Genomic DNA, 115,343 nt, shown 5'->3' on the forward strand with positions numbered 1-115,343 from the left:
GTGATCGAATACGCGTCCAGGTGTCCCGACAACGATATGGCATTTTTGCTTGAGCTCTGTTTTTTGCCGTTCAAAGGACGATTTCCCGTAAACAGCCGCTGCTTTTATTCTTTTATAGCGGCCGATGTTCGTCAAATCCTCCTTAACCTGAGCGGCAAGCTCGCGCGTCGGTGTCAAAACCAAAGCTTGTGGTTTGTTCTCTTCCCATTCTGTCAGCTCACAAAGCGGAATTCCGAACGCGGCCGTCTTCCCGCTCCCCGTTCGCGATTTCACCACAACATCCCGCTTTTTAAGCGCCGCGGGAATCACTTCGCTTTGCACCGCAGTCGGCTGCTTATACCCTAAATGATCGAGCGCTTTCGTAATATCACCGCTTAATGCATAGTCTTTAAAACTGGCTTTGTTCATGCATGAACTCCTTTTGGTCATATGATTTCCAGTGAATGATGGTGTTATGAATGTGATTATACGCGAATCATGACTGATTTCAAAAAGACATGAAAAAGAGGCTGTAATAATCGCAGCCCTAAGAAACACCCTAATTAACTTATAAAGCTGTTAACACAAAAGAATGAATTGCTGCTCAGAGAAAAGAATCGGTTTTTTTACCTATAACTATTTAATTCCCCTCTAATATTTAATACATAGAGGATATTGAAGCTATAGAAAAGACTAACACTATGATAAAAACAATTCCCATTAAACGCTGCAATAGAAAAGGCAGACGGGCTAAAACAACCTGGACTTCATAATTAATTGCCCAAGCAATAAATAAGAAATAGCGTAAAAAATCGTTTATCCATCCACTTGACTCTTCATATATATTAAATTCATACTGTTTTATCACCCAGTTAGGAAATAGCAATGAAATAATTGCCATAATGAAATTTATAGTAAGAGACATATACAATAAGGCGCTTGGGTATGGAATGTGTTCCCTTAAAACAAAACTTAAAAATAAACTTATAGCAATGACGGTAATAGTACCTACTATTAGGTTTGATTTCTTGAATATTTTTTTCCTCGGACTAACATATATTTTTTTTGTATTAAAACCGTACACCAAAGAAAGTAAAACCAAGAAACATTCCGCGAAAAATATAAATAAAAATAATGAGATACTGCTGTCATCTCGATTCCAATATGGGATGTTTATCAACAAAAGTACCACTAATAACATGAATACTGCATTACTTCGCATCCAAAAAATACCGCTTTTTTTTATAGAAAACATAAATCCACTTGTCCTTTCTTTTTCTACAAATCAAAAAACTCATTCATTGTATTTACTATTTTCTCGAAATATTCATTTACTGCCACAGGCTGAAGAAAAAGTGAACCGGTTTTTTTTATATTCTCATAATCTAAATGCCAAATAAATTCATCACTTCTTAATAAGAATACAGCTTGATCTAATCTTGATTGGCTTGTAATATAGTCGCTTTCAAAAAATGAAATATTATCAAGCTCTTGATTGTTTTTTAGAAAATCAAAAGAGAACTGACTAATAGATGGGTGAGTTTTTGGATCCTCCGCCATTCTTTTAATAACCTCAGCTTCTACTTCGTGAAATTCATCAAATGAATCATCATCCATTTCAAAAATTTCATGTTCTGGGTTTTTATCCGTATATGAATGATAAAATGTTTTCAACATTTCTAAAAACGACTCTCTGCTTCTTAAAATCGAAAAACTATGATTTTGATTTTCTATCTCCTGCACAATGAGTTCATCTTTTTGAACATGATGTACAATCAACACTCTTTTCCGATGGATACAGCGAACTTTTCGCTTTGATTGAATGAGTAAGTGAATCAGGTTTTCTAACCCTTTTTGTAAATTAGATTCTGTGCCATCATCCCAATATCCTCTTTGTTTTAAAAGATTTTCGGCTTGAATTGAAAATGGTTCAATGTCTTTTTCATCTTGAATTATCTGCTGCTCATTAATAATATCCTCAGCAGCTTTTTCATATCTGCATAATAACAATGCGGCAACAAGTTCATTAGTAGTTAATATAATTTTAGACACTTTAAATTCCCCCTATCGAAACCAACTAGTCACAAAGTCCTCTGCTTTTGATAAACCCTCTGAAACTGAATCAGAGATATTCGATAATTGTTTGTCGGTCCAGTCTTTCATATCATCCCATCTGTCTTCTACCCATTCACCAGCATCTTCTCCCCACTCTTTTACTGTGTCGCCAACAAATATAGATCCAGTTATTCCAATACCAGCTCCAATAGCTCCCCCAATAAGAGTTCCGGGGCCTGGGCATATAAGTGACCCTAATGCAGCACCTCCAACAGTCACACCTGCTACTCCCGCATCCATTCCAAAGCCAGCTGCCACTCGTCCTGATATTTCAAGGGTAGACTTCCCCTTGTTATCATCATTAATGAATTCAGAAAAATTAGTCACAAAGGAAAATACGGTACCTACTCCAGGGACTTTTTTAAATAGTTTTCCGGGAGCTACTTCATCCTTAAACTTCCCAAGAGTCCCTTTCACATCAAGCTTAGTCTTATAACTCTTCAGTTCCTCTGGCTTATGCTTTAGGAAACTTTGGCTTTCTAAAATCTTTTCATATGATATTCTTGTTGTGTTAGGCCCCAACCCAACAATCTTTCTCAAAAGGCCGCTTGGTTTATTTTGAAATTTGCCGAGCCATTTTTTGATTGGTTTGCTTGAGTTTGGATCGCCTTTTTTCAGGATATTGTAAACAAACTGAGCCACCTTGGAATCGTATTTTCCGTTAGCTCCCTGCGTCCATTTCGGAGAGGCTTTCACACGGAAGTTTCCTTTTCCGTCTTTTTCAAGCTCAAGCATTTTCGTCGCCAGTACATTCACGGCTATGACGCCTTTTGTTACAGCCAAAGCGCCGTTTCCTGTACCGATTAAATCGAGCCATTCAGCGATTCTGCCCATCATTGTCGGATCGTCTTGTTTTTCTGCTAAATCAACGGCTTCGTCAATCATTTGTTTAACGACATCTGTTTCAGAAAAGTAGTTTTCAACCTCTTTAATCGTTTTTTTAGATAGGATCGCGCCTCCCTTTGACCAAGTGTTCACTTTTTCAGTGAGCTTGGAAAGCTGAGCGATCGAATTTGACGATTGTTTTAATATAGAATTAGTATCACGATCAAGCTCTTTTAAATCAGACACTGTGTTGTTCACATGTTTTTTTGCTTCGGAAATATGCTCATTAAATGATGCCAAAGAGATAGATCCGCCCCCAATCAACTGGCTGATTTTATCAAATTCGTCATTAATCGAATCAACCGTATCATTCGTTTGACGTTTCAGTTCTGTTAAGCCCTTTTTGACATCATGCGTCAGAAACTCTTCTTTTACAAAACCCTCTGTTGATTCATAGGTTCTGATTTTTGCTTTAATATCTTTTAAATTCTGTATGTATTGATCAATAAAGTGCTGAAAATAAAGCAGCACGGGAAGATGAAGAACCGAAAAGTGTTCTTTGATCGCATTTCCGCCTTCTCCTTTTAATGCATCATCAAGCTCTGCAATTTTTTGTACACTTTCCCTTATGGCATTGATTTCTTTTTCCTCTTGCTTTTTTTCCTTAATCAATTGGTCTATCGCGTCAATGACTTCAGAGACATCTAAAACTTTCAAGAGAAAACCAGCCCTCCTTATTTCATTTTTTGAGAGATGTTTTTATCAGTATCAATCAGGACTTTAATGTTTGACCATGCGTCCTTTTCAACTGAAGATAGCGCCTCCTTGTATTTTTTTAATAGCTGCTCGTATTCCTTTTCGATTTTTTTTATTTTGTTCACTACATCCATTGAAGAATTAGTGATATCGGCTTTTGAACCTGCTATCGAAAGTGCGCTGATTTTTGTCTGAAGGCTTGAAAACGCCGTTTTGACTTCTTCTGCTTTTACCTTTATTTCTGCCATTCTTTCACCTCAATGATTGACTTGTTTTTTTATATCTGTAAGCTGTTGTTTTTGTATACTTAGAAACATCTCCATATTAGAGATTTGCATTTCAAGATTTTCAATCTCTTGCTCAATATGTGAAATCAGACCATCTGTTTCTCTCTGTATACTTTGATAGCTGTGTGCAATATTTGATCTTATATTGATAAATTGATTTGTATGTCTACCGTTCCATATATGCGAAGTAATATCTGGCTGATTGATGAGATTGGCATTGTTTGAAAGGGTGTGAAGTTCACCGGTAATAGCTGTTTTTGCTTTTTTCAGTTCAGCGATTTTGCTTTGTGTATCCTTTATATTGTGAGATAAAGAAGAAATATCTTTTTCCAAAGAAGCGATTTTAGCAGCATGGTTTGACATATCGGGTTCACCTCGTTTTTCAGAAAATAAACGTCTGCACGTTACTATTCGCTTATTCCACAGTATTTCGGTTAGGTATATTGTTGCTCTCCGATTGAATCCAACGTTCTTATAAATCAGACCTTTTTCATATTACAATATCATCCAAAATAGGTAAATAGGATAATGGACTTGGTTTTCTTGGATTTTCTTGAATTGATCCATTCAAGCTTCTCACAATGTTCTTTGAAATAGCATCAGGTGCTTAGTTCAAATGACCTTCTTCAAATCTTGCCATTAAACAAACAGCACACACCCAAGGTTTTCTCAAAATATCCGTTTTTAAAAACCGCCGGATTTTCCGGCGGTTCTCTTTTAACTGCTCCATTTCTTGAATTTTTTGAAATATATACAAAAGGAAATGATTCCGCCAATTATGCCTGTCAAAATTGCCAATATGAATGAAATAAACAACAAACCCAAATACCCCCATCCCAGCGCTTCATCCTGGGAAGGTTCGCCCGTCACAAAAGATTGCATGTAAAAATGCGACAGTATGGCATATAGGATAAATGAGCATATACCTATAAGGATAAAGATTAAAACACTAATACCAGAAGATACCAGAATACGTTTGGCCACGTTTAAAAAAACCTCCTATTTATCTATACCTTTCCGTCCATGTAAAAAGATGACACCTAAGACGTATTCATGCTACAAGAAAGATTAAAATAGGTAAATGAGAAAAAAGGCCCATAAAAACAGCACACACCCAAGGGTATGTGCTGTTTCTGCATGCTCTTCTATTCCGTAATCACCGTATGCACGAGCTTCGGCGCTTCGGCTTTTTCAGCGATTTGAATGTTGTCGTAGACTTTCGCGATGACGTCATCGACATTTTCGCGGTTTGCGTATAGGGTAACCAATGGTTCGCCTTTTTCGACTGCGTCGCCGACTTTTTTGCGAAGCATGATACCGACGGCGAGGTCGATTTTGTCTTCTTTTGTTGCGCGGCCGGCGCCCAGCAGCATGGCCGCGACGCCGATTTGATCGGCGACGATTTCAGACACGACGCCCGCTTCTTTGGCAGGAATGTCGATTTTGTAGGCAGCCTGAGGCAGCTTTTCAGGGTTATCCGCGACAGAACTGTCGCCGCCTTGGTTCTGAAGGAAATCCTTGAATTTTTGCAGCGCTTTTCCGTTTTTCATTACATCGATCAGTTTCTCTCTTGCTTCGTCAAGGGTCTCTGCCTTTTTGGCGAGAACGACCATTTGGCTGCCCAATGTTAAGACAAGCTCAGTCAAGTCTTCCGGACCTTCCCCTTTTAATGTATCGATCGCCTCTTTCACCTCAAGGGCATTTCCGATGGCAAACCCCAGCGGCTGGGACATGTCGGAGATGACAGCCATCGTTTGGCGGCCGACATTGTTTCCGATGCGGACCATCGCTTTCGCAAGGTTGACGGCGTCTTCATCGGTTTTCATAAAGGCGCCGGCGCCTGTTTTGACGTCAAGGACAATCGCGTCCGCCCCCGCGGCGATTTTCTTGCTCATAATCGAGCTGGCAATCAGCGGGATCGAATTGACCGTGCCTGTCACATCGCGAAGGGCGTACAGTTTTTTATCAGCAGGCGTCAAGTTTCCGCTTTGGCCGATGACGGCAACCTTGTCGCGGTTGACAAGTTCGATGAATTCGTCTTTAGAAAGTTCCACGTGAAACCCTTTGATCGCTTCGAGCTTGTCAATTGTTCCCCCTGTGTGTCCAAGGCCGCGGCCCGACATTTTGGCGACCGGGACGTCGAGAGCCGCAACAAGCGGTGCAAGTACGAGCGTCGTCGTGTCGCCGACGCCTCCTGTTGAGTGTTTGTCGACTTTGATCCCTTCAATCGCGGAAAGATCGATTGTTTCGCCTGAGTTGACCATCGCCATCGTGAGATCGGCCCGTTCTCTGTCCGTCATGTCCTGAAAATAGATGGCCATCGCCAGAGCGCTCGCCTGATAGTCAGGAATGCTGCCGTCTGTGTAGCCTTTAATGAAAAATTGAATTTCTTCTGTTGTCAATTCTTCTCCATTTTGTTTTTTAGTGATGATATCAACCATTCTCATTGTGATCACCAGTCCTTTTTTCAATGTTTATCAATAGATCAATCCTACAACGGTCGCTGTCAAGAAACTGACGAGCGTTGCGCCGTACAGCAATTTCAAGCCAAAGCGTGCGACGACGTTTCCTTGTTTCTCATTCAGTCCTTTAACAGCGCCGGCGATAATTCCGATCGATGAGAAATTGGCAAATGAGACGAGGAAGACAGAAACAATCGCTTCGGTGCGGCCGCTGAAATGGAAGCTGCCTTGTGCGAGAGACTGCATCGCGACAAATTCATTTGAGACCATCTTGGTTGCCATGATACTTCCAGCATTCACCGCTTCATGCCATGGAATACCCATCAGGAAGGCAAACGGCGCAAAAATAAATCCGAGCAGTTCCTGGAATGATATGCCTAGTGCGGCGCTGAAAATGCCGTTAATCATTGCGATGATCGCGACAAATCCGATCAACATGGCGGCCACGACGACGGCGACTTTAAAGCCGTCCATAATATATTCGCCCAGCATTTCAAAGAAGGATTGTTTTTCCTCTTCCTGTACCTCTACCATATCATGTTCTCGATCGACTTCATAAGGATTGATAATCGAAGCGATAATAAATCCGCCGAATAAGTTCAATACGAGCGCGGTGACAACGTATTCTGGCTTCAGCATCGTCATATAGGCGCCGACGATAGACATCGAGACGGTTGACATCGCTGAAGCGCACAGCGTGTAAAGTCTGTGCTTAGGCAGCAGCCCCAGCTGCTTTTTTAACGAAATGAATACTTCAGATTGCCCCAGTATCGCCGAGGCCACGGCATTGTATGACTCAAGTTTGCCCATCCCGTTGATTTTGCTAAGCGCAAGACCAATATATTTTATAATGAACGGAAGGATTCTCCAATATTGCAAAATACCGATTAAAGCAGAGATAAAAACAATCGGGAGCAGCACGCTGATGAAGAATGTGGATTCATTCACATTCACCAGCCCGCCAAAGACAAAATTTACACCTTCTGCGGCATATTCAAGCAAATACCCGAAGCCTTTGGCAAACCCGCCGACGAGATAGTTTCCGACGCCCGTGTTCAGCAAAACATATCCCAATGCAAATTGCAGCACGATCATGATGATAACCGGACGGTACTTCACTCTTTTTTTTCCGCTGCTGACCAGCCATGCAAGCCCTAAGACGACAAATAAACCGATGAGCCCGATAAGATATTTCATGTTTTGATCCTCCTGAGGATGTATTCGCTTACATTTTTGTATCTGTGCGCAGGAAGCTTTCGCTTCCCGCCGCACTGGATCTTAGTAGTTATCTTCATTTTTTCCTTCTGCTCCGCTGACGATGGAAACGCCTGCGCTTGCACCGATCCGGGTCGCTCCGGCTGAGATCATGCTTTCAACGTCCTCTTTTGTTCGAATGCCTCCGGATGCTTTGACACCGATGTCGGGTCCGACTGTTTTCCGCATGAGGGCGATATCTTCCGCTGTCGCTCCGCCGGTTGAGAACCCGGTTGAAGTTTTGACAAAGTCGGCACCGGCAGCAACAGCCAAGCGGCAAGCCCGCTCTTTTTCCTCGTCTGTCAACAGACACGTTTCAATGATGACTTTAACAAGCGCTTTACCTTTTGCGGCTTCAACGACTCCGCGGATGTCCGCCTCGACAAAGTCATCGTCTCCGTCTTTTAAAGCGGCGATGTTGATGACCATGTCCACCTCTGTCGCGCCTTTTGCGATCGCGTCTTTCGTTTCAAACGCTTTTGTTTCTGTCGTGTTGGCGCCCAGCGGAAAACCGATGACTGTGCAAACATCGATTTCCGTTCCTTTCAGCTCTTTGGCGGCGAATTCAACCCATGTCGGGTTGACGCAAACTGAAGCGAATTGGTGCGTTTTCGCTTCTTCTATTAATTTTTCAATCTCGGATTTTTGTGTATGCGGTTTCAATGCTGTATGATCAATGAGATTTGCAATCGTCATATACTAGCACTTCCTTTGTATAAGATAGTTTCAGCATAACCGATTATTGAACAAATGTAAATTATCATATGAAATTTTGTTCAATAGAAAATAAAGTAAAATCCAGGCTGTTCTTCCTGGACACGTTAATCATCTAGCAGTTCTTTCGCCGTATGCTGATCAATAATCAGCACATTGGCATACTTGCCTTTTAGTGCACCATGAATAGCGGCTTTTTTCCGGCTGCCGCCCGCTACGAGAATCGACCGTTCTTTTTCCCTCAAGTCAGCCAATTCAATGCCGATCGTCCGCGAGTCGATAGCATGGCTGCAAATGTTTCCCTCCGCATCAAAAAAGCGCGAACAAATATCGCCGACTCCGCGTTCTTTCAGAAGGGCTTTTTCCTCTTCATGAAAATACCCCAGCCTGAACAGCAGGGCTTCATCACGGACTGTGCCGACTGTAAATAACGCAATGTTCGCCTGTTTGCCCATTTCTATGATCCGCTTAATGTGCCTGTCCCGCTCTACCATCTGTTTGACTTCCGGATTGTCAAACACGACCGGAAGCGGCAGATACCTCGGCATCGTTTGAAAGGCTTCGGCAAACAGCTGAATCGTTTCAGACGAATAGGTGTTGACACTTGAGTGGCTGATTCCGCCTTTCAGTTGTACGACCTCTGCGCCCTTCACCTGTTTGGGCTGCATATTTTGGGCGATTTGGTACATTGTCGTTCCCCAGCTGACGCCGACAATGTCGCCGTCCTTGACTGCGCCGTGCATGTATTCGGCTCCGAAGCGGCTGAGATAATGCGTGATGGTCGTATAATCCGCGGTCGGCGAAAAAACAACATGTGCTTCCATGAGCCCGTATTTTTCCTCAAGCATCGCACCGAGCGCATCCATATCTTCAAACGGATCCATGACGCGGATTTGGACATACCCCTTTTCCTTGGCGAACTGCAGCAGCCTTGATACCGTCGGTCTTGAAATCTGCAGCTGTTCGGCGATTTGCTGCTGGCTGTAGTCAGACTGATAATAGAGCCTCGCAGCTTCAATGCTCAATTGCTGTTTTTCCTTGTCCATCACGTTCCTCCCCTTTAGTTACGCTTTAACCCATATTATATAGGTTCATGCTCCTTCTTATCCAGCTGAATTCCGTCCGCGACCCTGTGTCGTCCAACTCGGTGAGATACAGCAGATCGTTCGTGAGCGTCTTCATGCGCTCCGTCTCCGACTTGATATGATGCAGCCACTTGGCCTGCTCGTTTATTGTATCCTCGCCATTAGGGGTAATACCAGCGTCGCTGATACCACCCGCAAACTTCTGTAAATAGAAAACATCTGTAGAAAGTTCCTGAAACGGTGAGTATCGGAATAAAATTTCCAGTGGATCGTTTGAATTTTGGAACATCGTTAAGTCGTTGTGGTTACGGTATTTCTGATACGTTATCAAACTACTTTACGGTCTGTGTCAGCTAGAGACTCCTTGGGTTGCGCCAAGGATACATGAAAATTAAAGATGTCCTTATGGGCATGGAAAATGCTTTTAGGTCCTATGAGTCGGAAGTGCTCAAAATGAAATAATCAAGTTAGTATGTAAAAAGACCGGAAAAACTCTGTGAGTGAACTCCGGTCTTTTTATCAACTTGCTCTATCGGTGAATAACTATGTTAAAAATATCTTTTTGGCAACATTTATAGCATTCAAGACTTTAGGAAATCCCGTGTATGGGTAGCATTGCAGTAATGCCTCAATCACTTCTTGTCTCGTTAAACCTACACGAATGGAGGCATTGAGATGAACGTGCAACTGTGGCTCGCATCCACCTTGAGCAGTTAAGGCTCCTAATGTGACGAGTTGGCGCTGTTTAGGGTTTAGTCCTGAGCGGCTGTAGATTTCACCAAACGCAAATTCAATGATTTGTTCAGCTAATACAGGGGCAATCTCGGCAAGTGAATCGGCAACCGCCTCACCATGTTTGCCGTCGATTTCTTGAAGTTTTGCTATGCCTCTTTCCCGTCGTTCCCCTACAGAATATAGTAGTTCGTCCTCGATATTTACTTCGATATTTTGTTCTGCAAAAAGTTGTTTCGCAACGGTAATGGCATTTAAAGCACGAGGAGCGCCGCAAAACGGAATACATTGGGTAGCAATTTCAATAATTTCGTTCGGCATAATCCCAACTTTCAAACCGAAGTTCATGTGCCATTTGAGTTGATTTGGAGTATCACCTAACGATGTTAACGCAGAGATCACGATCATTTCTCTTTGTTGATAGGTGAGTACGGGATTATTGAAAACTTGCCCAAAAAATTCAATAACGTACCGACCTATGTGGGGAGATACATCGCTTAAAGCATGAATAACCGCTTGGATTCCTGCTTCATCAGTTTCTTGAAAAAGTTTTTTTCCATTTTCATAGTTTGAGTTCATCGCTTCATTGCCTCCAGTTTTAAGATTTTCTATTTCCCGGTACTTCTAATGTAGTTTATTATTGCTGCACGAAGTCAAATATAGGTTTTTACAATAGAATTTGCTAATAGGTAGAGGTTACTAAAGCATTTTTCTATTTTTTTGATCTGCATTTCGTTATAGTAACTATAACGAAAGGGGACGGATCGGATGTCATTTTCAATGAAATATGTAGTCGATAACTTACATGTGTCTGCAAATACACTCAGATTTTATGAAAAGGAAGGGTTGTTAAGAAATATTTCTCGAGATTCAAATGGTCGTAGAATATATAATGATGACGATTTGAGATGGATCAACTTTATCCTCTCTCTGCGGTTGACAGGAATGCCTATTTCTAAAATAAAAGAATATATCGATCTTTATGAATTAGGCGATGAAACATTCCTGCAAAGAAAAGAAATGATGATGCAGCATAAATTAGAAGTGCAGAATAAAATCAATGAAAACCTAAAACATTTAGAAGTAATAAGTTATAAGGTTGCGATGTACGAACTTCAAGAAAGAAAAGACACGCAGAAAATTTAGTAAACTGGACTGTAAGATAAAAGCTCGGCTGTATGCCGAGCTTTTCCAATGATTACACAGTTGTTTCAACATGGTTGTTTGTTACACGTTCCCCCGCCATATGCTTTTTAGTTCAGTCCAGCTGAACATAAAACGTCGTCTTCTCGTTCGGCACACTCTTCGCATAGATCTTACCTCAGTGCTGCTCAGGCGATCAATTTGGCGATGGCGAGGCCGTAGCCGCCATTCTGCCGCGAACGCGAGGGATCGGCTCGGTAGAAGCGGTCAACGCTCTCGACAGCTTCGCTCAAGTTGAACGGAACGTGAAACAAAAATACGGCCCGTATGCCGACTCATGCGTCACTACATATGTCCATGTCATGTCTTTATCCGTTATATATGCATCTTCTTCTGCTGTCAGATCTGAGGCTGTCAGTTTTCCAACGTGTTCAAAAATATAGGCGTCATCCGTGTGCTGGTAGAATAAAAAGCAATCGCGCTTCGGCTGTTCGTTAAAGGCTTGATCGGCCTGTCCGCCGGTAAAACACGGCTTCATCTCATAGCTGAATAAATGCCACAAAAAATGGCTCACCAAGATCGTGTCCCTTTCCGGAAGCTCCATGCTTGCAGCAAATCGGTTTTCCCACGTTTTACGCAAATAAGACCCCCACTTCGGTATTTCTGTTACTTTCACATTTTGTCTTTCAAGCTTGCTGATAATGTCCATTCACGTCCTCCGTTTATTTCTTTTGGTATTTTTTTATGAAAATCAATACGAAAATCCTTCTATTGATGGAAAAACATTTTATTATTGGACTTACGTCCTCTTTTTGGATAGTCCAAAAAGATCAAAAAAATCTAGCAATCTCCATTTTTTCATTTATAATAAGTAAGTCAAAATTATTCTCAAAAAAACATTCGGGGTGATCTATCGTGAAAGCACCCGTGAGGTATATATGGATTGGTATGATCCTGTGCTTTTTATCGGCCAGTCTGGCCGTCGGTTGTATCAAAGCTGAAGATCAGTCAGATGATGACAAAAATGATGAAGCGCTGCAGCCTGCCGAACACTTCGTTTACCATCATTTAATGAGCGATCAGGGACTGATTAAAACCAGCTTTTCTGACCAGCCTGTTTACTTGTCGGAATCGCTTGGCTTGTGGATGGAATTTTTGATCAGTAAAAAAGACGGCGAGCATTTTCATGAGCAATATCAGCACCTGACCGAATCCTTCCTTATGAAAAACAACCTGGTCTCATGGCAAATCCAAAACGGCCAGGCAAGCGGGGTAAACGCCTTGATCGATGATCTCAGAATCATGGTGAGCCTCGATCAAGCGGCAGCTCTATGGGGAAACAGCGAGTATAAACAAACCGCTCTGAACATCGGTTCCGCATTAAAAACGCACAACATGAACAACGGGATATTGACGGACTTTTACGACTCCGCCTCTCAATCCGCATCAAAGGATATCACGCTTTCCTATATCATGCCAGATGCGCTATCCGTCTTGAAAAAAAACGGAGTGATTGATAAGGATACCGAAAGGCGGAACGCCAACATTCTTTACCGCGCCCCTTTGAAAAACGGTTTTCTCCCGAAAGTGTACAGTACAGAAACGAAAGCATACACCTATGACCATGAAGTCAATCTCATTGATCAGCTTTACACAGCTTGGCATTTACCGCCGAAGGATCAAAAAGCCGCTGTATTAGCGGATTGGCTCAAACAGACGTTTCAAACCGGCGGCAAACTGTATGGCCGGTACTCGATCGATACAAAAAAGCCGGCGGTTCAATACGAATCTCCATCCGTCTACGCTTTGGCGATATTATTTTTCATCAACCAAAACGAAGATCAAGACGTCATCAAAGCGCTGTATGATCGAATGAATGATTTTGAAATTCTTGATTCGTCTGAGACGTATTATGGGGGATATATGAGCGGAAATGATACGCATTCTTTTGATAACCTGCTGCCCCTATTAGCCGAAAGGAAGCTTTTAAATGAAAATAACATTCAATGATTCGCAAAAAATGTTCGCTTATATGACGGGAATAGCAGCAGCTCTTGCGTTGTTCATCCATTATGTCTCAGCCCCGCAGTCCGAATCCATTCTCATCATTTGCATCACACTTGCCATCATCGCAGCGGGAATATGGCTCGGATCGATTTACGCACTGGCTGGGACGATCATCGTCCTGTTTGTTCTCGGAACTTTGATGATGTTTCTTCACACAGACGCTTCGTCTGAAACGGAATTGCAAACCCTCGTCATCTGGGGAATAGCGCTTTTGCTGTTCTCCTTCATGTCAGGGAGAATCCATGACATCGCGATCGGACTTCACCGCTCTGTCAAACACCTTCAAGACGAGATCAATAGCTTCGTTGCAATTGACAGGGTGACAGGCTTTGATAATAAACAGAGGATGAAGCTGGAGCTCTCGGAAGAAATCAAGCGGGCAGAGCGGTATGGCAACTCATTTGTTTTTTTACTGCTGCAAATGCATTATTTCAAAGAGTTCAAATCCCTGTACGGAGAAAAAGAAACCGACCGTCTCTTTCAATTTGTCAGCAGTCAAATCAGATCATGTGTCCGGGAAACGGATAAAAAATTCCGGCCTGCCGAAGAGCGGTTTGGCATCCTGCTGACACACACGCCTGCTGAGCATATGCCTGCCGTCCTTGAAAAACTGAAGAAACAGCTGAACACATACCAGCTGAAAAACGGCAAGTATGTCACCTTGACCTTCCACGTGTGCCACTTATCATATCAAAACGATTTAAAGACTGCTGAGCAATTTTTAGAAGAACTAGAAAACGAGATGATGATGAATGAACTGTAAGCGGATATTACTTCTATGCGCGGCTGTCCTTATCCTGGCTGCGGTTTTTCATGTTCCGGACACCGCCGGGGCAAAGCAGCAGGAGCGCGGCATTCTCATCATCTATTCAACATTGGACGGCAAAAAATCAGCCGATGTGAAAATGCTCGACCTTATCGCCGGCCATTTTACATCCCATGTGACCGTTGTAAATGATGCGGATGTCAAAGCTGCGGATCTGGCAGGAAAAGACCGCGTCATCTATTACGGACAAACGAAAAGAAAGCTGAACAAAAAGCTCGCGCAGCTGATCAGCTCCTTCCAAAAACCTGTGACAGCGATCGGCTTTAACGCCGGGCAGTTCAGCCAATTTGCAGATCTTTCGCTGAAAAGCGAAGACAATGTGTATCAGATTCGCAGCACAAATGAGGAACACGATACCTCTTTAGAAAGCGGAATTCGTGTCCTTGAGGTATCAGGCTTGAAGGGAAAAGCGTTGTACACATACAAAGCTGACGACGGAAAAGCTCACCCATTCGCATGGAAAACCGGCAAAAGTAACGTGTACATCGGTTTAACCGATTTGCTCAACAACAACCTCCTCGCCGCTAAGCAGCTCAGACAGGCATTTGGTGAAACCCCGGACAGCACGCTGTTATATTTGCGGCTTGAGGATATCAGCCCAATGTCGGATGAAAAACTGCTACTCCAAGCCGGGGCTTATCTGCATAAACGAAATATTCCTTTTATCCTTTCTGTGATTCCGGTATATGTCAATCCTGAAACGGGCGACAAAGTCTATATGTCTGAAAAGCCGAAGCTTGTCAACGTGCTGAGAAAGCTGCAGGATATGGGCGGCAGTGTAATTGTTCACGGGTATACCCATACATACCGCTACAGCGAAACCGGTGAAGGATTCGAGTTTTGGGATGCTAAAGCCGATCAGCCGATCACATCGCAAAATGCGAAAGAGCCCGCGACCCTTTTGCAAAAGGAACAGAACTTTCCGAATGAAGAAGCATATCAAAACTATTTGAAGCCGTTCAGAAAAAATGAGGAAACGTACACGCGGCAGAAGCTGACGAACGCTATTGAAGATCTCACCGCAGAAGGACTGTATCCGCTCGCGTTTGAAGCGCCGCACTATACGATGTCAGAGCACGGCTATCAGATCGCCTCACAGTATTTTACAAGCTTGTTAGGCCAGGTTCAGCTTAGCGATACAACATGGAAAACGTCAGGCGCCGGGCCTTTTGTTACCAAACCGGCAATACTCCATGGGATGACGCTCTATCCTGAGACCATCGGCTATGTTGATCAATCGGATCAAAATCCGCTCGGCAAAGTCGAGGAACGCATCTCTCAAATGATCGATTTTGAAGGCGGAGTAGCCGGCGCATTTTATCATCCTTATCTTGGAATGAAATATCTCCCTGAGCTGGTTGATCAAATGGAACGCATTCCGAACAGCGAATGGCTCGATATTAAAAAGACAAAGCAAACCGTTAAAACAGATAAAGTGGAAATTCACACAAGCGGAGATGGAACGATTCAAGTTAAAAGCAAAGTCAGCGCCATTGAGACGTTTTTCGATCATCACCAGCAAAGCCCGCTGGAAAAGGCGCTTTGGATTCTCTCTCTCATTGTGCTCTTGTTTGTTGTCATGTTTGTGAGCTATACCCTTTACTTGAGAGCCACATTAAAAAAACGAATCTTTAAGGAGAGAAAAAACCGTGGGTAATGTTCTGTTCCTAGTCTCTTTAAGCTTAATATGGGTCATGCTTCTGTATCACATGTTTCTGATGCAGGGCGGATTCCGCCACTATATGACCTTCGAACGGAACATGCCGAAGTGGAAAGAGAACGTGAAGGATCTTCCGAAGGTCAGCGTTCTGATTCCTGCGCATAACGAAGAGGTCGTGATTCGGCAGACGCTGAAGGCGATGGTGAATCTCTATTATCCGAAGGGCCGGCTGGAGATTATCGTCATCAACGACAATTCATCTGACCGGACGGGCGACATTGTAGGTGAGTTTTCCAGACAATACGACTTTATTAAAATGGTCGTGACCAAACCTCCGCATGCCGGAAAGGGAAAATCGACGGCGCTCAATTGCGGTTTTGCCGAATCAAGCGGAGATGTCATTTGTGTGTATGACGCCGACAACACGCCCGAAAAAATGGCTGTTTATTACCTTGTCCTCGGGCTCATGAATGATCAGAAAGCCGGAGCAGTGGTGGGAAAATTCCGCGTCATCAATGCGGCGAAAACATTGCTCACAAAATTTATCAACATCGAAACGATTTGTTTCCAATGGATGGCACAGGGCGGGAGATGGAAATGGTTCAAAATCGCCACGATCCCCGGCACCAATTTCGCCATCAGGAGAAGCATTATCGAACAGCTGGGCGGCTGGGACGATCAGGCGCTCGCGGAGGATACCGAGCTTACGATCCGGGTCTACAACCTCGGCTACCACATCCGCTTCTTCCCGGCGGCCGTCACTTGGGAGCAGGAGCCGGAAACGTGGAAAGTCTGGTGGCGTCAACGGACAAGATGGGCGCGCGGCAACCAGTATGTCGTCCTGAAATTTTTGGCTCAATTTTTCAAGCTGAAGAGGAAACGGATTATTTTTGATTTGTTTTATTTCTTTTTTACGTATTTTTTGTTTTTCTTTGGTGTCATCATGTCAAATGCGCTTTTTGTGATCAATTTATTTTATAATCTGCATCTTTCATTCGGTTTTTTGTCTATCATCTTATGGGTTTTGGCTTTCTTTCTATTTATGACGGAGGTCATGATTACACTGAGCATCGAAAAAACAGAAATGAACAGGCAGAACTTTTTCATCGTTTTTCTGATGTACTTTACATACTCGCAGGCTTGGATTGCGCTCGTAATTTATTCTTTATTCGTCGAAATCAAGCACCGCCTGTTCAAGCAAGAGGTTAAATGGTACAAAACAGAACGATACAATCAAAAGAAAAGCGGGTGACTTTTTTGAAATATATCATCATATGTCTGGCAAGCCTTATGCTGATCACGGCGACGGGACAAGCTGCAGCTGCCAAAGACGTTACAGTAGACGGCTCGATCCTCGGGAAAAACAGCCGGGAACAAGCCAAACAGCAAGTTCTTACAAACGATCTCTTAACCTTGTACGGGGCAAAAGACAGCGCCGAGTTGACGTATCAAATTCCAGCGGGCGCCTCCTCTGCCCATCAGCAGCTCACACTTGAATACGAGGCCTCAGACCTTTTAATTTCACCGTCTTCTTTAACAGCCGAGATTGATGGCGAACCGGTCAAAACGGTTAAGCTTGCAGGGAATGCCGGGAAGAAAACGCTGAAACTCACACTAAACAAAAGCCAGTCGTCTCCAGGGTTTCACAGCCTATCACTGAAGTTCTACGGAGTGGTTCATGAAGGCGTCTGCGTCACACAGGACTCTTCCGGGAACTGGATCAAAATTTACCCGGACAGCCGTCTGAATATCGGGGAAAAGAACGAATCTAAAGGAGTGACGCTCGAACATTATCCTTATCCGTTCGCCCAGTCCGGCAGCTCCGTGGAAAAAACGGCAATCGTCATTCCGGACCATCCAAGTTCGGCTGAAATCGAAGCTGCAGTTAAAACAGAAGCCTACCTTAAAACGGTTGACAATAGCATCAGCACGAAGATCTTTGGTGAATCTGACCTGGCGAAAATCGACAGGCCAACGATTGTGATCGGCGTCCAGCATCACTGGAGCGGCAAAGTGAAAAAGCTGTTGAAACAAGCAAAGCTCGAAGCAAAAGAAGACAAGCTTTTGGTTGCGGAACGGATGCTCAAAGCAAAGGATAAGCAACAGCCTGTATTGTTTGCAGCTGCATCATCTGATGATGTTCTTTCTGAAAAGATCAGCGTCATTACCGACAAAACGTATGCCGCCCAGCTCAGCGGCGACACGCTGGCAATCGGCAAACTTCAGCAGCATAATAAACGGGAAGGCGGCAAGCTGACACTCGAGGATTTCGGGACGGGGGATTTGACAATCGGGTCCGGACAGACATCTTCCGAGCATTTTTATTACCCCGCACCGGCGCTATTAGACAAGAATCAACCTGCAAAGCTTTCGCTTACGATGAAAAAATCGGAGACGATTCAAAAGCAGGCCCGTCAAAGCGACTTAGCTGCGGAACAGGCGGAGCTGAAGGTCATGATCAATGGTCAGCCTCATTCCGTCGGACTTGACGATTTAGGAAAAGAAGACAAAAACGGCTTTTACCATGTTTCTTTAAAAGTCGATCCGAAACTTTTGCAAAAAAAACCGTTACATCGATATTCAATTTGCCACTTCAGGGTTGAAAGAGAACAACCCCTGCTATGCGGGGAACGGTGACAAGTGGATTTTCATCGATAAACAGAGTGCATTGTCTTACCATGTCAGCGACACATCAGCTTCAGCCGATTTTCAAGAGTGGCCGCTTCCCTACGCGGGAGATCAGGACAACAAAACGCTGATGATCCTGCCCGACAAGGCGGATCAGTCAAAGCTTCATGAACTTTCACTTGTGGTCGGCTCCTTCGGCAGCGAAGCCAGGCAGGCATTCACAGTGAAAACATCCGCTGAAGTCAAACCGGATGACATGAAAGGAAGAAACATCATCTTCATCGGAAGTGTCGATCAATTCTCTCTGCTGAAGGAAAAAACATCCGAATTGGCTGTTCCGACGGCGAAAAACGGGGCATTTGATGTGTCATCTTTTCAAATGCTGAATGAAACGACGAAACAAATCGCGTTTACTCAAACATCGCTTTGGGATTCAAATTACTCGATGGCTGTTTTCGCGCCGTTTAAAGGGCAAGGCACAGCTGTCACAAAAGAAATGATCAACTTTTTAAACAGCAATGATTTCGCAGCAACCGTCGTTAATGAAACGGACAGCCATCAGCTGTTTACAAACCATCAGCAGCTAACAGCAAAATCAGCTGAAACCAAGACGGATGATAAACAGGAAAGCAATCAGCAACATGTGATGTACATTGCCATCCTGATCGTGATCATAGCGGCAGCGGTTATTCTGATTTTGACAACCGCCAGGCGGAGAAAAAGAAAGGCCAATGGCGGCGGAAAGATTGACGAATAAAACAGGGGCTTGCTTCTAGCCCCTGTTTTTTTATAAGTATTCAACCTGCTTCTCATATACATCCTTCACAATTTTAGCTAAAATATCGATTCCCCTTATGATATCTTCATCCGCCGCGGTTAGGCTGATTCGTATACACTGGTGCGAATGCGCCATGGGGCGGGATTGGTGGTGAAAGAAAGATGAGCCGGGAACGATGATGACTCCGTCGGCTTTCATATACTCATACAGCGCCGCATCAGTCACCGGCAGGTCTTCAAACCACAGCCATCCGAAAAGCGCCCCTTCCCCTTGATGCAAATACCATTTGATGTCTTCAGGCATCTTGCCTAAAAGCGTATCCTTAAGCAGCTTGAATTTATTGCGGTAATACGGCCTGACTTCATTTAGCGACACGTCGGCGAGGCGCCCGTCATTCAAAACAGATGCCGCCATATACTGCCCCAGCCTCGAAGAATGGATCGCCGCATTAGACTGGAATGCTTCCATTGCCTGAATATACCGGGACGGCCCGATGGCGATTCCGATCCTTTCACCAGGCAGGCCTGCTTTTGAAAGGCTCATACAGTGGATAATCTGATCGTTGAAAATCGGTTCCATGTCGATAAAATGAATCGCCGGAAAAGGCGGAGCATATGCGGAATCAATGAACAGCGGAACATTCGCTTCTCGGCAGGCGTCTGAAATGAATGCTACATGTTCGCCAGGCAGGATGTTTCCGCAAGGATTGTTCGGCCGTGAAAGCAAGACAGCGCCAATGCACGGATCGGTCCTCATCCTCTCTAAAAACGCCTCACGGTCGAGCTCATATCGAAACGTATGATCATCCAATACCGAAATGAGAGGAGATATCCCCTCAATCATCTCCCGCTCCAACGCCGCTCCGCTGTATCCTGAATAGTCGGGAAGCATCGGAATCAAGGCTTTTTTCATCATAGACCCGCTTCCCATTCCGCAAAACGAATTAATCGCCAGAAAAAACAGCTGCTGGCTTCCGGCTGTAATCAGCACATTCTCTTTTCGAATGTCGGCGCGATACCGCTCTGAAAAGAAGCGGACAACACTTTCAATCAGTTCATCGGTTCCATAGCTCGATCCGTATTGGCCGATTACTGAAGAAAACCTGTCATCGTCGAGCAGATTGGCAAGAGCCGACTTCCACATGGCTGACACGCCGGGCAATATCATTGGATTGCCCGCACTTAAATTAATGTATGACCGATCTCCGCCGGCCAGGACTTCCTGAATATCGTTCATCACAGCCCTGACCCCTGTCTTCTCATTCATTTTCTCTCCGATTTTGCTTAATGCCGGCTTCACGCTTCCAGTCTCTCCCGCTCAAACCGAAGACGATTGGTTTCGATTTTCTTATTGATCTCGTCAATGAAATATTGTTCCGGAACGCTGAACCGCTCGCCTTCACGCCCGGGAGGCAGGTATTGTCTGACATAGCGTTCCGCCGCCTCTTTGTATGCCGAGTCATCCTCGATCTCTTCCAGCTGTTCGATTTCAGCCACAAGCTTTTTTAAATCGTCCATGCATCGGGAAAGATCAAGCGACACGGGTTTCTCTTCTCCTCTTTGAATGGAATGGCCGTTTTCAATGATCCAGCTGAACAGAAAATAGCCTGTCCCGGAATCAAAATTCCGCGTTGCATTATGCTGGCTTGGATAGCGCAGCAGCCGTTCATACAAAACAAATTCGATTATTTCCTCCCAGCCGTCATATTGCCGCTCCCACAAAGTGAGGATCGCTTGGCAATCGACCTTGACTTCTTCTAAAATGCCTGCGAAAAAATTCATTTTCGCCTGAATATGCAGATGAAAAGGTTTTTTTCCGCAATGATGAAAATAGTCATGAAGGTAGCCCCACAGCACCCTTGCTTCATATGTGCGGTCGGGGGAAAGCTGAGCCGACTTGAAAGGCGCATGTTCAAAAATGGCCCTCGCTCTTTTCAGCGTATCCTCATGGTAAATGTGATAAAACTTATTAAAATAGAAAATCGCGAATGTCTGTGATGTAATGTTCTCTTTTGTTTTCACATTTTCCGGGAAGAATACGATACATTTTTCTTCCGTGAACCCCTTTGTTCCGGCGAGAAGCTTGAGGGATTGGCAGCCGTTTTCAGGATGGGGCAGCTCCTCTTCTATCGGCCTCATCATGGCAGGTTCTTCACGAACGGCCAAAAAGGCTTCAAAATAACAGCCTTTCGCATGTGGCCCATTCGGCGTCACGATCGGCGCCGCAAAAAAGGTCGTCTCCTGATCATTCGGAGCCCGGTAAGCCGTCAATAACCGGTCAAAATACGGCGTCTCCTCTAATCCGCGTCCGATCCAATCCAAGACGTCCTGTTTAAACGCCTCTTTTGCAGCCGTTAGGTGAACCGCTTCATAAATGGTTCCAGCGTCTTCTATCAATTGCAGCAGAAGCTGTTCCGCCCTTTCGCGACGCTCTGTAATCTGTCCTTTATCATTTTGGTACGTCTGTAATTCATGAATGTTCGGTACAATCTGCTCGTTGACCAAGTTTACAATGTCCCCTGTCAATGTCGTCATCGGCTTCCTCCTTCGATTGATTTAAGCCCGTGGATCGTAAAACACATCGGCACTTCTCCAAAATCTTGAATGACTTTCAAACGGTGTTCATCAGCTGCTTTAATCGTCGTGATACAGCCGTCAGCCGCGTTTGAAGCGCAGGCCAGGGCCGCTTGTGCATTGCTGGTGACAAATTGGACTTGACTGCTGAACAGCTTCGCCAGATGGGCGGGAGCAGGATGTGAAGCGACGGTTTGAATGTCAGATGCCATCGTGTGCTGTTTTGCGGCAAAAACCATGTTGTATGTCGGCATCACAAAACTGTCTATGATCTTTAAGTCAGCGAGATTCTCGAATACAATTTGATGCAAAAACGGGTAAACGGCGCAGCCTAAAAGAACTGAATTTTCTGTCGATTTAACATGAGGGAGCGCTTCTTCCAACGTTTCATAAAGCCTGACTTCCCCGCGGACCCCTTTGTTTTTGAGCCAAAGCAGGCCGGCTTTTTCGCAGTTCGTGCCTTTGGGACCGAGCGTATGGACAATCATCACGGCTTGTTCTTCCTGCACTTTAGTCGAGATCATCTTAACCTCCTATTGTACCCGTCAAATTATTTTGATATATGATATGAAGCTCATCATCCAGTTCCCGGTAGAAAGCTGCGCATTCTTCATATGAATGATGGCTTGTGAATATAAATCCGGGATAACCGGAAAAATGCGGGTACGGCAGAATTTTCGCGCCTTTTCTAATAAATTGAAACACCCGCTTTACCTCCGGCCTCTGTTTGACTTCTTCCAGTCCGTCGATTTTTTCAAAAGTGCCGGAGCCCTGTACAGGAATGATATAATTGCCGGCTGTCCTTACAGGCCGGATCTCTTCTTTAAACTCGCTGCTCTCCAGCGGCTTTATTGCGTTTTGCAAGACAAGCTGCATAAAATTGATGCCCGTGCTCTCTTTGACGATGTAATGCGAAACCCCTGAACCGCCGATTCTGGCGCCCACCTCGATAACATAAGGTGTTCCGACCTTGTCCAGCCTCAGCTCCGTATGAGCCGGCCCCTGATGAATGCCCAGCGCTGAAACGGCTCCTGTCACTTCCTTAACAATCGCAAGGCGCGTCTCTTCTTTCAATTGAGCCGGAGCAATATAGACGCCTTCTTCAAAAAACGGACCTTTGCTGTTCCCTTTGTATCCAATCGAAAGAACATGTACGTTTCCTTGAATCGACAGCGTTTCAATCACAAATTCCGGCCCATCGATAAATTGCTCGGCTATGATGCCCGTTTTGCCGTGTACGAATCGATTAAGGTCCGTCTCGTTAACAGCCTCGACTTTCCTGACGGCCTCCTCAAGCTCCTTCCAATCATCAACACGGACGACGCCCTGGCTTGAAAAGCCGTTGACCGGCTTAACAACTAATGGATAAGTCAGTTTCCTGTCTTCGAGATCAGCGAGCGTATGGAACTCGTGGAAAACCGGCGTATTCAGGCCGTTTTGCTGAAGGATGCTGCGGGTTTTATTTTTATTGCGGCAGTTTTCCATTGTTGTGAAAGAAAGCCCCGGCAGATTCAAAGCTTCAGCGGCTTTTGCCGCGAAAGGCAATGCCGGCTCAAACAGTGTCACAACGCCGTCAAACGGAAATTCGACAAATGTCTGTTTGACGATTTCCAGCGCCTCTTCTTCATCTTCAAATAACGGCAGCGGCACACAGCGTTCCACAGCCGGAAGATTGCCCGGGAAATCTTCGGCTGAATTGTAAAAGAACGTGACCTTCAATCCTAAATGCTCAGCTTCTTCAAAAATAAACGGCAAGTGCTTATTTTGACAAATGATGGCCAAGTTTTTGTTTCGTATCGTCAATTTTCGCGATCCTCTCTTCTTTTTTTAAGTTGATGAACATCACACCGAATATGACAAACAGCGTTCCTAAATAAATATTCGCATTCAGTTTTTCATCCAGAAACAGAAATCCGATATAAAGCGCAATGACGGGGGAGATAAACAAGTGGGAAGTCGCTTTTGAGATGTGCCATTTTTTAAGCAGATAAATGTTGATCCAAAAACCCAATATCGAGCCGACAACCGCTAAATAAAGCAGCGCATAAAGGCTCACGCCGGAAAACGTTCTTGTCCCGCTTTCAAAGATGAGGCTGCTGATGAGCAATACCGCTCCGCCGCTCAGCATCGAAAGGGAGTTAAAGCTCAAGATCGGAAGCGAACGAATTTTCTGCTGTACTTTGATTTGAATAAAAGCCGAGCCAAACATCGCACACAAAATCACAATCATGGCGACGATTTCAATAACATCGACTTTGATCAACAGCTGATTGCCAAACACGATTGTAATGCCGAGCAACGCAAGGCAAATGCCCCATTTCTGCAATTTCGTCGCCGGTGTCCCTTTGACAAGGCGGTTGATCATCAGGGCAAAGACTGAAATGCTAGCTGCTAATATAGATACCAACCCGCTCGGCAAATAAAGAGAGGCCCAATAAACAGATCCAAATGGAACGGAAAAATACATGATGCCGTTCAAAAACGACAGCACCAGCAGTTCCTTTGACAGCACAAACTGCCTTCGTATCAAAAGAAACGCCGCGATCAAAATGCTTGCGATCATAAACCGCATGCCCGCGGACCAAAATGGAAGGCTGTCACTCAACCCGGCTTTTTGAAAAGCCCATGTCGTCCCGCCGATCAAACATAATACGATAAATAAAATATGAACCCGATACTTTAAAACGTTTGTCCGCATAGCATTCACCTGATTTTGTTATTGTCTTGCTGTCATTTATTTTCAGAAAATAAAATCTTTTCTGATCAAAATGGATTATGAGGGAAATTATAACTATTATATCAATTACAGTCAATCATTCTTTTGAACCTTTAGAATATCTTTACAAATACTGCGCACAAAAAAACACTCACTTCGATAAGTGAGTGAGGCGATACGGGTCTAGATTATATTTCTATCTTTTGGGTGCATACCGCTTTTCCGGATGACCCGAATTCTCTCATTTTATGTTTGACCGTTTCTTTGACTGCGCTGATCCCTGGCGTCATATAGGCGCGGGGTTCATATAAATCGGGATTGTCTTTAAACATGCTGCGCGTTTTCTCGGTCCAGGCCACCATGCATTCGGTATTAATGTTGATTTTCGCATGGCCCAGACGGATCGTTTTAGCGATTTGATCAGCCGGGATGCCCGAAGCTCCATGAAGAACAAGCGGAATGTCCGTCACCCGTGAGATTTCTTCCATTTCCTTAAATCCTAAATTAGGCTCGCCTTGATATTTTCCATGAACAGAGCCGAGCGCGGCTGCTAAAGCATCGATACCGGTTTCTTTGACAATGCGTTCGCATTCACCGATGTCGGCATACTGCACCCCGCCGATGAGCCCGTCTTCCATGCCCCCTACGGTGCCAACCTCTGCTTCAACCGAAACATTGCGAATTCCGGCGTATGACACGACCTCTTTTGTCATGGCGATGTTTTCATCGATTGGTGAATGCGAGCCGTCGATCATGACTGAGCTAAAACCGGCGTCAATCGCTTGCTTGCAGCGCTCCGGATTTTTGCCATGGTCAAGGTGAAGGACGACGGGAACGGAGATCGACATTTCCTCAATCAAAGCCGCAACCATTGCGGAAACCGTCTTAAATCCGCCTAAATAATCGATGAGCCGGTCTGAGGCGGCCGCGATGACAGGTGACCGTTCTTCTTCCGCCGCCTGTAGAATCGCTTTTGTCCATTGAAGGCCGTTAATATTAAATTGACCGATTGCATAATGATGTTCCTTTGCTTCTTGAAGAAGTTCTTTCATGGAAACGAAAGCCACGTTCACCCCTCCTATCCCGTATTAAATCTTGAAGTATTTTGAAACAACTTCAACTGTTGTTTCTTTGGCCGTTCGAATCGTTTCTTCCGCGCTCAGCTTATAGTATTCAGGTCTGAACAATTCAACTGACACGACATCCGAAAAACCGATGTCTTTCAAAGTTGATAAGTGGGCATCCAAGTCGATGGCCCCCTGTCCCGGCCAAACGCGGTCTTCATCTCTTAAAAAGCCGATTGGGAAGTCTTCCGTATCATCGATATGATAAATGAAAATCTTCTTGCCGTCCGCCTTTTTCAAATCCTCAATGTCCGAACCCATTGCATGGAAGTGGAAGCTGTCAAGAACAAGGCCGACATTATCGCGGTTCACGGTCATGACGATGTCATAGGCCTGGCTGAACGTATTGACTGTGCACTCCGGATGACCGACAAACTCGACAGCGATCTTTACACCGTACGGCTCCGCGATGACTGACAGCTCTGTCAGCACTTCGACGGAGCTCGCTTTAATATCTTCTTTTAAGATTTTTTGTTCGGTGACAAGCGGTACCGCGACCACATATTTCACACCAAGCGTTTTGCATGTTTCCATCATGCCTTTAAATTCTTCGATGATTTCACGGTGCCCTTTATCATCGCGGTTGTTGAAAAAGACAAGGGCATTCAAGGCCAGCGGCTTAATATGATGCGTCTGAAAATACTCGGCTAACTCTGAGAGAGAATGGTCTTTTAAATATTCGGGCAGCTTATCCATCGTCCGGATTTCGATATAATCGTATCCGTGCTTCTCACAGTATTCGAGGTCTTTTGCTAGGTTTGAATTTTCCAACGTCGTTGCTTCATTAAAGCATAGCTTCATATTAGATTCTCCTTATCTAAATATCCTTGTGAAGAGAGAGTTCGGCAGGGCGCCGAACTCAGGGGCTTATCCTAGTAATTCCTGTTTCAGCTTTTCAAGCATGAATCTGCTTGATTCATCCGCTCTTTCGTCAACCCAGGCAAACACGGCATTCGTCGCTATTCCGTCGAACTTCATCTCTCTCAGCTTTCTGAAAATCGTATCAAAATCAACCTCGCCTTGGCCAATGTCCAAATGCTGGTGAACCGTTACTTTCGCGTCAGGCGGATTGACGATGTAGCGAAGGCCATGAGCCGCTTTATGATTATAAGTATCTGCAAATAAAACATGCGTGAGGCGGTCGCCGGCTTCGTCAAACATTGTCTCGATGTCGCCTTTTCCGTCGTCATAGAAGAATGTGTGCGCAGTCGAGTAGACAAGATTGATCCAGTCCTTGTCAAGCGCTCGGATCATATCCATCGCACCTTTGTGTGTTTCGATAAAATCGTATGGATGGGCTTGAAGATTGAGTTTAATGCCTTCTTTTTCAAAGACTGGCAGAAGCTCATCCATGGATTTGATAAATTTTTCTTCACTTGTTAAAGGATCGTATTTTGAACCGCTGAATTCGCTGTTCATCAAATCGACTTCAAGCTCAACCGCAATTTCGATCGCCCTTTTCCAATTGCGCACCGCTGCCTGACGGCGATCTTCATCAGGACCGGCCCAGTGGTAAAGCGGAAGGAGCGATGAAAGCTTAACACCGGAATCTTTTAAAAGCCGCTTTAATTGTTTGATTTTAGCTGAATCGACTTTCGGATATTTATAGAATGGACAAAAATCTTCGCGCGGCGATAGTTCGATATATTCGTAGCCAAGCTCCGCCGTTTTATAGACCGTTTCCTCCAAAGTTAAATCATCGCGATACATCGATGGATCCAATGCTAATTTCATACTTTTCACTCCTCGGAAAGTTTTTATTTTTGAACAGTTGTAAACGTTTGATAGAATTTCGGTTTCTCTTGAAGCGCCACAGGTTCTTTCTGTCCGGATTCCTGAGCTTTTACGCAGGCATCCGTCGTCACGGCGGCGATATAGCCGTCCCATGCAGTCGGCCCGCTGACCTCGCCTTTCTGTTGGATCGAGTCAATGAAATCTTGGATTTCTACATCATAAGCGTCTACAAAGCGGCGCTGCCAATCCATGAGAATATCCGTCGAGAATTTGCCGTCTTTTCTGAGAGAGATGCTTGATGGTTCAGGAAGCTTCACGATTCCGTCTTCTCCGACGATTTCACACTGGATATCGTAGCCGTATTTGCAGTTGACATAGATTTCCGCATTAATCACGACTCCGCCTTTCGTTTCGATGATGACGATTTGCGGATCACGCAAATGAGGGAGCGCGTTTTTCGATTTTTTCGGATAAATGACCTGAACGGATTCGTAATCGTCATTGATCAGCCAGTGCAGGGCGTCTATTTCATGGACAAGCGTATCGACAACAGCCATATCTGTCGTATAGTTGTCGCCTACAACCGGGTTGCGGTGCGCACAGTGGATCATGAGAGGCTCGCCGATGACCCGGTTGTCGATCGCTTCTTTCAGCTGTACGTAACCGCTGTCATAACGGCGCATAAAGCCGACTTGAACGAGACGTTTGCCCGCTTTGATTTCTTCATTGACGATCCGCATGCATCCTTCCGCAGTCGTCGCCAGAGGCTTTTCGCAAAATACGAATTTGTTCGCTTTAATCGCTTTCAAAACACTTGATTCATGTGCCGGTCCCCAGCTTGTGACTAAGACTGCGTCTACATTTTCGGCTGCAATGAGACTGTCGTCATCCGGATAGACCTTTGCATTCAGGCTGTAGTCTGTTACAACTTGCTGAGCTGCCTCCTGGTTTACATCGGTGACCGCGACAATTTCGCCGCCGGCTAATTTATTCGTGATGCGGTTGATGTGTTCTTTTCCGATTGCTCCTGTACCAATAACACCAATGCGTAATTTCATTGATAGCCACTCCTTCAAAATAATTACATAATTTTTCTTGTTTGCACTTGCCCAGCTTGAGCCGGAGGAGTCCCATACAGCTCTTCCTGAATTTGTTCAAGCGACTTACCGGATGTATTCGGTGCAAAAAAGAGCCCGATGAGCATGCTGGCCGTTACACATCCAAGGAGAATGGCCGCCATAAATGCAATTCCAAAATTCGAGATGATCATTGGAACGAAAAGGCTCCAAGCCCCGATTGAAATACGAACGAGGAAGAACATCAATCCTTGTGCAGATGCGCGATATTCCGTCGGGAAAATTTCACTCGCCCATAATTGATAATTGGCCTGTTGCCCGGCCCCATTGTTTAGGCCGATCATCACGATAAAGAGGATGAGGATCGGCATGCCCTCTGCCGGAAGCAGAAACAATGACCAGCCGATCACCGCTGCAAATGCGGAGATCCCAAACACTGTCTTCCTGTATTTGTCTGCAAACGGCATGAAGATAAAAGCGACGCCAAGCCCGGTGAAAATAAACAGCCCCATCTGCAAAATGTTTGCCATGGTCGCTGACACATCGCCGACCTGCTGATAAATGTAAGGCATAAAAAACCCCATGACACCTGCAGCCAGATTCCAAACCAAGTACACGCCCATTAAAAATAAAATGCTTTTCAAATACTTAGGCTGAAGCAAATCGAGATAAGACGCCTTCGGCTTCCTGACGGCTTGAGCCGATTCGGATTGACCCTGCCAGGCATCGGATTCCGGCAGCCTTTTTCGCAGAACATAGGTGATCAATGCGATAACGAGCAAATGCCCAAACACGATTTTATTGCCCAATAAGCCTATATCACCGAGGAGGACCGACAGCAGCAGGACCACAACCGCTCCCGCCGCCCATGCGACCTGCGCAACCCCGCAATGACGGGCCCTGTTTTTCTTAGGTGCGTTCTCCGCGATGATCGTCCAGGAAGCCGTAATATCAGCTCCTACCGATAAACCGATAATAATGTAACCGCTTAACAAAAAGGGGAAGCTGGTGCCGAACAATACTAAACAAATCCCCAGTGCATAAACCAGCATACTGTTCGTATAGACAGCCTTTCGGCCAATCTTGTCGGCCAAAAAGCCTCCGAGCAGCGCTCCGATTGCCGCTGAGATGGCGTTGGCGCTAAACGCGCCGAGCAGTCCGATCTGTGTATCAGAAAGCTTTAGGTAACTGACCCATAAAGATAATCCTGCCGATCCTGCGACAATGGAGCCTGCATCAATGTAATTTGCCAAAGCTGCTGCGACGGTTCGTTTATTGAATGGTGAGACTGCTGCACTTCCATTGCTCAATTTAGAGCCCCCCTAATTGGTTGCTGGGACATTCAACAAGTGACGATCGATGTACTTTCTGGCGATCAATGCGTATTCAAGCGGGTTGGCAACATCGGGATCCTGCTCGGCTTCCACAACGATCCAGCCGGAATAGCCGTGCTTTAATAGCGTTTGATAGACTTCTCTAAAATCGATGCAGCCATCGCCTGGAACAGTGAACATCCCTTGCAAAAACGCCTGTTGGAACGATTTTCCTTCCTGCTTGCATTTCTCTATGATCTTGAGGCGCGCGTCTTTAAAATGAACGTGGCCAATACGGTCCATATGCTTCTCTAGTATGTTCATATAATTTCCATCTGAAATGTAGGCATGCCCAGTATCATACAGAAGGTGCACGAGGGCCGGGTCAGTTCCCGCCATGAGCCGGTCAACCTCTTCCTCTGTCTGCACGCCTGTGCCGAGGTGATGATGATAGACAAGCTTCAGGCCGTACCGGCCGGCGATTTCCCCGAGGTGATTTAACCCTTCAAATAGCCGCTGCCATTCTTCATCGGTGAAATAAGGTTTTTCTTTAAACACGTTTTTATTCAGGCCCTGCACGCTGTACGTCTGTTCTGATACGACCGCAACATCGGCATGGACGTCTTTCAAGTACTGGCAGTGAGCCGCAAATTCCTTGGCTGCTTCTTCAATGCCGTCCCGAATGATATAGCTGCTGAACCACTTGCCGGCAATCCTTAGATTTCGCAGCTCGAGCTCTTTATTGAGAATGGCCGGTTCCGGAAAAAAGCCGCCCACTTCTGTGCCTTGAAAGCCTGCAACAACAATGTCGCTCAACAAATGCTGAAGTGTGTTTCCCGCGCCGATTTCCGGAATATCATCGTTCCGCCACCCTATGGGGGCGATGCCCCATAGAATTTGTGTCTTGCCCATCCTGGTGCCTCCTTTAATACTGCTTTGCAGATTTCAGCATTTTTTCTTTTGCTTCATACGCCTTTTGCACGCTTTCCTGTTCGGAAACCTCTGCAACACCTACGTGCCACCAGCTGTCATAGCCGTCCGTCATCGTCTTCGGCAACACCTTCATTTCGATCAATGTTGAGACATCTTGTTTTTTGGCATCTTCAAGCGCCGCTTTTAATTCTTCAATCGTGTTCGCTTTGTAGGTTTTTGCTCCATACCCTTCGGCCACTTTCGCGTAGTCGACATTGAGAATCTGATTGTCTGCTGTTCTGAATTCGCAGAAGTAGCTGCCGCTTCCATGGTCCATTTGCAGGTTGTTGATACAGCCGAATCCTGAGTTGTCAAAGAGCAGCACGTTGATTTTTTTATTATATTGAATTGCTGTAATGAGCTCTGAGTGGAGCATCAGGAAGCTTCCGTCTCCGACCAGTGAATAAACCTCTCTATCAGGATGAGCCAATTTCAAGCCGAGTGTTCCCGATACTTCATATCCCATGCAGGAATAGCCGTATTCCAAGTGGTACGTATTCGGTTCGTTTGAATGCCACAGCCGCTGCAGATCCCCCGGCAAAGAGCCTGCTGAACAAATGACGACGCTGTCCGGATCAACTGTTTCATTGATCGCGAGCAATGCCGTTGTTTGCGGGAGCTCGGTTTGCAGCACATCCGCGTATTCGTTGAGTATTTCTTGAGAAAAATGATCTTTAATTTCAGGTGTGAAGTTTTCACGCTTAAATGTTACCTTGCTCAAACGGTCACGCTCAGCAAGCCACTCGTCTTTCAGTTCCTTGATGATTGAACCGAATTCGCTCTTATAGCCTTCCAATAAACCGTGCAGCTTGCCGAGCGTTACTTTTGCATCGGCAACGACTTGGAAAGCATCCAGTTTATATGCCTGCATTCTGCTGACATTGATGTTTAAAAACTTTGAGTTGTCAAAGTCAAAAGCGGTTTTTGATGATGTCGCGAAATCGGTGTAGCGCGTGCCGATTCCGATGATCAAGTCAGCCTCGCGAGCCGCTTTGTTTGCCGCCAGCGTACCTGTGATGCCCATTCCGCCCAAGTTGTTGGCAAAATCAGCTTCCACTGTGGATTTCCCGGCCTGGGTTTCCACCAGCGGAATATTGTAAGCTTCAGACATGGCGATCAATTCGTCGCGCGCTCCGGAATATTTCGCTCCGCCGCCGACCAAGATGAGCGGTTTTTTGCTCGACTTGATCAGCTCCGCCGCTCCCTTCAGTTCACGCTCGCTCGGCTCTTTGCGATCAATATAGTGAACGCGTTTCTCAAAAAAGCTTTCATCGAAATCATAGGCTTCCCCTTCAACATCTTGAGAAATGCAAATCGTTGCAGGACCCGCCTTTGCAGGATCTGTCATCACTTCAAAAGCGCGAATCAGACTGCTCATCAACTGTTCAGGGCGCGTAATCCGGTCCCAATATCTCGAAACAGGCTTCAAAGCATCGTTCGTCGTAATCGCCGCACTGTATTCCTGTTCTACTTGCTGAAGAACAGGATCAGGCTGTCTTGTTGCAAATGTATCGGCCGGAATCAAGAGGACCGGAATATTGTTCGCAAGCGCCGTACCTGCAGCTGCCACAAGGTTAGCTGCTCCCGGTCCGACTGATGTTGATACAGCATAGATCTTCCTCCTCAGCATCTGCTTGCTGTAAGCCATTGCCGCATGTGCCATTCCCTGCTCATTCTTGCCTTGAAACACCTTTAAATGACCCGCATCCTGTTCAAGCGCCTGGCCGATGCCAACGACGTTCCCATGGCCGAAAATCGTAAAGATCCCCTCGACAAACGGTGTTTCTTCACCATCTACATGGATGTACTGCTGATTTAAGAATTTAATTAACGCTTGTGCTGTGGTTAAACGTATTTTCTTGCCCACAAACGATCCCACCTTTATTCATATTCTTCATTTAAGACTGAGCCGCGATAAGCTCTTCAATCTCGGCGACTGTCGGCATCGCTTCAGATGAGCTGTGCTTGGAAACAACAATGGATGCGGAAGCGCTTCCGTATTTCAGCGCAGTTTCAATATCTTTGCCTGAAACGAGTCCGTAGAGGAAAGCGGAAGCGTATGAATCCCCCGCTCCAAACGTTTTTAAGACCTTCGTTTTGTATGCTTTCGCCCGGAAGATGCCTCCGGATTTGCTGTATGCATATGAACCTTCGACACCGTGCTTGATAACGACAAGATCTGCGGAATGTGCAAACAAATGCTGAACAGATTCTTCATTGCTGCCGCCGCTCTTATTTTCCATTACATCAAACTCATCACGCGTTCCGATGACAATGTCTGATTGTTCGGCAACAAGCGTATAGTAAACGGACGTTTCCTCCGCAGATGTCCACGTATATGGACGATAGTCAAGCTCAAAGACCACTTTCACTTGATGCTTTTTCGCCAGCTGCACGGCTTTCAGCACCGCTTCGCGGGAAGGGCTTTTAGCCAGCGCCGTACCTGACACAAGAAGCATCTTCGATTTTGCAATATAGTCTTCGTTCACTTCAGAAGGGGCAAGGTAAAGATCTGCAACATCATCCCTGTACATTAAAATGCTGCATTCTTCAGGGCTTAAAATTTCTGTGAAAGCAAGCCCCGCTTTATGTCCGTCTTTATCAACCGCCATTTGTGACGTATCGACACCCGTATTTCTCATATAGGTTTCGATGAATCTGCCGTGCTGGTCATCCGGAATCTTCCCGATAAAGCCGGTCTTCAATCCTAATTTGGAACTGCCGATTGCAATATTAGCCGGGGAGCCGCCGACATATTTTGAAAATGTCATCGTCTGCTCCATCGGCCTGTTGTATTCGACTGCGTTTAAATCGATACATGCGCGGCCGATCGCTACAATGTCAAATTCTTTCTCTTCATTAAACGTATACCTCATCTTCAACAGCCTCTCCTTGCCTTATTGTTAGCGTTCCAAAATCCATTCATGGTCAGGGTCGTTATGAAACTTCCATTTCCGCGTCGGCCCTGCCATCACGTTTAAATAATAGGATGTGTATCCGTCAGGCACCCCGACAGGATGGTATCCGGCCGGCACGATGACAACGTTTCCATTTTCAACAGTCATCGTCTCGTCGATAGAACGGTCATCTGTATAGACGCGCTGAAATACAAAGCCTTGCTGCGGGTCAAGTTCATGGTAGTATGTTTCTTCTAAAAAGGACTCTTCAGGCAGGTTGTCTTGATCATGCTTGTGCGGCGGATAGCTGGACCAGTTTCCGCTTTCAGTGTAGACTTCGACGACTAAAAGGCTGTTCGCTGAAGGATCTGAATCCGGAAGTATGTTATGAACGGTTCGTTTATTGCTGAATTTCCCGCGGTTTTCAATACCGTTGTCTTCAGCTTTGATCAGTTTCGTCGGCAGCTGATTTTCAGAAGGGGAATAGCACAGGGCAACTCTTGCCTCTGTAACCGCGGTAATGCCGAACTTGCGGTCATTTGACACATACACGCTGTCGGTCGGCTTTCTTTCGAAAACGCTTTCTCTCGTGCCGATATTTTCAAATGTCTGTTCATGATCGGTTACGGTAATCTTTCCGGTAAGCGCGACGATGCAGCATTCTTGTTTGCTCAGCGATTCTTCATAGCTGGATCCCGGTGCGAGATCAAGGACTTTAAACTCGACATAACTGAGATCCGAATTCGATTTTTTCACTTCGTGTACAAGCTTCACGCCTTGTGACAGCTCATTCGCCTGCGGCTTGCGCAACAAATGACTCATGGATAAAGCCTCCTTTTCAAACTTGAAACATGATCCGAACAGCGCGGGAACCGCGCCGCTCGGTTTTTTCACAATTAATTGAAGTCAGGCGCCGGATATCTTGCAGTGACGACCTTTTTGCGCGTATAGAAATCGACGCTGTCTTTTCCGTTCGCATGCAATGTGCCAAAGAACGAAGACTTCCATCCTGAGAACGGGAAGAATGCCATCGGAGCCGGTACGCCCAAGTTGATGCCGAGCATTCCCGCATCAATGTTTTCACGGAAATAGCGGATCGCATTCGAATTCGATGTGAACAAACATGCGCCGTTTGCAAATTCGGATTGGTTGGCGATGTCAACCGCTTCTTTCAAGTTCTTCACACGGATGACTGACAATACGGGAGCAAAAATCTCGTCTTTCCAGATCGTCATATCAGTTGTGACATTGTCAAAGATTGTCGGGCCGACGAAATAGCCTTCATCTGTCACATTTTCACGTCCGTCGCAGACAAGTCTCGCACCCTCTTCAACTCCTTTTTGTATATAGCCGAGTGTGCGTTTCTTGTTGTCTTCGCGAATGACAGGTCCGAGGAATACACCGTCGTCTAGTCCGTTTCCGATTTTGACTTCAGATGCTTTCTGAACCAATTTCTCCATGAATTCATCTGCGATCCCTTCTTCAACCGTCACTACTGCACATGCCATACAGCGTTCGCCGGCAGATCCGAAAGCAGCGCCGATAATATTTGTTACCGTGTCTTCAAGATTGGCATCGTTCAGAACGATGGTGTGGTTTTTAGCGCCTGTCAGCGATTGAACGCGTTTCAGGTTTTCGCTTCCTTTTTTATAGACATATTCTCCGACCGGTTTTGAACCGACGAATGAAATCGCTTTAATTTCCGGGTGTTCGAGAATGCCGTTTACTACATCATGAGCACCGTATACGACATTGAAGACCCCTTTAGGAAGTCCGGCTTTTTCAAACAGTTCAACAAGCTTTTCCGTCAGGAGCGGCGTCCGCTCGGAAGGTTTCAGAATAAATGTGTTTCCTAACGCAATGGCCATCGGGAACATCCAGCACGGTACCATCATCGGGAAGTTAAATGGGGCAATTCCGCCGACGACTCCGATCGGGTAACGGTAGTTCGCCGCTTCAACATCGGTTGCAATTGAAGCAAGTGAATCTCCCATCATCAGGGATGGCGCTCCAGCTGCAAACTCGACATTCTCGATGCCGCGTCCAACTTCGCCCAACGCTTCTTTCGTGTTTTTTCCGTTTTCAATCGTGATGAGGTGGGCGAGCTCCTCTTTATGCTGAGTCAAAAGCTGCTGAAAGTTAAATAGAATTCTTGCCCGGCGCGGAACGGCCACTTTTGACCATGTCTTAAACGCTTCAGCCGCTGTTTGCGCTGCGTATTCGATATCCTCGCGCGTCGAAATCGGCACCTGGCAAAGCACTTCTTTCGTCGCAGGATTGACTACATCTTCGTATTTGTCGGTTTTGCTTTCAACCCATTCTCCATTAATATAGTTTCTTAACTTTCTGATTTCTGCCATTCTTATAACCTCCTTGAATATTAAACATCTCCTGGTACAGATGGGGCAGGTTCCAACCATTATGTATGAATGCCGAACGGCTCTTCATTGCATAACGGATTTTCGCAAAAAACAGGAATTAAACGCTTACAAAAGAAATTAATGAATAGAACGATGATTTTATCAAAAGAACCGCAACGCAATAAAACGTTTACACTCAGAAATTTCTCAACTTTATCACGTTTTGGTCACTTCTTGGTTATATTCTAATCCGCTCTTACCCATAAGTCAATCAAAATCATTAAATTTTTCTTTTGTAAGATTTATAGAAAACCTTAAAATGATTTAGAAAAACATTGTATAATAAAAAGGAACAGGACAAATCTTGCAAAAAATAATCACCAATGTTATCATTTTTTAAACAATTATTGGTTAACTTTTGGGTTTATTATATATATTTAGCCAAATATACTAGAAGGAGATACTTGGTATGAAGTTAATGCGGATTAAAGAAATGGAAGAATATATTTTGACCAATGGCACCGTTTCGCTTGATGAGCTTTGCCAGGTCTTTAATGTTTCCAAAAACACGGTCAGACGCGACATTAACAAGCTGACCGAGAAAGGAGTCATAAAAAAAGTCTACGGCGGCGTAACGGCGATCGAAAAAACGGCCTTAATCCCATTTGAAAACAGAACCATTCAAAACAAGGATGCCAAGATGAAAATCGCGCACTACGCTTCACGCTTTATTGAAGACCATGACCTGATCTTTATCGATTCCGGCACAACGACCCAATCCATATTGGAAACTCTTGATCCAAATAAAAATGTAACCGTTTTAACGAACAGCCTCGACATTATCAACGCTGCTGCCGCGATGCAAAATATAAACTTGATCATCATCGGCAGCAACTACAAACGGAAAACGCAGTCCTTCGTCGGCATGGATGATCCGGGAACATTGGATAAATATAATATTAATAAAGCTTTCATGTCGGCAACAGGAGCAACACTTACCCATGGACTGACAAACTCCGATCTGCTTGAATATGAAATTAAAAAGAAAATATCCGAAAAAGCAAAACAAGTATACTTGCTGGCCGATCATTCCAAATTCGGGAAGTCGACCTTGCTGACGTACGCGCCGTTTGACAGATTGCACGCGATCGTCACATCTCAGGCGCTGGATGAGGAATATCACGAGTACTGTAAAGAGCGCAACATTGAAATCCATTTGGCAAAACATGTATAGTTGAATTGGACATCCTTGACCGGCTGTATCCAAGCGGCCGGCCAAGTTTATTGATCAACATATCATTTCAGGAGGGGAATCCAATGAAAAAAGTTAAAGTTGGCAAATCAGATTTGCACGTATTCCCGATTGGTTTGGGAACCAATGCCGTCGGAGGACATAACCTTTATCCGAATCTCAATGAAGAAACGGGAAAAGAATTGGTGCGGGAAGCGATCAGAAACGGCGTCACATTTTTAGATACCGCCTACATATACGGCATCGGCCGTTCCGAAGAATTAATCGGCGAAGTCCTCAAAGAATTCAACCGCGAGGATGTCGTGATTGCGACAAAAGCCGCCCATAAGAAAGAAGGCGACGATTTTGTCTTTGACAACTCCCCTGCATTTTTGAAAAAATCCGTTGAAGAAAGTCTGGAGCGTCTGCAAACTGACTACATCGACCTTTTCTATATCCATTTCCCTGATGAGAACACGCCGAAAGACGAAGCGGTTCAAGCGCTCCATGAACTGAAGCAGGAAGGCAAAATCAGAGCGATCGGGGTATCCAACTTTTCGCTTGAGCAGCTGAAAGAAGCGAACAAAGACGGATTGGTGGATGTGCTCCAAGGCGAATACAACTTGCTGAACAGGGAAGCTGAGGCGACATTCTTCCCGTATACACAGGAGCATAACATCTCATTTGTTCCTTACTTCCCGCTTGTCTCCGGATTGCTCGCCGGAAAATACAGCGAAGATACAACGTTCCCGGAAGGCGACCTGAGAAGAGAAATGGAAAACTTCCAAGGCGAACGCTTCAAAGAAAACATTAGAAAAGTGAACCAGCTTGCGCCGATCGCGGAAAAACACAATGTTGACATCGCACATATCGTGTTGGCCTGGTACTTGGCAAGACCTGAAATCGATGTGTTGATCCCGGGCGCCAAACGCGCAGATCAGCTGATCGACAACCTCAAAACGGCAGAAGTCAATCTGTCTCAAGAGGACATTGATTTCATCGACCGGCTGTTCGCCCGCTAAATAATCAGGAAACCTATCTTAAAAGATAGGTTTCTTTATTTTTAAAATCATATTGACAGCGCTTCCATTTTTGGTATGATAGGAAAGAAGTTAATACAAGTGACGGAGAATGGGAGATTCACAATAAGACCCTCTTGTGCCAGGGGTTTTTTTGTGGATCTCTCTTTTTATTCGTCACTTAAGGAGGCGAAAAAAAACCGGAAACCAACATTCTGCATACCGACTTGAAAGGGGAAATCATTTGATGAAAAAACTTGTCCGCAGCATCTTCCTTATAACAGCTGCAATCGCTGCCGCCGGTTTTGGACTCAGCGGGCATGCGGAGGCCGCAAGCCATTCCCAGCCGCAGCTCAATCCGAGTCAGCTATTAAATGTCGCACACCGCGGCGCATCGGGTCATGCTCCCGAACATACGCTTTTGGCTTATAAGCTTGGGCAAAAAATGAAAGGCGATTACATAGAAATCGATCTTCAAATGACAAAAGACGGACATTTGGTCGCCATGCACGATGAGACATTGGATCGCACGACCAATGGTACGGGTTTTGTCAAAGACTATACGCTGAAAGAAATCAAACAGCTTGATGCAGGCTCCTGGTTTAACGAAGCATATCCTGAGCGGGCAAAAACGGAGTACGTTGGGCTGAAAGTGCCTACCCTGGAAGAAATCATCCAAACATTCGGGAGAAGCGCGCGCTACTATATCGAAACAAAATCACCGGAAGACTATGATCATATGGAAGAAAAGCTCCTGGACATTCTGAAGCAATACAAACTGACCGGGGCAAACATTCATTCAAGCAAAGTCATCATTCAATCTTTTAGTCCTGAAAGCTTACAAATCATTCATAACGCTAATCCAAACATTCCGCTTGTGCAATTATTATGGTACGACAAACCGGCTGCCATTACTGACGCCGAATTAAAACAATATCAATCTTACAGCGTCGGACTCGGCATGAACTTTGACCGCATTGACCGGGCATACGTGCAAAAAATTCGAAGCACCGGCATGCTGGTCCATCCTTATACCGTGAATGAAAAAGAAGATATGAAGCGGCTGCTCGATTGGGGAGCGACCGGAATGTTCACCAACTTTCCGGACCGGCTGCTCGATGTTTTACGTGAAAAGAAGTAAATGAATAAAGAAGGGGTATACCATGTTAAAACTGTTTAAACCAGCACCGCCGATTGAGCGGATGCCGGACGATCAAATTGATTCGGAATATAAGAAATTCAGACTGCAAGTTTTTCTCGGCATCTTCATCGGTTATGCGGCATACTATTTAATTCGCAAAAATTTCTCGCTTGCCATGCCTTATTTAATCGAAGAGGGATTTTCAAAGTCGGCGCTCGGCTTTGCCTTATCCGCTCTATCCATCTCTTACGGGCTGAGCAAGTTCGTGATGGCCACGATATCAGACCGGAGCAATCCGCGGATGTTCCTGCCCGCCGGTTTGATCCTTTCCGCTGTCATCAGCTTGTTGATGGGGTTTGTTCCTTTCTTCACCTCATCGATCGCCATTATGTTTATCATGCTGTTCTTAAACGGCTGGTTCCAAGGCATGGGGTGGCCGCCGTCAGGACGCGTCCTTGTCCACTGGTTCAGCGTCAGCGAAAGGGGAAATAAAACAGCCATATGGAATGTCGCCCACAATGTCGGCGGGGGACTGATGGCGCCTATAGCCGTTGCCGGCGTCGCCATCTTCTCAGGCATTACGGGATCTGCTACAGGCTATGAAGGCGTATTTATTTTGCCCGCCTTGGTCGCCATCGCCGTTGCCGTCATTTCTTACTGGCTGATCCGGGATACGCCGCAGTCTGTCGGACTGCCTCCAATCGAGGAATACCGCAACGATTATTCAAGCAAGTCGAAGAAAACATTTGAAACGGAATTATCAACGAAAGAAATCCTCTTTAAATATGTATTAAATAATAAATGGGTGTGGGCGATCGCACTTGCCAACATTTTCGTGTACTTCGTCCGCTACGGCGTTCTGGATTGGGCGCCAACCTATTTAAGCGAAGAAAAAGGCTTTGATATGAGCAAATCAAGTGTCGCTTATTTTCTGTATGAATGGGCGGGGATTCCGGGGACATTGCTTTGCGGCTGGATCTCTGACAAATGGTTTAAAGGGCGCCGCGGACCGGCAGGCTTTGTCTTTATGGTAGGTGTTTTGATCGCGGTGCTTGTATACTGGTTCAATCCAGCCGGCAATCCGATGATCGACATGGCATCATTGATCGCGATCGGATTCCTCATTTACGGTCCAGTTATGCTGATTGGTCTTCAGGCACTTGACTTTGTTCCGAAAAAAGCGGCAGGTACGGCTGCAGGATTGACGGGTCTGTTCGGATACCTGGGCGGAACCTTGACGGCAAATGCGCTGATGGGTGTTATCGTCGATGCATCCGGCTGGAATGCGGGCTTTACGCTCTTAACCGCTTCATGTGCAATCGCAGCACTCATCTTTGCGATGACATGGAATGTGCGGGGACAGGAAGTTGTGAAACATTAACATCAAAAAAAGATACATCTCGCCTAAAGCTGAGATGTATCTTTTTTATTTTTATGCCATCACTTTGCATATATCATTCGTAAATTCAACGGGGTCTTCGATTGGCAAGCCTTCTATCAGCAGCGCCTGGTTGTACAGGATGCCGGTGTACAGCTTGAATTTATCTTTGTCGTTTTCAAAAGCATCCTGCAGTGTTTTGAAGACTTCGTGATTTGTATTGATTTCCAATGCTTTATCAGCCTTTACGTGCTGGTTGTCAGGCATTGCGTTTAAGATTTTTTCCATCTCGATGGTGACTTCTCCGTCAGCGGCAAGGCATACAGAGTGTGTCTTCAGCCGTTTTGACGCCCTTACGCTTTTCACTTTTCCATCCAGGGTCTTTTTCATCTCTTCAAAAAGGTCTTTGTATTGGCTGTCGTCCCCGTCTGATTGATTTTGCTCATCATCGTTTTCGATTCCGAGGTCGCCGCTGGATACCGACTTGAATTCTTTTTCTTGATAATTCGCCAGCATTTTGATGGCGAACTCATCGATGTCCTCGGTGAAATAAAGGATTTCATACCCTTTTTCCGAAACCAGCTCGGTTTGAGGAAGCTTTTCAATTCGGTCATACGAGTCGCCTGACGCATAGTAAATGTATTTTTGATCTTCAGGCATTCTGGATACATATTCATCAAGGGTGACCAGCTTTTTCTCTTTTGATGAATAGAAAAGCAGCAGGTCTTTCAGCATATCTTTATGAGCTCCAAAATCATTGTATACCCCAAATTTAAGCTGTCTGCCAAACGATTGATAAAAAGACTCGTATTTTTCTCTGTCATTTTTCAGCAAGCTTTTCAGCTCATTCTTGATTTTTTTGCTGATGTTTTTGGCAATCAGCTTCAGCTGCCTGTCATGCTGGAGCATCTCCCTCGAAATGTTGAGCGATAAGTCTTCTGAATCGACCATTCCTTTGACAAAGCTGAAGTGGTCAGGCAGCAGGTCCGGACACTTTTCCATGATCAGCACACCGTTCGAATACAGTTCAAGACCCTTCTCAAATTCCTTCGTGTAGTAGTTGAACGGAATATTTTCAGGGATGAATAAAATCGCATGATATCTCACTGCGCCGTCCACGCTTGTATGGACGTGAGCGAGCGGCTTGTCAAAACCGTAACGCTTTTCCGTATAAAACGCCTCGTAATCTTCATCTTTCAGTTCGCTTTTGTTTTTTCGCCAAATCGGCACCATGCTGTTGACTGTCTGTTCTTCCTGAACTTCTTCAAATTCATTTTCAGCGTCTTCTTTCGGCTTGTTAACGGTGACATCCATCTTGATCGGATAGCGGATGAAATCAGAATATGTTTTGATGATCGCTTTTAAGCGATGAACATCCAAGTATTCATCATAGTTTTCGTCGTCTGTATTTTCTTTCAGCTTCAAAATGACATCGGTTCCCGCTGATTCTTTCGCAGCCGGTTCGATCGTATAGCCGTCGGCCCCCGCTGATTCCCATTGATACGCTTCATCGCTGCCATGGGCTTTTGTCATGACGGTGACGGTGTCCGCAACCATAAAAGCGGCGTAGAAACCGACGCCGAACTGGCCGATAATATCGTGCCCGTCTTTTAATTCGTTTTCTTGTTTAAACGCAAGCGAGCCGCTCTTGGCAATGGTTCCAAGATGTTCTTCAAGCTCTTCTTTCGTCATGCCGATCCCGGTGTCCGCAATCGTCAGCGTTCTGTTTTCTTTGTCTGCGGAGATTTTTATGTAGTAATCATCTTTGTTAAACGTCAGTGAATCGTCTGTCAGTGCTTTGTAGTAGATTTTATCGATGGCATCGCTCGCATTGGATATCAGCTCCCTTAAAAAGACTTCCTTTTGGGAATAAATCGAGTTGATCATGATGTCCAGCAATCTCTTGGATTCTGCTTTAAATTCTTTTTTAGCCATCTGTCTCTCTCCTCTTTTGCTCATATGATATACATATATCGTTCGATTCTGTTCACAAATTAAATAACACACTGCCTGCACGATGTCAATTCATATGGCAGCGGTTTGACAACCGGCACTCCGCTTCATATAATGTGTTGTGAAGGTAAATTTGACCAAAACGAGGTGGAAAGGAATGAAAATCTTATCAACTGTTCTTAAAAGAGAATTGGCTTAAAGACGGGAGAAGTCTGCCCTTTTTTAGACAAGCCATCTCGGGAACAGTTTGATATGATTTGACATCCTTTCTTGCTGTATTTTAAATATGTAGCGGGTAAGGTGTAGTTTGCCTTACCCGTTTTTTTTTGCCGGACAGGATAGCGAGGCTTCACGCTGTTCTCTTTTGATGGCTTGTTTTTTCAAAAAAAATAAGCCTGAAGGAGAGAATCACCATGAGTATTGTTCATGTCACGAATCTGACCCATATATATGGAGACCGTATTATCTTTCAAGACGCCGGGTTCCGCCTGCTGAAAGGCGAACACGCCGGCCTTGTCGGTGCAAACGGAGCCGGAAAATCGACATTGCTGCGGATTTTGACAGGCAGCCTTCTGCCCGATCACGGAAACATTGAATGGCAGCCAAACATTCGGGCCGGCTTTCTTGAACAGCATGCCAAGCTGACGAAAGGCACAACCATCCTTCAGTACATGGAGCAAGCGTACGACCGGCTGTTTGAAATCGAAAAGCAACTGAATCGGCTTGCCGAAAAAATGGCCGACGCCGAAGACAATTTGGAGGCCATTTTGAAAAGATACGGAGAGCTCCAATCCGAACTGGAGAGTTCAGGATTTTACCAAATCGGAACGAAAATTGAGGATGCCGCTCAAGGCCTCGGCTTTACGGAAATCGGGCTTGATCAGGATGTCGCGGCTTTAAGCGGCGGGCAGCGTACGAAGCTCCTGTTGGCCAAACTGCTGCTTGAAGAACCTGATGTGCTCCTGTTGGATGAGCCGACCAACTATTTGGATGCGGCCCATATTGAGTGGCTGACGGGGTATTTGAAAAACTATAAGCGCGCCTTTCTCGTGATCTCACATGACGAACACTTCTTAAATGAGATCACGACGGTGACATTCCATCTGGAGCATCAAACGATCAAACGGTACTCCGGCAGCTATCAATATTTTCTGAAGGAATATGTGCAAAGCAGGGCACAGGCTGAAGCCGCATATGCCAAACAACACAGGGAAATTAAAAAGCTAGAGGCGTTTATCGACCGGAACAGGGTCCGAAAGGCGAAGCAGGCCAAAAGCAGGGAGAAAGCATTAAGCAAAATCAAGCGAATCGAAAAACCGACAGATTCTTATGTCCCCAGCTTTTCATTTAAAACGGGGCGAAATCCGGCGATGACCGTACTCAAAACGGAAAATCTTGAGGCGGGCTACACCGTTCCATTATTTAAGCCTCTTTCTCTGACCGTAAAACGGGGCGATAAAATCGCCATTACCGGAGAAAACGGCGCCGGAAAATCGACGCTCATTAAAACGCTGCTCGGTGATCTCAAGCCTCTTAGCGGCACCGTCACAGCAGGACAGCATTTACAGGCGGCCTATTTCAGACAGGAAAGTCCGGCTTCTCATCATACACCGCTTGAAAAATTGCGGGCGTTCTTTCCTGATCTATCGGAAAAAGACATCAGGCAGACGCTCGCGATATCCGGTTTGACGCCAAAGCATATCAGCCAGCCCCTTGCTACGCTAAGCGGCGGTGAACAGGCAAAGGTCCGGCTGGCGGAACTGATGCTTTCAAACAGCAATCTGCTTGTTCTTGATGAACCGACAAACCATCTTGACACATCAGCAAAGCGTGCGTTAAAGCAAGCGCTCTGCGACTACAAGGGAACGATTTTGCTCGTTTCCCATGAACCGTCTTTTTATGAAGACTGGGTGACTCATATTTGGCGGATTGAAGCATGGCGCCGCAAATAGGTAAAAGCCGGCCTTTCGAAGGGCCGGCTTTTTCATTTGGACAATACAAGCTCATGAATGGCGTGAGCAACGCCGTTTTCGTTATTCGTACGCGTTTCATAATCGGCCGAAGCTTTTACCTCAGGGATCGCATTCCCCATGGCGACTCCGCATCCCGCCCATTCGATCATCGACATGTCGTTTCCGTTGTCTCCAATACAGATCACTTCTTCTTGCGCGATGCCTAATATGTCGGCAAGCTGCTGAACGGCATTTCCTTTACTTGCCGCAGGGTGAAGAATTTCATAAAAGAACGGCGAGCTTTTCACCATTGTATAACGTTCCTTGACGTCTTCCGGTATTGCTGCGATCGTCCGATCCAGCTTTTCCGGTTCATCAATGTACATCGCCTTTGGCGCCAGAAGATCTTTCGGGATTTCTTCGATCGTCCGGAACCGGAGCGGCACTTTGGTGACGTATGATTCGTGAACAGTATACGGGCTGATTTCCCGGTTTGGCGTATATAAATAAGCAGAATCAAAAAAATGCATCGGCGTATCAAGCTTTTGGCTAAGCTCATATAACGATTTTACATCATGATAGCCCAGCGTCAGCTCTGACACGACTTCCTGAGTGTGCGTATTTTGAACGAGCGCTCCGTTATAGGCGATGACATAATCGCCGTCTTCATTTAGATTCAGTTCTTCCAGATAGCGGCTTACACCGCCGAGAGGACGGCCCGTGCAGAGAACGATTTTGACGCCTTGCTTTTTTGCAGCATACAGGGCATTCCGAACTTCCTCTGTTACTTCATGAAGATCATTCAACAATGTTCCATCCATATCTATCGCGATTAGTTTGTACATTTTACACTCTCCCTGATCAGAATCGAGCCCTAACATCGTACTTATGACCCATACCTTCTTTATTGTATCACAGCTTTTCCCCGTCATTTTCGTCTGATGCCCACGGAAAAAACGCCTTACAGCAAATAAGGCGTTTTTCGAGCCGTTTGGCCTGCTTAAAATATTTCCTGCAGAATCGGATCTTCATCAAGGATGCGAAGCGCTTTTTCGCGATAGCCGGCTTCATGCAAGTACGTATAGCGGTTCGGCTTGACAGTGTGCGACAAATTGATCGCTTCGCGAAACTCATCTTTGTTCAGATTCAGCGTTTTCACATATTGAAAAAAGCCTGTTCTCGTAAACACCTTTTCAATCCGCTCAGCCCGATGATCCTGTACATGAGCCATGATGTAGGTGGCTACCCCGACTTGAATGCCGTGCATCTGCGGTTTTTCCGCAATTTTGTCCAACGCATGGGAAATCAGGTGCTCAGAACCGCTGATCGGCGCGCTGTTTCCGCTGATTTCCGTGGCGATGCCTCCCATTGTCAAAGAGCTGACAAGCTCTTTTAAAAAGATCGGCTGTTTAATATCCTGCATCGGTGTACGGACAAAGCTGTTGACCGCTTTCTTGCTGAGCATCGACGCAAACGCATTTACATCGCTGACCCCTTGCCGCTCTTCAAACTCCCAATCATAAAGTGCCGTAATATTGGACATCAAATCGCCGATCCCCGCCAAAATAAAGTGCTCCGGCGCTTTTTGAATGATACTCAAATCAGCTATGATTCCATACGGAACCCTTGCCGGCACGGTTGTTTTTTTTCCTTCGACTTGAAGCGAGCAATTGCTGCTCGCAAACCCGTCATTGGATGCCGACGTCGGAATGCTGATGAACGGGGTCCGCTTGGAAAAAGCGATGTATTTTCCGCAATCGACAACATACCCGCCGCCCATGGCAATGATGACATCGTAATTCCCGATTGAAAATGCCTGCTTCAAAAGCTCCTGTATGTCCAGGTTGGACGGCAGCAAAACAGCTTCTACTTTGACATGTTGAAAGGCGGCTTTTAATGAGTGCTCATACTGCTGATAGGAAAAATCGTCAAAAAACATGATCGCCTTGTCAAACTGATGCTTTCTCAATATCTCATCCAATCGGCCAAGCACGCCTTCACTAATGTCCAAAACCGCGGGAATGGCTATGCTGGTAACCTGGCGCGGCATTAGACGATCCGCCCTTTTTCTTTAAGATACTGTTCAATGTCTTCAAATGTTTCAACGGCTACAAATGGCACCCCCTGCTGACGAAGCAAATCCTGGAGCACATCCTTTGCAAATGTTACATCCGCAAATTTAGCCGGGTGGGAATCCGGTTCACTGTCACCTGCAAAATAAATCGTCTCGTACTCTTCTTTCAGCTTCTGAATGACCTTTGATTTATCAATCCCATAGCGCTCAGAGTAATGCCAATGATTCTCATCAATGTCCAAATGAACATTGTCTTCTTTAAAAAAGCCTTTATTTGAAAAGACCTCAACGTCTGTAATCCCGTATTTCTTTAAAATATAATGAATGTAATAATCCGTGCCGGCGCTTAAAATGTAGAAATCGCCGCCGTTTTTCTGGACATGCTGAATGAAGTCTGGCACATATTCATCAATTGGTATGGAATGAATGTCATCAATGATTTTTTGCTCGCTTTGATGAATTGAAGCAAAAACGGTTCCCAAAAACTCGATATCTTTTAATTCTCCGGCCTTCCACTTCTTGAACAATTCACGGCCTTCCGGAAAATATTTATCAATGACCATCCAGTAAAAATCCTGTTTGGAAATCGTCCCATCAAAGTCTGATACAAATGCCCATTTCTTCATACTGCATACCTCTTTTCTATGGTATTTTAAAAGATTAGATTCATTATACAAAAAGTTTGTGAAACATTGAACATAATATTATTTCTTTTTTGTGTACTTTCGTTCACAAGCTGAATCATCTGCCTCTCTGAAAAGAGACATATATGATCATTCTTGATCTGTACGCTGTTTACCTTTTTCCGTCACGGCAAATTTGCGCTTCATCGTTTTAATGTTTTCCGTCTTGCGAAATCTGAGCGCAGACCAATCTTCATCTATTGCAATTTGCCGAACCGGTTCATAGCCTTGGTCCGCAAGCAGTCCGGCTACTGTGTCGCGGCTGCAGTCCGATCCTTTGTAGACTTTCGAAGATTTTTTCGGGTAGCAAAGCCAAAACAGTCCGTCTTCCGCCAGATGACGCTCAGCCTCTTTAGCTAAAGCCTGCAACTTTGCGTTGGTCGCTGCGAATACCTGAACAAAATCGTACCGGTCAGCTTCGGCCTGATGATCGACATGGCCTTGAAATTCAGCCATGATGCCGCTGTATGCCTCTGGCGGATTCACGATCAGTACAGGCTGTCCATTATCCTTGAACTGCAGTTTTTTGATCACCGGGTTCGTTTCTGCCATACTTCATCAATCCTTTTTCTGTTTATAGTAACAAATTAACCAAAACAGCACTAATCATACTTAGCAAAAAAAGTGATAGACGAAAGAGGGATTCATTTGCTATATTTACATTGATAATGCGAATCATTATCACTTAGATAATTTCATATGCTTTATATCAACAGGAGGGTCAAGTGAAAAAGAACTTATTGATAATCGGTTTAGTTATGCTGTTGTGTATCGTGATCAGCGCCTGTGGAGGCGGCAATTCGTCAAGCAGCAACAAAGAAAAAGCGTCTGAAGAAACGACAAGAACATATCAATCAACGCGTGGAAAAGTAGACATTCCAACACATCCAAAGCGCATCGTGACAGACTTTTATGCCGGTGAACTGTTCACGGTCGGCGCCAATGTCGTCGGCTCCGGCTCGTGGTCTTTCTCCAATCCGTTTTTAAAAGACCGCATGAAAGATGTGACAGATTTAGGCGACCCAATTAATGTGGAAAAAGTCATGAAACTGAAGCCTGATTTAATTGTTGTCATGAACGATGAAAATTACGACAAACTGTCCAAAATCGCACCGACCGTTGTGATTCCTTATAATACGGCGAAAAATGTTCAGGAAACCGTTAAGATGTTTGGCGACATTGCAGGAGCTAAAGAAGAAGCTGAACAATTCCTTGCCGATTTCGAACAGAAATCGAAATCAGCAAGGAAAAAAATCGCTCAAGTCGTCGATAAAAAGGCTACTTTCGGTATTTATGAAAACACAGAAAAAGGACAATTCTGGGTGTTCAATGACAACGGCGGCCGCGGAGGCCAAGCCGTGTACAACGCGCTCGGCTTAAAAGCGCCTGAAAAGATTCAAAAGGACATCTTCAAAAAAGGCGACATCAAAGAACTATCCTTGGAAGTCGTACCTGAATATGCTGCCGACTACATGTTTGTAACAGACTATAACCCGAACGGCGACAGCAAGACGCTGGACAAGCTCAAGCAGTCTTCCATTTGGAAAAACCTTGACGCCGTCAAAAACAATCGTGTCTTTATCAACGACTTTGACACGTTCTACCCATACGATCCGATCTCTGTCAGCAAACAGGTTGATTTGATTACGGAAATGCTGGTGAAGCGTGAGAAAGAGAATAAGTAAAAAAGCTGGAATTTCCAGCTTTTTTTATTGTTTTCTTTCTTGAATGTTTGAAATCTTAAAAGCAAATTGAAAGATAAAAAAGAAAGGAATGTAGAAAAGAAAAAACATCAATATTTGAAATGATAACCCTTCCAAAGTAAATGGATAAGAAATGTCATGAAACAGAAAAGATAATGCCATCCAAACGACAAAGGCAAACAACCCGGCTTTAAAGCCAAGTCCCCTCTTTTTTCTCAACAGACCTTTGCTCACAAGCCTAATAGAATAATAGCCGCTGCCAATGAAAAAAAGAATGATCAGTAACAGATTGCTCGGTATCTCGTATGAGGTCGTGATAAAGATGGAAATAAAGATGAGTGAAAGAAGAAGCACAAACCCTTCATATCCAACTTTTCTTTCCAGCTCATCCTTTTGATTTTCACTCATTACGTTCGCCTCCTCTCTACCATTTCCATTTAAACCAACAGAAACCATGTTAACAATAAACATCCATGAAAACAATGATTTAACACGCATGCCCCCCGCTGTTTCACGTGAAACAAAAAACACAGTGAAAAATAGATATTTTGGAATCAATTGCGCAAAATGAAAATAATAACAAAAAAGGGAGGGATCATGATGGGAATCAAAAAGGTTGGACAAATTGGGTTACCGGTTCAAGACCTGGAACGGGCTGCGGCATTTTATCAGGATATATTAGGCTTGTCCCTTTTATTTCAGACAGATCGTATGGCTTTCTTTGAGTGCGGCGGGCTGCGGCTTCTTCTCAGTCTCCCGGAAAAAGATGAATTTGCTCATGCAAGCTCCGTCATCTATTTCCAAGTTGAAGATTTGCCGGCAGTATATAATGAAATCGCTACAAAAGGCGTTTCTTTTCCAATAGAGCCGCATGTGGCGGCGAAAATCGAGCAAACGGAAACCTGGATGGCCTTCTTTAAAGATACCGAAGGAAATACCCTCGCTTTGATGAGTGAAATGCAAGTCTAAAAAACAAAAAAAACAGCTGAGCACCTCAGCTGTTTTTCACATCATCACAAGCCGATTGACACGTACGATTTAATTCACAGGCGGCGCATTTTCCTTTCCGGCTTCGTCTGACAAATTTAATAAGCGTCCATGCCGCATAACCGAAGATGAGCGCTCCGATCGTGATATTAAACAACATGCCGTCACATCCTTCCTATGATAACCCCAGCAATCGTCCGCCCTGATAAATCAAGAACGCGATCGCATACGCAATGGCCAGTCCGTAAACAATGGACAGGAACATCCACTTTTTCGAGTTTGTTTCTTTTTTAATCACCGCGACTGTCGCGAGGCATGGTACGTATAAAAGAACGAAAGCCATAAATCCGTAAGCGGCCAGCGGTGTAAATTGCTCAGCCATCATGCCTTGCAGCTGGGCTTCAGGTACGAAATAGATGATGCTCATCGAAGCAACGACAACTTCCTTCGCCAGAAAACCGGTTAATAGTGATGCCGCTGCCTGCCATGTGCCGAACCCCAGCGGCATCAACAACGGTGCGAGCACTCCGCCAATCATTGCTAAAAAGCTGTCATCCATCTCAACGCCCGTTCCACCGGGCCCTGTATACGATAAAAGCCAAATGAGGACAGAACCGCCAAAAATGTAAGTCCCGGCTTTGCGGACGAAACCTTTGCCCTTTTCCCATGTTGCCCGCCACAATGTACGCGCTTGAGGCAAACGATAAGGCGGCAGTTCAATCACGAAAAACGACTTTTCTTCTTTGAGCTTGGATGAGGATAAAAACTTCGCCAGCACCAGCGCCGCAGCAATGCCCAGCACATACAAGGTCAGGACGACGAAAGCCTGATGAGCCGCAAAAAATGCCCCTGCAAACAAAGCATAAACCGGAAGTCTTGCCGAACAGGACATAAATGGCGTCAGCATAATCGTCAAAAGTCTTTCCTTAGGCTGCTCTACAGTTCGTGCAGCCATGACGCCCGGAACATTGCAGCCGAAGCCGATGATCAGCGGTATAAAGGCTTTACCGTTTAAACCGATCGCTTCCATCAGACGGTCCATCACCATGGCCACACGCGCCATGTACCCGGAATCTTCGAGCACCGAAATGAAGAAAAACAGAATAAAAATCTGCGGGACGAAAACGAGGACACCGCCGACACCGGCAATGATCCCATCGAGAATGAGCGCCTCGATAAACGGGCTGGCTCCCATTGCCGACAGTGCCGAAGCCGTCCATTCCGTCAGCGGTCCGCCGATGAAACCGTCTAGTGTATCAGACAATGGAACACCAAGCCAGTCAAACGTCAGCATGAACATGAGATACATGAACAACAAAAAAATCGGAATGCCAAGCACCGGATGCGTAACGATCTGATCCACGCGTTCAGTCAGCGTCTGTTTTCGGTCTGACTGATATTCAACAGAGGATGACATGATGCGGTCAATCCATCGTTCTCTCTCATTGTAAATATGCTGATGCAGCGATTTTGCGGATTGTTCCTGAAGAAGGCGTTTTTCTGTCTCCTCGTAAATTTCCTTTAACCGTTCGCTGTCGGCCGCGTCTTCCAGCTGCTCTTTCATTTTCGAGTTGCCTTCCAAATATTGAAGAGCCATCCACCGTTTTAAAACGCCGGGACGTTCCGGTATGATCGACTCGATCCGGCCAATCGCTTCTTCTACTGTGCTTCCGTAATTGATGACGAGCGGCTTCGTTCTCTTTTCTTTTTCAAGAAGCAAATGCCGGCTCAGTTCATCACACCCTTTGCCGCTGCGGGCAATCACAGGAATCACCGGAACATCTAGCGCTGCAGACAACTTTTGATGATCAATGAAGACGCCTCGCTGTCCTGCGACATCGATCATATTTAAACCGATTGTGAGCGGATGACCAAATTCGAGGAGCTGCACAGTTAAGTGCAAATTCCGCTTTAATTGGGATGCATCGACAATATTCAATATGTCTGAAAATGATTCGTTGAGCAGGAAGTCAGTGACGACCCCTTCATCGCGGGACAGCGGGCTCAATGTATAAACGCCCGGGAGATCGACCATCATTCCTTGTTTATGGCGGAGCAGTCCCACCTTTTTCTCAACGGTCACCCCACTCCAGTTGCCGACATACTCATAGGAGCCTGTCAGCGCGTTAAACAATGACGTTTTCCCCGTATTCGGATTTCCGAAAAGGGCAATCTGCCGGCTGTTCATAGCTTTTCAATCCTGATCTTTTTTGCTTCTTCAAGCCGTATGCCGAGGCACTGTCCGCCTGACTCAAACATGAACGGTCCGCCAAACGGCAATTTCCGCTGCACGCAAATTTCAGCTTCTTCTTTCATCCCGAGCTGTATGAGCCTGCGCTGAACAAGTTCATTCACTTCTGAAAAATCTATGATTCTTGCTCTCTCTTTTTGTTTTAATTCAGCTAAAACCATTGTTGAGGCCTCCACATTATGAAAATGATAATCGTTATCATAATATGATTATAGGCAATAAGCCACCTTCCATTTAAAAGAAGATGTGTCAAAACCGGAACATTTTTGCGAGAATATAAAAAAGCGAAAAGCTCCGGCGGTGCAACCTGCCGTTCTGGCTTTTCGCTCTATCAATCTAAGTCGTTAACCGGCATGATGGCTCACTTTTTGCTCGATTCTCCTCTTTTTCGGCACATAAATTTTTCCGACAAACATATAGCCGTACTTCAATTTATTGACGGCCCAAGATATGAAAACCGCAACGCCTGTAGAGGTCGAAAACAAGAGCAAAACAGCCGAAACCGTACCGATGCTTTCAAAGCTCGTTAAAATGACCAATCCGAAAATCAGGATAAAAGCGTGCAATAAATAAATAGAAAAAGAATAGTTGCTAATCATCATGATCAGCTTCGGCACCGACTTCAGTTTTGAAAACAGGTGAAAGCATAAGAAAATGATGCTTGTTGAATAAAGCAGGATATCCGGACGCTTTGACGTCACTGCGATGTCTTGTCCGAAGTAGGAAACCGCTACAATGAAACATCCGGTCACAGCAGCCGCTGCATATACCGCATGCCTGTATCGTTCCAGCAATGCCAAAAAGCGCTCGTAATTTTTGCCGCAATAATAGGCCAAACAAAAATAAAAGAGCCAGCCGGGAAACGGCACCCATGAAAAAGGAAACGGCGCCTCTTCCTGTACAACCGGAGGTTGAATGAACGTGAAATAGCTCAAATAAGCCGCTGTGACCGCAAAAGAAATCGAAAGCACCCATTTAGGCGACGCCTTTTGCAAAAATGAATGGAAGCACATGTGCAACAAGTAAAATTGAAAGATGACGAGGATGAAATAACCGATGAAATTCCCCAGGAAAATATTCGCCAACAGTTTTTTTATAATGACCGATGCATGAAATTGCTGCATCATCAGACCAGCGGTCATAAAAGCATCCAAAACAGCGATAAATAGAAAAGGGATGAAAATCGTTTTAAACCGCTTTTTTAAAAACCCTTCCGGAACGCCGCCAGGGTAAGCATGCGCGAGCAAAAATTCGGAAATAAAAATAAACGCAGGCGTACTGAACATCAGGAGCGTTCTGAAAGATTCAACAACCCGGAAAACCGTATCTCCAAGCATGTCCGCCCGCACCATGAGCACCATCGATATCGCATGAAGCAAAACAACGCTTAAGCAGGAAATAAAGCGAATAACAAATATTTCTTTTACCTGCAAATCGATCACTCCTCTTTCAAATTTGAAATAATATCAAATTAACATAATCATCCAAATGAAGAAAGAGGCAAAATACATAGGTATGTTTATCCCAAATTTTCCGGCTGCAAGTATAAAAAAAGATTAGACACGTAGTCTAATCTTTTTTAAATCGCCGCTTTTATCTGTTTTGTATAGTAGAAGCGGACAATGAAGTAATATATAACCTGGATGGCGAAGAACACGCCGAGCACCATTGCAGATTCCTTGAAGAGGTTGTACTGAAAGGCATGCGATAAAGCGGTCAGCGCCACAGCTCCATGGACAAGGGCAACAGCGATAGGCGCGAAGAACAGAATGCCGATCTGCCTGTTCAGCACTTTATGCAGTTCCCGGTCTGTTAAGCCCATTTTGGCAATCGATTTGAATTTCTGCTTATCATCGTCCAAATCAGTGTACAAGCGGAAGTAGAGAAAACTTCCTGCTGAAACGAAGAAGACGATTCCGATAAACAGTCCAACAAATAATACCGGGCCATACCCTTTGCTTATATCATATACCTCATAATCTACAGCCGCGAAATAAATCCGATCCAGTTTCTTTTGCAGAACCTCCCCGGCTTTCACTAAAGCCATGCCGTCAGATTCTTTTGCCTGCCAGGCATAGAACCGGTTTTCGCTTTTCGGTTTTTTCAACTGTGCGAAATCTTTGTCTGTCACAATATAATAACTGTTTTCAGATAACGCTTTTGAACGGACCGTTTTGTCAGCCTGCAGCTTTTGTCCGGTTGCAAGAGGGATTGATGAAGGGAGCGGCTGGTCGTCTTCTCCCTCTAGGCCAACCTTGACATCATACTCGGCAGCTGCGGCTTTCCCTTCTTCAAGCTTGACGTGGTCGGCCCCGACCAGATCGGCAAACTTGTTATAGTCAGATTCTTTCACAATCAGCATGTCATGGCCATCGACATCGAAATATTGAAGGACAGCTGATGCTTTGTCTGTTTTGATATTTCGTTCTTTTAGCGTGTCGTTGATGAAAGCCACGTCTTGTTCGGTGTCTTTGTTTGTTTTCGGCGGTTTATACGAGAACGTATGCGGGTTCATATCTTTAATTCCGTTTGTCAGCAGAGTTTGGAAACCATACAGCGTCCCAATCGCACTGAACGCGACAGTAGAGATAATGGCCACCATAAAAAACGTCCGCGCATTGTCTTTCATCCGGTAAGACAGATCAGAAAACAAAATCATATTCGTTTTCCGCCAAAACAGGCTTTCCCGTTTTTTGAGCCTGCGGATCACATAAACACTCAGCTGCGTAAACAGCAGATATGTGCCGATAATGACAACAATCGTCACCGGAACCATCGCCACAAGAACGCCTATTTTCTTGACAATCAAAGCGGTGTAATAGCCTCCGGTAAGCAGAACAGCTGCAACCACTGTAAGCAAGGCAGATGCTTTCGGCTCCCCTTTGGAGATTTTGTTTCCTTTTAGCAGAACAATCAGCTTCTCGCTCCTGAGCACAAATGACACAAGAAAAGAAATAAATAAGAACAGGCCGTTAAAAGAAATAAACGTCACAATGATCGCCATCAACGGAAAATAAAAATCGAGCTTGTTATCAATAATCAGCACATTTTCCGCTGTGAGCAGTATCAATTTGGCGAAGACAAGTCCGAGCACAATCCCGCCGATTGTCGCAAAAAGCCCAATCAGCATATTTTCAAGAAATACCATCATGCGAATTTGGCGCATAGACATCCCTTGGATCATTAAAACGCCGAATTCCTTTTTTCTCGATTGAAGAAACGAACTCATTGAGTACAGCACAAAGAAGAAAGAAAAGACAAAGATAATGCCGCTGGAGACTAACAGGCCAATGGAAACATGCTGCCCGATGCCGGAGGTCAAAGAATCACTTGTCATCACCGGGTGGAAAGCAAAGATCGCGAATGCGAAAAAAACCATCACTGTAAACATGCTGCTGAGAAAATAAGCGGCATACAGCCTTTTGTTGCGAATGACGTTGTTAAACGCGAACTGACGAAAGGTCATTTGCATCCCCTCCCAACAAAGACAGTGTATCGAGAATCTTTTGGAAAAACGCTTGGCGGTTATCGCCGCGGTTGATCTCCGAATACAGCTTTCCATCCTTAATAAAGACGACCCGGTTGCAATAGCTTGCCGCCTGAGGGTCATGCGTGACAAGCATCATGGTCGCTTTTTCGTTGCGGTTGATCGATTCAAGCATTTCCATCACATCTTTGGATGACTTTGAATCAAGGTTGCCTGTCGGCTCATCGGCAAGCAGAAGCTTCGGCGAATGAATCATCGCTCTCGCTACAGCGGCGCGCTGGGCCTGACCGCCCGAAATCTCATATGTGCGCTTTTTCATAATGTGGGTAATTCCAAGCTTTTCAGCTAAATCGTTTGCCCTCCGCTTCATTTCCCTGACCTTTTCACCGTCAAGCGTCAAAGGAAGTACGATATTTTCTTCAACGGTTAATGTCGGCAGAAGATTAAAGTCCTGAAACACAAATCCCAGCTCTCTGCGGCGAAATTTAGCCAATTTTTCTTTTTTGAGAACATGCGGGTTTTGGCCGCTGATCAATATTTCGCCCGTCGTCGGTTCATCGATCGTTGCAATCATATTTAATAGGGTCGTTTTTCCGCTTCCGGACGGCCCCATGATGCCGACGAATTCACCTTTATCAATCGTTAGGTTAATATCCGTTAACGCGCGATACGCAATTTTTCCTTCGTAAATCTTACTGGCTTGTTTGACCTGAAGCATCACAAGATCCCCTTTCACCTTTAACTTTTGATCTGTGATCAGTTTACCTAAATTTCTTGTTGATGAACTATCGATTCTTCTTTCACTTTCATTACATCGATGTAAGGTTTTGTGTAGCCGTGAAAATCAGCCGGATTGTCGTGCCTTGCCCTTCTTGTGAGTCAAGTTCGATTCGGTGTCCAAGCTGGTCAGCCGCCGCTTTTGCCAAATAGAGACCCATTCCGGTTGATTCTCTGAAACGGCGTCCGTTTTCTCCTGTGAAAAACGGGTCGAATACCCGCTTTTGATCTGTATCCGGGATGCCGGCGCCGAAATCTGTCACTTCCAATACCGCTTCCGAATCGTTTTCACCAATAGAAATAATAACCGTATTGCTTTTTCCCGCTGAGTATTTGACCGCATTGTTGACAAATTGGGAAATGATGAAAAACAGCCACTTTTCATCTGTTTCGACTGTGATGCCTTTTTTGACTTCCTTGAACTTAGGATAAACTTGACTGCGAATATAGAAGCGCTTGTTTTCACGATTGACCTCGTGAACGATATCCGCCAATGCGACCGGTTTTATCCGGAAATCCTGCTCGATCGTCCGCAATCTGGCCATATAGAGAATCGTATTGAGGCCCGTTTTCATCCGTTCGGTCTCCTCGCGGATGCTTGATGATTCCGGTTCATCCAAATTTTGAGCCGTCAGTTCGATGACCGACAGCGGCGTCTTCATTTGGTGCACCCATTGATCCATGAAGGTCAAATGCTCTTTTTGTCCAAGCTCCAGCTTCTTTAATTCTTGACGGTATTGCCTGTACTGGCTTTTCAGCAGCTGTTCAAGCGCTTCTGAAAGAGGGGATTGGGGCTGATTCGATTGCCTGAAGGTGTCATCCAATGATTCCAGCCCGCTCGTCATCCGTTTGTAGAACTTCCGGCGCGTATAGTAATGGTAGAAAAGATAGCAGACAAGAAAGAAAAAGCCGAGAAAAACGGCATAAAAAGCCGGCCTGATGTGCTGATACCCATCAAGCCAGTACACCGACAGCATCGTGATAAACTGCAGCACTTGCACGGCAATCAACAAATAGTGTTCTTTGAAAAAAAGCTTCATTCCTCTCCCGCCTTCACCCAGGATATATTCAAGCGGTAGCCTGCGCCCCGCACTGTTTCTACCGCATCTTCAATTCCGAGCTCCTGAAACTTTTTTCTGACGCGTGTAATGTTGACATTAAGCGTGTTTTCATCCACATAGGCCTGATCATCCCACAGTTTGGCCAGCAAATCTTCCCGGCCGGAAATCCTCGGGTGGCGTTCCATTAAGCTTTCGATAATATCGGCTTCTTTTTTCGTCAAAGCAGCCGTTTGACCGCCGAATGTCAGTTCAAGTCTTTCCGGATACAGCCGCAGTCCTTCTTTTTCGAGAAGCCGTTCCTCCACTTTTGCTGCATACTCCCCGTAAGCTCTGCGAAGCTGGCTGCGTATTTTTGCCATCACGATTTCGGCGTGAAACGGCTTGGTGATAAAGTCATCCCCGCCGTTTTCCAATGCCATGACCTGATCCATTTCGCCCGTCCGCGCCGAAATAAACAAGACAGGGCAAATCGATTCCTGGCGGATTTGCCGGCACCAGTAATAGCCGTCAAAGCTCGGCAAATTAATATCAAGCAGAACAAGATCAGGCGCCGTGCTTCTGAACTCATCGATGACACGGTCAAAGTCTTTCACGACATGAACGTTGTATCCATATTTGACAATATGCGATTTTAACAGATCGGCAATCTTCGGGTCGTCTTCTACAATCATCACTTTTTGCATCTCGGTCTCTCCTTTTGTTTGGATATATTATGACACGAAGCTGTCTGATAAACAAAAGCCGCCGCGATTCGTCCTACCTTACAATCATGTAATTGTACTGTAATATGAATCAATTTCTTCTCCTTGCGCCTTTTTTATAAAATAATACCATTCACAAACTGAATGAAAGAGGAGAAGGTATATGAAGACACGGGCAGGCGGCCTGATTGCCGCGGTTCTGATCGCCGTTGCCGGCGTTTTTATTGCCGGCGTTTTTATCCTGCAGAAAGCGACAGGGGGCCTTGTGCCGCTGGCCGATCATTTCATACAAGGCCAGGGAAAGCCTGAGGCTTATTATCTCAAAGCCGAAGATCATGCAGAAAAGCTGAATAACGGAAAGTACAACTACACATTAACCGGATATGACGCGAGCGGACACAAACAGCAGATTGAAGCAGAGGCGGACGAAAAACTGCGTCCCGGCGCTTTCATCAAAGTATGGGCGTACGGAACGAAAGCCGGAAGCTTGACTGAAGTACACGAAGAGGAAATCCCCGAGGGCGCTATAGCCGCCATGAAAACCAATTAAAACCCCATCGCCTGATGGGGTTTTCTGCTTAATATTTAAATCGATTGATGACGGTTTGAAGTTCTTCAGCCAATTGAGACAGCGATTCTGCTGCATAAGAGATTTCTTCCATCGAAGCCAGCTGCTCCTGAGTTGAGGAAGCAACCGCTTTTGTGCCAGCCGACGTTTCCTGTGATCCGGAAGCTAATGTTTGAATGGTGTTTTGAACCATTTCGACACCTGATGTCAGCTGCTGAGTAGAAGCTGCGACTTCTTGGATTTGAGAAGCAACCTGTTCCACCAAGTTCAAAATTTCGTTGAAATTGCCGGTTGTCTCCTGGGACAGAGCGATTCCGGAGCTGACATTTTCTTGAACGACTTTAATATTATTCACCGTTTCTACCGATTCATTTTGGATCGTTGTGACCAATGATTGAATATGGTTCGCCGATTTATTCGTTTCGTCCGCCAATTTCCGGACCTCTTCCGCCACGACGGCAAACCCTTTTCCTTGTTCTCCCGCTCTTGCTGCTTCAATTGCCGCGTTCAGCGCCAGCAAATTCGTCTGCTCCGAAATATCGGTGATAAGCGAAGAAATGTTGCTGATTTCCGCCGTGCTGGACACGAGCGCCTCGAGGCCGCTGCCGGCTGAGTCGACGGATTTATCAATGAAGTTCATTTGCTCGAGCATTTTATGAACGGATTCGGAGCCGATTTCGGCTTTGTCTCTCATCGAAGACGACAGATCCGCTATGCTGCCTGTATTGGAGGCAACGGATGATAAACGGTCCAGCAATTCATGAATCGATTCCGAGCTCTTTTCTGTCATTTCGCTTTGCGTCATATTGCTGTCGGCAATCGCCTGCATCTCTTCCGAAATCAGTTCGGAGGTCGATTTCGATTCCTCCGCGCTTGCCGACAACTGTTCAGAGGATGCGGCGACTTGCTCAGACGAACTGCTGATCTGCTTCACAATTTGCGTCAGCGACTGAACAAAAGCATTGAAAGAATTTGCAAGCTGGCCGAACTCGTCTTTATTTTTGACGATCACTTTCTTGGTTAAGTCCGCCTCACCGTGGGCGATGTCCCCAAGCTGCTGATTCAGGCTTCTCAACGGTACCAGAATAGACTTCAAGAGCAGCAGACTCAAGACAATTCCAACTATGGCTGATACTGCTGTGACAGTGATGATGACCCATTCGCTCATCGTCCCGTTGGCGCTGATCTCTGCTTTCAGATCTTCCACCTCTTGTTCCAGGCTTTCGACCAGCTGGTTGACAGACGGATCGAGGACTTCTTTTCTTAATGTTCTTTCCTCTCCGAAATGAATCGATTCAGCTTTTTTAGAGCTTGAAGCGTAAGACTGTATAACTTGTTGATTTAAACCCCAATAAGCCTTAAAATTTTCTTTAATTTCTTCGACGTTCGCTTTGTATGTGTCTTCCCGGATCAGTTTTCCTGCACGGTCAAGACTCTTTAAAACATCGTCGGCCTTGTCCTTCATTCCTTCACTGTATTCATTATCTCCGGTCATAATAAGGCCTCTTTCGTCATTCGACAAACCGGTCAGACGATATTGAATATGCTTAATCTCTTTTTGAAATTCCATCTTGTCCTTAAGTTCTTCATTCTTTTTCACCGTAGAAGAAATCATAAAAACAGAGGAACCTCCGATTCCAATAATGGAAACGACTAAAATTGATATAATTCCCAGCAGTTTTGTTTTTACTTTCATGATGGTGATCCTTTCTCCTTTATGTCATCAATGATAAAATGCAATTTTCAAATTAAAGATCTTCTTCATTTCATAGTATCGACATTTTTCGTCAAAATTTGAGATCTTGTATGATTGTAAACAAAGAAAAAGCTCTGCCTGGAAGGCAGAGCTTTTAATTGATTAATGAATTGGTTTACTTGGCGGACCCGCCGATTTGGTATGTTCATAGAAGTGATGAAAATAATCATTTGTCTCTGCTTTGATAACTTTCCAAAGCAGCAGGATGGCGATCAGGTTTGGAATCATCATCAGTGCATTCGCCATATCGGCAAATGCCCAGACGGTGACGAGGTTGGCGACCGTCCCGATGCCGCAAGCGAGGATGTAGACCAGCCTGTAGCTCGCAATTCCTTTGGAACCGGCCAAATACTCGAAGCATTTTTCTCCGTAAACATACCAGCCGACAATTGTAGAGAACCCAAAGAAAATCACCGACAGCGACACAATATATTCGCCTGCCGCGCCGAGTACTGAGGCAAATGCCGCGCTCGTCAATGCCCCGCCTTCAAGGCTGGCATTATGGGCCACGCCGGATATCAAGCCGCCAGACGGATCCCAGAAACCGGTAATAATAAGGGTTAAACCGGTCATCGTACACACCACGATCGTAACGATAAATGTCCCGGTCATTGCGACGAGCGCCTGTTTTACCGGATGATCTGCACGCGCATTTCCGGCGATTAGCGCAGCCGTCCCAAGGCCTGCTTCGTTTGAAAAAATGCCGCGGGACACCCCGTTCCGAACGGCTTCAGATACGGCAATTCCAAGGAAACCGCCGGCTGCTGCCACAGGGTGGAAAGCATAATAGAAAATCAGCTCAAAAGCCGGAATAATCTTGTCATAATTCAAAATCAGAATCAAGATCGCCCCGCCCATGTAAAGAAAAGCCATGATCGGCACAAAGAAGCTGGCAACCGTGCTGATCCGCTGGATGCCGCCGAAGATGATGACGCTGACAAGAATGACGAGAATCAGCCCTGTCACCCAGTTTTCGATACCGAAGCTGTTCTTTGTAATATCGGCAATCGTATTGGATTGGACGCTGTTGCCTATCCCCAAAGCGGCAAAAGCTCCAAACAGCGCAAAAGCGATGGCGAGTCCTTTAAATCTGCGTCCGAGTCCGCGTTCGATATAATACATCGGCCCGCTTGAATATTCCCCTTTTTCATTTTTTACGCGGAATTTAACAGCAAGCAAGGCTTCCGCGTATTTCGTTGCCATGCCCAACAGCCCGACAACCCACATCCAGAAGATCGAACCCGGTCCGCCGAGTGTCAATGCCGTCGCGACACCTGCGATATTTCCGTTTCCGATCGTGGCGGCAAGCGCTGTCATTAAAGCTTTAAAATGGCTCACATCCCCTTCGGCAGCTGCGTCTTTGCTGTCTTCCTTGCCAAATCCGATCTTAAACGCATAGATCAGGCGGCGAAATTGCAGTCCTTTTAAAACAAACGTTAAAAATAAGCCTGTCCCAAATAATAAAATTAAACTGGGCGGCCCCCATAATACCTTATTAATCTTGCCTAGTATTTCTAAGATATCCATATGACTCACTCCCAACAAAGATAACGCTTTCATAGCTGCAAGAGATATTCTATCACAACGAAATATGGTTATGTTTGTGAAACGACACAAAATGTAATCGCTTACATTTGTTTTTTTAACAAAACTATTTTTTAAAGAAAAAAATTTTAATAGATAACTCCTCATATCAATCCTTTCACTTCATTCAACGTTCACCAATTTGTTAAATTTCACAAAAAAGCGCTTACATTTTTAATTTTACACACGATGCTCTTGCCGGTTCAGAGATTTATACTAGCGGTAGAATCATATTTCATTTGAGGGGGACGACATCATGATCATTGGAATTCCGAAAGAAATTAAAAACAATGAGAACCGTGTAGCCATTACGCCGGCCGGAGTAGTCGCGCTTAAAAAAAGCGGTCATCAAGTTTTAATCGAACAGGGAGCCGGACTTGGAAGCGGCTTTGAGGATGCTGACTACAAAGCAGCCGGGGCAGACATTTTGGTTGAAGCGAAGGATGTATGGGCAAAAGCGGATATGGTCATGAAGGTGAAAGAGCCGATCAGCTCTGAATACGGCTATTTCCGAAAAGGACTTGTTTTATTTACGTATCTGCACTTAGCAGCTGAGCCTGAGCTTGCGAAAGCGCTTGTGGACAGCGGCGTCACAGCCATCGCCTACGAAACGGTCGAAGTGAACCGGACGCTTCCGCTCCTGACTCCAATGAGTGAAGTCGCCGGACGCATGGCTTCACAGATCGGCGCGCAATTTCTTGAGAAATCAAAAGGCGGCAAAGGCATCCTGTTATCAGGCGTACCCGGCGTAAAACGCGGCAAGGTTACGATCATCGGCGGCGGAGTGGTCGGTACGAACGCTGCCAAAATCGCAGTCGGACTTGGCGCTGACGTCACTTTGATCGATTTGAGCGCTGAGCGCCTCCGCCAGCTCGATGACCAGTTCGGCAAAGACATTCAAACGCTTATGTCCAACCCGCTCAACATTGCGGAAGCCGTAAAAGACTCTGACCTTGTCATCGGCGCCGTCTTAATCCCTGGTGCAAAAGCGCCGAAACTTGTCACAGAAGAGATGATTCAGTCGATGTCCCCAGGCTCAGTTGTTGTAGACGTGGCGATTGACCAGGGCGGCATTATTGAAACGGTTGATAAGATCACTACGCATGACGATCCGACTTATACGAAGCACGGCGTTGTCCATTATGCAGTCGCCAATATGCCGGGAGCCGTTCCCCGTACTTCAACGATCGGCTTAACAAACGTCACTATGCCTTACGCTTTGCAAATCGCAAATAAAGGCGTTGAACAAGCAGTCGCCGAAAATCAGGCGCTCGCTCTCGGCGTCAACGTTGCAAACGGAAGCATTACCTACAAGGCCGTCGCGCGCGACCTTGGATATGAATACGTATCTGTAGAAGATGCATTTCAAACGGTAACCGCTGGTTAAGCGGACCCTATCTTTCTGTCAATTGAATGAAAACATTTTAATTACGCTTTCTGACTGTCCTTTCACGAAAAAAAGCCGGATATCATCCGGCCTTTTTTCATTCTGCTTTAAACCGCTTTCCGGCAAACGGCGTTCGCCTTCATCCAAGAATTCAGCTGCAAGTCAATTTTTGAATGGTGTTCCCGTATCAACATACTTAAATACATTCAGAGACGGCAATGGACGTCCTTTAAAATCAAACAATGCCTGATTGTCTACGGCGCTGCCGCCAAACCACTTTCCTGCGTCTTCCGGGTCGTATTCAGCGGCATAGCTTGTGGCCCAGCCTGATCCGTATGTCTCCCAAAGCGCTTTATTTTTCTCAAGCTGGCGTGCCGGTCCTACTGGAATCCATGCCGGTTCCCAATAGAAAACGCCGATTCCGGCTTCTCCTACATCGCTGACCGCTTGAATCACATCACGGACCGCGTTCGCCTGTCCTTGAACGGTGACCGGGTAATTGAGCGTTTGACCGTTTTTAGGGGCTGTATTTTCGTGTCCGTCTCCGTCTTCAGCCGTATACGTATAAGATGTCTCGGCTACCATGACCTTTTTGCCGTACGTATCCGCGACGGATGTCAGGACGGATGTTAGATTCTTCAGTGTGCCATGCCAAAATGGATAATATGAGCTTGCAAATACATCATAGTCGACATGGTGCCGGTGAAGCGTCTCGGCAATCCAAGCGTACCTGCCGGACGTCTCCGGATTGGTAAAATGCAAGGCGACTAAAATATTCGAATCCGTCTCCCGGACCGCTTGGCTCCCCGCATTGAATAATTGGCTCATCTTCGCCCAGTCCGGTTCACCGGCAAGACCCCCGTTTGTTTCGTTTCCGACCTGCACCATGCCGACGTTGATGCCCGCTGCTTTCATCGCTTCAAGGCTTTGTTTTGTATATTGGTAAAGCGCCGTTTTTTTATCTTCAAAGTTTAGGTTTGCCCATGCTTTTGGCGCTTTCTGTTTCGCCGGGTCCGCCCAGAAATCGGAATAGTGGAAATCCGCCAGCAGCTTCATTCCGTTGGCAGTGGCCCGTTTTCCGATCTGAATCGCTTTTTTCAGATCATTATTGCCCCCTCCATAGCCATTGCCGTTAGCATCATAGGGATCATTCCAGATGCGCACCCGGACATAATTGACGCCTGCTTCCTTCAGCGTTTTGAATATATCCTGTTTCTTTCCGGATTCATTGTAAAAGGCGACGCCGCTCTCTTCCAAAGCGATGATACTCGAAACATCAACCCCTTTTATAAAATCCTTGTGAAGCCCTGAAACCTTTTCGACAAAAAGGCCGCTTTCTGCCGCCTTGGAACCTCTGACGGCTTCCGCCGGACCGCCGGTTCCAAGTGCGCCCAAAACAACAATCAGCACCACAAAAACAGCCACCACGTTTTTCATGAATCTCGCTTCTCCCCTTTCATAATTGACACACGCCAAAACGAAAACGCTTTCATTTTTTTTAAGAGAAACACCCTCATTAAAAAGCGGATGTCCCCCGGGCTTATTTTTTTGTTTTTACCGCTATTCTGGCTTCATATTTTTCCAATGTGATTTCGCCGGTCAGCGTTTCTCCGGTCAGCATATCTTTAACGGCCGACTCCAACACGACGGGCTGGCGTTTTTCTGTGAAATTCATGATGAAAATATAATCATTTTCTTCATCCTGTCTGACTTGAACGGAGACGCCAGGCTGATGTTTCACATCAAAAGCCGGTTGAATCGATAGCTCTTTGATCAATGTTTCATAAAAATCCCGATGAAATTGACTGCTTAAGCGCGCACCGATATAGTACGTCTTCCCCTGTTTGTATGAATGGCTTGTAACAGCCGGCGTGTCCGCATAAAAATCGTCCTCATAGAATCCCACGGGATCTGCCGTATCCAGCTTCAGCACGGTCGCATAATCTTTCAGCTCATAGGACCGGTTTTGATAACGGACCCTATTTTTGTCGCCCGGATAGAGCGTATCGGTTTCAACAGGTTCCATGCCAAACATCTCTTGCAGATCTTGCGGCCATCCGCCTAAATAGGTCAGGTCAGATTCGTTGACGATTCCGCTAATATACGTCATCACCAATGTGCCCCCGTTTGCAGCAAAGGCTTTTAAACGCGCGATTGTTTCTTCACTTGCTAGGTAAAGCATCGGAACGATCAGCAGCCGGTACGGCGAAAAATCCTGTTCCTTCGTAATCACGTCGACTGGAATATCACGCTCCCAAAACGCGCGGTAGTGCTCGTGCAAGGTTTGGGGATACCGCTTGGTTTTCATCCCGAATCCTTGTGCATCTTCGAGCGCCCAATGGGTTTCCCAATCATAGAGGATCGCGACATTCGCGGGCCGGGTCGTTCCGACGACTTCAGACAGTTCATCAAGGGTTTGCCCCACTTTTGCCACTTCTTTAAATACGCGGTTCTCGGAACAATTGTCATGGCCGACAACCGCACCGTGAAATTTTTCCGATGAGCCGCGGGATTTCCGCCATTGAAAATAGAGAATGCTGTCAGATCCGTGGGCGATCATCTGCATAGAAGACAAGAGATGCATCCCCGGCCGTTTCGCTTTATTAAAATTGTGCCAATTGACAGCGCTTGGCGTCGATTCCATTAAAAGAAACGGCTGCTGTTTCAGGCTGCGGTACAAATCATTGATAAAGCCGACTTTCATGGCCAAATCAGCTGTGCTTTCCCAATCATTGTGCCAGGCGGGATACGCGTCCCAGCTGATCACGTCCAGATGCTTGGCAAACTTGCTGTAGTCCAGCCCTTGAAATGGAATGAGATCATGCGTGTCAGCCATAAAGTTGGTCGTAATCGGAATATTTGGCGTGATTTCCTTCAACGGAACGATTTCATTTTGAAAGAAAGAGATCGTCTGATCAGTGACGAAGCGGCGCCAGTCCAAATTCAAGCCGTGTACCGCATTTTCACCGATCGGAGACGGCGATTCAATCTGTGACCAATCGTTGAAGGTATGGCTCCAAAAAGGCGTCCACCATGCATCATTCAAAGATTTAAGATCATTGTTGTACTTCTTTTTCAGCCAGTCTCTAAAAGCGTGCTGGCATTGATGACAATGGCATTCTCCTCCGTATTCGTTGGAGACATGCCACATCAAAAGGGCAGGATGGCTGCCGTACCTTTCAGCCAGCAAGCGGTTGATCTTTCTCGTTTTTTCACGGTATACGTATGAAGTGAAGCAATGATTGTGCCTTCCGCCATGCAGCTGTTTGACACGTTCCGCATTGACGCGCAGCACTTCCGGATATTTTTGCGACAGCCAAGCAGGACGGGCGCCGCTCGGTGTCGCCATTATAATCCGTCCGCCGTTCCGGTGAATGTTCTCAAACATATCATCCAGCCATTCAAACGTATAGACGCCTTCCTCCGGCTCAAGAGCGCTCCATGAAAAAATCCCCACTGAAAATGTATTCGTATGGGCAAGCTTCATCAGCTTGATATCATCTGCAAGAATATCCGGACGGTCAAGCCATTGATCCGGATTGTAGTCTCCCCCGTGAAGCATGTATTTTGCTTGTGTCGTATAAATTTTCGGCATAATACTCTCCTTTTTTAGACCATATTCTTCTCGGACTATCCTTTCGTTCCGCCTGCCGTCAACCCTGATACAAAGTTCTTTTGCAGCATGATAAAGATGACGGCTACCGGAATGCTGATCAAAATGGCGCCGGCGGCAAACGTCGTATAGCTGGCTCCCATGACTTCATTGACTAAATTGTATAAACCGATCGGCAATGTATACGACTCCGGCGTCCGCAATATGGTCGAAGACAAAACGAAATCCCCGAGCGGTCCGGTGAATCCGTTCATGGCGACGACCGCGATCATCGGTTTGGATAGCGGCATAATAATCTGCAGAAAAATCCTTGTATTGCTAGCGCCGTCAATCTTAGCGCTCTCATCCAAATCGATGGGAATGGAATCCATATACCCCTTCATCAAATACGTGTTCATCGGTATAAGCCCGCCGATGTACAGCAAAATCAGCAGCCAATGGCTGTTCATCATTCCGAGCATCTGCGCTAAAACGAAGAGCGCAACCAAAGCCGAAAATTGAGGAATCATTTGCAGCAGCATGAATAAAACTAAAGCGTTTTTTCTACCTTTAAAACGAAACCGTGAAAAAGCATAAGCTGTAAAAGAAACACTGATGATTGATCCGATCATCGTAAAGATGCTGATTTTCAGCGAGTTTATATACCATTGCCCGTATTGAAGGCTCTCTTTTCCTGCAAATAATTCTCTATAGTGATCCAATGTCGGATTTGCCGGAATGATAGAAGTACTGACCAAACTGTTGCCGGGATTAAAGCTGGCTCCCACCGTCCAAAGCAGAGGATATATGATAACGGCTGTCATAAAAACCAACAGAGAATAGGTCAGAAGGAGCCGAAAGAATCTTCTTTTCTTCATATGTTAAGCCCCCTCTTTGAAAGAATTTGTCCGTCTGAACTGCCACAGCGCGATAGAGATGACAAAGACCGACAGCAGGATCGTCAATGCGGCGGCTAAAGAGTACTGGCTCGACTGCATCGTCAATTTGTAAATCCAGGACACCAGAATGTCGGTTCCTCCCGCTGTTGACCCGGGAACAGCCGGACCGCCTCCATTGAATAGATAGATAATGTTGAAGTTATTAAAGTTAAAAGTGAATTGCGTGATGATAATCGGCGCCATTGCGATTAAAATCAGCGGCATTGTGATATGCCTGAATTTCGAAAACGCGGACGCGCCGTCAATTGTCGCCGCTTCATACAGGTCGTCCGGAATCGACTGCAGAACACCGGTCGTCACAATAAACACATAAGGAAAACCGAGCCACCCCTGCATGAGGATAAGCGCCAGCTTCGTCCAATTGGCATTCGTCATCCAAGGAATCGGATCGATGCCGAATGCGGCGAGGATTTGATGATTGAATGCACCGAAGCTGTCATTAAAGAGGCCGGCAAACACAAGAATGGTAACAAAGCCGGGCACGGCCCAAGGCAAAACCAGAATCGTCCGGAAAAATTTCTTGAAGCGGACTTCCTTCTGATTGACGACAACCGCCAACAAAATTCCCAACCCGACTTGGAGCGTGGAAGCGACAAGCGTCCAGACAATGGTCCAAGCTAAAACATCCAAAAAGGTCGACCGCCAAATATCAACGGTGAAAATTTCAGAAAACGTTTTAAGCCCTACCCAATCGACAAGGTGGGCAGGCGGAGAATGGTAGAGGTTATAATTTGTAAAAGCTAATGCAAAGCTGAACAAAATCGGAAAAACAACGGCGAAAATCAAAATGAACAGTGATGGTCCGCTGATGAGATACGGATATCCCTGAGCCATTAAATTATGATATTGTTCCTTGAGTGAACTGAGCTCCTTTTGTTCATCGCGCCGCTTTCCGTTTTGGTAGGCATCCCGCAAATTGGCGTAATAGACAGCCAGCCCAAAACCGGTGACAATCACGGCGATGATGCCTTCTGCCAATAGAAAAATCGAGTTATCGCGCGGCACTTCGGTTCCAAGCGTAAACAGGCCCCACAGCCCCATATTCAGCAAATCGCCAAAAACCGCAAAGAACGAGACGCCTAAAAGAAGGAATAACAGACCCTTTATCCATTGTTTATTGTAGAATTGGCCCAAACCGGGAATGATTGATAATAGTAAAGCTTTTTTGCGATGCTGCACCTTCTCTTTCACCTCTTTATATGGACGTCCTGATCATAAATGGCGCCAAACTTAAGACAAGTTTGACACCAATGCTGCGGCTTATTTGCTGCCGCTGTGCTTCGCTTTGATCTGTCCTTGTATCGTTTCCGCGGCTTGATCAAGCGCTTTTTTCGGTTCCGCTTTTCCGGTTGCGATCGTTTGCAGAGCCGCATCCGCCGGCGTCCATACTTCATTCATCTCAGGAATATTCGGCGTCAACTCTGAGTACTGAGATTGCTCGGCAACAGCTTGAGCCGCTTCGCTTTTTGTGACGGCAGGATCATCCGCCAGTTCTTTGACAGCGGGAACTTCTTTTGTGATCTCATATCTCTTCTTTGAGTTTTCTTTATTGGCGAGAAAGACGGCTAATTCTTCCGCTAGATCGGCATTCTTCGAATAAGCGCTTACATTGTAGCTCTTCACGCCGACAAAAGAACTCATATGTTTGCCGTTGGACAGCTTAGGCAGCTTGGCAACCCCGTAGTCGATGCCCGCTTTTTTGAACGGTTCCAGATTCCACGGACCAGAAATAATCGCTGCTGCTTTTCCTTCCGTAAACAGCGATTCCAGCACATTGATGCCCTGCTCCCCAATAATTCCGGCAGGGAACAGCCCTTCTTGATAAAACTTCTGAATGTACTCGGCTCCTTCAACTGCACCTTTGTTATTCAAGCCGAGATCAGCCGGATCATAAGTGCCGTCTGCATGGCTCTTAAAAATGTAGCCGCCGTATCCTCCCATGACGCTCTGTGCATAATAAATCTGGTCAAACAGCGCCAGGAAGCCAAATTTTTTGCCGTCAGCCGTTTTTTTCGAATACTCATACCATTCATCCAGCGTTTTCGGCAGTTCTTTTTCAGAAATCAAATTTTTATTATAGTAGAGCATCGTCGTTTCGACCGCTTTCGGCAGGCCGTAGACCTTACCGTTTGTCACCTGGGATCTCATTGCCGGTTCCGTATAGATCGATTGGATTTCTTTGTCCACCTTTAATTCCTTGATCAAACCTTCCGTTACCGCTGTTCCGATTTGATCTCCAGGCATCGTTAACACATCAGGCCCCGTTCCTGCCGGTCCATCCATCCGCAAGTCTTCGATCTGCTTTGCGTAAGGCTTTTCGACGATTTTGACAGATACGCCGTGCTCTTTTTCAAACTGGGCAACGGCATCTTTAATGCCTTCGCTTTTTTCTTTATCTTCCCAGACCACGAGTTCCTTTTGCTTCGAGCCTGATGCTTCATTGCTGCTCTCTTTAGGTCCGCAGGCAGTTAAAGACAAACTGAGAGCAATCACACTGCTGATTCCAACATATTTTTTCATATTCATCATTTGTCTCATTCCTTTTATTGGATTGAAAGCGTTTTACAAAAACAATATAGCATGTCTAAGAAAAAGTGTAAACAATTATTTTACTGACTATAGTAAAATGTTTTACGAAAAAGGCGCGGCTTATGAACAGCCCGCGCCTTTTTTAATTGGTGCTTTTCCTGACCACCAGTTCTGCACCGATATATAGCGTTTTTACAGCTTTTCTCTTTTCAAGTATTTGTTCAAGAAGCAATTCAATGGCGTTTTTGCAAAGTTCTTTAATATCGATATGGAATGTCGTCAGCGGCGGAGATACGTATTTCGCCACACTGATGTTGTTGATGCTGATGACGCTCACCCTGCCCGGGATGGCGACCCCTTTTTCATTTAAAGCCTGAAGGCAGCCTACGGCGATCGGATCCGCCGCTGTAAAGAAGGCCGTCGGCAGCTTTTCGCCCAATGTTTCAACCGCTTTATCCATCAGATGGTAGCCGTTTTCCACAGAAAATCCCCTGCGGCAAAAAATAAAGCCTTCCTCCAAGAGCCCTTTTTCCCTCATATAATCGCGAAACGTTCGTTCCCTTACGTCCATTTCGTCTTCATCGGTATTGGGATTGTGGTACGTGCCTCCGATAAAGCCGATCTTTTCATGCCCTTTTTCGATAAGAAAGTCCACCGTTTTCCTCGTCATCTGCTTTAAGTCCGGCCTGACTGAATCAAAATGATTCGGATCCGGCGTCGAATCGATAAATACTCCGTGAGGCGTCATCTGCCTTAACCGGGTTAATTCATCATCTGAAAATGATCCGACCGCAATGAATCCTTCAATGTTTTCGGGGATGGCGTCAATACCCCCCGAAATTTTATACGTCGTCAGTTCAACGTTGAATTGCTTTGCGAGCTTCTCGATTTCCAGCCTCATCGTTTTAAAATACACGTCTTCGAGTTCCTCTTTATCCGTCAGCCAGTACAGAAACGCGATGTTTTTTACCAGTGTTCTGATCGTTTTTTTGCGGTAGTTCAGGCTTTCCGCCACTTCAAATATTTTCTCCCGCGTCTCATCGGGTACGGACAGGCTTTCGTCGTTATTTAATACGCGGGAAACCGTCGAGATGGAATACCCCGCCTTTTCTGCAACATCTTTTATCGTCGCCACGATTGCAAAACCTCCATGAACATCTTTCATATTTTTTAGTAAAATATTTTACTAATTTAACGTTGATTTTTGTAAAAGTCAAGTGCTGATTGCCCTATCCCCGCCAATAAGGATTTTACATGAAAACGTTTCATTTGAAAAAACACTTTTTATTGCACCAATTGAAAACCCGTAGTAAACTGGGGTTAAACTTAATTAAATTAATTTATTAAGTCTGCATGTCAAACGAATGGGAGGATATATGAATACTACAGCCGCTTTATCAAACGACTTTCGCTCTATTTTTAAGACAGAACAGACACCGCGAACCTTTTTTGCTCCGGGAAGAATCAACTTAATCGGCGAACACACGGATTATAATGGAGGGCATGTTTTCCCCGCTTCGATTTCATTTGGCACCTATGCCCTTGGCGTGAAACGAGATGATCAAATGATCCGTTTCTATTCAAAGAACTTCCCTGACAAAGGCATAATTGAATGCAGCTTGAGCGATTTAGCCTTTGACCGGTCTGACGGCTGGGCCAACTATCCGAAAGGAATGTTCCTTTTGATGAAAGCAGCAGGCCATCAAATCGTTCACGGCGCCGATATTTTGTATTACGGAAATATTCCGCACGGGGCGGGCCTCTCTTCTTCCGCATCGATTGAACTTGCGACAGGCGTTCTTTTAAAAGGGCTTTATGGTTTGCAGACAGACACGATCTCCATGGTTAAGCTCGGACAAAAAGTCGAAAACGAATACATCGGCGTAGGCAGCGGCATTATGGACCAATTTGCGATCGGCATGGGGAAAAAGGATCACGCGATTTTGTTAGACTGCCAAACACTTCATTACACATACGCTCCCTTCGTATTGAAGGAACACGATGTGATCATCATCAATACAAACAAACAGCGGACGCTGGCCGGATCTAAATATAATGAAAGGCGGGCCCAATGCGAAGAGGCGCTCCGCGATCTGCAGCAGGAGTTATCGATTGCAAGTCTGGGCGAAATGACGGCGGAAGCATTTGAAGCTCATCAGCACCTCATCCGAGATGAAATTAATCGAAAACGCGCCAAGCATGCGGTGTACGAAAATGCCCGGACGCTGAAAGCGCTGGGGAAACTTCGCGGGGACGATCTCGCCGGGTTCGGCAAGCTGATGAATGAATCTCATATGTCTTTAAGGGATGATTATGAAGTGACAGGGCTGGAGCTTGATACCATTGTCCAGGTGGCTTGGGAACAAGACGGCGTCCTGGGTGCACGCATGACCGGCGCCGGGTTCGGCGGCTGTGCGATTGCGATTGTAGAAAAAGACCGGACAGACAGCTTTAAAGAACGCGTGAATGCCGTCTACCGCGAAACGGTTGGCTATGATGCCGCATTTTATACTGCGGCGATAGGCGACGGCGCCAAAGAAATATAGAAAGGGGAATGGATATGAGTGTGTTGGTTTTGGGCGGTGCCGGCTATATCGGTTCACACGCCGTGTATCAATTATTGGACAGGGGCGAAACCGTCGTTGTCGTTGACAACCTTGAGACCGGCCAAAGACAGGCCGTACATCCTGCGGCAGTCTTTTATGAAGGGGATGTGCGCGATCGCGACTTCCTCCGCACTGTTTTCGAAAAGGAACGTATTGAAGAAGTGATCCACTTCGCCGCCAGTTCACTTGTCGGCGAATCAATGAAAGATCCGCTTAAATACTACGACAACAATGTATCCGGGACACAGGTTTTGCTTCAGACGATGCTTGAGCACGATGTGAAAAAAATCGTATTCTCCTCGACGGCGGCCGTCTACGGAGAGCCTGAATCGGTGCCGATCACAGAAGACATGCCGACGAGGCCGACAAGCACCTACGGGGAAACGAAACTGATCATGGAGAAGCTCATGAAGCGGACTGAAGAAGCCCATGGAGTCAGCTTTGTGTCTCTCAGGTACTTTAATGTCGCAGGAGCAAGGGAAACGGGAGAGATCGGAGAAGACCATCATCCGGAAACACACCTGGTCCCCATCATCCTGCAAACCGCTCTCGGACAAAGACCGCATATTACGATTTTTGGGGATGACTATGATACGCCCGACGGCACGTGCATCCGCGACTATGTTCATGTCGAAGACCTGATTGACGCTCATCTGTCGGCTTTGGACTATTTAAGAGAAGGCGGCAAAAGCGATATATTCAACCTCGGCAGCAGCGAAGGATTTTCGGTGAAAGAAATGATTGATGCGGCGAGAAAGGTCACCGGCAAAGACATTCCCGCCGAGATCGGCAAGCGCAGAGCCGGCGACCCGAGCATCCTGATTGCCGGCTCTGACAAAGCAAAGCAGGTCCTAGGCTGGAGGCCTTCGCGCACTTCTGTAGCAAAGATCATTGAAGACGCCTGGAAGTGGCATTCATCACATCCAAACGGGTACAGGAAGGAAGTGTCAACATGATTGAACAAGACATAGCCGGACTCATTCAAAAAGCGCTTGAAACAGGGTTAATCGAACCGGATGACGTGAACTACGCACGCAACCAAGTGATGAACCTGCTGGGTCTGGACTCGTTTCCCGAAGAAGCCCCTGCGGCTTCCGGCGACTCCATCCCCGACCTTTTGGAAAGACTCGCCGCTTATGCAATTGAACACGGCGTCATAACCGACGACGCAGACGCGAAAGACATGCTGGCGGCAAATGTGATGAATTGCTTTGTTGCAAGACCTTCTGTCATCAATGCCGTGTTTCAGCAAAAATACGAGCAATCGCCGCTGGAGGCGACCGCCTATTTTTATCAGCTCAGCAAAAACAGCAACTATATCCAGACAAAACGAATTGAAAGAAATATTTCGTATCAGGCAGATACACCTTACGGCACAATGGATATTACGATCAATTTGTCAAAGCCGGAAAAAGACCCTGAGCAAATCAAACGGGAGCGCGCCGCTGCAAAACGAGCACGCAGCTATCCGACGTGCCTGCTGTGCAAAGAAAACGAAGGGTATGCAGGACGAATCGGGTATCCCGCCCGGGCGAACCACAGGATTATTAAAGTCCCGCTCGCCGGAGAAAACTGGTATTTTCAATATTCTCCATATGCTTACTATAACGAGCACAGCATTTTATTTTCTGAGCAGCATCGGCCGATGAAAATTGATAAGCTTGCCTTTCACAGGCTGCTTGTTTTTACAGAGCTGTTTCCGCATTATTTTATCGGATCGAATGCCGATTTGCCGATCGTCGGCGGGTCTATTTTAAGCCATGACCATTATCAAGCCGGACGATATGAGTTTGCGATGACGCGCGCAGAAGACGCGTTCTCCTTTCAAATCAAACAGCATCCGGACATCGAAGCCTCTGTTTTAAAATGGCCGATGTCTGTCATCCGCTTGAAAGGAACGGCGATCAACAGCCTTGTCGATGCGGCGGATCATATTTTTCAGACTTGGAAAAACTACTCGGATCAACAAGCGGATATTACGGCTTTTACAGATGAAACGCCTCATAACACGATTACGCCTATTGCAAGAAACGTGAGCGGTGTTTTTGAAATCGACCTTGTGCTCAGAAACAACCGGACATCTGCCGAGCATCCATACGGCATATTCCACCCGCATGCTGACGTTCACCATATTAAGAAAGAAAATATCGGCTTAATCGAAGTGATGGGCCTGGCCGTTCTTCCTCCCCGCTTAAAGACCGAACTGGCAGGTGTCCAAGAATTCCTGCTCGGTCAGTCAGATGCCGTTGAAGCGCATCACCGGGAATGGGCCGAACAGCTCAAAACCGAATACGGAGAGCTGTCCGGGCCGAAGCATGCTGAATCAATTGTACGAAAAGAACTTGGCCGGAAATTTGTTAAAGCCCTTGAGGATGCCGGGGTATTCAAAAACCGCGAAGCTTTCATGCGCTTCATCCACACGGTCAATCGTCAGGGGTAAGGCTTCACCGGTGTTAAAACAGGCGAAAAAAAGGCTTATTTTAACACCGGATCAAACAGCTCCGCCAACAGCAATGAAACGGCTCCGTAAAGCGTCGCTTCATCGCCGAGCTTCGTTATCGTCACCTCTGTCTGCCTCGCTTCGGCTGTTAAGGCTTTCTGCTGTATCGTTTCTCGTATCGCCGGCAATATGAACCTCCCGCCTTTCATCACTCCGCCGCCCAGCACGATTTTGCCCGGATTGACAAGATGAATGAAGTTGGTCAGCCCGATTCCGATGATCACACCGGTTTCCCGAAAGAGTTCGATACACGTTTGGCAGCCGTTCTCGGCCATTTCAAACAAATCTTTGGCTGTCAGGCTGTCCGGACTTTCTTTTAACCGTTTGTTTCCCCGCTTGGCAATCGCTTTACCGCTCACAATCGTCTGCAGGCAGCCCCGGTTGCCGCACTCGCACTTTTCTCCATTAATATCAATGATCATATGGCCCAGTTCCCCTGCGATTCCTTCCGCTCCATGGTACAGTTTTCCGTTGATGACAATCCCCGCACCGACACCGCGGCCGATGTTTACGGCCGCCATACTGCCGCCTGCATCATCGCGGCCGCCGAACCACGATTCGCCAAGCGCCATCGCCCTGGCATCGTTTTCAACTCTGACCGTTAAGTTGAATTCTTGTTCCAGCACATCTTTAATGGGAATATTGGTTAGGTTTAAAATCGGGGCGATGCGTGACATTCCCGTTTCAGCATCGACGACCCCGTGCATTGCGATGCCGATCCCGATGATCTTTTCCTGATTGACATCGGCCCGTCCCAAAATCGCATAAACATTTTCTTTTAAAACATCAATGAACGTCTCGTTTGTCAGCGGTTTTTTCAGCAGGCTGGATGTCCGCTGCAGTATCCCTCCGGCTAAATCGGTTAAGATGCACTCCACCGTCTCAGGCCCGGCATCAATGCCAATGACATAATAGGCACCTGTGTTGATGTGCAGCATTGTCGGCTTCCTTCCGCCGCTCGAATGGCCGAGCGTGCTTTCTTTCACGAGCCCTTGTTCGATCAACTCTTTGACAATGCTTGAGACCGTGGGAGGGGTAATCTTTGTTTCCTTGGCGATCTCGGCTCTCGAAATCGGCTCTGAAGTTCTGATTTTATTAAGAATGATCGATTTGTTCACCGATTTCATTAATTGAAATGTACCGCGTTGCATGTGAAATCCTCCATTTACACCATATCGTAGGTTTTATTGTACCACGGTTAATTAATTAAATTAACAAACGAAAACAAGAAGGCTTGTGTTCAAAAATATAATCAGTTATACTGACTATATAGTTTGGTGATTATTTTAGGTGGTGATGATTTTTGAAACAGTTAAGTCAATTTTACGGATTTTTGCTAGGAAAGGTTCTTCAGCAAATGGAGGATCAATTTGCTGATGTTCTCGCTCCGTATAGCTTGAATGCCAGGCAATTCGGAGTACTTGTATTTATTGAAGAAAACCCTTTTTCTTCTCAAAAACTGATTTCTGAACAACTGCAGATCGACCGTACGACAATGGTGAGCCATGTTGACCATTTAGAAGCTTCAGGCTTTGTGGAAAGGACAAAAAACGCAAGTGATCGCAGGGCATACAGCCTAATCCTTACTGAAAAAGGCAGCGATGTACTGTCATCATGCAAACAGGTTTTAGTACAGACAGAATATGAGGTTTTATCCCCTCTGACTGACAATGAAAAAAAATTATTTAAAGATTTGCTTTTAAAAGTATGGAAAAAGTATAAAAACTAGGAGGCATACCCTATGAATTCACTCGATTTTTTTAATGCACGTTTAGAAGCCACCATTAGTCCAATGGATTATTTTAAATCTTCAAAGAATCACCCTGAAAAATATTTTTTAATAGATGTAAGAAACGGGCCAAGCGAAGTCAGGAGTTTGACGATAAAAGGTGCTCAAGCGATACCTGAACACGATCTCCCTCATCGATTAGAGGATATTCCAAAAGATAAAGAAATCATTGTGTACTGCTGGGATGTCTGGTGCAATACGGCAGCTAAAGCAGCTAAATTTTTATTAGAAAAAGGCTATCAAGTGAAAGAGCTGACCGGAGGGATCGCGGCATGGAGAGAAATGAATTTTCCTGTGTCAGCATGCACCGAAGGGGATACTGACAAGGATGCTTGCGGATGCTGAATGGAATGAAAAGAAGGTATTGGATCGGCGTAGCTTCGCGCGATCACGTCTTGAAAGGTGTATCCGGAGGCTTCGCCCAACTTTGCCACGGAAAAGAGGCGCCTTTAAAAAGAATGAATCCCGATGATTGGATCATTTATTACTCGCCAAAACAAAATCTCAAAGATGATGCGCCCTATCAAAAGTTTACAGCTGTAGGGGAAGTGAGTGATAACAGAGTTTACAAGGTTCATGCGGGAGAAGGATTCTCACCTTACAGAAGGAAGATCAACTTTTTAAAATGCCGGGAAACGCCGATCCACCCATTCATTCCCAACCTCTCTTTCATCAAAAACAAACGGCACTGGGGTTATTCCTTTCGATTTGGGCACATAGAAATTAGCGAACATGACTTCAAACTCATCGTTAAACAAATGGTCAAAATATAAAGGGCAGCTGCTCCCTTTATATTTTTTTGCTTTAGTGGAGTATTTCGAGCGCATTGGCAAAACAAATCGTTTTATAAATGGAAAAAATTTTTCGGAAAATTTGAAATGAAAGTGTTTGCATAATCAAAATAATCGCGTTATCATACTTGTATACAAGTATACTCGTATAACTAGGAAGGTGAGTGTATGAGCCAATCTAAAAATCTTTTATATCCGGAGAAGTGGCTTTCAAGAGCTTCAACAGGTGTTCGCGTCGCATGCGAGCTGAGAATGCGCATTATTTCCGGCTTGATTGAAAGCGGTACCATTTTATCTGAAAATAAATTGGCTGCGGAATTCTCGGTGAGCCGGTCTCCCATCCGCGAGGCTTTAAAAATACTGGCATCGGAAAAAATCATCCGTTTGGAACGGATGGGCGCCGTTGTCATCGGTTTAACCGAAAAAGAAATTGGAGAAATTTATGATGTGCGTCTGGTGATGGAAACATTCGTATTCGAACGGCTTGGACGGGCCAATGTCGACGAACTGGTAACAGACCTCAGCAAAATATTGGAGATGATGAAAGTCTCCATCAAATACAAAGATGCCGACGAGTTCTCATTTCAAGACGTCTTATTTCACGAAACGATTGTCCGCTCCATCAATCATTCTTACATTTTGATGATATGGAACAATCTCAAACCTGTGATGGAAAGCTTTATTCTTTTATCCATGCGGGCCCGCTTAAAAGAAAAATACGAAGACTTTGAACGAATTCTCGATAACCATGAACTTTATATCAAAGCGATCAAAACGAAAGACAGGGATCTGATGCTTAAATCCCTCCATCAAAATTTCGATGACGTGCAAGGTAAAGTTGAAGATCTGTGGCTGTCGCAACAAATGCTGGCGAAAGGGGCCGAACAAGAAAATGACTAGTTATATGTTAGGCATAGATATCGGTACGACAAGCACGAAAGCGGTTTTATTCAGTGAAAAAGGGGACGTGATCCAAAAGGAAAGCATCGGCTACGCGCTTTACACCCCGGACATCTCGACCGCTGAACAAAACCCGGATGAGATTTTTCAGGCCGTCATCCAGTCAACGGCGAAAATCATGCAGCAGCATCCTGACAAACAGCCGTCATTCATTTCATTCAGCAGCGCGATGCACAGCGTGATTGCGATGGACGAAAACGACAAGCCGCTCACCTCCTGCATCACTTGGGCAGACAACAGAAGCGAAGGCTGGGCTCATAAAATCAAAGAAGAAATGAACGGGCACAATGTCTATAAACGGACGGGAACGCCGATTCATCCGATGGCGCCCCTAAGCAAAATCACATGGATTGTAAACGAGCATCCTGAAATCGCTGTCAAAGCAAAAAAATATATCGGAATCAAAGAATATATTTTTAAAAAGTTATTTGATCAATATGTCGTCGATTACTCCTTAGCTTCGGCGATGGGAATGATGAATCTCAAAACATTGGCCTGGGACGAAGAAGCACTGGCCATTGCAGGCATCACACCTGACCACCTATCAAAGCTCGTTCCGACAACAGCCATTTTCCATCACTGCAATCCGGAACTGGCGGCGATGATGGGAATTGATCCGCAAACGCCATTTGTCATCGGTGCCAGCGACGGCGTGCTTTCCAACCTCGGCGTCAACGCGATTAAAAAAGGCGAAATCGCCGTCACTATTGGGACAAGCGGTGCGATTCGCACGATTATCGATAAACCGCAAACCGATGAAAAAGGCAGAATCTTTTGCTATGCCTTAACTGAGAATCATTGGGTCATCGGCGGGCCAGTCAACAACGGCGGGATCGTCCTTCGCTGGATCAGAGATGAATTTGCATCATCAGAAATCGAAACGGCAAAACGTCTCGGCATTGATCCGTACGATGTCTTGACCAAAATTGCCGAACGCGTCAGACCGGGTGCCGACGGACTGCTGTTCCATCCATACCTCGCAGGCGAACGGGCGCCGCTCTGGAATCCGGATGTGCGCGGTTCATTCTTCGGCCTCACCATGTCGCATAAAAAAGAACACATGATTCGCGCGGCATTGGAAGGGGTTATTTACAATCTGTACACCGTCTTCCTGGCGTTGACAGAATGCATGGACGGTCCAGTTGCCCGAATTCAGGCGACCGGAGGTTTCGCAAGGTCTGACGTATGGAGGCAAATGATGGCCGATATTTTCGAATCGGAAGTCGTCGTGCCGGAAAGCTATGAAAGCTCTTGTCTCGGAGCCTGCATTTTGGGGCTGTACGCGACAGGGAAAATCGATTCATTCGATGTCGTCTCCGACATGATCGGAAGCACGCACAGACACGCGCCGAAAGAAGAATCGGCCAAAGAATACAGAAAATTAATGCCGCTTTTTATCAACTTATCTCGAGCACTTGAAAACGAATATACACAAATTGCAAATTATCAAAGAAGCTTATCCAGCAAAAAATAGGGGAGAATTGGAGGCGTTATCATGCCATTACTGATCGTAGCAATCGGGATTGTCGCATTATTGCTTTTGATTATGGGGTTAAAACTGAATACGTTTGTTTCCTTGATTATCGTATCGTTCGGGGTTGCATTGGCGCTTGGAATGCCGCTTGACGACATCGTCAAAACGATTGAAGAAGGCCTTGGCGGAACGCTCGGCCATATCGCATTGATCTTCGGGCTCGGCGCCATGCTGGGCAGGCTGATCGCGGATTCAGGGGGCGCTCAGCGCATTGCGATGACCCTCGTCAACAAATTCGGAGAGAAAAACATCCAATGGGCGGTCGTCATCGCCTCCTTTATCATCGGGGTAGCATTATTCTTCGAAGTCGGATTGGTATTATTGATTCCAATTGTATTCGCCATTTCAAGAGAATTGAAGATATCTATTTTATACCTTGGAATTCCAATGACGGCGGCCTTATCCGTCACACACGGCTTCCTGCCCCCGCATCCGGGACCGACGGCTATCGCGGGAGAGCTCGGCGCCAATATCGGGGAAGTGCTGCTCTACGGTATCATTGTTGCAATTCCAACCGTTCTTTTGGCCGGACCTTTATTTACGAAACTGGCGAAAAAAATCGTCCCGCAATCATTTGAGAAAATGGGCAGCATCGCTTCACTCGGTGAGCAGAAAACGTTCAAGCTTGAAGAAACGCCCGGCTTCGGCATCAGCGTCTTCACAGCTATGCTTCCGGTCATTATCATGTCTATTTCGACTGTTATTACGCTTATTCAAGAAACGATGGGCCTTGCAGACAACAGCCTGCTGGCAGCGGTTCGTTTAATCGGGAATGCCTCGACTTCGATGGTCATCTCCCTGTTGGTCGCGATCTATACGATGGGGATCGCCAGAAAGATCCCGATCAAACAAGTGATGGATTCCTGTTCAACCGCCATTACACAAATCGGAATGATGCTCTTGATCATCGGGGGCGGCGGCGCCTTCAAACAAGTCTTGATCAATGGCGGAGTAGGCGACTATGTAGCTGAATTATTCAAAGGAACAGCCATGTCGCCGATCTTGCTCGCCTGGGTCATCGCCGCAATTCTGCGCATCTCCTTAGGATCCGCGACAGTTGCTGCATTAAGCACAACCGGACTCGTTCTTCCGATGCTCGGACAAAGCGATGTCAATCTTGCGCTGGTTGTGCTTGCAACAGGGGCCGGAAGTGTAATCGCTTCCCATGTCAATGACGCAGGCTTCTGGATGTTCAAAGAGTATTTCGGACTAAGCATGAAAGAAACATTTGCCACCTGGACACTGCTTGAAACCATTATCGCGGTGGCCGGATTAGGATTTACTTTATTGTTAAGCCTATTTGTATAAAAAAGTCTTAAATGAAGGAGCAGGTATTACATGCGCAATACAATCGGTGTCATAGGTCTGGGAGTCATGGGGAGCAATATCGCCCTGAACATGGCAAACAAAGGCGAACAAGTCGCCGTCTATAACTACACAAGGGATTTAACCGATCAACTCGTCCAAAAAACGGGAGGCCAAACAGTCAAGCCGTACTATGAACTTGAAGATTTCGTACAGTCTTTAGAAAAACCGAGAAAAATCTTTCTTATGGTCACAGCAGGCAAACCGGTTGATTCTGTTATCGACTCGCTCGTTCCTCTGCTTGAAGAAGGGGATGTCATCATGGACGGCGGCAACTCCCACTACGAAGATACGGAACGAAGATATGACAGTTTGAAAGCGAAAGGTATCGGCTACTTGGGAATCGGCATTTCCGGCGGCGAAGTCGGCGCTTTAAAAGGCCCATCCATTATGCCCGGCGGAGATCGGGACGTCTACGAAAAAGCAGCTCCGATTCTCACAAAAATCGCCGCCCAAGTAGAAGAAGATCCATGCTGTGTCTACATCGGTCCAAAAGGCGCGGGGCATTTTGTCAAAATGGTGCACAACGGCATCGAATACGCAGACATGCAGCTTATCGCTGAAGCGTATACATTTTTAAGAGAAAAGCTTCTTTTGCCGATAGATGAAATCGCTGACATTTTCGACACGTGGAATCAAGGAGAGCTGAAAAGCTATTTAATCGAAATCACGGCAGAGATCCTGAGGAAAAAGGATGAGCGAACGGGCGCTCCGCTCATCGACGTCATCCTCGACAAAACCGGCCAAAAAGGCACGGGCAAATGGACGAGCCTGCAGGCCATCGACAACGGCATTCCATCATCGATTATCACGGAATCCCTGTTTGCCCGTTACCTGTCATCATTAAAAGACGAACGGACAGCTGCCGAAAACGTATTGGCCGGCCCTGAAACAGAAGAACGGCCCCTGGATCAGAACGTGTGGATCGACCGCGTCAGACAGGCGTTATACATGGGGAAAGTCTGCGCCTATGCCCAAGGCTTCGCTCAATATAAAATGACGTCTGACCTGAACGGATGGAACCTGCCGTTAAAGGACATCGCCCTCATCTTCCGCGGCGGCTGCATCATCCGCGCACAATTTTTAAATCTCATCAGCGAAGCTTTCGACAAACAGCCGGACCTGTCCAACCTGCTGGTCGCACCTGACTTCGCTGAAAAACTAAAAGAATACCAGTCCGGCTTGCGAAAGGTCGTCTGCGAAGGCATCAGCTCAGGCATCTCATTCCCGTGCCTGAGCACCGCCCTCTCCTATTACGACGGCTACCGGACGGGCCACTCAAACGCAAACCTGCTGCAGGCGCAGCGCGATTATTTCGGCGCTCACACGTATGAGCGGACGGATATGGAAGGCGTGTTTCATACGGACTGGTATAAGTGAAAACAAGGAGCCCTATAGTTGTTTTCAGTCAAATAAATGAGGCTGTCGAGAATATCTCGACAGCCCGATTTTTCACTTCAGTAATACCTGTTCATCGTGTTGTTCCTCTTTCAGTTCATCAAAATAATTTGTATATTCCGAAGCCCCCGAATATGAAATATACAGGAATTCCTTTGCACGCGTCATGCCGATATACATGAGTGATACTTCCCGTTCTTGATCTTCTTCAAGTGGAAACGGCATGAGATCAGCTTTGACCAAAAACACAGCCTGAAAATCAAGTCCTTTACTGCTGTCAATCGTACAGATTTTGACTGTCTCTTCCTCAGGGTTAAAACTGCGCTTCGTTTCTTCATTTTCCGCTATCCAATTAAAAGGAATATTTTGCGCTTTGAGCGCTTTTTGTACAGTTTTTACAACATTAAATTTATTCGTCCGTTTCACTCGATAAAGAATGGCGATTTCCGAGTAAGGCACTTTCTTTTCTTCATGAAGATTCATAATTTGTTTTGCAATGACCTGCATTTCTTTGTTAATCGTATCAAATTTCAACAATGCCGGTTCAGGCCCCTTACGTTTTGTACTTTTTGGCGAAATAATCTCAACGCTCTCTGTCTGCCCTAGTTTGACTTTGTCTTGTAAAACCGAATGCTTCTCATAAAAATCCCAAGCAAAGGAAACAATTTGCGATGTATTTCTGTAATTGATGTTTAGAATTTTTGACCTTCCTCTAAAATCAAGTCCTGTATCTTTTATATAGCTCCTTTTCCTGCCGTAAATAGATTGTGCACGGTCTTCCACCAAAAGTAAGGATTTCGTTTCCGGACTCAGGCACAGGCTGATCAAATGAAGCCAATTTCCTTCAAAATCCTGACCTTCATCGATCAGAATGGCATCATACTTCGGAGATATTGCCTCGCCTTTTTCCAGCTGTTCAATATATTGATCAATCATAAACTCATTCGTTTTTATTTTTAGATCTTGCTTAAGCCACTGGTGAAAGTTACGAATTTGGATACTTTCAGGAACTCGAGACTCAACAGCTTTTCCTTCTTCAGTATATTGAAAGTCAAATAAATGATCCGGTTCTGCAAACATTGAACGAACCATTTGAGTAATATTCGATGCTAATGAAATATTGTAACAGAGGATTAATATCTTCCAATCAGGGTGGTTTTTTGCCAGTATCTTTGCACGACTTGCGAGAATTAAGGTTTTTCCGCTTCCTGCTACACCGCGAATTATACGGTGTTGATCACCAATCTGCTTTGCCATATTCTCTTGATGCAAGTCCATCGTTTTAATGTCCCGCAACGATAAAAGAAGCTGGTCACGGTATGGAACAGATTGTTCAAACTCCGCTCCAATGCGCACTTCCGGAAAAAGATAATATCGAATAGTATTAATGTCTTCATATGTAAGAGAGGTTTTCATTTGAAATTGCACATGAAACATTTGAAACAGCTTTTCTATCAACAATTCTTCTGAAAAGTTTACATGATCAGGATCAATTTGATCTCGAGTCAAGATAAACTCTGGATCTATTATTTGATAAACTTGCTTTTCCAACAATTGAATTTCATTTAATCTGGTAAATACAACGCCATATCCATAAGGAAATTTCAGTTTAAATTGATACTTACCCTCCGTTTGAATTAAACTCTTATCCTTTTGGAGTACATCAGCTATTTTAAAAGCATACTCTCTTGCTTGTCTTAACGGATTCTTCACACTGCACATGTCGCCGCTCGCATTTCGAATCTGCCAGTCATCTTTTGTGAACCTATAAAACGAATTTTTCGTATAATCCTTTACTTCAAGCACAAGCAAGCCCATATCCGGCCCTATAATAACAAAATCAGGACAGACACCTTGAATTTCAGGTTCATAGTACACAATATAATCATCAGGCAAATAGTTTTTCAATGTACGAAACAAAATCCGTTCTCCCACTGTTGCTGAACTTCGTATTGATTCGGGTATTGTCATTGCCAATTTAACCAACTCCTTCGATGCCTACTAGCCACGTTTTCCATATATTTATATTATCGGGGGTTAGAAAGGAAAGTAAAGGAAATCTATTTATGTAAGAGATGAAAAATGCACCATTAAACAGGATTTTCTTAGTTTCTGTTGATTTCATACTTTGTTCAACATTTCACAAACTCATACTTCAAATTCGTGATATGATAAATTCAGCCACAGAAAAGGAGGACTGATACCAAAATAAACCAGATATCCGCTTCAGGGATAAAATTTTTTAACTCCACTTGTGAAATGTTTCACAAACAATGTCCGCATCATTCATCCCTGAACATCCTGTTGTAATCAAATTCCTATTCATTCACTGGAGGGTTTACAATGGCAATCGAAGAAAAGGAAATGAAACAAAAGCAAAATGCCTCAACCATGGTTGATCAGCTAGTCGAAAAAGGCCTAAAGGCATTGGAAGAATTCCGCAGCTTTGATCAGGAGCAGATTGATGAGATCGTCAAACAGATGGCGCTTGCCGGCCTTGATCAGCACATGCCTCTCGCCAAACTTGCCGTCGAAGAAACGAAGCGCGGCGTTTATGAAGATAAAATCATTAAAAACATGTTTGCCACAGAGTATGTCTACCATCATATCAAATACGATAAAACAGTGGGCATCATCAATGAAAACGAACACGACGGAGTCATTGAAATCGCGGAGCCTGTCGGTGTCATCGCCGGGGTGACGCCGGTGACCAACCCTACTTCCACTACAATGTTCAAGTCCCTGATAGCGATCAAAACAAGAAACCCTATCGTGTTTGCTTTCCATCCATCGGCCCAAAAATGCAGCCGCGAAGCGGCGAGAATCCTTCGGAACGCAGCCGTCAAAGCAGGAGCACCAGACAACTGTATCCAATGGATTGAAACGCCTTCGCTGAATGCAACTCAAGCCTTAATGACCCACCCGAACGTTTCCCTGATCCTCGCAACAGGGGGCGCCGGCATGGTGAAATCAGCGTACAGCTCCGGAAAACCGGCCCTTGGTGTCGGACCTGGAAACGTTCCGTGCTACATCGAGAAGTCTGCCAACCTGAAGCAAGCCGTCAATGATCTGATCTTATCCAAAACATTTGACAACGGCATGATTTGCGCATCAGAGCAGGCCGTCATCATAGACAAAGACATCTACTCAGACGTCAAAGTCGAAATGACAAGAAACAACTGCTATTTCTTAAATGAAACCGAAAAATCAAAGGTCGAGAAATTGGTCATCAATGAAAATACTTGCGCGGTAAACGCTGATATCGTCGGCATGCCGGCATTCAAAATCGCTGAAATGGCCGGTGTCAAAGTGCCTCAAGATACAAAAATCCTCATCGCCGAATTAGAAGGCGTAGGTCCGGATTACCCGCTTTCCAGGGAAAAACTGAGCCCTGTTTTAGCGTGCTACAAAGTCAGCGGAATTCAAGAGGGATTAAAACGCGCCGAAGACATGCTCGCGTTCGGTGGAACCGGCCACTCGGCGGTAATTCATACGAACGATCAAGAAGCCGTTAAAGAATTCGGATTACGGATGAAAGCCGGGCGGATCATCGTCAATGCACCGTCGTCACAAGGGGCGATCGGCGACATTTACAACGCCTATATGCCTTCTTTAACACTCGGATGCGGCACATATGGCGGAAACTCCGTCTCGTCAAACGTTGGAGCTGTTCATTTAATCAACACGAAAAAAGTGGCGAAAAGGAATGTCAATATGCAGTGGTTTAAAGTTCCTCCAAAAATCTATTTTGAAAAACACGCAACCCAATATTTAGCGAAAATGCCTGACATCTCAAAAGCGTTGATTGTGACTGATCCGGGGATGGTGAAACTCGGATATGTAGACCGCGTCCTACACTACTTAAGAAGGCGCCCGGATTACGTTCATTGTGAAATTTTTTCTGATGTCGAGCCTGATCCTTCAATCGAAACGGTGATGAACGGCGTCGACATGATGGCCAAATTCCAGCCGGATGTCATCATCGCCCTCGGCGGAGGTTCTGCAATGGATGCCGCAAAAGGAATGTGGTTGTTCTATGAGCACCCGGATGCTGAATTCTTTGGATTAAAGCAAAAATTCCTGGACATCCGCAAGCGCATTGTCAAATACCCGAAACTGGGCGAAAAAGCAAAATTCGTCGCGATCCCGACGACATCAGGCACAGGCTCTGAAGTCACGTCATTCTCTGTCATTACAGACAAAGAAACGAATACGAAGTATCCGCTGGCCGACTATGAATTAACGCCGGACGTCGCGATCATTGACCCGCAATTTGTCATGACCGTGCCGAAACATATTACGGCTGACACAGGAATGGACGTATTAACACACGCAATTGAATCATACGTATCGTGCATGGCTAACGACTATACAGACGGCTTGGCCATGAAGGCCATCCAGCTGATCTTCGAATACCTGCCTAGAGCATACAAAAACGGCAGCGACGAGCTGGCCCGCGAAAAAGTGCATAATGCATCAACGATTGCCGGAATGGCGTTTTCCAATGCCTTCCTTGGCATCAACCACAGCTTAGCCCATAAGCTTGGCGCGGAGTTTCACATCGCTCATGGACGGGCAAACGCCATCCTTCTGCCGCACGTGATCCGCTATAATGCAGAAAAGCCGAAAAAGTTCACGGCATTTCCTAAATACAGCCACTTCATAGCCGATCAGCGCTACGCGGAGATTGCCAGAACGCTCGGCCTGCCTGCAAAAACAACTGCAGAAGGCGTTGAAAGCCTGATCCAGGAGATTATCTCGCTCGCCAAAGAGCTTAAAATTCCGATGAGCATTAAACAAAACGGCGTGGATGCTGCCGCATTCGAAAGCAAAGTGGATCTCATGGCCGAACGCGCCTTTGAAGATCAGTGTACGACAGCCAATCCGAAGCTGCCGCTCGTTTCGGAGCTTGCTGAGATTTACCGTTCCGCATATAAAGGAGTTTAGCCAAAGAAGCCGTCATTCCGACGGCTTTTCGTTTTCAATTAGGACTCTTCATTCTCACTACTCTACCATTTGTGCCAATCATACTATATGAAAGTTACGAAACTCCAACTCTTTTCTTTAGCTGAAATACTTAACAAAAAATTAACGGGCTTTCCCCTTGACAAAAAATATTTATTACTTGATAATTTGTATATAATTATAATAATTACAGAGAAATAAAGTTTACAATTTTTATTTCTCTTAAACTACATTCAGGAGGACGATATTATGTCTCTAATCGGAAAAGAAGTACAACCATTCGCAGCGAAAGCTTACAAAAACGGTGAGTTTATCGATGTTACACACGAAGATCTAAAAGGCCAATGGAGCATTTTCTGCTTCTATCCAGCAGATTTCTCATTTGTTTGCCCGACTGAGCTTGAAGACCTTCAAAACGAATATGCTGCCCTAAAAGAACTTGGTGTCGAAGTATACTCTGTTTCTACAGACACTCACTTCGTACATAAAGGATGGCATGATAGCTCTGAGAAAATCGGCAAAATCACTTACGCGATGATCGGCGACCCGTCTCAAACGATCTCCCGCAACTTTGAAGTGCTGAACGAAGAAGAAGGTCTTGCTGACCGCGGAACATTCATCATCGATCCGGACGGTGTGATCCAAGCTGTTGAAATTAACGCAGGCGGTATCGGCCGTGATGCAAGCACCCTGATCAACAAAGTAAAAGCGGCTCAATACGTCCGCCAAAACCCAGGCGAAGTTTGCCCGGCTAAATGGGAAGAAGGTTCTGAAACACTGACACCAAGCCTTGACCTAGTAGGCAAAATCTAAGGAGTGCATTCAATTGGTACTTGAAGCAAATATCAAAGCACAATTAAACCAATACATGCAGATGATTGAAAATGACATCGTCCTTAAAGTCAGTACAGGCGATGACAGTGTCTCTAAGGATATGCTGGCTCTTGTAGAAGAGCTGGCTTCCATGTCATCAAAAATCACTGTTGAAAAGGCGCAGCTCGACAGAACGCCAAGCTTCAGCGTCAATCGTGCCGGAGAAGAAACAGGCGTCACATTCGCCGGAGTTCCGCTCGGTCACGAATTCACATCTTTGGTGCTGGCACTCTTGCAAGTAAGCGGCCGACCGCCGAAAGTCGATCAAAAAATCATCGATCAAATCAAGAACATCAGCGGCGAATACCGCTTCGAATCTTATATCAGCCTCACATGCCACAACTGCCCGGACGTTGTGCAGGCATTGAACATGATGAGCGTGCTCAACCCGAACATCACGCACACGATGATCGATGGTGCGGCATACAAGTCAGAAGTCGAAAGCAAAAACATTATGGCTGTGCCGACCGTATACTTGAACGGCGAATCCTTTGGAAGCGGCCGAATGACGCTTGAAGAAATTCTTGCGAAAATGGGCAGCGGCACAGATGCATCTGAGCTTTCTGATAAAGATCCGTTCGATGTACTCGTTGTCGGAGGCGGACCTGCCGGTGCAAGCGCAGCAATCTATGCGGCGCGCAAAGGCATCCGCACAGGAATCGTTGCCGAACGCTTCGGCGGCCAAGTCCTTGACACGATGAGCATCGAGAACTTCATCAGCGTGAAGCGCACCGAAGGGCCGAAGCTTGCGGCAAGCCTTGAAGAACACGTGAAGGATTACGAGATCGACGTCATGAACCTGCAACGCGCAAAAGGTCTCGAGAAAAAAGATCTTTTCCATCTTGAACTCGAAAACGGCGCTGTTCTGAAAAGCAAAACCGTCATTCTGTCAACTGGCGCACGCTGGCGCAATATCGGCGTACCTGGCGAACAAGAGTTCAAAAACAAAGGTGTCGCATACTGCCCTCACTGTGACGGACCGTTGTTTGAAGGCAAAGACGTCGCCGTCATCGGCGGCGGGAACTCCGGTATCGAAGCAGCGATTGACCTTGCAGGTATCGTCAACCACGTGACTGTTCTTGAGTTCGCACCGGAGCTGAAAGCAGACGAAGTTCTGCAAAAACGTCTCTACAGTCTCCCTAACGTGACTGTCGTGAAAAACGCCCAAACAAAAGAAATCACGGGTGATGAAAACGTAAACGGCATCACTTACGTTGACCGTGAAACAGGAGAAGAAAAACACGTCGAGCTCCAAGGCGTCTTCGTCCAAATCGGTCTTGTGCCGAACACGGAATGGCTCCCTAAAACCGTCGAACGCAACCGCATCGGCGAAATCGCAGTCGACAAACGCGGCGAAACAACCATCCCTGGCCTATTCGCTGCCGGCGACTGCACAGACGGACCATATAACCAAATCATTATTTCAATGGGATCGGGGGCAAATGCCGCATTAGGGGCGTTTGATTATTTGATCCGGAACTAACACGAAAGGCGCTATGCTGCTTAAACGGCAGTATGGCGCTTTTTTATGTTATAACCCATATAAATGGGACTTCACATCATGGCCGACAAACGCTTTCCATATGATCAAATTGTACGGATAGGACCAAGCGGGATATTGCGATTGTCCATTCATGTATGAATTGTATTCCATGACTCCATTCCTCTCGTTCTCATGTCTACATTAAATATAAACCTATAAAAGGAAACGGTTAATCAAAAATAAAGACGGCATACTGCATGCAGTACACCGTCTTTTTCAAGAGATTTAATTTGACTCATCATGTTCTTTTTGTCCTGTTTTTTTTCATCCAAAATAAAATAAACAATACAATAAACCATAGAGGAGTCAGCAGCAAGGCCGGGCGAGTCGCATCCGCATACAGCATAATCATGAGAATGACCGCAAACATCGCCAGGACAACATAATTGATAAACGGCGCGAATGGCGCTTTGAATGTTGATGCTGCGTGTAAGTGCGGACGGGTTTTCCTGTATCTAATATGGCTGACAAGAATCACACCCCACACCCATATGAAACAAATCGCGCTGATGGTTGTCACGATCCCAAAGGCTTGTTCCGGTATCAGTTTGCTTAATAGCGCTCCTGCTGACAGGACAATGGTTGATACCCATAACGCGTGACTCGGCACATGGTTTTTATTCAGCTTCGCAAAATTGGCCGGGCCCTGTTTCATTTTACTTAAATTGTACAGAATCCGGCTTGTTGAAAACATCCCGCTGTTACAAGCAGACGCGGCTGACGTTAATACAACAAAATTAATGATTCCCGCGGCAAGCGGGATGCCGACTAAGCTGAAGGTTTTCACAAAAGGACTTTCCGCTGCATTCAGTTCCATCCAAGGGTTAATACATAATAAGACGATAAGCGCGCCGACGTAGAAAAATAAAATCCGTAAAGGAATTTTATTAATAGCCGATGGAATATTTTTTTTCGGGTTCGACGTTTCCGCCGCCGATACACCTACTAATTCCACACCGACATATGCAAAGATCACCATTTGGAAAGAAAGCAAAAAGCCTGAAAATCCGTTTGGAAACAAACCGCCATGCGCCCAAAGGTTGGTAACCGAAACCGTTCCTGTATGCGTCTTAAACCCGATCACCAGCAAAATAACACCGATGACAATTAACGCAAGAATCGTGATCACCTTTATTAAAGCGAACCAAAATTCCAATTCTCCAAAAAGCTTGACAGTCAACAGATTGAGCCCTAATAAAATGAGTAAACAGATAAGTGCAGGGACCCACTGCGGAATATCAAACCAATATTTCACATAGACACCGACGGCAATCACATCCGCCATAGCCGTCATAATCCAGCAAAACCAATAGGTCCACCCGGTGACAAACGCCGCACGCGGCCCCAGATACTCCTCGGCAATATCGGTTAACGATTGATAACCCGCTTTAGATAACAGCAATTCTCCCAGCGCCCGCATCACGAAAAAAAGCGCAATACCTACAATGAAATACGCAAAGATGATAGAAGGACCCGCCAATTGAATCGCCTTACCGGAGCCTAAAAACAACCCGGTGCCAATCGTCCCGCCAATAGCGATAAGCTGTACGTGCCGATTGGATAAGTCCCTCTTTAATTCCCGCTGTTCCACATCAAACTCCTCCTTACCTCTCTAGTGAACGACGAGCAGTAAAAAAGCCCATAAAAAAAGAGATTGGATGTCCTCCAATCTCGCGGTCATAAGAATATCAAAATATATTTGTGCCGCTGACAATCATCAGCACGACAAATACATATTCGGTACTCTTCTGTCCTTTTGCCTGAGATTGTGAACCCTTCGGCGCCGCAGAATTCCGCGGTCTCTCCAGAAGCTGCTCCTGCTGTAGTGCGACCCACAGCAATCATAGCTTGCATGTATTGAGTTTTTCGATAGAGATAATTACTATCGGATAACTTTTAATTTTAATAGAGGTTGAGTGATTTGTCAATGGTTCTATTTATAGTTAACGCTAGTATTCTTAAACTCACCTATACTAGCGACAATATTTTCACCTGGTTTATAAATCAGCTTCTATTACGGAATCCTTTCGAAAATTGGGGTTTAACTGGCACTGCTCATGGGCAGAATAAGCATAATCTCTCTTGTAAACCTTCTAATACTTCTTCTGGTACTTCCCTGACCTTGATATCTTCACCTAGGAAAAGCAGCCAATTTGTTATTTCGGACAATTCTTCGGGATGATTCACATTGATAAAAGTCTTTAGAATGGCTGCGGTTTGATAAGGATTCGTATAGGAAATTGAAATTTTTAAAGGATGATATTTTTTGAATTGGGCAATCGCCTGTGGACCAAGTTCAAGGACAAGGTTGATTACTTCTTCCTGCTTACCTAGTTTCTCTAAAATCTTTTTCTTACTTATTCTTTTTTTCACAGCGTATGGTTTGACATTGGTAAGATTGTCCACAGGGAAAATCCTCCTCCTTTCATCCTTTAAGTCAAAGCCTTCAATCAGCCAAAGGCCTTTTTCATGATAAAGGTGCAGAAGATAAATGGGATAAGTCTTTATTACCTTCTCTTCTTTGATGGTAATCAATAAATAGCTATCCAAAAGAAGGAGCTGGATGAGTTTTTCTAACATGGGATGGGGGAGATCTGAAAGCTCAAGCAGGTCGGGATTATTGGGGTTTGTCCCTTCAAAAAGCAAGATTCGATTTAAAAAAACCAGGGCCTCTTGCTGGTTTTCTGAGATAAGGCCCAGTAATTTTTCAGCTAAAGACTGACGGCTCTTTAGATAAGGGAGTTGTTGATTTCTTGTAGCCATAAAAGCGATAAAAAGAGCTTTAATCTCATGATCGGTAAAGCGAACAGCAGGCAGGACAGAGTGGTTCATGACAAAATAACCCCCGCTCCTTCCAACTTCAGCAACAAGCGGCATCCCCATAGCTTCAATTTCCCTGATATCCCTGATAGCTGTCGAACGAGAGATGTGAAATTCCTGCATGATTTCAGAAATTGTAAAGTGGGCGCGGTTGTTGATATACCGCATGATGATATTAATCCGTTCAACTTTTTTCATCGGGGCCTCCTAAACAGTATCATTTTTTGACATGATTTAAGGTTATTATAAACGCATCAAGTGAAAAGACAAATCATTTGATTATTTTAAAAAAAGGAAGGTTTTGAATATGAAAAATTACACGCTGGAGGAAAAAGACAGCTTTACCGTTTTTGGTATTGGAACGGAGCTTGAGAGCGATTACACAGATTCTGCTGGCATAAATAAGGAAAAGGCAGACTTTTGGGCGGCCGTCAAACAAGATGGAAGGCTTGACACTTTAAAAGCCATAGCTACAAATGACTATATTTTTGCCGTGAACGAAGCGGTAAACAACAAGATGATGCATTATGCTGGCGTGATGACAGAGGCAGAGGCGTCGGTGGCAGGAGAAACCAGAGTTATCCAATTTCCTAAGGGGGAATACCTGGTTGTTAAAGGGGAAGGGAAGACGGCTGATGAGTTGAGTAATAAGCTTACTGGCATTGCCTTCGGTCAAGTCTTGCCGGAAGCAAAGAATTTTGCCTATGTTGGCGGGCCGAATGCAACGGTTGAGATGGGGCAGCGAAACGGCTTAGTATTCGGTGAAATGTGGATTCCTGTTGTTAAGAAATAAAAAGATAAAGGAGCGCTGGAATTGTCCTATATCGTTGATTTTAAAAATGTCTCTACGGTTGGATTAGAAGCTTCACCTGCAGCAGAAGCACTTGCTGGTTTACGTGCTAATGAAGCCCGTTACTTTATGAACAAATACAAGCATGAATTTACGGTTGTACCAGCCAGCGAGTCCTGCGAGACCCTTGATTATGTGAACCGAATTTTGAAAGAAGAACGTGATATTGAGTTTGCGGCCAAACCTTTAGAAACGTCGCGTTTTCAAGTGGAAAATATCAAAATTGCCTATGTTTTTTATGAGGATGGTCTTGCAGTCAACGTCATGTATACGATTGATGATCCTAAAAAGCGGGCCGTTGGGTTTAAGCTTTCTGAGGGGATGGAGGTACCAAAGGAGTTAGAAGGGAAGTTTAAGTTCGCTAGGCAGAAGTCTAAATTAGCTGGAACCATTAGGGGCTCCTACTTTGTCATTAAAGGAGAATATTAAAGTAAAAAGCGTAAGTGCCGGAATTCAGTCATTTTTCGTATTTGATCATTCTTTTTCTTTATTCGGATAAGAAAAACTTGGTTGAGCAAAAAAGCAAATTCAGCACAAAGCAAAAACAACAACCATTCATGCATTCAAATAACAAAACAGCACCTCTCCATCAAATTTGAAGGTGCTGTTATTTTTTTACCGTAAACCTTATTGACGACTACTGGTACGGCTGGTGCAAATGCAGCTATCCACCCTGCCTGTAAAGGCATCCGCACAGGGATTGCCGCTGAACGCTTCGGTGGTCAAGTTCTTGACGATGATAAAAAGCCCCATAACAAAGAGACCGGATGTCCTCCAATCTCGTGGTCATAAGAATAACAAATCATATTTGTGCCGCTGACAATCATCAGCACGACAAATACTGCTTAAGATTATAAAACCCTTCCGCGGTCTCTTCAGAAGCTTCCCCTGCTATAAGTACGACCCACAGTAATCATGGCCTGCTACGTATTGAGTTTTCATTCCTCTCATTTCTGAAAACGAGACAATCCTGCGATAGAAAAATGACCAAGCCAAAGCCGGGTTACTTCCTAAGCTGAAATGCGGTGTCCGATTAATGTTAAAGAAGCCTTCTCAAGCTTTCTCTCCGCTCATCTCAGCGCCTCTTTCCCTCGTTTTGATTGTCTCAAAAAGGAGTTATGCGGTACTATCATATAAAGGTCAATTATTTAAAAATAATGTCATACTTTTAAAATCACCTTATCATGCAAATGCTCGTACATAGGGGGACAGCTCCTATTCTAAAAAGGGGATGGACGATTTTGGAAACCAAATATTTAGATTTACTCGCACAAAAATACGATTGTGAAGCAAAAGTGGTAACGGAAATCATTAATTTGAAAGCGATACTGAACCTGCCGAAAGGCACCGAGCATTTTGTCAGTGATTTGCACGGGGAATACCAGGCATTCCAGCACGTGCTGCGGAATGGTTCAGGAAGAGTAAAAGAGAAGATACGCGATATTTTCAGCGGTGTCATTTATGATAGAGAAATTGATGAATTAGCAGCATTAGTGTATTATCCGGAAGACAAACTGAAGTTAATAAAACATAATTACGATACGAAAGCATTGTTAAACGATTGGTATAAAGAAACGATTAATCGAATGATTAAGCTTGTATCTTATTGCTCTTCCAAGTATACCCGCTCCAAATTACGCAAAGCACTGCCCTCTCAGTTTGCTTATATTACGGAGGAGCTGCTGTATAAAACAGAAGAAGCTGCCAACAAAGAACAGTATTACTCCAAAATCGTAGATCAGATCATTGCGCTTGGCCAAGCTGATAAGCTGATCACCGGTCTTGCATATAGCACGCAGCGATTGGTTGTCGACCATCTGCATGTTGTCGGCGATATTTACGACCGCGGACCGCAGCCGGATCAGATTATGGAAGAACTAATCAACTATCATTCAGTCGATATTCAGTGGGGAAATCACGATGTCCTTTGGATAGGCGCTTATTCAGGCTCTAAAGTATGCCTGGCAAATATTATCCGCATCTGTGCCCGCTATGACAACTTGGATATTATTGAAGACGTGTACGGCATCAATCTGAGACCGCTCTTGAACCTTGCCGAAAAATATTACGATGATAACCCATCTTTCCGTCCGAAAGCAGACGAAAACAGACCGGAAGATGAGATTAAGCAAATCACAAAAATTCATCAAGCGATTGCGATGATCCAATTCAAGCTTGAAAGCCCGATTATCAAGAGACGGCCGAACTTTAATATGGAAGAGCGGCTGTTATTAGAGAAAATAGATTACGACAAAAACGAAATCACGCTGCACGGAAAAACATATCAGCTGGAAAACACCTGCTTTGCGACAGTGAATCCGGAGCAGCCAGATCAGCTATTAGAAGAAGAAGCAGAAGTCATAGACAAGCTGCTATTCTCTGTCCAGCATTCCGAAAAGCTGGGCCGCCATATGAATTTTATGATGAAAAAAGGCAGCCTTTATTTAAAATATAACGGCAACCTGTTGATTCACGGCTGTATTCCAGTTGATGAAAACGGCAATATGGAAACGATGATGATTGAGGATAAACCGTATGCGGGCCGTGAGCTGCTTGATGTATTTGAACGATTCTTGCGGGAAGCGTTTGCCCACCCGGAAGAAACCGATGATCTGGCGACAGATATGGTCTGGTATTTATGGACAGGCGAGCACTCCTCCCTTTTTGGAAAACGCGCTATGACGACCTTTGAGCGGTATTTCATTAAAGAGAAGGAAACACATAAAGAGAAGAAAAACCCGTATTACTATTTGCGTGAAGACGAGGCAACCTGCCGAAACATCCTGAAAGAATTCGGCCTCAACCCGGATCATGGCCATATCATCAACGGCCATACACCGGTAAAAGAAATCGAAGGAGAAGATCCGATCAAAGCAAACGGAAAAATGATCGTCATCGACGGCGGCTTCTCCAAAGCCTACCAATCGACAACAGGTATCGCCGGCTACACGCTGTTATACAACTCCTACGGCATGCAGCTCGTCGCCCATAAACACTTTAATTCCAAGGCGGAAGTGCTGAGCACCGGAACTGATGTCTTAACGGTGAAGCGATTAGTGGATAAAGAGCTTGAGCGGAAGAAAGTAAAGGAAACGAATGTTGGTGAGGAACTCTTGAAGGAAGTAGCTATTTTGGAGAGATTGCGGGAGTATCGGTATATGAAGTGAGGAAATGTGGAGTTCAGGGATCATTCTCTGGGCTCTTTTTGACGGTTTTCCACTTCGTACAGCAAATTGCTAACAAGGTCTGCTTTTCTGCTCGTTCATAGATAAGTAAGCGGCGATTGATCTCGCAGGCATCGTCAACCATGTCACTGTTCTTGAGTTCGCACCGGAGCTGAAAGCAGAGGAAGTCCTGCAAAAACGCCTCTACAGCCTGTCAAACGCGACTGTAGTGAAACATGTACAAATGAAAGAAATTACAGGTGACCTAAACGTAAACGGCATCACTTACATGGATCGTGAAACAGGCGAAGAACAACACGTTGAACTCCAAGCTGTCTTCGTCAAAATCGGTCTCGTGCCAAACACAGAGTGGTTAGACGGATCAGTCGAGTGCAACCGCATCGGCGAAATCGCAGTCGATAAACGCGGCAAACAAGCACCCCCGGCTTATTCGCGGCCGGCGACTGCACAGACGGCCCGTACAACCAAATCATTATTTCGATGGGATCGAGGGCAAATACCGCATTAGGGGCGTTTGATTACCTGATTCGCAACTAATCTATCAAAAAAGCTATTGCTGAGTTTTCAGCATAGCTTTTCTCTTTCCAAGGGAAGCCATCCTTCCAGCAGCGCGCCTCCTTCAGGATCATTTCCCGCCGTCAGATCGCCTCCGTGCCGTCTCATGATCCTTTGTGAAATCGTCAACCCCACCCCGGCTCCTCCGGTCGACCGGCTTCTTGATGCTTCCCCGCGATACAAGGGCTCAAATACACGGCGAAGCTCCTCCGGGGAGAGTCCCTGCCAAGTATCTCGAACCGTGAAGATGACGTTGTCACGATCCTTATCACACTGAACAACAATCTCGCCAGCGCCGGGTATATGTCTAACCGCATTTTCTTGATTCCTATAAAGTGAAACACCGCTCTTTTCATCAACACTTTGTGACTGTTATTCAACAGAAACAAAGGGTACTTCTCAGGGCCTTTCATAGTCGAAATACAGACGACCGACTTTCCTTTCAAAAGCCCTCCTTGTATAATGATTTTGACCTGACGTCGCACTTAGAAAAAATGAGTATCAATTCTATTTTTTCATTCAATACCCCACTGTTGGATCAACGGTCAATCCATTAACATCCCAAATTATTTTCTACAAATAAACAAGGATTTCCCCGCCAAGTTTCGGCCAATATTCAATTAGCTTCATCTCTCTTAACCCGCTATAAAAGGTTGAATATCATCCTGTTGATTCATCACCGTTCACTCCCAAACATCATTCGTAATTGATTATCAATGATAAGTTATTAAACTTGTTTTCATCATAATTAATTTTTTCTTTCTAAAAGTTTTCACTTTCATGAGGGTACTATGATAAGGACACAATTTTTACATTGACATATTGAAAAATGAAATATATATTTATTGTTGATATTGATAATCATTATCGTTTATTTATTTTCATTCTGCTGTTCATACAGCTATTTACTGAAGAATTAAATACTGGCTCTGGAGGACGTTTAATTGTAAAAAATCTCTGTGTAACGATTCCAGATAAAAAGGAACAACCATATCCTGAGGTCAGCGCCAATGTGTTTGAATTGCTATGGCTCTTGTACGGGAGACGGACATGATTTACATCGAGCTGCTCGTTTTTTTCGGATTATATCATTGCATTAAAGACGGCGAAGTCGTGAAGGCTGGGCTTGTGAAGAGGCGAGTACTGCGGGAAGTCTTTCAAATTGGCCCGAGAACAAATAAACCGAAGTGTGTTACTTACAATTTATTAAGAGGTGAAAATGAGCATGAAGAAACTATTAATCCCGTTTATGCTACTGCTGACGCTTATGATTAGTGCATGCGGCAATGAAGAGTCAGCAACAAAGGATAGCGGCTCAGCAAAAAAAGAATCTAAAACGATTACATACCAAGCGGAAACAGGACCAATCGAAGTTCCAGCCGATCCGCAAAGAGTTGTTATGCTTTCAGGGTATACCGGAAATGTGTTAGATTTAGGAGTCAACGTTGTCGGTGTAGACACTTGGTCTAAAAACAATCCAACCTTTAAAGAAAAGTTAAAAGATGTTCAAGAAGTTTCAGAAGATGACCTAGAAAAAATTATTGAATTAGAGCCAGATTTAATCATCGCGTTATCAACGGTAAAAAATTTAGACAAATTAAATGAGATCGCTCCTACTGTTACTTATACATGGGGTAAAGTAGATTATTTAACTCAGCACGTGGAAATTGGCAAGCTACTAAACAAAGAAAAAGAAGCCCGAGCATGGGTTGACGACTTTAAACAGCGGGCAGAAGAAATCGGAGAAGATATTCGCACAAAAATCGGCAAGGATTCAACTGTATCTGTTATTGAAGCATATGGGAAAGATCTTTATGTTTACGGTAATAACTGGGCGCGCGGTACAGAAATCTTATATCAAACGATGAAACTAAATATGCCTGAAAAAGTAAAGAAAGACGCATTAAAAGCAGGGTATTATACGTTATCAGCTGAAGTGCTTCCAAAATATGCGGGAGATTATGTCATTTTAAGTAAGTACTCTGATGCGAATACATCTTTCCAAGAAACAGACACATACAAGAACATTCCAGCTGTCAAAAATGGACATGTCATTGAAATGCAAGGTGAAGGCGCATCATTCACTGACCCAATCACACTTGAAAAACAACTAGCATTCTTTAAAAAAGCGTTTCTAGGAAACTAAGACTAGAAAAGCAGAGGTCTATTGAAAGGGGTTGGCCAAAGGGCAGCCCCTTTCCCATTCTAAGAAAGGAAAATGATGAGCTTTATGATAAGAAAAACTCAATCTTTTACCTCATTTGCCTTCAAACTCATCTTAGGAATTCTAGTGTTTATTGGTATGTTTTTTATGGCAATGGTATTTGGAGCTGCAGACGTTTCAGTTGAAGATGTATGGTTGGCTCTTTCGTCTTCTGCAACCGGCGATCATATTTCGATTATCCGTGATATTCGGTTACCTCGTGAAATAGCTGCCATTTTTGTTGGCGCAGCTCTTGCTGTCTCTGGTGCAATCATGCAAGGTATAACAAGAAACCCACTTGCTGATCCAGGTTTACTAGGATTATCTGCCGGGGCTTATGCAGCATTGGCTGTTACGATCGCTTTCATTCCATCAGCCAATTACTTTTTGACGATGGTTGCCTGTTTTATTGGAGCCGCACTCGGTGCCTTGTTGGTTTTTGGAATCGGTTCGATGAAAAAAGGCGGATTCTCTCCTTTCCGTATTGTGTTAGCGGGTTCTGCTGTTTCCGCCTTTTTATACGCCATTGCTGAAGGGCTTGGCCTTTATTTTAAAATTTCTAAAGATATCTCGATGTGGACAGCAGGAGGGATGGTTGGAACAACTTGGAATCAACTGCGAATCATCGTACCTTTTATTATCATTGGAATTGTTGTTTCCTTTTTCCTCTCGAGACAACTTACCATTCTCAGCTTAAATGAAGAAGTTGCCGTTGGCTTAGGTCAAAATATCATCAGAATTAAAATCCTTCTATTTATTATCATTATCATTCTCGCGGGAGCATCTGTTGCTCTGGTTGGCAATATGACCTTTATCGGTCTTATGATTCCTCATATTGTTCGGGCAATTGTTGGAACCGATTATCGTTTTATTTTACCAATGTCTGCAACTTGCGGAGCTACTTTTATGCTATTTGCTGATACACTTGGCCGTACCTTAAATGCACCATATGAAACACCTGTTATAGCCATTGTCGCTATGCTTGGTTTACCGTTCTTCCTGATCATTGTCCGAAAGGGAGGAAAAACACTCTCATGATACATTCAACATTAATTAAAAAACAGCGAATGATTTTATCGATTTCTCTCATACTCATCATAGCTACAGCTATTATTGGGATGGGAATAGGGTCTGCTAGTTTATCTTTTGACAGACTCATCCACACTCTATTAGGTCAAGGAACCTTTAAAGAGGAATTTATATTATATTCTATTCGATTGCCTCGAATATTGATTACTTTATTAGCTGGGATGGCACTTGCTATATCAGGTGCTATTTTGCAAGGAATCACAAAAAATGATTTAGCGGATCCAGGCATTATTGGGATTAATTCCGGTGCTGGGGTTGCCATTGCCGTTTTCTTTTTATTTTTCCCGACTGAAGCTGGATCATTTGTTTATATGATTCCAATTGTTGGCTTTATAGGAGCGATTATAACGGGCTTCTTCATTTATCTGTTAGCCTATAACAAAAATAGTGGTATGCAGCCTATAGGCTTAGTCCTCATCGGAGTCGGATTCTCAACTGCACTTTCCGGAGCTATGATTGTCATTATTTCTTCTACTGAACGGACAAAAGTTGATTTCATCGCCAAATGGCTGGCGGGTAATATTTGGGGTACGGATTGGCCATTTATTGGAGCTCTTCTGCCTTGGTTAGTCATCTTGATTCCGTTTACTTTGTACAAAGCAAGTCGACTAAATCTATTAGGATTAAGCGAGCCTGTAACCATTGGAGTTGGGGTTTCCATTGAAAGGGAGCGGATCGTTTTGCTTTTAACAGCTGTCGCATTAGCGGCTGCTGCCGTTTCTGTCACAGGAGGTATTTCCTTTATCGGATTAATGGCCCCACATATCGCCAAAACTTTAGTAGGACCCAGAAATCAACTATTTATCCCTGTTGCTATTCTACTTGGCGGTTGGTTCTTATTATTCGCCGACACAATCGGACGTAATATCATTGAAACCACTATACCGGCTGGAATCATGGTCTCATTAATCGGGGCACCTTATTTTATTTATTTGCTATTGAAAAAGTAAAATCCATAAAAACGAGGCTGTTCCAATGAGTCTCCAAAAATTCATTTCAAAATGGACCCATTAAATCAAACCCTTTGGTAGTCCATTTTGCAGAGGTGGTATGAAAGGAAGGCGTTTTCTCTTTTCAGACGACCTCTTTTATCTATTAGAGTGAAAATCTAAAAAAACCTCATTTACTTATGATACGCTCCCCACCTGATTTCTCCATATCATGATAAATTGTTCTAGCAACACTTCTTCCGCAGCTCACGGTCATGTTTAATTCTTTGATCCAATGCCGTTCTGATCTGATTAACAGCCACCTTCTATCGAGGCTTGGCTACTAAGTTTTATTTCAACAAAAAAACGCTTTGTTATAGCTGCTTACTTGTCATCATAGAGTCCGTGACAACCGCACGCCGCTTTTTCTGACTCTTTCTCCGGAAAATATTTGCATACTTATATCAATAGGCTGCCATAAATATGGTACTATTATTTTAAAAAAAGAGATTCAGAGGCTGAAACAATGAATGAACTTGTGTTTGAAAAGAGAGAATTTACTCCATATCATGCTACTCGAGAAAGGGGAAAATCATCATGAACGATATCCAAAGCCTAATCAACGCAATCAACGAATTCAGAGATGAACGAAACTGGAGACAATACCATAACCCAAAAGACCTCGCCATCTCAATCTCCATCGAAGCAGCAGAGCTGCTCGAAGACTTCCAATGGATCAGCAGTGAAGAAGCACTCAAAGCCAATAAAGAAAACATTCGTGAAGAAATCGCAGATGTTTTAATCTACTCATTCATGTTATGTAACGATCTTGGACTGGATGTAAAAGAGATTGTGGAAGAGAAGATTGTGAAGAATGGGAGGAAGTATCCGGTTAATCATAATGGTTGAGACTCTCCTTTTAAGTAGAGAGAGCTTCTTTCCCAATTGAAGACCGCTCTCTCTATCTCCATGATGCGTTGATTATGATGGCGCTCTGCTCGTTTACTTACCGTAATCTCCCCACTTCATTTGCTTTTTAGCACCGTTCGCTAGCTCCCTGTTATTTTTTTAAAAAATGACATTTGTCACCCGATTTTCATGACATCACTTACTAAAATCCGCCTCCCTCAGCTTATACAATGGAATGAGTAAATCAGGAGGTGGTCTGTAAGCCATGAGCGATGTTGTGAGCTTGACGAATGTGACAAAGACATTCCGCCAAAAAACGGCGGTTAATCAGATAGATTTTTCAATTAAAAAAGGAGAAATTATAGCCATTCTAGGGCCAAACGGCGCCGGGAAAACAACAACGATTTCTATGATATTGGGGCTGTTAAAACCGACGGCAGGCAATATCACATTATTCGGTTCCATGCCGCATGAAAAACGGGTGCGTGAAAAAATCGGCACGATGCTGCAGGAAGTCAGCGTCATGCCTGGTTTGCGTGCAGGTGAAATCATCGAACTCGTTAGGAGCTACTACCCAAAGCCTCTATCCTTTCAAAAGCTTAGAGCGTTGACAGGTTTGACAGACAAGGATTTAAAAACACAGGCGGAAAAATTGTCAGGTGGGCAAAAGCGGCGTCTCGGCTTTGCCTTGGCGCTTGCCGGCGATCCAGAACTGATGATCTTTGACGAACCCACGGTCGGAATGGATATCACTTCAAGAAACCGCTTTTGGCAAACGGTTCAAACGCTCGCAGAGCAAGGAAAAACGATCATTTTTTCTACACACTACTTACAGGAAGCAGATGATGCCGCGCAACGAATCTTGCTGTTTAAAGACGGCAGCATAGTAGCTGACGGGACGCCGCTCCAAATAAAATCAAGAATATCGAAGCATTCAGTTTCATTTATAGTCGATCCCGAACAGTCGCTTGAAAAGCTGTATCAGCACCCGGAAATCAAACAGATTTTTCGTAAAAACAACCGGGTTTACATCGACACGGCCAATACGGACAAAATATTGGAACTCATTTTCGCAGAAAAGATCGGCGCTTATGATATTCAAATTGAACGCGGAAACCTTGAAGAGGCGTTTCGCCAGCTGACAGGCAAAGGAGACGATGTAAAATGAATGTATTTCAGATGCAATGCAGAATGGAAATCAAAAGAATGCTTCGAAACCGCTATTTTGTCTTTTGGTCATTGGCCATGCCGATTGCTTTTTATTATATTTTTACAAATGTCGTCAATACGAATGCTCCCGACCCTGCGGCTTGGAATGCGCATTATTTAATGTCAATGACAACATTCAGCGTCATGGGCTCTTCGATCATGACGCTCGGCATCCGCATGGTTCAAGAACGGACCCAAGGCTGGTCGACGTTCATACGCGTAACGCCTCTTCCCGACCACATTTATTTTATCGCTCAAATGGCGGGGCAAAGCGTCATTCATATTCTTTCGATCACAGTCATCTTCTTAGCCGGCGCCTTGATTAACGGCGTTTCTTTATCCCCATTGGAATGGTTCCTGTGCGGATTGTGGGCCCTGCTTGGCTCGCTCCCTTTTCTTGCGATCGGGACACTGATCGGGATGATGAAAAAAGTGGATACAGCAGCCGGAATCAGCAATGTGCTGTATATGGGGCTCGCCGTATGCGGAGGGATGTGGATGCCGCTTGAAATTATGCCAAAAATGATGCAGAATATCGGCCATTGGCTGCCGTCTTATCATTATGGCAGCGGCGCCTGGGAAATCGCTCAAGGTCAAATGCCAAACTGGAAAAGTATTCTCTTTCTATTAGTCTATTCAATCGTTGTTATGCTACTATCTAAATATATAAGAAGAAAACAAGAAGCGGTGTGAACAAGAATGAAAAAAAACTTCAGCATGTTTCCAAAACGGTACGGCTTTTTTCCCTATATCTTTTTAATCTATTTACTGCTGCCTATTTCTTATTTGACGAATCAGACCTCGGGGATCAAACAGCTGATCGGTTTTGGACTCGTGCTGCTTTTCTTAGTGACGTACCGCCAGCTTTTTTTTATTTCGCCGCAAAAAAAATTATTTACTTATTGGCTGGCCATCCAGCTTTCGATCATTTTGATCTACACTGTATTTTATGATATCAATTTAGTCTTTTTAGGCTTTTTTTCAGCGAACTTCATCGGCTATTACAGGGAAAAAAAGATATTTCGGCGCGGGCTTGCCAGCCTGGTTGTTGTATTGGTCGCCCCTTTTATCTATCATCTGCTGAAAGATCCATCCCTGCTAAATCGGCTCTTTTATTTTCTGCCCTTTCTTGTGATTATGCTCATTTCACCATACGGCATCCGCTCCATGAACCGCCGCATGGAACTGGAACAAGAGCTTGATGAGGCAAATCAGCAAATTAAGGAACTGGTCAAACGCGAGGAGCGTGTACGAATTGCCCGTGATCTGCATGATACACTTGGCCATACTCTCTCACTGCTGACATTAAAAAGCCAGCTTGTCCAGCGTACCATCGCCAGCGACCCCGAACGGGCGCGAAAAGAAGCAAGAGAAATGGAAACCACATCAAGAGCAGCTTTAAAACAAGTCCGGGAACTCGTGTCTGATATGAAAACGGCAACGATCGCAGAAGAGCTCATCCACATCCAGCAAATCCTGCGGGCTGCAGACATCACATTCGAATACATGGGAGGTTCCGATTTTTCAAATATCTCTCCTGTCACACAAAACATTGTCAGCATGGGTATACGCGAAGCCGCCACAAATATCGTCAAACACAGCCGCGCCACCCATTGCACCATTTCCATCTCTCAAACAGATGATAAAATAAGCATTACCATCAAAGACGACGGAATGGGGATGGATCAGCAAACACCATTTGGTAACGGCTTGCGCGGAATGAAAGAAAGACTTGCATTAATCGACGGCGCTCTCGACGTTTCAACCCATAACGGTACAGTTTTAAACATCACCGTTCCGATTGTAAAGAAAGCTGAACGAAAGGAAACAATCCAATGATTCGTTTATTTATTGCCGAAGACCAAAGAATGCTGTTAAGCGCGCTGGGGGCCTTGCTTGATCTTGAAGAAGACATGGAAGTGATCGGCCAGGCGACAAACGGCGAAGAAGCGCTCACCGCCATTCTCACACTAGAACCGGACGTCTGCCTCATGGATATCGAAATGCCCATCAAAAGCGGCTTAGAAGTGGCAGAAGAGCTGATGAAACGAGGCTCAAAAAGTAAGGTTATCATATTAACAACATTCGCCCGCCCCGGCTACTTCGAGCGTGCCGTCAAAAGCAATGTCCACGGCTACCTGCTCAAAGACGGAGAAATCGACGACCTTGCAGACGCCATCCGAAAATGCACGGAAGGCAAGCGAATCTTCAGCCCGGAACTCACCTTTGATGCCATCCGCAAGGTAAACCCGCTATCCGAACGCGAGCAGGAAATCCTGCGATTGGCGGCTTTAGGAATGACGACGAAAGAAATTGCCGCCGAGTTATTTTTGTCAGCAGGCACCGTCCGGAATTATATTTCTGAGATTATGCATAAGCTGGATGCGAAGAACCGGACGGAGGCGGCGAAGGTTGCTGAGGGGGAGGGGTGGATTTGAGTGTGCTTGCTACATTATACAAGTAAGGTAGTGGTTCAGATTTCCATAATATCAATAACCGGAGATACTACAAGTTAACATTTGTTTATCAACTGCCCAGCTTATAATGATCTTAGGTTTTAATAGTATAGTTTATGGGCAGAATAACAATAATCTCTTTTTTAAACTTTCTAAGACTTCTTCCGGCACTTCTCTGACCTTTATATCCCTACCTAGAAAAATAATCTAATTTATGAATTCATCAATTTCTTTGAGTATTATTTATATTAATAAAAGTTTTTAAAACAGCTGTAGTTTGGTAAGGATTCGTATAGGAAATTGAAACTTTTAAAGGATGGTATTTTTTGAACTGGGCAATTGCAGTTGGACCAAGTTCAAGGACAAGATTAATTAATTCTTCCTGCTTCCTTAGTTTTTCTAAAATTTTTTTCTTACTTAATCTTTTTTTCGTCAGGTATGGTTTAACATCGGTGAGATTATCTACAGGTAAAATTCTTCTCTCCTCATCCTTTAAATCAAAGCCTTCAATAAGCCAAAAGCCTTTTTCTGCAAGAGATAAATTGAATAAGATTTTATTACCTTTTCTTCTTTGATGGTAATCGAGAAATACCTTTCCACAAGAAGAACTTGGATAAGTTTTTCTAACATGCTATGAGGTATATCTGACAGATCAAGCAGATATGGGTTATTGGGGTTGGTCCCTTCAAAAAGCAAGATTTGATTTAAAAGAACAAGGTCATCCTGCTGATTTTCTGAGATAAGACCTAGTAATTTCTCAGCTAAAGACTGCCGGCTCTTTAAATAAGGGAGTTGTTTATTTCTAGTGGCCATAAAGGCAATAAAAAGAGCTTTAACCTCATTATCGGTAAAGCGAATAGCGGGCAGGACAGAGTTGTTTATGACAACCCCCCCCATACTTTCCAACTTAAGGGACAATTGGCATTCCCATGGCTTCAAATTCTTTGATATCTCTAATTGCTGTTGAACGAGAGATGTTAAATTCTCGCATGATTTCAGAAATTGTAAAGTGGGCGCGGTTGTTGATGTACTTCATGATGACATTAATCCGTATCAATAATTATCTGGTTCGACGATAAGGTTTTAACGTCCACTTGCCAGTCTTTTAAAGCTAAGTGCGGATGATATTCGTCCATATACTTCCTAAATACATCAATAACGCTCATTTTTCTTTCTGCTCCCTTATATATCTCAAATAAAATAGAAATGGGGAGAGAACTCATCTGTAATAGATGAATCCTCTCCCCATTTAAAGGTGAAGTGTTCTGCGACTTCCTTATTTAATTGTAAATGTAGGGTATCTACTTTTCTGTCTTCTCCTATCGTTTTCTTATAGATTCGAAGATGAAGCAATCTCTTTCCCTGTTCCCTAGTCAAAGATTCTTTATATGCACTGAAAGTTTTGCATAGCTCTTACTAACTTGGCTAAAAACTGGTTCTATAAAATATCTACTCCCAGTTTTGCTTGCTTTCATAAATATCTGATATATTGTAATTGAAAATTCCATTTAGTACGGGCGGTTCTATTTGTCTAGATGAGAAAATATAACGTGTAGCGAAAAAAGATGTTCTAAAATTAATAGCTCTTATAAATTCAGGACTAGCCTTAACATATGGTTTTCTTTTCCTCCCCCATGTTGCCCTTAAACACATTGTAGAATTTAAAGGGAACGTTAAGTGAATATTTGGGTTATTCCAACCACTAAAAGACGGAGATATTTTTCTCTGACTAGGATCATTTAATATTACTGGATTGTCTGATGTAAGAAAGTACTTTTGTTGAGGTGCGATATGAAACTGCCAGTTCATATTGTAAATAAACGGTACAAATATTTTAGACGACTCAATCATGAGTTCCAGCGTTGTTAATTCCTCAGCACTAATCGTTTCTTCAACTATTTCTTTTGTCTCCGTGCTTACGTCAAAGAGCGTTTTTAATCTTTCGGTGTTTCTATGAAACCATGTCATGTAATTAAGAAAATTAGGTACTCTGGAAAGAGAAAAGTATATAAAGTGAGAGAATTGAATTCTCTCTTCATCACTTAACAAAGTCTGGTTTAGTATCTTTTTCAAAATTATTGCTGAAGGGGTTTCAATTTTCTTTGCAAAAAATTCTTCAACTTCTGTGGTTATATCTCCCGTAATTAGTTTCAAATCATAATATCCATTTATATTGGCCACGTTTTTTGTACCCTTCTGTTTTAATTTTTTAAGATACTTATCGTAAACCCATAGACTTGGTTCACGAGGAGGAATTATTCTTTCGTCTAAAAAACCTTTTAAATAAAATTGTGATATATAATGATGATTGCGCTTTTCCATTAACTTTCTCTCCAATTCCGGATATTTATTAATAGTTTGTTTAACCTTACCATAATACCTATATCTAGAAATTATTTAGCAATAAACAGCGCTTGTTTTCCTTTTAAATATAAATAACACTAATACACTAGACTTACTACTACACCCATCAATGTTCCTAACAAAAAATACCTTACAACTTCACTCCTTATCTTTAAATTTTTCTTTTATGAATAAACATATTGATACTCCAAAAGCCACACCTGTCTTGAATAGCTCAATAGGCGACACCCAGTTCACCTCCCTCAAGTTATATTATCTCGTTCGAAAATCCATCTGTACAAGCTTTATGAATGGTGTAAAACCAATTAAGGAAACTTTTATGACATATTTAGCTGCTCGTAACTGGCAAGAAGAGTATCGTGTCGACGTCGGTGTTAGTATTACTAGACCAGGTCCAATTGATGCCGTAAAGATTTCAAATAACGATCTTTTTGCTGAGGAATGGGAAACGGGTAATATAGCATTTTCACATAGGGCACTAAATAAGATTACTATAGGTATATTAAACCGACGTTTAATGGGCGGCGTACTAATACTTCATTCCAGAGAGATGTGTACTCATCTAACAGATAGAGTTGGAAATTATCGTGAATTAAGTCCTTATTTGATGTATGGAAAAAGCCCAATTATCCAGTTGATCAAGGATTCTTAGCAGTCATTGAGATTGAACATAATAAGTTGAGTGATGATCAGTCTCTGCAAATAAAAAAAGGTACCGACGGAAGAGCATTAATTTAACAAATAAAAAATCAAGTATTGCATAGCAATACTTGATTTTTTTCTTATTGAGGTAGGGACTTCTCTATTCTTTCTGTAGCAACTAAGTTTTTCAGTTCTTCGATTTTTGCTGGTAAATGCGTATAGTCAGGACCGTATTCTAATGCATAAATATTATAACAATCCTGCCAATATTTTAGCTTCTCTTTCTGTGCTCCCTCTTCAATAACAACGTAATGAGGGCTACTTTTTGAGATTGAATTAGATGCAGTTTCCAATAACAAGTTGATATCTGGATCATTTAAGCTATAACCTAGAAATACTACAGTATGAGTTAGGAAAAGAGCGTTTAGTATTTGATAAAATTCAGGATATCTCGCCTTTGCCTCATAATATTGCTTTTCAGTAAACACAAGATTATCTATATCATCAATTGTGCCATGCGCTTTAATCACAAGATTTTCAGGCGATTTAATGGTTGAAACCATCTTACCAATGGGGTCATTGTAGTTTGCTATAATATATCCATGCTCAGAACAAAGACCATCATATATCTTATCAAAATTTGTTGTAACTACAATTTTGGAATTCAATTCTTTAATCGCTTCATGTACTGATGAAGGAAGAAATCCCGGTCTTTGAAATTTATCCTTTAAGAAGCTGCTGTATCTACCAGGATCTGTATCATCGTAAATAGCTTGCAATGCTGGAAGATAGTTCTGGTGTGCAATCATTTCATCAATGTACTGTAAGGAGTTCCCCCTTGATATAGACTTAATTTCACTTATAAAGCGACCCCAAGTTAAAGGCGAATTACCATCTTTGTTCTTTGCAGTTGCAGAAATACCCGCACCCAGAAAAATTACACACCTCTTATGAGCTAATTCAGTTACTAAGTTATCTGGCCATTCAAATAACATTTAATTCACCTAAATTGTTTACTAATTTTTCACATATACCATGGAGAGTTTCCTTATATTTTTGAACCTGTCCATATTGTAAACCACCAAGACCATCTGAACTTTTCAACTGAAAAATTGGAGTATTATTTGACTGAGCTAGAGGTACTAAACTGTACAAATAAGGAACATCTCCAAGATTAAGGTTATCAATGGTTAACTTTTCCGGAATCACTTTTACTAGGGCCTCCGATATAACGCCGGGCATCTCTTTTATAATCGCATCATATGATTTTATTGGCCGTCTTCCGCCTTTAAAGGTCTTCGTAACATATTGTTGTACGGAATAACCTATTAATAATGATGTATTGTAGATGTCTAAATTCAATGCAAAATCATCAAATTCAACTGCTTCTTTTTTCATTAACTCTATTCCATTTTGATATAAATTTCTCCAGCTATTCATCCATGTAGCAATATTTTTAACGGCCATTAGACTAAAAATATCAGAACCCATAGGAGTTATTATATAATCTGAATTTAATAAAATACTTCTGTTTAATGCCCCTAATGATGGACCAACATCAACAAAAATAAAATCATAATCTTGATTGTAGTGCTCAGTTATTCCACGCAACCAGTTACTCTTTCTGAAACCCTCTAACGTACCAGATTTACATTTATTCCAGGCATCACTTAAAATATCTTCTATTACTGATAACTTAGGATCTCCAGGTATTAAATCCACTTCAAACCTATTAGCTTCCTTACTAATTGGACTTAATCCTTGCGTTCTTATGGTAGAGTCACCTTGTACAAGAGGCCTTAAGTAGGCTTGCAATGTAAATGCTGTTGGTTCATCTCCATATAGATCCCACCAATTTTCTTCGGGAATTATCATCTGAGTTGAGTTAGCTTGTGGATCCCCGTCTATAAACAGAATCCTTTTTTTCATTTCTATAGATAAGTAGGCTGCTATATTGACTGCAAGTGTAGTCTTACCTACACCACCTTTGTTATTAAAGAAAGTTATTACCTTCATAAACCCTATCCTCTCAGGCTTTTCATTAAAGTAAATACATTGTAAATAAATTATGGAATTTTTTCAATAACCTCATTTACTTGTGGTAAGGCTCCCCTCGATTAATCCGAAACGCCCGATAAACCTGCTCCAGCAAAATCAGCCGCATGAGCTGATGCGGGAACGTCATCCTTGAAAACGACAGCTTTTCATCTGCGCGCTTCAGGACGGCGTCGCTCAAGCCGAGCGAGCCGCCGATGACGAAGGTTACCTTGCTCTTTCCATATGTGGCGAGTCTATCCATATTATCGGCTAATTCTTCCGAACTTTTCATTTTTCCCTCGATTGCCAAGGCGATGACGTGGGCGTCGGGGCTGATTTTGGAGAGAATTCGTTCGCCTTCTTTGTCTTTGACGATTTTCATGTCCTGGTCGCTCAGGTTTTCAGGGGCTTTTTCGTCCGGCAGTTCGATGATGTCGACTTTCGCGTATGCCGAAAGCCGTTTGATGTATTCGTCGATTCCTTGTTTTAAATATTTTTCTTTTAGTTTTCCGATTGCTACGATTGATATATTCACAGGTCATCCCCACTTTAAGAACAAGTTATTCAGATGCATTATCCACAATTGTGGATAAAGGTTGTGTATTTAGTGTCCGATCATTCGTTCCCCACTATATATACTGCAGGTTTATCGCACAATTCACAGGTTGTGGATAAACTGTGTGTATGTTCGATTTTTCTGATTTCAGGGGCCAATTCTACTTCATCCACATACATGTCAATGACGGTTTCAATATGCTCTTCGCAAGACTTCATAAAAGTCCCTCCAATATCTGTATCATTAGGCTCTTTTATAAAAAAGCTCCTTATTCAATATACCCTATTTATGCACATGTTAGTAGGTTTTAGCATGACTTCGCGCGGTTATCCACAAGCTTTTATATTCCTCTGGATAACTCTGTTTTCCCTAAATAAAAAACACCAGCTACCCTCGCTGATGCTCTAATCTTTTTCTATACTGCTTCTCTTTTTTCCTGAACAACTAAAGAATGCTGATTCGTGATATGCTGCAAATATGAAACGTTAAGAATGAAAGTCCAAAACCCGTTAACCGGCTTTTTAGAGAACCCCATAAACACTTTTCTAACCTTAAATGCACTAACTAGATTTATCGTCCAAAAAAGGAGAAATGAGAGCTGCGGGAGGAAGCTGTGTCCGGGGCGCAGCGGGAGAAGTAAAATGCTGTTGCTGTATGGCAGCAACTCTTCTCTTTGAAATGTGATTGAGTAAAAAGTCCAAAAAGGCTCCAAAATTGAAAAGACGCTTAACAGCAGCGTCACTTTAATGGCGACATAGGGGAGCTTAATTTGGCATCGTTCTAAATTCTTTCTTCTTGAAAGAAACCAGTACGGGATGTATATGCCAGACGTTATGATTGTTAATAACACCGCAAATATGGCTTTTATTTTCGGAAATTCTTCTAATTCCTTACTCATGCTGAAACACTTCTTTCCTTAAAACTGTTCTTCCAGGTCTTTTTATCCTTGTCATCTATACTTTTCCACTTTCCTTATCAAAATGTACTATATTGAATGCAATAAATCAAAATCCATTGAAGTGTCAAATTGGGATTTTCTTAGGTATATGGATTCTTTTTTTTGACCGGAATAAAAAAATTGTATCTTTTCGCCTGATCCCTATTTCGTATTTACCTGCAGAAATTCGACAATCAATAGGACATTATTCGTCATATTTTTACCTTTGTAATATGCAATCTGTCATTGCGTAACATAAAGGGGTTCATTCGAATCATTTTGTCTTTTTTTCGTTATTTCCCACCTCTCTCAAATAGGAATAATGACATACTGTGTTTCATGTGGAACATTGGACATGAAAAAAGATCAAAGCTTCACAGCCTTGATCTTACAGCCTCTTGCTCATATGCAAATCCGTCGTCTCAAAATTCATTTTTTCATAAAGCCGCTTCGCCTTTTTATTATGGGCGAATACATGTAGGGACAGCTTTTGGACTCCTAATTGCTTTGCCTCTTCTTCTAAGACGGCTAAAGCCTGCTGGCCGATTCCCTGCCCTCGATACGCTTCATAAAGCCCGAAATCGTAAATAAATGCTTCCTTTTGAGGGTGGTGCGGGTCAGCGTAGAGCCAAAGCCAGCCTGCGGCATCCTCGCTGTCGTCCATGATTGACCATAGATGATGGTTGTTCGTTTCAATGCCGTTTGGCAATAGAGCTGCAAATTGCTCTTCTGCTTTCTCCATCGCTTCCGCCACTGTCCATGTGCCCGCTTTTACTTTCTCCATGGCGTAATGCTGGATGGAATAGGCATGGTATGTCTTAAAGTCTTCTTCCGTCATTGGCATTAAACGGATTGCCGGTTTTTTTCTCGGTTTGTTTAAGTCAATTTTAATTTTTGATTTCAACATCAAATTGTGCTTCACTTCCTTGTTTATTGATCATGATGCTTTGCTCAGCCATTCGCTTTTCGGCTCGGAAAGTTTATTGATTCTGTGCTGAATGTAAATGACATTCAAAAGGAACGCAAAAATGGATCCATTCGCAGGTTCTTTGCCTGAGAGCTTGTTTAATGAAGCGGTCACCACCAGTGCGCAGTAAATCAAAACACCTGCGGACAGAATCAAAATCACGCGGTCGAGCAGCATATAAAGGCTGTAATGCATGTCAGGAAAAGCAATTTTTGCTGATATTCTAATTGGAATCGAAAATAAATGATAAAATATGATAGCTTTTAACGTGGTGTAGGGAATATCATGATAAGGCAGCAAATCGAAGCTTTTTTTCCTGGATAGAAACCAGTATGGTATGTAAACCCCCAGTGTGATCAGACATAGCACAAAAACGGACACGATACTTCTGCTCTTTACATTAGACAGCGTTTTCAACGCAGTCTGCACATTGTCGTTCATATCATTCCTCCGGACACTCGT

102 protein-coding genes, 8 pseudogenes and 1 riboswitch (1 of these 111 running past the window's edge) are annotated in these 115,343 nt (G+C 44.6%); of the genes and pseudogenes, 43 read left to right on the forward strand and 67 right to left on the reverse strand.

Annotated features, from left to right (window positions below; all coding sequences use genetic code 11):
* The 12 genes from M1D67_RS21540 to M1D67_RS21595 all read right to left on the reverse strand — a co-directional run.
* Positions 1-408, reverse strand: the start of a protein-coding gene (locus tag M1D67_RS21540) for a DEAD/DEAH box helicase (protein WP_035338053.1). 1,038 nt of this gene lie to the left of the window's left edge; only the first 408 of its 1,446 coding nucleotides appear in the window; its start codon is at positions 406-408; the stop codon falls past the left edge of the window.
* A 229-nt stretch (positions 409-637) separates the two neighbouring features.
* The gene (locus M1D67_RS21545) at positions 638-1,234 is read right to left on the reverse strand and encodes a hypothetical protein (protein ID WP_105981320.1); all 597 of its coding nucleotides are present in this window, start codon (positions 1,232-1,234) and stop codon (positions 638-640) included.
* A gap of 23 nt (positions 1,235-1,257) precedes the next feature.
* On the reverse strand, positions 1,258-2,031 hold the full coding sequence (locus M1D67_RS21550) for a hypothetical protein (RefSeq protein ID WP_479831510.1): 774 nt from the start codon (positions 2,029-2,031) through the stop codon (positions 1,258-1,260).
* Between the two features lie 12 nt (positions 2,032-2,043).
* Positions 2,044-3,636: a ribonuclease YeeF family protein gene (locus M1D67_RS21555; RefSeq protein ID WP_105981322.1), complete on the reverse strand. Its 1,593-nt coding sequence runs from the start codon at positions 3,634-3,636 to the stop codon at positions 2,044-2,046.
* Between the two features lie 17 nt (positions 3,637-3,653).
* Entirely contained in the window at positions 3,654-3,923 is a 270-nt protein-coding gene (locus tag M1D67_RS21560) for a YwqI/YxiC family protein (RefSeq protein ID WP_020453522.1), read from the reverse strand.
* Positions 3,924-3,932: 9 nt separating this feature from the next.
* Complete coding sequence (locus M1D67_RS21565) at positions 3,933-4,325, reverse strand: DUF5082 domain-containing protein (protein WP_144497515.1); 393 nt, start codon at positions 4,323-4,325, stop codon at positions 3,933-3,935.
* 354 nt (positions 4,326-4,679) lie between these two features.
* Positions 4,680-4,946, reverse strand: a complete 267-nt coding sequence (locus M1D67_RS21570) for a hypothetical protein (RefSeq protein WP_026580364.1) — start codon at positions 4,944-4,946, stop codon at positions 4,680-4,682.
* A gap of 161 nt (positions 4,947-5,107) precedes the next feature.
* Positions 5,108-6,409 (reverse strand): pyrimidine-nucleoside phosphorylase, encoded by a 1,302-nt coding sequence (locus tag M1D67_RS21575; RefSeq protein WP_020453524.1) that lies wholly within the window; start codon positions 6,407-6,409, stop codon positions 5,108-5,110.
* Between the two features lie 30 nt (positions 6,410-6,439).
* Positions 6,440-7,621 carry a NupC/NupG family nucleoside CNT transporter gene (locus M1D67_RS21580; RefSeq protein WP_023856885.1) on the reverse strand — a complete coding sequence of 394 codons (1,182 nt, stop codon included), beginning with the start codon at positions 7,619-7,621 and terminating at the stop codon, positions 6,440-6,442.
* An 81-nt stretch (positions 7,622-7,702) separates the two neighbouring features.
* Positions 7,703-8,374 (reverse strand): deoxyribose-phosphate aldolase, encoded by a 672-nt coding sequence (gene deoC, locus M1D67_RS21585; RefSeq protein ID WP_020453526.1) that lies wholly within the window; start codon positions 8,372-8,374, stop codon positions 7,703-7,705.
* A 125-nt stretch (positions 8,375-8,499) separates the two neighbouring features.
* Complete coding sequence (locus M1D67_RS21590) at positions 8,500-9,438, reverse strand: sugar-binding transcriptional regulator (protein WP_020453527.1); 939 nt, start codon at positions 9,436-9,438, stop codon at positions 8,500-8,502.
* Between the two features lie 582 nt (positions 9,439-10,020).
* Positions 10,021-10,788, reverse strand: a complete 768-nt coding sequence (locus M1D67_RS21595) for a carboxymuconolactone decarboxylase family protein (RefSeq protein WP_317985352.1) — start codon at positions 10,786-10,788, stop codon at positions 10,021-10,023.
* Positions 10,789-10,989: 201 nt separating this feature from the next.
* On the opposite strand from M1D67_RS21595, the gene M1D67_RS21600 reads away from it, so the two are divergent.
* Complete coding sequence (locus M1D67_RS21600; RefSeq protein ID WP_479831511.1) at positions 10,990-11,355, forward strand: MerR family transcriptional regulator; 366 nt, start codon at positions 10,990-10,992, stop codon at positions 11,353-11,355.
* Between the two features lie 286 nt (positions 11,356-11,641).
* Here the strand turns inward: M1D67_RS21600 and M1D67_RS21605 are convergent, their stop codons facing one another.
* On the reverse strand, positions 11,642-12,061 hold the full coding sequence (locus M1D67_RS21605; RefSeq protein WP_075212838.1) for a DUF4275 family protein: 420 nt from the start codon (positions 12,059-12,061) through the stop codon (positions 11,642-11,644).
* A gap of 239 nt (positions 12,062-12,300) precedes the next feature.
* Between M1D67_RS21605 and M1D67_RS21610 the strand changes: the two genes are divergently transcribed.
* The 5 genes and pseudogenes from M1D67_RS21610 to M1D67_RS21630 all read left to right on the forward strand — a co-directional run bounded on the left by M1D67_RS21610 (position 12,301) and on the right by M1D67_RS21630 (position 19,290).
* Positions 12,301-13,362 (forward strand): lipoprotein YdaJ, encoded by a 1,062-nt coding sequence (locus M1D67_RS21610; protein WP_283774283.1) that lies wholly within the window; start codon positions 12,301-12,303, stop codon positions 13,360-13,362.
* Entirely contained in the window at positions 13,343-14,182 is an 840-nt protein-coding gene (locus M1D67_RS21615) for a diguanylate cyclase domain-containing protein (RefSeq protein ID WP_095291245.1), read from the forward strand. Before M1D67_RS21610 ends, M1D67_RS21615 begins: the two co-directional genes overlap by 20 nt.
* Positions 14,172-15,902: a DUF2334 domain-containing protein gene (locus M1D67_RS21620; RefSeq protein WP_020453530.1), complete on the forward strand. Its 1,731-nt coding sequence runs from the start codon at positions 14,172-14,174 to the stop codon at positions 15,900-15,902. Before M1D67_RS21615 ends, M1D67_RS21620 begins: the two co-directional genes overlap by 11 nt.
* A complete protein-coding gene (locus M1D67_RS21625; RefSeq protein WP_145645534.1) occupies positions 15,895-17,157 on the forward strand; it encodes a glycosyltransferase family 2 protein in 1,263 nt (420 codons plus the stop codon). The genes M1D67_RS21620 and M1D67_RS21625 overlap by 8 nt, the downstream gene beginning before the upstream one ends.
* Positions 17,158-17,162: 5 nt before the next feature.
* A pseudogene (locus M1D67_RS21630) lies at positions 17,163-19,290 on the forward strand (cellulose biosynthesis cyclic di-GMP-binding regulatory protein BcsB).
* 30 nt (positions 19,291-19,320) lie between these two features.
* Here M1D67_RS21630 and M1D67_RS21635 read toward each other — a convergent pair.
* From M1D67_RS21635 to iolA, 15 genes are all read right to left on the reverse strand, one after another.
* Positions 19,321-20,610 carry a valine--pyruvate transaminase gene (locus M1D67_RS21635; RefSeq protein WP_145645531.1) on the reverse strand — a complete coding sequence of 430 codons (1,290 nt, stop codon included), beginning with the start codon at positions 20,608-20,610 and terminating at the stop codon, positions 19,321-19,323.
* On the reverse strand, positions 20,607-21,845 hold the full coding sequence (locus M1D67_RS21640) for a DUF6421 family protein (RefSeq protein ID WP_479831512.1): 1,239 nt from the start codon (positions 21,843-21,845) through the stop codon (positions 20,607-20,609). Before M1D67_RS21640 ends, M1D67_RS21635 begins: the two co-directional genes overlap by 4 nt.
* Positions 21,842-22,408, reverse strand: a complete 567-nt coding sequence (locus tag M1D67_RS21645; RefSeq protein WP_020453535.1) for a prephenate dehydratase domain-containing protein — start codon at positions 22,406-22,408, stop codon at positions 21,842-21,844. The genes M1D67_RS21640 and M1D67_RS21645 overlap by 4 nt, the downstream gene beginning before the upstream one ends.
* Position 22,409: 1 nt before the next feature.
* Entirely contained in the window at positions 22,410-23,687 is a 1,278-nt protein-coding gene (locus M1D67_RS21650) for an ATP-grasp domain-containing protein (protein WP_479831513.1), read from the reverse strand.
* Positions 23,644-24,582, reverse strand: a complete 939-nt coding sequence (locus M1D67_RS21655; RefSeq protein ID WP_026580373.1) for a DMT family transporter — start codon at positions 24,580-24,582, stop codon at positions 23,644-23,646. The genes M1D67_RS21650 and M1D67_RS21655 overlap by 44 nt, the downstream gene beginning before the upstream one ends.
* A 206-nt stretch (positions 24,583-24,788) precedes the next feature.
* Complete coding sequence (gene fba, locus M1D67_RS21660; RefSeq protein WP_023856876.1) at positions 24,789-25,667, reverse strand: class II fructose-1,6-bisphosphate aldolase; 879 nt, start codon at positions 25,665-25,667, stop codon at positions 24,789-24,791.
* Positions 25,668-25,688: 21 nt separating this feature from the next.
* The gene (gene iolI, locus M1D67_RS21665) at positions 25,689-26,525 is read right to left on the reverse strand and encodes a 2-keto-myo-inositol isomerase (RefSeq protein ID WP_020453539.1); all 837 of its coding nucleotides are present in this window, start codon (positions 26,523-26,525) and stop codon (positions 25,689-25,691) included.
* Positions 26,526-26,591: 66 nt separating this feature from the next.
* Complete coding sequence (locus M1D67_RS21670; protein WP_020453540.1) at positions 26,592-27,458, reverse strand: sugar phosphate isomerase/epimerase family protein; 867 nt, start codon at positions 27,456-27,458, stop codon at positions 26,592-26,594.
* A 23-nt stretch (positions 27,459-27,481) separates the two neighbouring features.
* Entirely contained in the window at positions 27,482-28,516 is a 1,035-nt protein-coding gene (gene iolG, locus M1D67_RS21675) for a bifunctional inositol 2-dehydrogenase/D-chiro-inositol 1-dehydrogenase (RefSeq protein ID WP_020453541.1), read from the reverse strand.
* Positions 28,517-28,539: 23 nt separating this feature from the next.
* Positions 28,540-29,844 carry an MFS transporter gene (locus M1D67_RS21680; RefSeq protein ID WP_020453542.1) on the reverse strand — a complete coding sequence of 435 codons (1,305 nt, stop codon included), beginning with the start codon at positions 29,842-29,844 and terminating at the stop codon, positions 28,540-28,542.
* Positions 29,845-29,856: 12 nt separating this feature from the next.
* Entirely contained in the window at positions 29,857-30,759 is a 903-nt protein-coding gene (gene iolE, locus M1D67_RS21685) for a myo-inosose-2 dehydratase (protein WP_020453543.1), read from the reverse strand.
* A 13-nt stretch (positions 30,760-30,772) separates the two neighbouring features.
* Positions 30,773-32,686 carry a 3D-(3,5/4)-trihydroxycyclohexane-1,2-dione acylhydrolase (decyclizing) gene (gene iolD, locus M1D67_RS21690; RefSeq protein ID WP_020453544.1) on the reverse strand — a complete coding sequence of 638 codons (1,914 nt, stop codon included), beginning with the start codon at positions 32,684-32,686 and terminating at the stop codon, positions 30,773-30,775.
* Positions 32,687-32,717: 31 nt separating this feature from the next.
* Complete coding sequence (gene iolC / locus M1D67_RS21695; RefSeq protein ID WP_020453545.1) at positions 32,718-33,695, reverse strand: 5-dehydro-2-deoxygluconokinase; 978 nt, start codon at positions 33,693-33,695, stop codon at positions 32,718-32,720.
* A gap of 27 nt (positions 33,696-33,722) precedes the next feature.
* Positions 33,723-34,538: a 5-deoxy-glucuronate isomerase gene (gene iolB / locus M1D67_RS21700; RefSeq protein WP_020453546.1), complete on the reverse strand. Its 816-nt coding sequence runs from the start codon at positions 34,536-34,538 to the stop codon at positions 33,723-33,725.
* A 74-nt stretch (positions 34,539-34,612) separates the two neighbouring features.
* Positions 34,613-36,076, reverse strand: coding sequence for a methylmalonate-semialdehyde dehydrogenase (gene iolA, locus M1D67_RS21705; protein WP_020453547.1), 1,464 nt, complete (start codon positions 36,074-36,076; stop codon positions 34,613-34,615).
* A gap of 469 nt (positions 36,077-36,545) precedes the next feature.
* Between iolA and M1D67_RS21710 the strand changes: the two genes are divergently transcribed.
* The 4 genes from M1D67_RS21710 to glpT all read left to right on the forward strand — a co-directional run bounded on the left by M1D67_RS21710 (position 36,546) and on the right by glpT (position 40,848).
* Positions 36,546-37,310 (forward strand): DeoR/GlpR family DNA-binding transcription regulator, encoded by a 765-nt coding sequence (locus tag M1D67_RS21710; RefSeq protein ID WP_025810534.1) that lies wholly within the window; start codon positions 36,546-36,548, stop codon positions 37,308-37,310.
* An 83-nt stretch (positions 37,311-37,393) separates the two neighbouring features.
* Positions 37,394-38,329: an aldo/keto reductase gene (locus M1D67_RS21715; protein WP_020453549.1), complete on the forward strand. Its 936-nt coding sequence runs from the start codon at positions 37,394-37,396 to the stop codon at positions 38,327-38,329.
* A 244-nt stretch (positions 38,330-38,573) separates the two neighbouring features.
* A complete protein-coding gene (locus M1D67_RS21720) occupies positions 38,574-39,467 on the forward strand; it encodes a glycerophosphodiester phosphodiesterase (RefSeq protein ID WP_026580379.1) in 894 nt (297 codons plus the stop codon).
* 22 nt (positions 39,468-39,489) lie between these two features.
* Positions 39,490-40,848, forward strand: coding sequence for a glycerol-3-phosphate transporter (glpT, locus tag M1D67_RS21725; protein WP_020453551.1), 1,359 nt, complete (start codon positions 39,490-39,492; stop codon positions 40,846-40,848).
* A gap of 51 nt (positions 40,849-40,899) precedes the next feature.
* On the opposite strand, the gene htpG is transcribed toward glpT, so the two are convergent.
* The gene (gene htpG, locus M1D67_RS21730) at positions 40,900-42,780 is read right to left on the reverse strand and encodes a molecular chaperone HtpG (RefSeq protein ID WP_023856871.1); all 1,881 of its coding nucleotides are present in this window, start codon (positions 42,778-42,780) and stop codon (positions 40,900-40,902) included.
* A 431-nt stretch (positions 42,781-43,211) separates the two neighbouring features.
* Between htpG and M1D67_RS21735 the strand changes: the two genes are divergently transcribed.
* Complete coding sequence (locus M1D67_RS21735) at positions 43,212-44,750, forward strand: ABC-F family ATP-binding cassette domain-containing protein (RefSeq protein WP_479831514.1); 1,539 nt, start codon at positions 43,212-43,214, stop codon at positions 44,748-44,750.
* A 32-nt stretch (positions 44,751-44,782) separates the two neighbouring features.
* On the opposite strand, the gene yidA is transcribed toward M1D67_RS21735, so the two are convergent.
* The 4 genes from yidA to M1D67_RS21755 form a co-directional block, all read right to left on the reverse strand.
* Positions 44,783-45,595, reverse strand: coding sequence for a sugar-phosphatase (gene yidA, locus M1D67_RS21740; protein WP_095323584.1), 813 nt, complete (start codon positions 45,593-45,595; stop codon positions 44,783-44,785).
* A gap of 155 nt (positions 45,596-45,750) precedes the next feature.
* Positions 45,751-46,800 (reverse strand): iron-containing alcohol dehydrogenase family protein, encoded by a 1,050-nt coding sequence (locus M1D67_RS21745; protein ID WP_035338073.1) that lies wholly within the window; start codon positions 46,798-46,800, stop codon positions 45,751-45,753.
* Positions 46,800-47,450 (reverse strand): MtnX-like HAD-IB family phosphatase, encoded by a 651-nt coding sequence (locus M1D67_RS21750; protein ID WP_095323583.1) that lies wholly within the window; start codon positions 47,448-47,450, stop codon positions 46,800-46,802. Before M1D67_RS21750 ends, M1D67_RS21745 begins: the two co-directional genes overlap by 1 nt.
* A 147-nt stretch (positions 47,451-47,597) precedes the next feature.
* The gene (locus M1D67_RS21755) at positions 47,598-48,059 is read right to left on the reverse strand and encodes a hypothetical protein (protein ID WP_026580382.1); all 462 of its coding nucleotides are present in this window, start codon (positions 48,057-48,059) and stop codon (positions 47,598-47,600) included.
* Between the two features lie 173 nt (positions 48,060-48,232).
* On the opposite strand from M1D67_RS21755, the gene M1D67_RS21760 reads away from it, so the two are divergent.
* Positions 48,233-49,192, forward strand: coding sequence for an iron-hydroxamate ABC transporter substrate-binding protein (locus M1D67_RS21760; RefSeq protein ID WP_026580383.1), 960 nt, complete (start codon positions 48,233-48,235; stop codon positions 49,190-49,192).
* Positions 49,193-49,216: 24 nt separating this feature from the next.
* On the opposite strand, the gene M1D67_RS21765 is transcribed toward M1D67_RS21760, so the two are convergent.
* Positions 49,217-49,618 (reverse strand): hypothetical protein, encoded by a 402-nt coding sequence (locus M1D67_RS21765; protein WP_095323582.1) that lies wholly within the window; start codon positions 49,616-49,618, stop codon positions 49,217-49,219.
* 192 nt (positions 49,619-49,810) lie between these two features.
* On the opposite strand from M1D67_RS21765, the gene M1D67_RS21770 reads away from it, so the two are divergent.
* Positions 49,811-50,179 (forward strand): VOC family protein, encoded by a 369-nt coding sequence (locus M1D67_RS21770; RefSeq protein ID WP_095323581.1) that lies wholly within the window; start codon positions 49,811-49,813, stop codon positions 50,177-50,179.
* Between the two features lie 25 nt (positions 50,180-50,204).
* Here M1D67_RS21770 and M1D67_RS21775 read toward each other — a convergent pair whose 3' ends face one another.
* From M1D67_RS21775 to M1D67_RS21810, 8 genes are all read right to left on the reverse strand, one after another.
* Positions 50,205-50,357, reverse strand: a complete 153-nt coding sequence (locus M1D67_RS21775; RefSeq protein WP_026580385.1) for a FeoB-associated Cys-rich membrane protein — start codon at positions 50,355-50,357, stop codon at positions 50,205-50,207.
* A 15-nt stretch (positions 50,358-50,372) separates the two neighbouring features.
* The gene (feoB, locus tag M1D67_RS21780; protein WP_020453561.1) at positions 50,373-52,385 is read right to left on the reverse strand and encodes a ferrous iron transport protein B; all 2,013 of its coding nucleotides are present in this window, start codon (positions 52,383-52,385) and stop codon (positions 50,373-50,375) included.
* Positions 52,382-52,609 carry a FeoA family protein gene (locus M1D67_RS21785; protein WP_020453562.1) on the reverse strand — a complete coding sequence of 76 codons (228 nt, stop codon included), beginning with the start codon at positions 52,607-52,609 and terminating at the stop codon, positions 52,382-52,384. The genes feoB and M1D67_RS21785 overlap by 4 nt, the downstream gene beginning before the upstream one ends.
* A gap of 183 nt (positions 52,610-52,792) precedes the next feature.
* A complete protein-coding gene (locus M1D67_RS21790) occupies positions 52,793-53,881 on the reverse strand; it encodes an acyltransferase family protein (protein ID WP_123032418.1) in 1,089 nt (362 codons plus the stop codon).
* Between the two features lie 146 nt (positions 53,882-54,027).
* Entirely contained in the window at positions 54,028-55,914 is a 1,887-nt protein-coding gene (locus M1D67_RS21795) for an FtsX-like permease family protein (RefSeq protein ID WP_020453564.1), read from the reverse strand.
* Positions 55,889-56,653 carry an ABC transporter ATP-binding protein gene (locus M1D67_RS21800; protein WP_020453565.1) on the reverse strand — a complete coding sequence of 255 codons (765 nt, stop codon included), beginning with the start codon at positions 56,651-56,653 and terminating at the stop codon, positions 55,889-55,891. Before M1D67_RS21800 ends, M1D67_RS21795 begins: the two co-directional genes overlap by 26 nt.
* 91 nt (positions 56,654-56,744) lie before the next feature.
* Complete coding sequence (locus tag M1D67_RS21805) at positions 56,745-57,752, reverse strand: sensor histidine kinase (protein WP_020453566.1); 1,008 nt, start codon at positions 57,750-57,752, stop codon at positions 56,745-56,747.
* Positions 57,749-58,456, reverse strand: coding sequence for a response regulator transcription factor (locus M1D67_RS21810; RefSeq protein ID WP_023856861.1), 708 nt, complete (start codon positions 58,454-58,456; stop codon positions 57,749-57,751). Before M1D67_RS21810 ends, M1D67_RS21805 begins: the two co-directional genes overlap by 4 nt.
* Positions 58,457-58,637: 181 nt before the next feature.
* On the opposite strand from M1D67_RS21810, the gene M1D67_RS21815 reads away from it, so the two are divergent.
* On the forward strand, positions 58,638-59,024 hold the full coding sequence (locus tag M1D67_RS21815; protein WP_020453568.1) for a YxeA family protein: 387 nt from the start codon (positions 58,638-58,640) through the stop codon (positions 59,022-59,024).
* Positions 59,025-59,052: 28 nt separating this feature from the next.
* Here M1D67_RS21815 and M1D67_RS21820 read toward each other — a convergent pair whose 3' ends face one another.
* Together M1D67_RS21820 and M1D67_RS21825 are read right to left on the reverse strand one after the other, a co-directional pair.
* Entirely contained in the window at positions 59,053-60,738 is a 1,686-nt protein-coding gene (locus M1D67_RS21820; RefSeq protein ID WP_026580388.1) for a methyl-accepting chemotaxis protein, read from the reverse strand.
* Between the two features lie 162 nt (positions 60,739-60,900).
* Positions 60,901-62,325 (reverse strand): alanine/glycine:cation symporter family protein, encoded by a 1,425-nt coding sequence (locus M1D67_RS21825; RefSeq protein ID WP_023856858.1) that lies wholly within the window; start codon positions 62,323-62,325, stop codon positions 60,901-60,903.
* Positions 62,326-62,638: 313 nt separating this feature from the next.
* Between M1D67_RS21825 and ald the strand changes: the two genes are divergently transcribed.
* Positions 62,639-63,769, forward strand: a complete 1,131-nt coding sequence (gene ald, locus M1D67_RS21830; protein WP_020453571.1) for an alanine dehydrogenase — start codon at positions 62,639-62,641, stop codon at positions 63,767-63,769.
* Between the two features lie 162 nt (positions 63,770-63,931).
* On the opposite strand, the gene ganB is transcribed toward ald, so the two are convergent.
* The 6 genes from ganB to M1D67_RS21860 form a co-directional block, all read right to left on the reverse strand.
* Positions 63,932-65,206: an arabinogalactan endo-beta-1,4-galactanase gene (ganB, locus tag M1D67_RS21835; RefSeq protein WP_479831515.1), complete on the reverse strand. Its 1,275-nt coding sequence runs from the start codon at positions 65,204-65,206 to the stop codon at positions 63,932-63,934.
* Positions 65,207-65,309: 103 nt separating this feature from the next.
* Positions 65,310-67,364: a beta-galactosidase gene (locus M1D67_RS21840; protein WP_026580391.1), complete on the reverse strand. Its 2,055-nt coding sequence runs from the start codon at positions 67,362-67,364 to the stop codon at positions 65,310-65,312.
* Between the two features lie 35 nt (positions 67,365-67,399).
* Positions 67,400-68,239 (reverse strand): galactooligosaccharide ABC transporter permease GanQ, encoded by an 840-nt coding sequence (gene ganQ, locus M1D67_RS21845; protein WP_020453574.1) that lies wholly within the window; start codon positions 68,237-68,239, stop codon positions 67,400-67,402.
* 3 nt (positions 68,240-68,242) lie between these two features.
* Entirely contained in the window at positions 68,243-69,499 is a 1,257-nt protein-coding gene (gene ganP, locus M1D67_RS21850) for a galactooligosaccharide ABC transporter permease GanP (protein ID WP_025810524.1), read from the reverse strand.
* An 81-nt stretch (positions 69,500-69,580) separates the two neighbouring features.
* On the reverse strand, positions 69,581-70,849 hold the full coding sequence (gene ganS / locus M1D67_RS21855; protein WP_144497499.1) for a galactooligosaccharide ABC transporter substrate-binding protein GanS: 1,269 nt from the start codon (positions 70,847-70,849) through the stop codon (positions 69,581-69,583).
* Positions 70,850-70,991: 142 nt separating this feature from the next.
* The gene (locus M1D67_RS21860; protein WP_020453577.1) at positions 70,992-71,984 is read right to left on the reverse strand and encodes a LacI family DNA-binding transcriptional regulator; all 993 of its coding nucleotides are present in this window, start codon (positions 71,982-71,984) and stop codon (positions 70,992-70,994) included.
* Between the two features lie 241 nt (positions 71,985-72,225).
* On the opposite strand from M1D67_RS21860, the gene M1D67_RS21865 reads away from it, so the two are divergent.
* The 3 genes from M1D67_RS21865 to galT are packed head-to-tail and all read left to right on the forward strand — an operon-like array spanning position 72,226 to position 75,895.
* A complete protein-coding gene (locus M1D67_RS21865; protein WP_479831516.1) occupies positions 72,226-73,395 on the forward strand; it encodes a galactokinase in 1,170 nt (389 codons plus the stop codon).
* A 14-nt stretch (positions 73,396-73,409) separates the two neighbouring features.
* On the forward strand, positions 73,410-74,411 hold the full coding sequence (gene galE / locus M1D67_RS21870) for a UDP-glucose 4-epimerase GalE (protein ID WP_025810522.1): 1,002 nt from the start codon (positions 73,410-73,412) through the stop codon (positions 74,409-74,411).
* Positions 74,408-75,895, forward strand: coding sequence for a UDP-glucose--hexose-1-phosphate uridylyltransferase (gene galT / locus M1D67_RS21875; protein ID WP_095291221.1), 1,488 nt, complete (start codon positions 74,408-74,410; stop codon positions 75,893-75,895). Before galE ends, galT begins: the two co-directional genes overlap by 4 nt.
* A gap of 35 nt (positions 75,896-75,930) precedes the next feature.
* On the opposite strand, the gene M1D67_RS21880 is transcribed toward galT, so the two are convergent.
* Complete coding sequence (locus M1D67_RS21880; RefSeq protein ID WP_224146257.1) at positions 75,931-77,106, reverse strand: ROK family transcriptional regulator; 1,176 nt, start codon at positions 77,104-77,106, stop codon at positions 75,931-75,933.
* A gap of 152 nt (positions 77,107-77,258) precedes the next feature.
* Between M1D67_RS21880 and M1D67_RS21885 the strand changes: the two genes are divergently transcribed.
* The 7 genes from M1D67_RS21885 (at position 77,259) to gnd (ending at position 83,774) form a co-directional block, all read left to right on the forward strand.
* Entirely contained in the window at positions 77,259-77,684 is a 426-nt protein-coding gene (locus M1D67_RS21885; protein WP_020453582.1) for a MarR family winged helix-turn-helix transcriptional regulator, read from the forward strand.
* A gap of 12 nt (positions 77,685-77,696) precedes the next feature.
* A complete protein-coding gene (locus M1D67_RS21890) occupies positions 77,697-78,089 on the forward strand; it encodes a rhodanese-like domain-containing protein (protein ID WP_020453583.1) in 393 nt (130 codons plus the stop codon).
* Positions 78,083-78,517, forward strand: a complete 435-nt coding sequence (locus tag M1D67_RS21895; RefSeq protein WP_020453584.1) for an EVE domain-containing protein — start codon at positions 78,083-78,085, stop codon at positions 78,515-78,517. Before M1D67_RS21890 ends, M1D67_RS21895 begins: the two co-directional genes overlap by 7 nt.
* 186 nt (positions 78,518-78,703) lie before the next feature.
* Positions 78,704-79,435: a GntR family transcriptional regulator gene (locus M1D67_RS21900; RefSeq protein WP_020453585.1), complete on the forward strand. Its 732-nt coding sequence runs from the start codon at positions 78,704-78,706 to the stop codon at positions 79,433-79,435.
* Entirely contained in the window at positions 79,428-80,969 is a 1,542-nt protein-coding gene (gene gntK, locus M1D67_RS21905; RefSeq protein ID WP_020453586.1) for a gluconokinase, read from the forward strand. The genes M1D67_RS21900 and gntK overlap by 8 nt, the downstream gene beginning before the upstream one ends.
* A gap of 21 nt (positions 80,970-80,990) precedes the next feature.
* On the forward strand, positions 80,991-82,337 hold the full coding sequence (locus M1D67_RS21910; protein ID WP_023856844.1) for a GntP family permease: 1,347 nt from the start codon (positions 80,991-80,993) through the stop codon (positions 82,335-82,337).
* Positions 82,338-82,367: 30 nt separating this feature from the next.
* The gene (gnd, locus tag M1D67_RS21915; protein WP_458117696.1) at positions 82,368-83,774 is read left to right on the forward strand and encodes a decarboxylating NADP(+)-dependent phosphogluconate dehydrogenase; all 1,407 of its coding nucleotides are present in this window, start codon (positions 82,368-82,370) and stop codon (positions 83,772-83,774) included.
* Positions 83,775-83,846: 72 nt separating this feature from the next.
* Here the strand turns inward: gnd and M1D67_RS21920 are convergent, their stop codons facing one another.
* A complete protein-coding gene (locus M1D67_RS21920) occupies positions 83,847-85,769 on the reverse strand; it encodes a 3'-5' exonuclease (protein ID WP_231005401.1) in 1,923 nt (640 codons plus the stop codon).
* A gap of 366 nt (positions 85,770-86,135) precedes the next feature.
* On the opposite strand from M1D67_RS21920, the gene adhE reads away from it, so the two are divergent.
* The 3 genes from adhE to ahpF all read left to right on the forward strand — a co-directional run bounded on the left by adhE (position 86,136) and on the right by ahpF (position 91,113).
* On the forward strand, positions 86,136-88,739 hold the full coding sequence (gene adhE, locus M1D67_RS21925; protein ID WP_026580397.1) for a bifunctional acetaldehyde-CoA/alcohol dehydrogenase: 2,604 nt from the start codon (positions 86,136-86,138) through the stop codon (positions 88,737-88,739).
* Between the two features lie 267 nt (positions 88,740-89,006).
* A complete protein-coding gene (gene ahpC / locus M1D67_RS21930) occupies positions 89,007-89,570 on the forward strand; it encodes an alkyl hydroperoxide reductase subunit C (RefSeq protein WP_020453590.1) in 564 nt (187 codons plus the stop codon).
* Between the two features lie 13 nt (positions 89,571-89,583).
* The gene (gene ahpF, locus M1D67_RS21935; RefSeq protein WP_318602529.1) at positions 89,584-91,113 is read left to right on the forward strand and encodes an alkyl hydroperoxide reductase subunit F; all 1,530 of its coding nucleotides are present in this window, start codon (positions 89,584-89,586) and stop codon (positions 91,111-91,113) included.
* A 48-nt stretch (positions 91,114-91,161) separates the two neighbouring features.
* Here the strand turns inward: ahpF and M1D67_RS21940 are convergent, their stop codons facing one another.
* The 3 genes from M1D67_RS21940 to M1D67_RS21950 form a co-directional block, all read right to left on the reverse strand.
* Positions 91,162-91,284, reverse strand: coding sequence for a hypothetical protein (locus M1D67_RS21940; RefSeq protein ID WP_256163442.1), 123 nt, complete (start codon positions 91,282-91,284; stop codon positions 91,162-91,164).
* Between the two features lie 127 nt (positions 91,285-91,411).
* Positions 91,412-92,764 (reverse strand): amino acid permease, encoded by a 1,353-nt coding sequence (locus M1D67_RS21945; RefSeq protein WP_075212819.1) that lies wholly within the window; start codon positions 92,762-92,764, stop codon positions 91,412-91,414.
* Positions 92,765-92,911: 147 nt separating this feature from the next.
* Positions 92,912-92,991, reverse strand: a riboswitch (glycine riboswitch).
* Positions 92,992-93,228: 237 nt separating this feature from the next.
* A complete protein-coding gene (locus M1D67_RS21950; protein ID WP_020453594.1) occupies positions 93,229-94,191 on the reverse strand; it encodes a helix-turn-helix transcriptional regulator in 963 nt (320 codons plus the stop codon).
* Between the two features lie 109 nt (positions 94,192-94,300).
* Between M1D67_RS21950 and M1D67_RS21955 the strand changes: the two genes are divergently transcribed.
* From M1D67_RS21955 to M1D67_RS21975, 5 genes and pseudogenes are all read left to right on the forward strand, one after another.
* The gene (locus tag M1D67_RS21955; RefSeq protein ID WP_020453595.1) at positions 94,301-94,786 is read left to right on the forward strand and encodes a GyrI-like domain-containing protein; all 486 of its coding nucleotides are present in this window, start codon (positions 94,301-94,303) and stop codon (positions 94,784-94,786) included.
* A gap of 21 nt (positions 94,787-94,807) precedes the next feature.
* Positions 94,808-95,272 carry a hypothetical protein gene (locus M1D67_RS21960; protein WP_023856840.1) on the forward strand — a complete coding sequence of 155 codons (465 nt, stop codon included), beginning with the start codon at positions 94,808-94,810 and terminating at the stop codon, positions 95,270-95,272.
* A 213-nt stretch (positions 95,273-95,485) separates the two neighbouring features.
* Positions 95,486-95,578, forward strand: a pseudogene (locus tag M1D67_RS21965) (hypothetical protein); the annotation flags it as partial.
* 506 nt (positions 95,579-96,084) lie between these two features.
* On the forward strand, positions 96,085-98,010 hold the full coding sequence (gene fbp / locus M1D67_RS21970; protein ID WP_128822247.1) for a fructose-1,6-bisphosphatase: 1,926 nt from the start codon (positions 96,085-96,087) through the stop codon (positions 98,008-98,010).
* A 109-nt stretch (positions 98,011-98,119) separates the two neighbouring features.
* Positions 98,120-98,565 (forward strand): annotated as a pseudogene (locus M1D67_RS21975) (FAD-dependent oxidoreductase); the annotation flags it as partial.
* 27 nt (positions 98,566-98,592) lie between these two features.
* Here M1D67_RS21975 and M1D67_RS21980 read toward each other — a convergent pair.
* From M1D67_RS21980 to M1D67_RS21990, 3 pseudogenes are all read right to left on the reverse strand, one after another.
* Positions 98,593-98,904, reverse strand: a pseudogene (locus M1D67_RS21980) (sensor histidine kinase); the annotation flags it as partial.
* A pseudogene (locus tag M1D67_RS21985) lies at positions 98,895-99,038 on the reverse strand (NAD(P)H-dependent oxidoreductase); the annotation flags it as partial. The pseudogenes M1D67_RS21980 and M1D67_RS21985, both read right to left, overlap by 10 nt.
* A pseudogene (locus tag M1D67_RS21990) lies at positions 99,037-99,243 on the reverse strand (thioredoxin reductase); the annotation flags it as partial. The pseudogenes M1D67_RS21985 and M1D67_RS21990, both read right to left, overlap by 2 nt.
* A gap of 389 nt (positions 99,244-99,632) precedes the next feature.
* Here M1D67_RS21990 and M1D67_RS21995 point away from each other — a divergent pair.
* The 9 genes and pseudogenes from M1D67_RS21995 to M1D67_RS22035 form a co-directional block, all read left to right on the forward strand.
* A pseudogene (locus tag M1D67_RS21995) lies at positions 99,633-99,858 on the forward strand (iron-enterobactin transporter ATP-binding protein); the annotation flags it as partial.
* Positions 99,809-100,729 (forward strand): iron-hydroxamate ABC transporter substrate-binding protein, encoded by a 921-nt coding sequence (locus M1D67_RS22000; RefSeq protein WP_041817479.1) that lies wholly within the window; start codon positions 99,809-99,811, stop codon positions 100,727-100,729. The pseudogene M1D67_RS21995 and the gene M1D67_RS22000, both read left to right, overlap by 50 nt.
* A gap of 84 nt (positions 100,730-100,813) precedes the next feature.
* Positions 100,814-101,824, forward strand: coding sequence for a FecCD family ABC transporter permease (locus M1D67_RS22005; protein ID WP_035339312.1), 1,011 nt, complete (start codon positions 100,814-100,816; stop codon positions 101,822-101,824).
* Entirely contained in the window at positions 101,821-102,825 is a 1,005-nt protein-coding gene (locus M1D67_RS22010; RefSeq protein ID WP_216919098.1) for a FecCD family ABC transporter permease, read from the forward strand. Before M1D67_RS22005 ends, M1D67_RS22010 begins: the two co-directional genes overlap by 4 nt.
* A 576-nt stretch (positions 102,826-103,401) precedes the next feature.
* Positions 103,402-103,713, forward strand: a complete 312-nt coding sequence (locus tag M1D67_RS22015; RefSeq protein ID WP_073425180.1) for a nucleotide pyrophosphohydrolase — start codon at positions 103,402-103,404, stop codon at positions 103,711-103,713.
* Between the two features lie 265 nt (positions 103,714-103,978).
* A complete protein-coding gene (locus M1D67_RS22020; RefSeq protein ID WP_035338100.1) occupies positions 103,979-104,881 on the forward strand; it encodes an ABC transporter ATP-binding protein in 903 nt (300 codons plus the stop codon).
* Positions 104,878-105,615 carry an ABC transporter permease gene (locus M1D67_RS22025; RefSeq protein ID WP_144497493.1) on the forward strand — a complete coding sequence of 246 codons (738 nt, stop codon included), beginning with the start codon at positions 104,878-104,880 and terminating at the stop codon, positions 105,613-105,615. The genes M1D67_RS22020 and M1D67_RS22025 overlap by 4 nt, the downstream gene beginning before the upstream one ends.
* 6 nt (positions 105,616-105,621) lie before the next feature.
* Complete coding sequence (locus M1D67_RS22030) at positions 105,622-106,761, forward strand: sensor histidine kinase (protein WP_035338104.1); 1,140 nt, start codon at positions 105,622-105,624, stop codon at positions 106,759-106,761.
* Positions 106,758-107,360, forward strand: coding sequence for a response regulator transcription factor (locus tag M1D67_RS22035; RefSeq protein WP_479831517.1), 603 nt, complete (start codon positions 106,758-106,760; stop codon positions 107,358-107,360). The genes M1D67_RS22030 and M1D67_RS22035 overlap by 4 nt, the downstream gene beginning before the upstream one ends.
* 132 nt (positions 107,361-107,492) lie before the next feature.
* On the opposite strand, the pseudogene M1D67_RS22040 reads toward M1D67_RS22035, so the two are convergent.
* Positions 107,493-108,414: pseudogene (locus M1D67_RS22040) on the reverse strand (helix-turn-helix transcriptional regulator).
* A gap of 413 nt (positions 108,415-108,827) precedes the next feature.
* Complete coding sequence (locus M1D67_RS22045) at positions 108,828-109,700, reverse strand: DUF4238 domain-containing protein (protein WP_479831518.1); 873 nt, start codon at positions 109,698-109,700, stop codon at positions 108,828-108,830.
* 208 nt (positions 109,701-109,908) lie between these two features.
* Here M1D67_RS22045 and M1D67_RS22050 point away from each other — a divergent pair, with 208 nt between their 5' ends.
* The gene (locus M1D67_RS22050) at positions 109,909-110,394 is read left to right on the forward strand and encodes a BglII/BstYI family type II restriction endonuclease (RefSeq protein ID WP_479831519.1); all 486 of its coding nucleotides are present in this window, start codon (positions 109,909-109,911) and stop codon (positions 110,392-110,394) included.
* 130 nt (positions 110,395-110,524) lie between these two features.
* On the opposite strand, the gene M1D67_RS22055 is transcribed toward M1D67_RS22050, so the two are convergent.
* The 7 genes from M1D67_RS22055 to M1D67_RS22085 form a co-directional block, all read right to left on the reverse strand.
* On the reverse strand, positions 110,525-111,379 hold the full coding sequence (locus tag M1D67_RS22055) for an SIR2 family protein (protein ID WP_479831520.1): 855 nt from the start codon (positions 111,377-111,379) through the stop codon (positions 110,525-110,527).
* Complete coding sequence (locus M1D67_RS22060; protein WP_479831521.1) at positions 111,369-112,400, reverse strand: ParA family protein; 1,032 nt, start codon at positions 112,398-112,400, stop codon at positions 111,369-111,371. Before M1D67_RS22060 ends, M1D67_RS22055 begins: the two co-directional genes overlap by 11 nt.
* Positions 112,401-112,476: 76 nt before the next feature.
* Entirely contained in the window at positions 112,477-112,956 is a 480-nt protein-coding gene (gene rlmH, locus M1D67_RS22065) for a 23S rRNA (pseudouridine(1915)-N(3))-methyltransferase RlmH (RefSeq protein ID WP_003177946.1), read from the reverse strand.
* 80 nt (positions 112,957-113,036) lie between these two features.
* Positions 113,037-113,195, reverse strand: a complete 159-nt coding sequence (locus tag M1D67_RS22070; RefSeq protein WP_326455370.1) for a CxxH/CxxC protein — start codon at positions 113,193-113,195, stop codon at positions 113,037-113,039.
* A 197-nt stretch (positions 113,196-113,392) separates the two neighbouring features.
* Positions 113,393-113,875: a DUF4234 domain-containing protein gene (locus M1D67_RS22075; RefSeq protein ID WP_479831522.1), complete on the reverse strand. Its 483-nt coding sequence runs from the start codon at positions 113,873-113,875 to the stop codon at positions 113,393-113,395.
* 427 nt (positions 113,876-114,302) lie between these two features.
* Positions 114,303-114,821 (reverse strand): GNAT family N-acetyltransferase, encoded by a 519-nt coding sequence (locus M1D67_RS22080; RefSeq protein ID WP_035338110.1) that lies wholly within the window; start codon positions 114,819-114,821, stop codon positions 114,303-114,305.
* 30 nt (positions 114,822-114,851) lie between these two features.
* Complete coding sequence (locus M1D67_RS22085) at positions 114,852-115,322, reverse strand: hypothetical protein (RefSeq protein WP_020453614.1); 471 nt, start codon at positions 115,320-115,322, stop codon at positions 114,852-114,854.
* Between the last annotated feature and the right edge of the window lie 21 nt (positions 115,323-115,343).

The organism is Bacillus sp. PK6-025 (assembly GCF_056530265.1).

Coding starts and splice junctions, on each gene's coding strand:
- M1D67_RS21880 (WP_224146257.1), bottom strand. CDS start 77,106: ATGCAACGCGGTACATTTCAATTAATGAAATCGGTGAACAAATCGATC.
- M1D67_RS21895 (WP_020453584.1), top strand. CDS start 78,083: ATGCTGAATGGAATGAAAAGAAGGTATTGGATCGGCGTAGCTTCGCGC.
- M1D67_RS21950 (WP_020453594.1), bottom strand. CDS start 94,191: ATGAAAAAAGTTGAACGGATTAATATCATCATGCGGTATATCAACAAC.
- M1D67_RS22035 (WP_479831517.1), top strand. CDS start 106,758: ATGATTCGTTTATTTATTGCCGAAGACCAAAGAATGCTGTTAAGCGCG.
- M1D67_RS21565 (WP_144497515.1), bottom strand. CDS start 4,325: ATGTCAAACCATGCTGCTAAAATCGCTTCTTTGGAAAAAGATATTTCT.
- adhE (WP_026580397.1), top strand. CDS start 86,136: ATGGCAATCGAAGAAAAGGAAATGAAACAAAAGCAAAATGCCTCAACC.
- M1D67_RS22020 (WP_035338100.1), top strand. CDS start 103,979: ATGAGCGATGTTGTGAGCTTGACGAATGTGACAAAGACATTCCGCCAA.
- M1D67_RS21825 (WP_023856858.1), bottom strand. CDS start 62,325: ATGGATATCTTAGAAATACTAGGCAAGATTAATAAGGTATTATGGGGG.
- M1D67_RS21775 (WP_026580385.1), bottom strand. CDS start 50,357: ATGTTGTTTAATATCACGATCGGAGCGCTCATCTTCGGTTATGCGGCA.
- gnd (WP_458117696.1), top strand. CDS start 82,368: ATGCGCAATACAATCGGTGTCATAGGTCTGGGAGTCATGGGGAGCAAT.
- M1D67_RS21865 (WP_479831516.1), top strand. CDS start 72,226: ATGAATACTACAGCCGCTTTATCAAACGACTTTCGCTCTATTTTTAAG.
- galE (WP_025810522.1), top strand. CDS start 73,410: ATGAGTGTGTTGGTTTTGGGCGGTGCCGGCTATATCGGTTCACACGCC.
- M1D67_RS21670 (WP_020453540.1), bottom strand. CDS start 27,458: ATGAAATTAGCATTGGATCCATCGATGTATCGCGATGATTTAACTTTG.
- M1D67_RS22085 (WP_020453614.1), bottom strand. CDS start 115,322: ATGAACGACAATGTGCAGACTGCGTTGAAAACGCTGTCTAATGTAAAG.
- M1D67_RS21910 (WP_023856844.1), top strand. CDS start 80,991: ATGCCATTACTGATCGTAGCAATCGGGATTGTCGCATTATTGCTTTTG.
- M1D67_RS21600 (WP_479831511.1), top strand. CDS start 10,990: ATGAAATATGTAGTCGATAACTTACATGTGTCTGCAAATACACTCAGA.
- M1D67_RS21890 (WP_020453583.1), top strand. CDS start 77,697: ATGAATTCACTCGATTTTTTTAATGCACGTTTAGAAGCCACCATTAGT.
- M1D67_RS21820 (WP_026580388.1), bottom strand. CDS start 60,738: ATGAAAGTAAAAACAAAACTGCTGGGAATTATATCAATTTTAGTCGTT.
- gntK (WP_020453586.1), top strand. CDS start 79,428: ATGACTAGTTATATGTTAGGCATAGATATCGGTACGACAAGCACGAAA.
- M1D67_RS21620 (WP_020453530.1), top strand. CDS start 14,172: ATGAACTGTAAGCGGATATTACTTCTATGCGCGGCTGTCCTTATCCTG.
- ahpC (WP_020453590.1), top strand. CDS start 89,007: ATGTCTCTAATCGGAAAAGAAGTACAACCATTCGCAGCGAAAGCTTAC.
- iolC (WP_020453545.1), bottom strand. CDS start 33,695: ATGAGGTATACGTTTAATGAAGAGAAAGAATTTGACATTGTAGCGATC.
- galT (WP_095291221.1), top strand. CDS start 74,408: ATGATTGAACAAGACATAGCCGGACTCATTCAAAAAGCGCTTGAAACA.
- M1D67_RS21710 (WP_025810534.1), top strand. CDS start 36,546: ATGAAGTTAATGCGGATTAAAGAAATGGAAGAATATATTTTGACCAAT.
- M1D67_RS21590 (WP_020453527.1), bottom strand. CDS start 9,438: ATGGACAAGGAAAAACAGCAATTGAGCATTGAAGCTGCGAGGCTCTAT.
- M1D67_RS21715 (WP_020453549.1), top strand. CDS start 37,394: ATGAAAAAAGTTAAAGTTGGCAAATCAGATTTGCACGTATTCCCGATT.
- M1D67_RS21545 (WP_105981320.1), bottom strand. CDS start 1,234: ATGTTTTCTATAAAAAAAAGCGGTATTTTTTGGATGCGAAGTAATGCA.
- M1D67_RS21655 (WP_026580373.1), bottom strand. CDS start 24,582: ATGCGGACAAACGTTTTAAAGTATCGGGTTCATATTTTATTTATCGTA.
- M1D67_RS22055 (WP_479831520.1), bottom strand. CDS start 111,379: ATGTTATTTGAATGGCCAGATAACTTAGTAACTGAATTAGCTCATAAG.
- M1D67_RS22045 (WP_479831518.1), bottom strand. CDS start 109,700: ATGGAAAAGCGCAATCATCATTATATATCACAATTTTATTTAAAAGGT.
- M1D67_RS22000 (WP_041817479.1), top strand. CDS start 99,809: ATGAAGAAACTATTAATCCCGTTTATGCTACTGCTGACGCTTATGATT.
- M1D67_RS21750 (WP_095323583.1), bottom strand. CDS start 47,450: ATGAAGAAATGGGCATTTGTATCAGACTTTGATGGGACGATTTCCAAA.
- M1D67_RS21805 (WP_020453566.1), bottom strand. CDS start 57,752: ATGAAGCTTTTTTTCAAAGAACACTATTTGTTGATTGCCGTGCAAGTG.
- M1D67_RS22060 (WP_479831521.1), bottom strand. CDS start 112,400: ATGAAGGTAATAACTTTCTTTAATAACAAAGGTGGTGTAGGTAAGACT.
- M1D67_RS21840 (WP_026580391.1), bottom strand. CDS start 67,364: ATGCCGAAAATTTATACGACACAAGCAAAATACATGCTTCACGGGGGA.
- iolB (WP_020453546.1), bottom strand. CDS start 34,538: ATGAGTCATTTGTTGCGCAAGCCGCAGGCGAATGAGCTGTCACAAGGC.
- M1D67_RS21610 (WP_283774283.1), top strand. CDS start 12,301: ATGATCCTGTGCTTTTTATCGGCCAGTCTGGCCGTCGGTTGTATCAAA.
- M1D67_RS21785 (WP_020453562.1), bottom strand. CDS start 52,609: ATGGTTTTAGCTGAATTAAAACAAAAAGAGAGAGCAAGAATCATAGAT.
- M1D67_RS21815 (WP_020453568.1), top strand. CDS start 58,638: ATGAAGACACGGGCAGGCGGCCTGATTGCCGCGGTTCTGATCGCCGTT.
- M1D67_RS22010 (WP_216919098.1), top strand. CDS start 101,821: ATGATACATTCAACATTAATTAAAAAACAGCGAATGATTTTATCGATT.
- htpG (WP_023856871.1), bottom strand. CDS start 42,780: ATGGCTAAAAAAGAATTTAAAGCAGAATCCAAGAGATTGCTGGACATC.
- ganB (WP_479831515.1), bottom strand. CDS start 65,206: ATGAAAAACGTGGTGGCTGTTTTTGTGGTGCTGATTGTTGTTTTGGGC.
- ganS (WP_144497499.1), bottom strand. CDS start 70,849: ATGATGAATATGAAAAAATATGTTGGAATCAGCAGTGTGATTGCTCTC.
- M1D67_RS21940 (WP_256163442.1), bottom strand. CDS start 91,284: ATGGAATACAATTCATACATGAATGGACAATCGCAATATCCCGCTTGG.
- yidA (WP_095323584.1), bottom strand. CDS start 45,595: ATGTACAAACTAATCGCGATAGATATGGATGGAACATTGTTGAATGAT.
- M1D67_RS21800 (WP_020453565.1), bottom strand. CDS start 56,653: ATGCTTCAGGTCAAACAAGCCAGTAAGATTTACGAAGGAAAAATTGCG.
- M1D67_RS21720 (WP_026580379.1), top strand. CDS start 38,574: ATGAAAAAACTTGTCCGCAGCATCTTCCTTATAACAGCTGCAATCGCT.
- M1D67_RS21640 (WP_479831512.1), bottom strand. CDS start 21,845: ATGACGACATTGACAGGGGACATTGTAAACTTGGTCAACGAGCAGATT.
- M1D67_RS21580 (WP_023856885.1), bottom strand. CDS start 7,621: ATGAAATATCTTATCGGGCTCATCGGTTTATTTGTCGTCTTAGGGCTT.
- M1D67_RS21765 (WP_095323582.1), bottom strand. CDS start 49,618: ATGAGTGAAAATCAAAAGGATGAGCTGGAAAGAAAAGTTGGATATGAA.
- M1D67_RS21735 (WP_479831514.1), top strand. CDS start 43,212: ATGAGTATTGTTCATGTCACGAATCTGACCCATATATATGGAGACCGT.
- M1D67_RS21900 (WP_020453585.1), top strand. CDS start 78,704: ATGAGCCAATCTAAAAATCTTTTATATCCGGAGAAGTGGCTTTCAAGA.
- M1D67_RS21795 (WP_020453564.1), bottom strand. CDS start 55,914: ATGACCTTTCGTCAGTTCGCGTTTAACAACGTCATTCGCAACAAAAGG.
- M1D67_RS22025 (WP_144497493.1), top strand. CDS start 104,878: ATGAATGTATTTCAGATGCAATGCAGAATGGAAATCAAAAGAATGCTT.
- deoC (WP_020453526.1), bottom strand. CDS start 8,374: ATGACGATTGCAAATCTCATTGATCATACAGCATTGAAACCGCATACA.
- M1D67_RS21615 (WP_095291245.1), top strand. CDS start 13,343: ATGAAAATAACATTCAATGATTCGCAAAAAATGTTCGCTTATATGACG.
- feoB (WP_020453561.1), bottom strand. CDS start 52,385: ATGAACAGCCGGCAGATTGCCCTTTTCGGAAATCCGAATACGGGGAAA.
- iolA (WP_020453547.1), bottom strand. CDS start 36,076: ATGGCAGAAATCAGAAAGTTAAGAAACTATATTAATGGAGAATGGGTT.
- M1D67_RS22080 (WP_035338110.1), bottom strand. CDS start 114,821: ATGTTGAAATCAAAAATTAAAATTGACTTAAACAAACCGAGAAAAAAA.
- M1D67_RS21755 (WP_026580382.1), bottom strand. CDS start 48,059: ATGGCAGAAACGAACCCGGTGATCAAAAAACTGCAGTTCAAGGATAAT.
- M1D67_RS22050 (WP_479831519.1), top strand. CDS start 109,909: ATGAATAAACATATTGATACTCCAAAAGCCACACCTGTCTTGAATAGC.
- M1D67_RS22075 (WP_479831522.1), bottom strand. CDS start 113,875: ATGAGTAAGGAATTAGAAGAATTTCCGAAAATAAAAGCCATATTTGCG.
- M1D67_RS21605 (WP_075212838.1), bottom strand. CDS start 12,061: ATGGACATTATCAGCAAGCTTGAAAGACAAAATGTGAAAGTAACAGAA.
- M1D67_RS21770 (WP_095323581.1), top strand. CDS start 49,811: ATGGGAATCAAAAAGGTTGGACAAATTGGGTTACCGGTTCAAGACCTG.
- iolE (WP_020453543.1), bottom strand. CDS start 30,759: ATGGGCAAGACACAAATTCTATGGGGCATCGCCCCCATAGGGTGGCGG.
- M1D67_RS21645 (WP_020453535.1), bottom strand. CDS start 22,408: ATGATCTCGACTAAAGTGCAGGAAGAACAAGCCGTGATGATTGTCCAT.
- glpT (WP_020453551.1), top strand. CDS start 39,490: ATGTTAAAACTGTTTAAACCAGCACCGCCGATTGAGCGGATGCCGGAC.
- M1D67_RS21810 (WP_023856861.1), bottom strand. CDS start 58,456: ATGCAAAAAGTGATGATTGTAGAAGACGACCCGAAGATTGCCGATCTG.
- M1D67_RS21575 (WP_020453524.1), bottom strand. CDS start 6,409: ATGAGAATGGTTGATATCATCACTAAAAAACAAAATGGAGAAGAATTG.
- M1D67_RS22015 (WP_073425180.1), top strand. CDS start 103,402: ATGAACGATATCCAAAGCCTAATCAACGCAATCAACGAATTCAGAGAT.
- M1D67_RS22070 (WP_326455370.1), bottom strand. CDS start 113,195: ATGAAGTCTTGCGAAGAGCATATTGAAACCGTCATTGACATGTATGTG.
- M1D67_RS21560 (WP_020453522.1), bottom strand. CDS start 3,923: ATGGCAGAAATAAAGGTAAAAGCAGAAGAAGTCAAAACGGCGTTTTCA.
- M1D67_RS22030 (WP_035338104.1), top strand. CDS start 105,622: ATGAAAAAAAACTTCAGCATGTTTCCAAAACGGTACGGCTTTTTTCCC.
- M1D67_RS21745 (WP_035338073.1), bottom strand. CDS start 46,800: ATGCCGCGCCAGGTTACCAGCATAGCCATTCCCGCGGTTTTGGACATT.
- ald (WP_020453571.1), top strand. CDS start 62,639: ATGATCATTGGAATTCCGAAAGAAATTAAAAACAATGAGAACCGTGTA.
- M1D67_RS21595 (WP_317985352.1), bottom strand. CDS start 10,788: ATGAACTCAAACTATGAAAATGGAAAAAAACTTTTTCAAGAAACTGAT.
- ganQ (WP_020453574.1), bottom strand. CDS start 68,239: ATGAAGAAAAGAAGATTCTTTCGGCTCCTTCTGACCTATTCTCTGTTG.
- iolG (WP_020453541.1), bottom strand. CDS start 28,516: ATGAAATTACGCATTGGTGTTATTGGTACAGGAGCAATCGGAAAAGAA.
- M1D67_RS21955 (WP_020453595.1), top strand. CDS start 94,301: ATGAAAAATTACACGCTGGAGGAAAAAGACAGCTTTACCGTTTTTGGT.
- M1D67_RS22005 (WP_035339312.1), top strand. CDS start 100,814: ATGATAAGAAAAACTCAATCTTTTACCTCATTTGCCTTCAAACTCATC.
- iolI (WP_020453539.1), bottom strand. CDS start 26,525: ATGAAGCTATGCTTTAATGAAGCAACGACGTTGGAAAATTCAAACCTA.